The 97857-nt window shown below is 65.9% G+C and carries 87 protein-coding genes; 37 read left to right on the top strand and 50 right to left on the bottom strand.

Annotated features, from left to right (window positions below; genetic code table 11):
• The first annotated feature begins 154 nt into the window (after positions 1 to 154).
• Positions 155 to 931, top strand: coding sequence for an SDR family oxidoreductase (locus tag ASD35_RS02855; protein ID WP_056873380.1), 777 nt, complete (start codon positions 155 to 157; stop codon positions 929 to 931).
• Positions 932 to 1245: 314 nt separating this feature from the next.
• Here ASD35_RS02855 and ASD35_RS28480 read toward each other — a convergent pair whose 3' ends face one another.
• Both ASD35_RS28480 and ASD35_RS26365 read right to left on the bottom strand, forming a co-directional pair.
• A complete protein-coding gene (locus ASD35_RS28480; RefSeq protein ID WP_369819187.1) occupies positions 1246 to 1482 on the bottom strand; it encodes a PEP-CTERM sorting domain-containing protein in 237 nt (78 codons plus the stop codon).
• Positions 1483 to 2103: 621 nt separating this feature from the next.
• Positions 2104 to 2925, bottom strand: a complete 822-nt coding sequence (locus ASD35_RS26365) for a PEP-CTERM sorting domain-containing protein (protein WP_082579840.1) — start codon at positions 2923 to 2925, stop codon at positions 2104 to 2106.
• A 353-nt stretch (positions 2926 to 3278) separates the two neighbouring features.
• Here ASD35_RS26365 and ASD35_RS02850 point away from each other — a divergent pair, with 353 nt between their 5' ends.
• On the top strand, positions 3279 to 4352 hold the full coding sequence (locus ASD35_RS02850) for a hypothetical protein (protein ID WP_056873379.1): 1074 nt from the start codon (positions 3279 to 3281) through the stop codon (positions 4350 to 4352).
• Between the two features lie 90 nt (positions 4353 to 4442).
• On the opposite strand, the gene ASD35_RS02845 is transcribed toward ASD35_RS02850, so the two are convergent.
• Together ASD35_RS02845 and ASD35_RS02840 are read right to left on the bottom strand one after the other, a co-directional pair.
• Positions 4443 to 5213 (bottom strand): hypothetical protein, encoded by a 771-nt coding sequence (locus ASD35_RS02845; RefSeq protein WP_157275319.1) that lies wholly within the window; start codon positions 5211 to 5213, stop codon positions 4443 to 4445.
• 378 nt (positions 5214 to 5591) lie between these two features.
• The gene (locus tag ASD35_RS02840; protein WP_056873377.1) at positions 5592 to 5843 is read right to left on the bottom strand and encodes a hypothetical protein; all 252 of its coding nucleotides are present in this window, start codon (positions 5841 to 5843) and stop codon (positions 5592 to 5594) included.
• Positions 5844 to 6168: 325 nt separating this feature from the next.
• Between ASD35_RS02840 and ASD35_RS02835 the strand changes: the two genes are divergently transcribed.
• The 15 genes from ASD35_RS02835 to ASD35_RS02765 all read left to right on the top strand — a co-directional run bounded on the left by ASD35_RS02835 (position 6169) and on the right by ASD35_RS02765 (position 24724).
• Positions 6169 to 7050, top strand: a complete 882-nt coding sequence (locus ASD35_RS02835) for a LysR substrate-binding domain-containing protein (RefSeq protein ID WP_056873376.1) — start codon at positions 6169 to 6171, stop codon at positions 7048 to 7050.
• A 415-nt stretch (positions 7051 to 7465) separates the two neighbouring features.
• On the top strand, positions 7466 to 8791 hold the full coding sequence (locus ASD35_RS02830) for an FAD-binding oxidoreductase (RefSeq protein WP_056873375.1): 1326 nt from the start codon (positions 7466 to 7468) through the stop codon (positions 8789 to 8791).
• 116 nt (positions 8792 to 8907) lie between these two features.
• Positions 8908 to 10503, top strand: coding sequence for an ABC transporter ATP-binding protein (locus ASD35_RS02825; protein WP_082579854.1), 1596 nt, complete (start codon positions 8908 to 8910; stop codon positions 10501 to 10503).
• 25 nt (positions 10504 to 10528) lie between these two features.
• A complete protein-coding gene (locus tag ASD35_RS02820) occupies positions 10529 to 12196 on the top strand; it encodes a peptide ABC transporter substrate-binding protein (RefSeq protein WP_056873373.1) in 1668 nt (555 codons plus the stop codon).
• Positions 12197 to 12276: 80 nt separating this feature from the next.
• Positions 12277 to 13227 carry an ABC transporter permease gene (locus ASD35_RS02815; RefSeq protein ID WP_056873372.1) on the top strand — a complete coding sequence of 317 codons (951 nt, stop codon included), beginning with the start codon at positions 12277 to 12279 and terminating at the stop codon, positions 13225 to 13227.
• A gap of 32 nt (positions 13228 to 13259) precedes the next feature.
• A complete protein-coding gene (locus tag ASD35_RS02810; RefSeq protein ID WP_056873371.1) occupies positions 13260 to 14144 on the top strand; it encodes an ABC transporter permease in 885 nt (294 codons plus the stop codon).
• A gap of 67 nt (positions 14145 to 14211) precedes the next feature.
• Positions 14212 to 15681 carry an NAD-dependent succinate-semialdehyde dehydrogenase gene (locus ASD35_RS02805; RefSeq protein WP_056873370.1) on the top strand — a complete coding sequence of 490 codons (1470 nt, stop codon included), beginning with the start codon at positions 14212 to 14214 and terminating at the stop codon, positions 15679 to 15681.
• Between the two features lie 5 nt (positions 15682 to 15686).
• Positions 15687 to 17168 (top strand): aldehyde dehydrogenase family protein, encoded by a 1482-nt coding sequence (locus ASD35_RS02800; protein WP_056873369.1) that lies wholly within the window; start codon positions 15687 to 15689, stop codon positions 17166 to 17168.
• Between the two features lie 45 nt (positions 17169 to 17213).
• Entirely contained in the window at positions 17214 to 17933 is a 720-nt protein-coding gene (locus tag ASD35_RS02795; protein WP_056873368.1) for a cupin domain-containing protein, read from the top strand.
• A gap of 103 nt (positions 17934 to 18036) precedes the next feature.
• Positions 18037 to 18963, top strand: a complete 927-nt coding sequence (locus ASD35_RS02790) for a glyoxylate/hydroxypyruvate reductase A (protein WP_056873417.1) — start codon at positions 18037 to 18039, stop codon at positions 18961 to 18963.
• Positions 18964 to 18969: 6 nt separating this feature from the next.
• A complete protein-coding gene (locus tag ASD35_RS02785; RefSeq protein ID WP_056873367.1) occupies positions 18970 to 20145 on the top strand; it encodes a M20 aminoacylase family protein in 1176 nt (391 codons plus the stop codon).
• A gap of 8 nt (positions 20146 to 20153) precedes the next feature.
• Positions 20154 to 21569 carry a threonine synthase gene (gene thrC, locus ASD35_RS02780; protein ID WP_056873366.1) on the top strand — a complete coding sequence of 472 codons (1416 nt, stop codon included), beginning with the start codon at positions 20154 to 20156 and terminating at the stop codon, positions 21567 to 21569.
• Positions 21570 to 21577: 8 nt separating this feature from the next.
• Positions 21578 to 22537: a homoserine kinase gene (locus ASD35_RS02775; protein WP_056873365.1), complete on the top strand. Its 960-nt coding sequence runs from the start codon at positions 21578 to 21580 to the stop codon at positions 22535 to 22537.
• Between the two features lie 125 nt (positions 22538 to 22662).
• Complete coding sequence (locus tag ASD35_RS02770) at positions 22663 to 23754, top strand: porin (RefSeq protein WP_056873364.1); 1092 nt, start codon at positions 22663 to 22665, stop codon at positions 23752 to 23754.
• A gap of 94 nt (positions 23755 to 23848) precedes the next feature.
• Positions 23849 to 24724, top strand: coding sequence for a GNAT family N-acetyltransferase (locus ASD35_RS02765; RefSeq protein WP_056873363.1), 876 nt, complete (start codon positions 23849 to 23851; stop codon positions 24722 to 24724).
• 293 nt (positions 24725 to 25017) lie between these two features.
• Here the strand turns inward: ASD35_RS02765 and ASD35_RS02760 are convergent, their stop codons facing one another.
• Entirely contained in the window at positions 25018 to 25350 is a 333-nt protein-coding gene (locus ASD35_RS02760) for a YnfA family protein (protein ID WP_056873362.1), read from the bottom strand.
• A 744-nt stretch (positions 25351 to 26094) separates the two neighbouring features.
• Between ASD35_RS02760 and ASD35_RS02755 the strand changes: the two genes are divergently transcribed.
• Positions 26095 to 26550 (top strand): helix-turn-helix domain-containing protein, encoded by a 456-nt coding sequence (locus tag ASD35_RS02755; protein ID WP_056873361.1) that lies wholly within the window; start codon positions 26095 to 26097, stop codon positions 26548 to 26550.
• 38 nt (positions 26551 to 26588) lie between these two features.
• On the opposite strand, the gene ASD35_RS02750 is transcribed toward ASD35_RS02755, so the two are convergent.
• From ASD35_RS02750 to ASD35_RS26360, 5 genes are all read right to left on the bottom strand, one after another.
• Entirely contained in the window at positions 26589 to 27392 is an 804-nt protein-coding gene (locus ASD35_RS02750; protein ID WP_056873360.1) for a sulfite exporter TauE/SafE family protein, read from the bottom strand.
• 32 nt (positions 27393 to 27424) lie between these two features.
• The gene (locus ASD35_RS02745) at positions 27425 to 27790 is read right to left on the bottom strand and encodes a transposase (RefSeq protein ID WP_056873359.1); all 366 of its coding nucleotides are present in this window, start codon (positions 27788 to 27790) and stop codon (positions 27425 to 27427) included.
• Between the two features lie 187 nt (positions 27791 to 27977).
• Positions 27978 to 28952, bottom strand: a complete 975-nt coding sequence (locus ASD35_RS02740; RefSeq protein WP_056873358.1) for a cupin domain-containing protein — start codon at positions 28950 to 28952, stop codon at positions 27978 to 27980.
• A 20-nt stretch (positions 28953 to 28972) separates the two neighbouring features.
• Entirely contained in the window at positions 28973 to 29968 is a 996-nt protein-coding gene (pdxA, locus tag ASD35_RS02735) for a 4-hydroxythreonine-4-phosphate dehydrogenase PdxA (protein WP_056873357.1), read from the bottom strand.
• Entirely contained in the window at positions 29965 to 31032 is a 1068-nt protein-coding gene (locus ASD35_RS26360) for a four-carbon acid sugar kinase family protein (protein ID WP_082579838.1), read from the bottom strand. The genes pdxA and ASD35_RS26360 overlap by 4 nt, the downstream gene beginning before the upstream one ends.
• Before the next feature lie 75 nt (positions 31033 to 31107).
• On the opposite strand from ASD35_RS26360, the gene ASD35_RS02725 reads away from it, so the two are divergent.
• Genes ASD35_RS02725 through ASD35_RS02720 form a run of 3 tightly spaced genes read left to right on the top strand, consistent with a single transcriptional unit; the run spans position 31108 to position 32424 of the window.
• Positions 31108 to 31998 (top strand): LysR family transcriptional regulator, encoded by an 891-nt coding sequence (locus tag ASD35_RS02725; RefSeq protein WP_056873355.1) that lies wholly within the window; start codon positions 31108 to 31110, stop codon positions 31996 to 31998.
• Positions 31950 to 32216, top strand: a complete 267-nt coding sequence (locus tag ASD35_RS28475) for a Tn3 family transposase (protein ID WP_157275318.1) — start codon at positions 31950 to 31952, stop codon at positions 32214 to 32216. The genes ASD35_RS02725 and ASD35_RS28475 overlap by 49 nt, the downstream gene beginning before the upstream one ends.
• On the top strand, positions 32191 to 32424 hold the full coding sequence (locus ASD35_RS02720; RefSeq protein WP_056873354.1) for a DUF4238 domain-containing protein: 234 nt from the start codon (positions 32191 to 32193) through the stop codon (positions 32422 to 32424). The genes ASD35_RS28475 and ASD35_RS02720 overlap by 26 nt, the downstream gene beginning before the upstream one ends.
• A 222-nt stretch (positions 32425 to 32646) precedes the next feature.
• Here the strand turns inward: ASD35_RS02720 and ASD35_RS02715 are convergent, their stop codons facing one another.
• The 4 genes from ASD35_RS02715 to ASD35_RS02700 are packed head-to-tail and all read right to left on the bottom strand — an operon-like array spanning position 32647 to position 36335.
• Positions 32647 to 33924, bottom strand: coding sequence for an FAD-binding oxidoreductase (locus tag ASD35_RS02715; protein ID WP_056873353.1), 1278 nt, complete (start codon positions 33922 to 33924; stop codon positions 32647 to 32649).
• Positions 33925 to 33967: 43 nt separating this feature from the next.
• A complete protein-coding gene (locus ASD35_RS02710) occupies positions 33968 to 34849 on the bottom strand; it encodes a GNAT family N-acetyltransferase (RefSeq protein ID WP_056873352.1) in 882 nt (293 codons plus the stop codon).
• Positions 34846 to 35253: a RidA family protein gene (locus ASD35_RS02705; RefSeq protein WP_056873351.1), complete on the bottom strand. Its 408-nt coding sequence runs from the start codon at positions 35251 to 35253 to the stop codon at positions 34846 to 34848. The genes ASD35_RS02710 and ASD35_RS02705 overlap by 4 nt, the downstream gene beginning before the upstream one ends.
• Complete coding sequence (locus tag ASD35_RS02700) at positions 35250 to 36335, bottom strand: DSD1 family PLP-dependent enzyme (protein WP_082579837.1); 1086 nt, start codon at positions 36333 to 36335, stop codon at positions 35250 to 35252. Before ASD35_RS02700 ends, ASD35_RS02705 begins: the two co-directional genes overlap by 4 nt.
• Positions 36336 to 36555: 220 nt before the next feature.
• On the opposite strand from ASD35_RS02700, the gene ASD35_RS02695 reads away from it, so the two are divergent.
• Positions 36556 to 37479: a LysR family transcriptional regulator gene (locus tag ASD35_RS02695; protein ID WP_056873349.1), complete on the top strand. Its 924-nt coding sequence runs from the start codon at positions 36556 to 36558 to the stop codon at positions 37477 to 37479.
• Between the two features lie 551 nt (positions 37480 to 38030).
• Here the strand turns inward: ASD35_RS02695 and ASD35_RS28470 are convergent.
• Both ASD35_RS28470 and ASD35_RS28465 read right to left on the bottom strand, forming a co-directional pair.
• Positions 38031 to 38246, bottom strand: a complete 216-nt coding sequence (locus ASD35_RS28470; protein ID WP_056873348.1) for a DUF4926 domain-containing protein — start codon at positions 38244 to 38246, stop codon at positions 38031 to 38033.
• Position 38247: 1 nt separating this feature from the next.
• Positions 38248 to 39366 carry a 50S ribosome-binding protein YggL gene (locus tag ASD35_RS28465; protein WP_369819186.1) on the bottom strand — a complete coding sequence of 373 codons (1119 nt, stop codon included), beginning with the start codon at positions 39364 to 39366 and terminating at the stop codon, positions 38248 to 38250.
• 239 nt (positions 39367 to 39605) lie between these two features.
• On the opposite strand from ASD35_RS28465, the gene ASD35_RS27755 reads away from it, so the two are divergent.
• Both ASD35_RS27755 and ASD35_RS02670 read left to right on the top strand, forming a co-directional pair.
• A complete protein-coding gene (locus ASD35_RS27755) occupies positions 39606 to 40484 on the top strand; it encodes a hypothetical protein (RefSeq protein WP_200955998.1) in 879 nt (292 codons plus the stop codon).
• Between the two features lie 29 nt (positions 40485 to 40513).
• Positions 40514 to 41272: a thermonuclease family protein gene (locus tag ASD35_RS02670; RefSeq protein ID WP_082579834.1), complete on the top strand. Its 759-nt coding sequence runs from the start codon at positions 40514 to 40516 to the stop codon at positions 41270 to 41272.
• A gap of 633 nt (positions 41273 to 41905) precedes the next feature.
• On the opposite strand, the gene ASD35_RS28460 is transcribed toward ASD35_RS02670, so the two are convergent.
• From ASD35_RS28460 to ASD35_RS26340, 5 genes are all read right to left on the bottom strand, one after another.
• On the bottom strand, positions 41906 to 42397 hold the full coding sequence (locus ASD35_RS28460; RefSeq protein ID WP_082579833.1) for an H-NS histone family protein: 492 nt from the start codon (positions 42395 to 42397) through the stop codon (positions 41906 to 41908).
• A gap of 267 nt (positions 42398 to 42664) precedes the next feature.
• A complete protein-coding gene (locus ASD35_RS26925) occupies positions 42665 to 44017 on the bottom strand; it encodes a hypothetical protein (protein ID WP_157275315.1) in 1353 nt (450 codons plus the stop codon).
• Positions 44014 to 46062: a hypothetical protein gene (locus ASD35_RS26920; protein ID WP_157275314.1), complete on the bottom strand. Its 2049-nt coding sequence runs from the start codon at positions 46060 to 46062 to the stop codon at positions 44014 to 44016. Before ASD35_RS26920 ends, ASD35_RS26925 begins: the two co-directional genes overlap by 4 nt.
• Before the next feature lie 6 nt (positions 46063 to 46068).
• On the bottom strand, positions 46069 to 47037 hold the full coding sequence (locus tag ASD35_RS02650) for a hypothetical protein (protein ID WP_056873341.1): 969 nt from the start codon (positions 47035 to 47037) through the stop codon (positions 46069 to 46071).
• 300 nt (positions 47038 to 47337) lie between these two features.
• Positions 47338 to 47565, bottom strand: a complete 228-nt coding sequence (locus tag ASD35_RS26340; protein WP_082579853.1) for a DNA-binding protein — start codon at positions 47563 to 47565, stop codon at positions 47338 to 47340.
• A 243-nt stretch (positions 47566 to 47808) separates the two neighbouring features.
• On the opposite strand from ASD35_RS26340, the gene ASD35_RS26335 reads away from it, so the two are divergent.
• A complete protein-coding gene (locus ASD35_RS26335) occupies positions 47809 to 49584 on the top strand; it encodes a TnsD family Tn7-like transposition protein (protein WP_082579832.1) in 1776 nt (591 codons plus the stop codon).
• Here ASD35_RS26335 and ASD35_RS26330 read toward each other — a convergent pair.
• Complete coding sequence (locus ASD35_RS26330) at positions 49557 to 50549, bottom strand: TniQ family protein (protein ID WP_082579831.1); 993 nt, start codon at positions 50547 to 50549, stop codon at positions 49557 to 49559. The two genes, ASD35_RS26335 and ASD35_RS26330, sit on opposite strands and share 28 nt — an antisense overlap.
• Positions 50550 to 50711: 162 nt before the next feature.
• On the opposite strand from ASD35_RS26330, the gene ASD35_RS28455 reads away from it, so the two are divergent.
• Positions 50712 to 51095 carry a helix-turn-helix transcriptional regulator gene (locus ASD35_RS28455; protein WP_082579830.1) on the top strand — a complete coding sequence of 128 codons (384 nt, stop codon included), beginning with the start codon at positions 50712 to 50714 and terminating at the stop codon, positions 51093 to 51095.
• A 144-nt stretch (positions 51096 to 51239) separates the two neighbouring features.
• On the opposite strand, the gene ASD35_RS02640 is transcribed toward ASD35_RS28455, so the two are convergent.
• From ASD35_RS02640 to ASD35_RS02620, 5 genes are all read right to left on the bottom strand, one after another.
• Positions 51240 to 51989, bottom strand: coding sequence for a M48 family metallopeptidase (locus ASD35_RS02640; protein WP_056873339.1), 750 nt, complete (start codon positions 51987 to 51989; stop codon positions 51240 to 51242).
• Between the two features lie 2 nt (positions 51990 to 51991).
• Entirely contained in the window at positions 51992 to 55303 is a 3312-nt protein-coding gene (locus ASD35_RS02635) for a type I restriction endonuclease subunit R (protein WP_056873338.1), read from the bottom strand.
• Complete coding sequence (locus tag ASD35_RS26320) at positions 55300 to 56580, bottom strand: restriction endonuclease subunit S (RefSeq protein WP_082579829.1); 1281 nt, start codon at positions 56578 to 56580, stop codon at positions 55300 to 55302. The genes ASD35_RS02635 and ASD35_RS26320 overlap by 4 nt, the downstream gene beginning before the upstream one ends.
• A gap of 116 nt (positions 56581 to 56696) precedes the next feature.
• The gene (locus ASD35_RS02625) at positions 56697 to 58211 is read right to left on the bottom strand and encodes a type I restriction-modification system subunit M (protein WP_056873336.1); all 1515 of its coding nucleotides are present in this window, start codon (positions 58209 to 58211) and stop codon (positions 56697 to 56699) included.
• Positions 58212 to 58219: 8 nt separating this feature from the next.
• A complete protein-coding gene (locus ASD35_RS02620) occupies positions 58220 to 58828 on the bottom strand; it encodes a restriction endonuclease subunit S (protein ID WP_056873416.1) in 609 nt (202 codons plus the stop codon).
• Positions 58829 to 59015: 187 nt separating this feature from the next.
• Here ASD35_RS02620 and ASD35_RS02615 point away from each other — a divergent pair, with 187 nt between their 5' ends.
• The 5 genes from ASD35_RS02615 to ASD35_RS28290 all read left to right on the top strand — a co-directional run bounded on the left by ASD35_RS02615 (position 59016) and on the right by ASD35_RS28290 (position 63607).
• Entirely contained in the window at positions 59016 to 59306 is a 291-nt protein-coding gene (locus tag ASD35_RS02615) for a type II toxin-antitoxin system HigB family toxin (RefSeq protein ID WP_056873335.1), read from the top strand.
• A 32-nt stretch (positions 59307 to 59338) separates the two neighbouring features.
• Positions 59339 to 60565, top strand: a complete 1227-nt coding sequence (locus ASD35_RS02610; RefSeq protein WP_056873334.1) for an ImmA/IrrE family metallo-endopeptidase — start codon at positions 59339 to 59341, stop codon at positions 60563 to 60565.
• 218 nt (positions 60566 to 60783) lie between these two features.
• Positions 60784 to 61890 carry a multiubiquitin domain-containing protein gene (locus tag ASD35_RS02605; RefSeq protein WP_056873333.1) on the top strand — a complete coding sequence of 369 codons (1107 nt, stop codon included), beginning with the start codon at positions 60784 to 60786 and terminating at the stop codon, positions 61888 to 61890.
• On the top strand, positions 61887 to 63278 hold the full coding sequence (locus ASD35_RS02600; protein WP_056873332.1) for a ThiF family adenylyltransferase: 1392 nt from the start codon (positions 61887 to 61889) through the stop codon (positions 63276 to 63278). Before ASD35_RS02605 ends, ASD35_RS02600 begins: the two co-directional genes overlap by 4 nt.
• Positions 63275 to 63607: a DUF6527 family protein gene (locus ASD35_RS28290; protein WP_082579828.1), complete on the top strand. Its 333-nt coding sequence runs from the start codon at positions 63275 to 63277 to the stop codon at positions 63605 to 63607. Before ASD35_RS02600 ends, ASD35_RS28290 begins: the two co-directional genes overlap by 4 nt.
• Before the next feature lie 289 nt (positions 63608 to 63896).
• On the opposite strand, the gene glmS is transcribed toward ASD35_RS28290, so the two are convergent.
• The gene (gene glmS / locus ASD35_RS02595; protein ID WP_056873331.1) at positions 63897 to 65756 is read right to left on the bottom strand and encodes a glutamine--fructose-6-phosphate transaminase (isomerizing); all 1860 of its coding nucleotides are present in this window, start codon (positions 65754 to 65756) and stop codon (positions 63897 to 63899) included.
• A 130-nt stretch (positions 65757 to 65886) separates the two neighbouring features.
• Between glmS and ASD35_RS02590 the strand changes: the two genes are divergently transcribed.
• Entirely contained in the window at positions 65887 to 66363 is a 477-nt protein-coding gene (locus ASD35_RS02590; RefSeq protein WP_056873330.1) for an Lrp/AsnC family transcriptional regulator, read from the top strand.
• A 44-nt stretch (positions 66364 to 66407) separates the two neighbouring features.
• On the opposite strand, the gene ASD35_RS02585 is transcribed toward ASD35_RS02590, so the two are convergent.
• From ASD35_RS02585 to ASD35_RS02555, 7 genes are read right to left on the bottom strand one after another with little or no spacing between them, the layout of a single operon-like run.
• Complete coding sequence (locus tag ASD35_RS02585) at positions 66408 to 67589, bottom strand: class I SAM-dependent rRNA methyltransferase (RefSeq protein WP_056873329.1); 1182 nt, start codon at positions 67587 to 67589, stop codon at positions 66408 to 66410.
• Positions 67586 to 69106, bottom strand: a complete 1521-nt coding sequence (locus ASD35_RS02580; RefSeq protein ID WP_056873328.1) for a hypothetical protein — start codon at positions 69104 to 69106, stop codon at positions 67586 to 67588. The genes ASD35_RS02585 and ASD35_RS02580 overlap by 4 nt, the downstream gene beginning before the upstream one ends.
• Positions 69103 to 70026 carry a tyrosine-type recombinase/integrase gene (locus ASD35_RS02575; RefSeq protein WP_056873327.1) on the bottom strand — a complete coding sequence of 308 codons (924 nt, stop codon included), beginning with the start codon at positions 70024 to 70026 and terminating at the stop codon, positions 69103 to 69105. The genes ASD35_RS02580 and ASD35_RS02575 overlap by 4 nt, the downstream gene beginning before the upstream one ends.
• Positions 70023 to 70736, bottom strand: coding sequence for a DUF484 family protein (locus ASD35_RS02570; protein WP_056873326.1), 714 nt, complete (start codon positions 70734 to 70736; stop codon positions 70023 to 70025). The genes ASD35_RS02575 and ASD35_RS02570 overlap by 4 nt, the downstream gene beginning before the upstream one ends.
• Positions 70733 to 71572 carry a diaminopimelate epimerase gene (dapF, locus tag ASD35_RS02565; protein WP_056873325.1) on the bottom strand — a complete coding sequence of 280 codons (840 nt, stop codon included), beginning with the start codon at positions 71570 to 71572 and terminating at the stop codon, positions 70733 to 70735. The genes ASD35_RS02570 and dapF overlap by 4 nt, the downstream gene beginning before the upstream one ends.
• 11 nt (positions 71573 to 71583) lie before the next feature.
• The gene (locus ASD35_RS02560; protein WP_056873324.1) at positions 71584 to 72729 is read right to left on the bottom strand and encodes a cytochrome c biogenesis protein/redoxin; all 1146 of its coding nucleotides are present in this window, start codon (positions 72727 to 72729) and stop codon (positions 71584 to 71586) included.
• A complete protein-coding gene (locus tag ASD35_RS02555) occupies positions 72726 to 73178 on the bottom strand; it encodes a DUF2147 domain-containing protein (protein WP_056873323.1) in 453 nt (150 codons plus the stop codon). The genes ASD35_RS02560 and ASD35_RS02555 overlap by 4 nt, the downstream gene beginning before the upstream one ends.
• 147 nt (positions 73179 to 73325) lie before the next feature.
• Between ASD35_RS02555 and ASD35_RS02550 the strand changes: the two genes are divergently transcribed.
• Positions 73326 to 74060: a response regulator gene (locus ASD35_RS02550; protein WP_056873322.1), complete on the top strand. Its 735-nt coding sequence runs from the start codon at positions 73326 to 73328 to the stop codon at positions 74058 to 74060.
• A complete protein-coding gene (locus tag ASD35_RS02545) occupies positions 74057 to 75328 on the top strand; it encodes a HAMP domain-containing sensor histidine kinase (protein ID WP_056873321.1) in 1272 nt (423 codons plus the stop codon). Before ASD35_RS02550 ends, ASD35_RS02545 begins: the two co-directional genes overlap by 4 nt.
• Here ASD35_RS02545 and ASD35_RS02540 read toward each other — a convergent pair.
• Positions 75312 to 76190, bottom strand: coding sequence for a lysophospholipid acyltransferase family protein (locus ASD35_RS02540; protein WP_056873320.1), 879 nt, complete (start codon positions 76188 to 76190; stop codon positions 75312 to 75314). The two genes, ASD35_RS02545 and ASD35_RS02540, sit on opposite strands and share 17 nt — an antisense overlap.
• 129 nt (positions 76191 to 76319) lie before the next feature.
• Here ASD35_RS02540 and metK point away from each other — a divergent pair, with 129 nt between their 5' ends.
• Together metK and ASD35_RS28355 are read left to right on the top strand one after the other, a co-directional pair.
• The gene (gene metK, locus ASD35_RS02535; RefSeq protein WP_056873319.1) at positions 76320 to 77501 is read left to right on the top strand and encodes a methionine adenosyltransferase; all 1182 of its coding nucleotides are present in this window, start codon (positions 76320 to 76322) and stop codon (positions 77499 to 77501) included.
• A gap of 145 nt (positions 77502 to 77646) precedes the next feature.
• Positions 77647 to 79188 (top strand): methyl-accepting chemotaxis protein, encoded by a 1542-nt coding sequence (locus ASD35_RS28355; protein ID WP_056873318.1) that lies wholly within the window; start codon positions 77647 to 77649, stop codon positions 79186 to 79188.
• Positions 79189 to 79201: 13 nt separating this feature from the next.
• Here the strand turns inward: ASD35_RS28355 and ASD35_RS02525 are convergent, their stop codons facing one another.
• From ASD35_RS02525 to ASD35_RS02480, 10 genes are all read right to left on the bottom strand, one after another.
• Positions 79202 to 81346, bottom strand: coding sequence for a LamG-like jellyroll fold domain-containing protein (locus ASD35_RS02525; protein WP_235538210.1), 2145 nt, complete (start codon positions 81344 to 81346; stop codon positions 79202 to 79204).
• 294 nt (positions 81347 to 81640) lie between these two features.
• Positions 81641 to 82936 carry a glycolate oxidase subunit GlcF gene (glcF, locus tag ASD35_RS02520; protein WP_056873317.1) on the bottom strand — a complete coding sequence of 432 codons (1296 nt, stop codon included), beginning with the start codon at positions 82934 to 82936 and terminating at the stop codon, positions 81641 to 81643.
• Positions 82936 to 84591 (bottom strand): phosphoglucomutase (alpha-D-glucose-1,6-bisphosphate-dependent), encoded by a 1656-nt coding sequence (pgm, locus tag ASD35_RS02515; protein WP_056873316.1) that lies wholly within the window; start codon positions 84589 to 84591, stop codon positions 82936 to 82938. Before pgm ends, glcF begins: the two co-directional genes overlap by 1 nt.
• Positions 84592 to 84600: 9 nt before the next feature.
• On the bottom strand, positions 84601 to 85680 hold the full coding sequence (gene glcE, locus ASD35_RS02510; protein WP_056873315.1) for a glycolate oxidase subunit GlcE: 1080 nt from the start codon (positions 85678 to 85680) through the stop codon (positions 84601 to 84603).
• Complete coding sequence (locus tag ASD35_RS02505; protein WP_056873314.1) at positions 85677 to 87170, bottom strand: FAD-linked oxidase C-terminal domain-containing protein; 1494 nt, start codon at positions 87168 to 87170, stop codon at positions 85677 to 85679. The genes glcE and ASD35_RS02505 overlap by 4 nt, the downstream gene beginning before the upstream one ends.
• Before the next feature lie 56 nt (positions 87171 to 87226).
• A complete protein-coding gene (locus ASD35_RS02500) occupies positions 87227 to 88885 on the bottom strand; it encodes an L-lactate permease (RefSeq protein WP_056873313.1) in 1659 nt (552 codons plus the stop codon).
• Between the two features lie 199 nt (positions 88886 to 89084).
• Positions 89085 to 89966, bottom strand: a complete 882-nt coding sequence (locus tag ASD35_RS02495; protein ID WP_056873312.1) for a LysR substrate-binding domain-containing protein — start codon at positions 89964 to 89966, stop codon at positions 89085 to 89087.
• Between the two features lie 39 nt (positions 89967 to 90005).
• A complete protein-coding gene (locus tag ASD35_RS02490; protein WP_056873311.1) occupies positions 90006 to 90782 on the bottom strand; it encodes a PhaM family polyhydroxyalkanoate granule multifunctional regulatory protein in 777 nt (258 codons plus the stop codon).
• 30 nt (positions 90783 to 90812) lie between these two features.
• Positions 90813 to 91724, bottom strand: coding sequence for a TraB/GumN family protein (locus tag ASD35_RS02485; protein WP_056873310.1), 912 nt, complete (start codon positions 91722 to 91724; stop codon positions 90813 to 90815).
• The gene (locus tag ASD35_RS02480) at positions 91721 to 92206 is read right to left on the bottom strand and encodes a TIGR02281 family clan AA aspartic protease (RefSeq protein ID WP_056873309.1); all 486 of its coding nucleotides are present in this window, start codon (positions 92204 to 92206) and stop codon (positions 91721 to 91723) included. Before ASD35_RS02480 ends, ASD35_RS02485 begins: the two co-directional genes overlap by 4 nt.
• A 188-nt stretch (positions 92207 to 92394) precedes the next feature.
• Between ASD35_RS02480 and ASD35_RS02475 the strand changes: the two genes are divergently transcribed.
• Positions 92395 to 93222, top strand: coding sequence for a DUF6279 family lipoprotein (locus tag ASD35_RS02475; RefSeq protein WP_056873308.1), 828 nt, complete (start codon positions 92395 to 92397; stop codon positions 93220 to 93222).
• A gap of 112 nt (positions 93223 to 93334) precedes the next feature.
• Here ASD35_RS02475 and ASD35_RS02470 read toward each other — a convergent pair whose 3' ends face one another.
• Genes ASD35_RS02470 through ASD35_RS02455 form a run of 4 tightly spaced genes read right to left on the bottom strand, consistent with a single transcriptional unit; the run spans position 93335 to position 97818 of the window.
• Positions 93335 to 94552 carry an ABC transporter permease gene (locus ASD35_RS02470; RefSeq protein WP_056873307.1) on the bottom strand — a complete coding sequence of 406 codons (1218 nt, stop codon included), beginning with the start codon at positions 94550 to 94552 and terminating at the stop codon, positions 93335 to 93337.
• Positions 94552 to 95859, bottom strand: coding sequence for an ABC transporter permease (locus ASD35_RS02465; RefSeq protein ID WP_056873306.1), 1308 nt, complete (start codon positions 95857 to 95859; stop codon positions 94552 to 94554). The genes ASD35_RS02470 and ASD35_RS02465 overlap by 1 nt, the downstream gene beginning before the upstream one ends.
• Positions 95859 to 97130, bottom strand: coding sequence for a TolC family outer membrane protein (locus tag ASD35_RS02460; protein ID WP_082579825.1), 1272 nt, complete (start codon positions 97128 to 97130; stop codon positions 95859 to 95861). Before ASD35_RS02460 ends, ASD35_RS02465 begins: the two co-directional genes overlap by 1 nt.
• Before the next feature lie 4 nt (positions 97131 to 97134).
• Entirely contained in the window at positions 97135 to 97818 is a 684-nt protein-coding gene (locus tag ASD35_RS02455) for an ABC transporter ATP-binding protein (RefSeq protein ID WP_056873304.1), read from the bottom strand.
• Positions 97819 to 97857: the final 39 nt, after the last annotated feature.

Below are 97857 nucleotides of genomic sequence, written 5' to 3'. Positions count from 1 at the left end.
GGGGACTTTCTCATGGCTCCATTCTCTAGAGTTGGAGCCTCTGCGAAATCCGGGGCGGTTCACTTCGCGCCTTATGTGGCACCGCTTTTCGACACGTTTGTCGCGGATCAACTCACGTTCCTGAAGTCGGCCCTGGACTGAGGAGGCCTCGCTCATGTCCCAACAGAAAGCCATATTCATCACTGGCGCGGGAAACGGCATCGGGCGGGAAACCGCTGTGCTATTCGCCGCGCGCGGCTGGCGGGTCGGCGCAACCGACATCAACGACATCGACCTGCAATACCTCCGCGGCGTCCTCGGCGACTCTCACCTCTACCAAGCCATGGACGTAACCAAGCCTGAGCAAGTGGGCGCAGCGCTGGCAGCCTTCGCCGCGCAGAATGGCGGCGGCATCGACCTCGTGATCAACAACGCCGGCATTGCCGACATCAATCATTTCGAGGCGGTACCGCTGGCCCGTCACAACGCGGTGGTTGCGGTGAACTGCTGTGGTGTTCTCAACGTCGCCCACCAAGCCCTGCCGTATCTCAAGCAGCGCCGCCAGTCGAACCTGATCAACATGTGTTCGCTGGCGTCGGAGAACGGTGTGCCGAGCGAGGCCACCTACTCGGCCTCGAAGTTCTTCGTGCGAGGTTTCACCGAAGCCTTGAATATCGAGTGGGAGCGCTTTGGCGTATATGTCTGCGCCATCCTGCCGAATTTCGTGAAGACACCCATGATGGCTGCGGCGCACGGCGCCATCGTCGACTCGGTCGGCATACATCTCACGCCGGCCGATGTCGCCGCCAAGATCTGGGATGCAGCCCAGTTGCGCAGCGGGAAGGTGCACTGGATCGTCGATACCTTCAGGCCCACCCTACTGCGCACGGTGGCCAAGGTCGTGCCTGCGGGTGTGAAGCGCAAGATCATGAAGCAAGTCGCCGGCTACTGATCCCTTGGAGAGATTGCAATATGAGCCGCTACGACCTGAGAGGCAAGGTCGTGTTGATTACCGGCGCTCGCGGCGGCATCGGCGGCAACCGAAAAGAGGCCGCTCGTGACGGTCTGCTCATGGCCGGGACCGTGCGCTCGGCCGAGCGCCAGGTAGCTGCCCCACTAGGCATCAGGTGCGGACGGACTAGGTCAGCTATCTGGTGTGGCCGCGAAGTGGAAGTCCCAGCCAGGTCCTGTCATCGCATGCCGGATTGCGTCCAGCAGCTTTGTGCCCAAAGCTGAAGCTCAGCGACCCCCCAGCACTTGCTGATTTCAGTCACTCGCCCCGCGACGCCGGCAACGGAGAGAAACAGCAATCCCAACCCCCCCTATACACAGCAACATCGGGCTCGACGGTTCGGGCACTGGCGATGCTGACCGGACCAAGTAGCTGCCAATGTCCCAGGACGAGTACCCGGCATAAGCCACGAGGTTCTTGACATACGCACCTCCCGTACCGTTCCGAACGTAGACGGCGGCGTCGACCTGACGGCCTAGGGGCTCCCCCATTCCACTCGGATCTATCCATCCATGAGATGCCCGCAGGTTGATGTTTGGATCGAAGCTCGTTTGTCCAAATACGGCGAAGAATGTGTCGATAGAGGCGAGAGTCGCGGGATCGTTCGTCCCGGGCCCGCTTAGCGAAGTGATGCCCATCTGTGCCCAAAGGGCAACAACCTCATTTCCGGTCGCGAAGCGCCATCCCGAATTCAGCCAACCGCCCGCACCTGCCGCAACCGCACCTGGGCTTAAGTTCGTCGTCGCGGTTAAGTCAAGCCAACGCAATTGCGTGGTGGTGTCAAGGTTCGTTGCCCCCTCATCAACGACCACAGCCGACGCCGGAGAATGGGCCGCGATAACTACAAGCAGGCTTAACAAGAACCGGAGTGCCATGAAATTACCTCCTATACGCCGGAATGGAGCGCGTCTCGAATAGACGCCCATGGACAGTTGTGATGTGAATCTCAAGTAGCTCCTTCTTCTCGGGTTGGGGGGAGGCCCAGCCGTGCACGCTGTCGGGCAAAAGCGAACTCTGACGCTATGCAGCTCATCTGGGGGTAGGGACGGCCCATCAGCTGCGGCACCATTGAGTGCCCGGCCTGTTGGGGAGGCCCCCTCTTTAGCGTCGCGTTATCGATCTAAATCAGAACCAGTCATGTTGGAAACGCGTGGGCCGCGCAGCGCAAGTTGTCTACGCACTAGCAGGCTGGCAAAGCCAAGGCTAATAAGAATCCAGGTCGAGGGCTCTGGAACAACGGAGGCAACATCTCCCTGACGGACAGCCATAGCAAACTGAGGCACCACGCCACTGGTCACGTCTTGGAAACCATTGCCAGTGTTGAAGCGCCAGTGTGAGTCTGGTCGTTGAACCCACGGAGTACTGGTCCAGTAGTTTCCGACGACAAGGCCCTGGAAGTCCGCCGCGTTGCGTAGCCCGTAGCCTGCGTTGAATATCAGCCCCCCGCTGGGAGACGGAACGTATTCGGGAGTGTTTCCAAGTACATCGGACCAAAGGTGGCCAAGTTCACTGCCGCGACAGCCCCATCCGTATGACTCCGGGCCAAATCCTTGGTTGTAAGTCCAAGAGCAGGTGGCATCTGGCTGCACAGTGCTTGGCAGGCGCCAACCGGAAATCCCGAATCTGTCCTGCTCGGCCCAGGCAGTAGCAGCCGCCCAGTTCCGAAACGACTGCGTGCCCACTTCGCGAAGCCAGGTGATGTCGAATGCCGCGTCGTAGAAAGCATCAACAACGCCATCGTCGTCTAGATCGCGAGGCTGAAGCGCCGCCAACGTGCTGCCGGAACCAACGCTGGAAATCTCGGCAGCATTCGCTTGTACAGCGGGGAACAATACGACCGCCAGAACACTGATAGACAGCGTCGTCCCAATTTGCGCAGTTGCGATGCTCGATACCAACTTGGCGGTGACTGCCGGCAGTCCAACAACCTTCATCTTTGCTCCCTTTGCGTAGGCAGTCTAGTCAGCGGTTAGAAGTGCTCCCCGTGGCTAGATCCCCTGTTCCGGGGGGGGCGTTGCCCTTCACGTCTAGTCTGGTCCTCGTACCACGCTGATAAGGCGTCCTGGCCCGGGTGCCCAAGCTACAAACTGATCGTTGATGACCTCTATGCCAGAATCAAATGGCCTCTCTGGGAACAAAGTGGCCTCCCGGCATGGCGTGACCGAAGAGAACGCCGAACTTCACGGTGTCTCTATAAAGAGACCATGCGTGCCGGTTCGCGCCGGATTCCAGCTGCAAGACATCGTGACCACGCCAACAATGTCGGACAAAACGACAAGGAGGCAAGGTGGCAATCTGGCAGCAAGGCGCGGGCGACCTCGACCGAAACTATGCGGCACTGTGCATCCAATGGGGCGTGATCCTGAATGGGCCCGGCCGTTTCGGACCTTTTCCCCAATGCGCACCGGCGGTCACTGCGGGAGCTTCAAGTCGAAAATCGCTCGACTTGCGCCGGTTTGCCGTCGACATGAAGGACGGCGACACCGTGCTGCTTCGCATGGGCACCAAGGAGGTGCTCGCGGTAGGTGTGATCGTTGGCGACTACGAGTGGCACGACGGATTTAGCGACGTGGACGGATGGGACCTGCAGCATGTTCGACGGGTGAGTTGGTACTGGCACCGACTTGAAGACCCGCAAGCCTTCGACACCTATGAACTGAAGCAAGGCGACACCACTCAGCTGCTGGCTGAAAGCGCGTTGCGCGTCAGAGCTTGGCTCACAACCATCTTCGTTCCGTCGTCGTTGCCGCGGCTCCCTGATCTTCCACCCAGCGGCAACTCGATGTCCATGGACGATGTCTCGGCCCATTTGTTTGACCACGGCGTCGCCAGTGGCGCCATCGCGCAGCTGCTAGAAGACGTTGGTGAATTGGTGCGTATTGGCACTTGGTACGCCCGAACAAAACCACCGTCAGAGCACGAGACGGTCGCATTTCTCGTGCTGCCATTGATGCGTTCGCTGGGCTGGACACCGCAAAAGATGGGCGTCGAATGGAATCACATCGACGTGGCGCTGTTCAACCGGCTGCCTCGCTCGGACGAAAACCTGTGCGTCGTGGTAGAGGCCAAGCGCATGAACAACTCCTGTCTCACGGCGCACGCTCAGGCAGTAGGTTACGCAAAATCTAGATCCAGTTGCGAACGACTGATCCTGACGGATGGACTTCGCTATGCGGTGTATACGGTCGTGGACGGCGAGTTCAAGCTCCACGCTTACTTAAACCTCGCGTCCCTGCGCGACAGCTACCCGCTGCTGGAATGCGGAGGGGCTCAGGCAGCGATGCTTGCAATGGCGCCTGAATGGAAGGCGTATCCGGTAGTGACGAGGACAAGCGCTCCTCCGGTTTCCGTTTTGCCGTAGCCTCTTGGCTTCACCCGCCTTGTTGCCACACGGGTTCCGCAGCTTGCGTGCAGCAGCAGCCTCACCGGCGCCAGCGCCTCGTCTAAGCCATCAAGCGGCCGCCTCGGCGCTCGGCCGGCGCTTCACCCGGGTGATGCCCTGGTATGCCAGATAGGCTCCCAGGACCAGCAGCACGTAGTAGCCGAGTGAGAGGCCCATGCCGTCGGTGAACGCGCCCATCACGCCTTTTACGAAGGCGCTGCTGCTCTCGTTCTGTTCACGCATCATGGCTTGAACCGAGTAAAACCGATAACCAGCGACCAGCGTCGCGAGCAACGGCGTAGCGAGCGCCAGCGATGCGACTCGGTGCCTCCAGAAGAATGGCACCGCAATGGAGGCGGCGACCAAGAGCAACAACGCGATGCCGGCCGGCCTGGACCCGGCCAGTCCCGAGAGGACGTCAACCAGGGTCACCGTCATCATTCTGAACATGCCGCCATCGGCAAGCCTCATCGAGATGGCAGCAACCATGAATGCACCGTAGGCCACGGCGACATTGGTCCCAACATCGGCCACGATGCGACGAGCCGTCTCTTTGCAGTTCTCTGCGGTCAGCTTCCCGTCCACCGTCTCCCTTAACGACTGCTTCAGAGAACCACCCAGCGAACCACTCAGGGCGGCGCCGATGGCGGACGGAGGCTTCTCGAGCTTTGAGAACGAGATGACCACACCTTCATGCATGTCGATCTCGACGGCCATGTGGGTCTTCGGCAGTTCATAACCCCGCCAAGCGCTGATGTTGACGCCTAACCGCTTGCCGTCGACGGTGACGAGCCCTTTGTCGGCGTTCCAGTACAGGACGATTCCCCTGATTTTCTCCATTGTTCCCCCTTGGCCCTTCTTTCTCTCCTGGGTCCTCACCCGAGCCACGCCATGGTCGCCGGTCGACCGCGGTCTGCGCATCGGTTGTTCCCCTCCCGGACGCCAGCCGCGGTTGTCCTTCGTTCGCCAGGTTCTATCTGGAACGGGACTCCACACAGGTTGTGGCCAGATGGCATCGCGCGGCAGAGATTGATCGGACGGAGCAGCGGATGCGCGCCATCGCTCGATGCGAGGGCTGCCGCCAAGGCTGAGCCGCCGATGTCTCGACCTTCCGCTTTGGGCACATTCCTGACCGTCGTCATTGAGTGGGCGACAGCTCCGTGCCCAAAGCGGACGTCGGCACAGGCCTACCAAGCTTCAGAAAGCTGCCGCTCAACGTCAAAGCTCAGCGGACGGCGAAGCCGTCCGCTGGAGCGAAGGGTTGGGCATCACCCGGCGAGCGAGTTGCTCCATCAACGAGGTCGTGCCGCGCAGCGAAAGACCGACATAGGTTTCGGCGACGGCCTCGATCTCTCCATCTGGCAACTTGATCTGAAAGACGGTCATTTCTTGGCTGCCTCCCAAGGTCCATTCCTTGTCGGTGATCGAACCGCCCAGAGCCTCGATCTCGGCAGCAAGTCGAGCAAACAACGCGTCGTCGTATTCGGAGCCAAGCCGACTACCTCGACACTCTGCGCTCGCAGTAACCAGCACAGTCGTCCACTACGCGTCGATCGGCATCCGCGGCCAATTTGGCACATCGTGTTGCCCCGGCTTGACCGATGGAGGTGAGGACCGGAATGACCAGCACATGGTCCGTCGCGCCTAAGACAACGAGTACCCGGGTGCGGGCTTCGTCACCGCTTGCCTGACCGAAAGATCTTGACCTTCGTCGTCAAACCGCCGCGGCTGGGAGCTGCCGCAATGGTCCCATACGGCAATAATTCGTGCTACGTACTCTGGATACATCGATGATATGAACTTCCGCCAGATCGAGTGCTTCCGAGCGGTGATGCACACGGGCTCGATGACGCTTGCCGCTGAGCAGCTGCACACGTCCCAGCCGAACGTGAGCCGCGCCATGGCGCTGCTGCAGCGGGAAACTCAGATGCGTTTGTTCGAACGCGTCGGATTGCGCGTGGTCCCCACGCCGGAAGCACATGCCCTGCTGAAGGAGGTGGACCGGGTCTACGTGGGGCTGCAGTCCATCCGCGCGGCGGCGGATCGGATTCGCACGCTGGGGGTCGAAGGCTTGCGGATCGCCGTCACGCCAGCCCTCGGTATCAGCCCGGTGCCGCGCGTCTTGCAGGTCTTTCGCGGACTGCGCCCGGGGGTACCGGTCGTGGTGCATACGGCCGACTCCGCGACCATCTGCAAGTGGGTGTCATCCAGACACTGCGATCTCGGCCTGTCCGCCTACGTTGCGCTGCCGCAGGAAGTCGACAGCCAGCTGGTTCTTTCTGAGCGCGCCGTCTGCATCGTGCCTCGCGGACACCGTCTGGCGCGCAGGCGCAAGGTCGTTCCTGCGGACCTGGCCGGCGAGTGCTTTATATCGGCCTCGCCTCCGGATGTGGCGCGCGCGGCAATCGACAGCGTCTTTGTCCCCGAAGTGCGCAGGCTGGAGATCGAGACTTCATTGGCCACGACGATGTGCGCCATGGTGGCGCGAGGCCTCGGCGTCAGTATCGTGAGTCCCTCGGTGCTCAGTGAGCTCGGACTGGCCGGTGTACATGCCGTGGCTTTCGAGCCCGCAGTCCACTTCGAATGCCACGTCGTGCGCGCTCGCCAGCAGCCGGAGCAGGCGCTCGTGGCCGACTTTCTCGAGGCCCTGCGCATCGTGGTGCGAGGCACCGAATAGAACGACTGCAAGAAGTTCACCTGGTCGACTAAATAGCGAGGGCCCAGCGGCCGTGCGAAGGCATCGCTGGACTGCGCGGCTGCCGACCATGACGTCTGGCCGTCGCTGCGCAGCAACCAGACCCGTTGGCAATGGAGGCACGCATCCCAACCGCCTTCAAGAGCCCAGTTCCTCAGGATTGGTATGCATGGAGCCGCTGAGGGGTGCGAACCGCACCAAGTCAGGCAGATTACGCACCGCAAGCAGGCGTCGGCACTTCATATCAAAAGGACATTGACTCACCCGAAGCTTGTATTTGACCGCATGAATTTGCATTTCGATACTGGGATCTCCTAGTCGCCGAGTGCCACCGCGCAGCGACACACGTTCAAGCTGGCAGAGCGTGCCGGCCCGAAACGACCAACGAGATCGACCCATGCTCCAACCCTTGCGCACCATCGAGTCGTCCCACAGCCTGCCGAGCCACGCCGATGTCGTCGTGATCGGCGGCGGGATCATCGGCGTCTTCACTGCCTACTTCCTGGCCCGGCGCGGGCTGTCTGTGGCCGTGGTCGAGAAGGGCCTCATCGCCGCCGAGCAATCGAGCCGCAACTGGGGTTGGTGCCGCCAGCTGAACCGCGACGCGCGCGAACTGCCGATGGCCACCAAGGCACTTGAACTCTGGGAGCAGTTCGCCGCCGACACAGGCGAAGACACCGGCTTCAGCCGATGCGGCTTGCTGTGTCTGAGCGACGACGAAGCGCAGATCGCGCAGTGGGCCCAATGGCACGACTTAGGCAAGTCGGTTGGCGTGACGACGCAGGTGCTCAGCGGCAGCGAGGCCACCAAGCGCGGCCACGCCACCGGCCGCAAGTGGAAGGGTGGCGTCTACTCGCCCAGCGACGGCACGGCCGATCCCGCCAAGGCGGCGCCTGCCGTGGCCGCCGCGATCATGAAGCTCGGCGGCACGGTGCTGCAGAACTGCGCCGCGCGCGGCCTCGAGCTCGAGGGCGGTCGCGTCAGCGGCGTCGTCACGGAGGCCGGCACCATCAAGACGCGCACCGCCGTGCTCGCAGGCGGTGCCTGGGCATCGTCGTTCTGCAACCAGCTCGGCATCCGCTTCCCGCTGTCCACGTTGCGGCAGTCCATCCTGCGCATAGCGCCGGTGGGGCAACAGCTGCCGCCTGCACTGACCACGCCACGCGTTTCCGTCACGCGCCGCAGCGACGGCAGCCACACGCTGGCCATCAGCGGACGCGGACGCGTGGACCCGACGCCGCAGTTCCTGCGCTATGCAAGCAAGTTCGTGCCGATGTTTGCCAAGCGCTGGCGCAATGTGTCTCCCGGCGGCCTGCAGGGCCTGCGCAGCGGGCACGAAACGCTGAAGAAGTGGCGCCTGGACGAACCCACGCCGATGGAGCGCATGCGCGTGCTCGACCCCAAGCCCGACGCGGCGACGATCCGCAAGACCCTCGACCGGGCGACCCAGCTGCTGCCCTCTCTGCGTGATGCAAAAATCATCAATGCCTGGGCCGGTTACGTGGACTGCACCTATGACGGCGTGCCCGCGATCGGCGAAGTGCCGGAGGTGCCCGGCCTCGTCCTGGCCGCAGGGTTCTCCGGCCACGGCTTCGGCATCGGTCCCGGCGCGGGGTACCTTGTCGCCGACCTGATCACCGGCGCACAGCCCTTCATCGACCCCACCCCCCTCAGCCCCACGCGCTTCAGCCAGTCGGCCTGGGGCAAGGTGGCTGAGTTCTAGGCCAGGTTTGAACCTTGAAGCAGGAGAAGAACTTGGTCATTGAACACATCAAGACTGCAGCTTCACATCAGGCGGCGCTTTCCGTGCGCGGTTTGACCGTCAGCCTGCCCAAAGGCATGGAACGGGCCCATGCCGTCGAGGACATCTCCTTCGAGCTCGCGCGCGGCCAGATCCTCTGTGTAGTCGGTGAATCCGGGTCGGGCAAGTCGGTCACGGCCAACACGATCATGGGCTTGCTGCCCAAGACGATCCGCATCGCGTCTGGTGCGATCGACCTGGACGGGACGAGCATCCTCGGGTTACCGCCCGAAAAGCTGCGCGACCTGCGTGGCCGGGTCGTGTCCATGATCTTCCAGGACCCGCTCTCGGCCCTGAACCCGCTGATGACCGTGGGCGCACAGATCGACGAGGCCATGGCGGCACATGGCGTCGGCACGCCCGCCTCGCGCCGCGAGCGGGCGATGGAGCTGCTGGCCGAAGTCGGTCTGCCCGACCCCAAACTGATGTACCACCAGTACCCGTTCCGGCTGTCGGGCGGCCAGCGGCAGCGCGTGATGATCGCCATGGCGCTCGCGCTGGAGCCCGCGATCCTCATTGCCGACGAGCCGACCACCGCGCTCGACGTGACGACCCAGGCGCAGATCCTGAAGCTCATCCGCGACATTCAGCGCCGCAAGGGAATGAGCGTCATGTTCATCACCCACGACTTCGGCGTCGTAGCCGAGATCGCCGACAGCGTGGTGGTCATGGAGAAGGGCCGCGTGGTCGAGCAGGGCAGCCCGGCGAAGGTGCTGAAGACGCCCAGCCACCCCTATACCCGTCGCCTGATCGCCGCCGTGCCGCGTCTGCGCAGCGAGGACCGCGCGACGCTGCCGGGCACTGCTTCCGCGCCGCTGCTGAAGGTCGAGAACCTCGTCAAGACCTATCGCAGCGGCAGCGCGCTGCTGCGCTCCCTGCGAGTGGTCCCAGCCGTGCAAGGCGTGTCGTTCCAGTTGGCGCCGGGCCGCACCTTGGGCGTGGTCGGCGAAAGCGGCTCGGGCAAATCGTCGCTGGGCCGGCTCTTGATCAAGCTGATGGACGCCGATAGCGGGCGGATCGTTTTCGAGGGGTCCGACATCGCGGCGCTGGACGAACCGCGCTTTCGAAGCCTGCGGCCAAAGGTCCAGATGATCTTTCAGGATCCCTTCGCCTCGCTCAACCCGCGCATGACCATCGGCACGATCCTGACGGTCGGGCCGATGGCCCATGGCATGACCCGGACCCAGGCCCGCGACGAGGCGCGCGAGCTTCTCACGCTGGTCGGCCTCGACGCGGGCGCCTTTGATCGCTACCCGCACGAGTTCTCCGGCGGGCAGCGCCAGCGCGTCGGCATTGCCCGCGCGTTGATGTTCAAGCCGAAGCTGCTGATCGCCGACGAGCCGGTCTCCGCGCTGGACGTCTCGATTCAGGCGCAGATCCTGGAGTTGCTCGATCGCGTCCAGCGCGAGACCGGCGTGGCGATGGTCTTCATCACCCACGACCTGCGCGTCGCCAGCCAGATCTGCGACGAGATCGCGGTGATGCACAAGGGCCGGATCGTCGAACAGGGCCCACCCTCGCAGATTTTCTTCAGCCCCCGCGCGGACTACACCCGCGAACTGGTGGCCGCCATTCCAGGCGAACAACGCGCCGCCCGCCCGGCCGTTGCGGCCGAAGCCGCTGACCCAGTCTAGAGCCGATCACCCAAGGAGAAAAGAGATGACGAAGGACCTGAAGACCCTCACCGACCCATCGCGCCGTGACGCGCTGCGCGTCATGGCCGCCGGCACCGTCGGAGGCCTCTTTGCGGCCAATCTGCTGGGCCAGCCCGCCTACGGCCAGACCAAACCCGCCGCACCCAAGGGGCGCGTCGTGGTCGGCGTGACGCAGGAACCAACCGTCTTCAATCCGCTGATGCCGCATCTCGAGGTGGACGACAGCGTCGCCTTCTCGGTCTTCGACGCGCTGTTCCGGATCGACCCGAAGGGCGTGATCGTGCCGAACCTGGCCGCCGAGGTGCCGACCCAGACCAACGGCGGCATCTCCGCGGACGGGCTCAAGTGGCGCGTCCGCCTGCGCAACAACGCGCGCTGGCACGACGGCACCGCCTTCACCGCCGAGGACGTGAAGTTCACGCTGGAACTCATCGTCAACCCGAAGTTCCGCGCCTGGCGCACGTCCGGCCATGCGCTGGTGCGTGACATCACCGTGGTCTCGCCGACCGAGATCACGTGGCGAATGGAGCAGCCCTTCGCGCCCTATCTGTCGTATTTAACCGAGACCTTCATCGTGCCCAAGCACGTCCTGGGCACGGCGGCGAACCCCAACGAGGCTCCCTTCAACCAAGCACCGGTCGGAACGGGCGCGTTCAAGTGGAGCAAGCGCGTAGCCGGCGATCATGTCGAGCTGGTCGCCAACACCAGCTACCACGGTGAGGGCCCGTTCATCGAGAGGCTGATCTTCAAGTACATCCCTGACCAGACGGTGATGTACACGCAGTTCCGCAGCGGCGACATTGACGTGGTCGGTCAGGCCTTCATCACCCCCGACAACTACAAGGACGCGAGCCGCCTGCCCGACCGGGCGGTGACGCTGGTGCCCGCGAGCTCGGTCGAGTCGATCTATTTCAACCTCGAGAAGCCCCAGTTCCGTGATCGCGCCGTGCGCGAGGCGCTGTACATGGCGATCGACCGGCAGGCGATCATCGACATCCTGTATCACGGCGTGGCGCGCACGACCGAGACCTTCATGCCGCAGCAGTCCTGGTACTACAAGTCCGACCTGCCGAAGCACGAGTTCAACCTTGCCCGCGCCGCCCAGCTGCTGGACAAGGCCGGATGGAAACCCGGCCCCGACGGCATCCGCGTCAAGGACGGCGTGCGGCTGTCGTTCAACAACTCCACCACCACGGGCTCCCATCTGCGCGAACAGGCGCAGCAGTTCATCCAGCAGACCTACGCCAAGATCGGCGTCGAGATGAAGATCCTCAATCATCCCGGGGCGGTGATGTGGGGCGACTTCTGGGCCAAGTCGCAGTACGACACGGCGATGGTGGGGATCACCTACCTGATCGCTGCCGACCCGGACGTGGCCCTGCGCTTCCACAGCCGGTCAATCGTCGCCAAGGGTGGGCGGGGCTCGAACAACGCGCAGTACGCGAACCCCGAAGTCGACGAGCTGCTCGACAAGGGCACGCGCACCTTCGACCTCAACGCGCGGCGCGCGATCTACCACCGCGTGCAGGAGATCGTCCGCAACGACCTGCCGTTCCTGCCGCTGTTCACCGCCAACATCGTCTATGGCCGCAAGGCCAAGATCCAGGGCTTCGTGCCGAACACCAACACGCGCAGTGAAGCCTGGAACGCCGCAGGCTGGTCCTGGAGCTGACGTCAACCGTCGCCGCCCGCCCGCTATCAGTGCGGGCGGCAACCACCCGCCCCGTGCGTCAGTCCCCGTAGGAAGAGAACATGGCTGCCTTTCTTTTAAAACGCTTCATGCAGAGCATGGTGCTGCTGGTGATCGTGTCGATCATCGGCTTCGTCGTGCTGAACCTGATCCCGGGCGGCCCAATGGCGCAATACGCGCTCGATCCCGGCATGACGCAGGACGACAAGAACCGTATCGCCGCCCAGCTCGGGCTCGACCGACCGCTGTGGGTGCAGTACTTCGACTGGGCCTGGCGACTGCTGCAGGGCGACTGGGGGACTTCGTTCCGCGACAGCAATCCGGTCGTGTCGGTCATCGCCCGCCATGTGCCGGCAACCTTGCTGCTCATGGGATGCGCCACCGTCATCGCTGTGGCCCTGGGCACGGTGATCGGCATCCGGGGCGCGACGCACCGGAACTCGGCTTTCGACTACATGGCCACCGTCGGCTCGATGGTCGCTCTGTCGATTCCGACCTTCTGGTTCGGGCTCGTCGGCATCTACTTCTTCTCGCTGCGCTTGGGCTGGCTGCCAGCGGGCAACATGTACACGATCGGCGACGGGTCGGTCCTGAACTACCTGCACCATCTGGTCATGCCGTCCGTGGTGCTGGCGCTGGTCCACATCGCCATCTGGAGCCGGTTCATGCGGACCGCAACGATTGAAGCGATGGGCCAGGAATTCGTCAAGACCGCCCGCGCCAAGGGTCTGACCGAGCGTAGGGTCGTCATGAAACATGTCGTCGGCAATGCGCTGCTGCCGATGATCACCCTGGCCGGGGTGCAGCTGCCCTCGCTGCTGACGGGCGCGCTCGTCACCGAAACCGTCTTCACTTGGCCCGGCATGGGACGACTGTTTCTCGACAGTCTCAGCAACAGCGACTACCCGGTGGTCATGGGTCTGCTGATGTTCTCGGCCGTGCTCACCATCGTCGGCAACCTGGTCGCCGACATCGTCGTCGCGATGGTCGACCCACGGATTCGTCTGGCCTGAGCCCGACGCCATTGCGACAAAAGGACACCGCCATGTCAACAACGCTCACCCTGACTTCGGCTCCCGAACTTGCATGGTGGAGGAGCCGCGTGGTGCGCCGGTTCCTCAGCCACCGCCTGGCGGTTCTGGGGCTGGTGATGATCACCCTGCTCTCGCTCGCCTGCGCCTTCGGGCCCTATCTGCTGCCCTTCGATTCGCTCCAGATCGACCTGTTTGCGCGGTTTGCTCCACCCCTGGCGGGGGATCACTATCTCGGCGCCGACTCTTTGGGCCGTGACCTTGCGGCACGGCTGCTGATGGCGGGGCGGATCTCGCTGCTCGTGGGCTTCTTCTCGATGCTGCTGGCGACCTTCGTGGGCACGCTGGTGGGCGTGATCGCCGGCTACATGGGCGGCTGGGTCAACACGGTGCTGATGAGAACCGTCGACGGCTTCCTGTCGTTTCCGACGCTCTTCCTCCTGCTGGCTCTGGCAGTCGCACTGAAGCCGAGCCCGATCATGATCACCATCATCATCTCGCTGACGAGCTGGATGACGGTCGCACGCATCGTCGCGACCGAGGTGGCAACACTCAAAGAGCGAGAGTTCGTGCTCGCCGGGCGGATGCTGGGTCTGAGCCGCGCGCACATCATGTTTCGCGAGATCCTGCCCAACGCCATGGGGCCGATCATCGTGGCCGCAACGCTGACGGTCGCCCGCGCGATCCTGCTCGAGGCCTACATCAGCTATCTGGGCTTCGGCATCCAGCCGCCTCTTCCCAGCTGGGGAAACATGCTGAACGGTGCCCAGCAATACCTGGACCGCGCGCCCTGGCTGGCGATCATCCCCGGCCTGGCCATCACGATGGCGGTGACCAGCTTCAACCTCATCGGCGACGGGCTGCGCGACGCGCTCGATATCCGCAGCGAGCACAAGTAACTCGCGGCTGCGTAAGCCTTGGCCGGCGCGTCTCGCGCCATCGCCGACCATTTGAAAGGACTCTGACGTGTCTCTCTCGATTCACCGTGGCGACCTCCTGCCCGGCCGCAACTACATCGGCCGCTGGTGCGATGCCGAAGAAGGCCGCCGTTTTGACGTGACCGACCCAGCCACCGACGCCGTGGTCGCGAGCGTGCCCGACAGCGGCGCGGCCGACGCCCGTGCAGCGCTCGACGCGGCGCATGCCGCGTTCGCCACATGGCGCGCCGTGCCTGCCAAGCAGCGCGCGCAAATCCTCAAGCGCTGGAACGACCTGATCGTTGCGCACCAGGAGGACCTCGGCCGCCTGATCTCGCGCGAGCAGGGCAAGCCGCTCGCCGAAGGGCGCGGCGAGGTGACCTATGCCGCGAGCTATGTGGAGTGGTTCGCCGAGGAGGCCACGCGCGCCAACGGCGACGTGATCCCCGCGCCGGTCGTGGGCCGGCGCATGTTCGCGCTGAAGGAGCCGGTGGGCGTGGTGGCCGTGATCACGCCGTGGAACTTCCCGGCCGCGATGATCGCTCGCAAGATTGCACCCGCGCTGGCCGCAGGCTGCACGGTGGTCGCCAAGCCGGCCGAGGACACGCCGCTGACCTCGTTGGCCCTCGTCAAGCTCGCCGAGGAGGCGGGCGTGCCAGCCGGTGTACTGAACATCGTCACCGCCTCGCGCCAGCGTGCGGCGGAGGTGGTCGATGTCTGGCTCGACGACCCGCGTGTGCGAAAGGTCAGCTTCACCGGCTCGACTCCGGTGGGCAAGCACCTCGCGCGGCGCAGCGCCGACACGCTGAAGAAGCTGTCGCTCGAACTCGGCGGCAACGCACCCTTCATCGTCTTCGACGATACCGACCTCGACGCGGCAGTCGATGGGCTGATGGCGGGCAAGTTCCGCAACGGCGGCCAGACCTGCGTGAGCCCGAACCGGGTCTTCGTGCAGGCCGGCGTTCACGACCGCTTCGTTGAAAAGCTCGGCGCTCGCATCGTCGCCCTGAAGGTAGGCCCCGCGAGTGACGAGGGCTCGCAGATCGGGCCGATGATCAACGCGAAGGCCGTCGACAAGATCGAACGCCACGTGAATGACGCCGTTGACAGCGGGGCACGCGTGGTCGTCGGAGGCCAGCGTCTGGCCGCGCTGGGCGCCAACTTTTTTGCCCCAACGCTGCTGGTCGGCGCCGACGCGACGATGGCGTGTTCCTGCGAAGAGACTTTCGGCCCGATCGTCGCGGTGACGCGCTTCGAGACCGAGGAGCAGGTCATCGCCGCCGCGAACGGCACGCCGTTCGGCCTCGCGGCCTACTTCTATTCGCAGGACGTGTCGCGCATCTGGCGCATCGCCGACGCGCTGGAGACCGGGCTCGTCGGCGTCAACGAAGGCGCGCTCGCGGCCGAGGCGGCGCCATTCGGCGGCGTGAAGGAGTCGGGCTATGGCCGCGAAGGTTCGGTGCACGGCCTGGACGACTACATGAGCCTGAAGTACGTCTGCCAGGGCAATCTGCGCTGAACACGATGAACACCTCCATCATCGATCGCCTCGCAGGCGCCGGCCGCCTGGATCGCCTCTTCATCGACGGCGAGTGGGTGCTGCCCGCAGGGCAGGATCGAAGCGCCGTCATCGACCCGTCGACCGACGAACCCGTCGCGGAGGTCGCGCTGGGCAACGCGCAGGACGTCGCCACGGCCGTGGCCGCGGCCCGGCGCGCGTTCGCGACCTGGTCCGTGAGTACCCCTCAGAGCCGGGCCGCACTGCTAGCCCGCATTCACGGCCTGATCCTGGAGCGAGCGGAAGCATTCGCCCAGGCGATCTCGCAAGAGATGGGCTGCGCCATCAGCGTGGCGCGCGGTGCCCAGGTGCCGATCGCGGCGGAGCACATCCGCGTGGCGCGTGACCTAGCGACGAGCTATCCCTTCCTCACGCATCGCGGCAGCACGGCGATCCAGCGCGAGGCCATCGGTGTGTGCGGCCTGATCACCCCCTGGAACTGGCCGCTCTACCAGATCACCGCCAAGGTCGGCCCGGCCCTGGCGGCGGGATGCACCATCGTCCTGAAGCCCAGCGAGCTGTCGCCCCTGAGCGCGCTGTTGTTCGCAGAAGTGATCCAGGACGCGGGCGTCCCGGCGGGTGTGTTCAACCTGGTCAGCGGCACAGGGCCCGAGGTTGGCGCCGCGCTGGCAACGCACCCGGACGTGGACATGATCTCGATCACCGGCTCCACCCGCGCAGGTGTGCTGGTGGCGCAGGCGGCCGCGCCCACCGTCAAGCGCGTGGCCCAGGAACTGGGCGGCAAGTCGCCCAACGTCATCCTGCCCGATGCCGATTTCTCCCGTGCCATACCAGCTGCGGTGGCGGCGGGCATGCGCAACGTGGGCCAGTCCTGCAGCGCTCCCACCCGCATCATCGTGCCGCGCGAACGCCTCGCTGAGGTCGAGCGGCTCGCATGCGATACGGCATCTGCGTTCGTCGTGGGCGATCCGCGTTCGCCGCAGACAACACATGGCCCAGTGGCCAACCGCGCGCAGTTCAACCGCGTGCAGGAAATGATCGGTGTCGGTTTGGCCGAAGGCGCGCGCCTCATCTGCGGCGGCCCCGGCCGGCCGCAGGGACTGGAGCGCGGCTGCTACGTGCGCCCGACACTTTTCTCCGATGTGCAGCCGCAGATGCGGATCGCGCAGGAAGAGATCTTCGGCCCCGTGCTGGTGATCATCACTTACGACAGCGTGGACGAGGCCGTGGAGATCGCCAACGGCACGGTGTACGGCCTGGGCGCGCACGTGCAGGGCCGGGACCTCGCTGCCGCGCGTGCGGTGGCCGCACGCATCCGTTCGGGGCAGGTGCACATCAACAACCCGCCCTGGAGCCCCGATGCGCCTTTTGGCGGCTACGGGCGCTCCGGCAACGGACGCGAGTACGGCGTCGAAGGCCTGGAGGAATACCTCGAGACCAAGGCCATCCTCGGCTACGGGGAAGTCCCAGCGCCCAGTGCCGCTTGAGGACACCAACGCAATGAATGCCCGCAACTCAAAGGAACAACGACCATGACCGTAGCCCTCATGCTGCACCGCGCCGATGGCGCACCGACATCGACCTCCTTCCGCAAGTCGGCCTTCGGCACGGCCGATCCCTTCGCGCGCAGTCGCGAGATCGCCTGGGAAGGGCCGGGCGCGATGAGCGCCGGTCGTGTCGACTTCATCGGTGAAGTGGATGTCGCGCACTTTCCCCACACCGAGACGATCGTCGTCGTGGAAGGCAAGCTCACCCTGATCGCTGCCGGCGCCGCACCGCTGGTGCTGCGGCGTGGCGAAGGTGCCGTCATCGCGCGCGGCATAGCCCTGCGTATCCAGACGGCGTCGCGCGCGCAGTTCGTGTTCTGCGCAGCCGCGGCCGAGCTGGCGAACCAGCCCGGCGTCACCCCGCTGCGCGCCGACGCGGACTTCAAACCGTCCAGGTCGTTGCCTCCCGAAGTGCTGCTGGGCCCGGCCCCGCAGTGCCGCAGCGACAACGTCTTCAAGGACGAGTTGACGGGGGTCGTCGCCGGCACCTGGGACTCGACGCCCTACCACCGCATCGTGCGCCCGCACCGCCAGAACGAGTTCATGGTCCTGCTGGCCGGCGGCGTGCGCTTCGCCAGCCCCGATGGCAGCGTGCTGTCGACCCATGCCGGCGATGCGATCTTCGTGCCGCAGGGGGCGTCCATCGGTTGGGAGAGCAGCGAGCACGTCGCCAAGTTCTTCGTCGTGCAGGAAGTGAAGGCATGAAGCAGCAGCACGTCCCGGCCATATCCCCGTCCCTTCTCGCACTCTGCGATGCCCTCGCGAAGAGGCTGGACTGCAAGAGTTGGGTCGACAACCCGGACGAATGATGGCCTTCCTGTACAAAGCCGACGCCGTGCGCGGGGCGGAGTGGGCTCGCTTGTTCGCCGTCAAGGCGCCTGACATGCCGTTCCATATCTGGCCGGACACCGGCGACGCGGAGGACGTGCGCTACCTGGCCGCCTGGCTGCCGCCCGCGGACATCGAGAACCGGTTCCCCCGGCTCGAGATTCTGTTCTCGACCGGCGCCGGCATCGACCAGTTCGACCTCGCGGCGCTGCCGCCTGGACTGCCCGTGGTGCGTCTGGCCGAACCGGGTGTCGTCGCCGGCATGGTGGAGTACGCCACGATGGCTGTGCTGGCGCTGCACCGCGACTTGCCGGTCTACATCCGCCAGCAGCGCGAGGCTCGCTGGGCTGCGCACCGCGTCATTCCTGCGACGCAACGCCGTGTCGGCGTGCTCGGCCTGGGCGTACTCGGTCGTGCAGTGCTGGAGCGGTTGCGCGCCTTCGGCTTCCCGCTCGCCGGCTGGAGCCGCACGCGGCACGAGGTCGATGGCGTGACGTGCTATGCGGGAGACGACGAACTGCCGGCGATGCTGGCCCGCACCGAGATCCTCGTGTGCCTGCTGCCACTGACGGCACAAACGCGCGGCATCCTTGACGCGGCGCTGTTCCGGCAACTGCCCCGGGGCGCCTCGCTGGTGCATGCCGGCCGGGGCGCACAACTCGATCACCAGGCGCTGCTCGATGCGCTCGACGAAGGCTGGTTGTCGGGCGCGGTTATCGACGTCACTGACCCGGAGCCTTTGCCGGGCAACCATCCCTACTGGACGCATCCGAAGATCCTGCTCACGCCGCACGTCGCAAGCATGACGCAGCCGGAGACAGCGGTGGAGCAGGTGCTCGACAACATCCGCCGCCACCAGGCAGGCCTGCCGTTGGTCGGGCTGGTTGATCGTTCGCGAGGTTATTGAGCCGCCATGAACGAGAACATCAACGACCTGCTGCCGGCGCTGATTGCGTTGCGGCGTGACCTGCACGCCCACCCGGAGCTTGCCTACGAAGAACGGCGCACGTCCGGCGTGGTGGCCGAGGCGCTGCGTCAGGCCGGCCTGGAGGTGCACGAGGGCATCGCCGGTACGGGCGTGGTCGGCGTGCTGCGCCGGGGCCACTCGCCGCGCATGGTTGGTCTGCGGGCCGACATGGACGCGCTGCCCATGCGCGAGCAAGCCGAACACCGCCACGTCAGCAGGCACCCTGGCGTACACCACGGCTGCGGTCACGACGGCCATACCGCGATGCTGCTGGGGGCGGCGCAACAACTGGCGCGAGCCGGCGGCTTCGATGGCAGCATCGCGTTCATTTTTCAGCCGGCCGAAGAAGGGAGAGGCGGTGCTCGCGAGATGGTGCAGCAGGGCTTGTTCGATCGATTCCCCTGCGAATCCGTGTACGCGCTGCACAACTGGCCGGACCTGCCGGCCGGCACGGCGGCGACCCGGGCCGGGCCCATCATGGCTGCGGCGGACCGTTTCGATATCGTGCTGCGCGGGCGCGGCGGCCACGCGGCACAGCCTGATCGCACACCCGACGTGGTGCTCGCGGCCAGCGAGCTGGTCACACAGCTGCACACCATCGTGTCGCGCCGCATTCCGCCGACGCAGAACGCGGTGCTCTCGGTCACGCGCATCAGCGGCGGTCAGTCGCACAACGTGCTGCCGGCGGCGGTGGAGCTGACCGGCACGGTACGCAGTTTCGACACGTCGGTGCAGGACACGATCGAACAAGCCATTCGCGACATCTCCGCCGGCGTCGCACGCGCCAGCGGCGCCGCCGTCGAGGTCGAGTACACGCGCTACTACCCGGCCACGATCAATCACCCCGAGCCCGTGCAGCTCGCACTGGAAGCGGCGCGCCGTGCCGGCCTGGACGCCCAAACGGCGCCGGCGCCGGCTTTCACGTCGGAAGACTTCGCATTCATGCTGCAGCAGCGGCCGGGGGCCTACCTGTGGCTCGGCCAGCGTGGCGCAGTTCATTCGGCTGCGCTGCACCATCCGTCGTACGACTTCAACGACGACGTGCTGGCCTGCGGCATGCGCTGGTTCGTGGCCGTGGCCCGGCTGGCGTTGCACGCCACCCATTTCCCGCCCAAGCAATGAGGCCTTCGATGCGCTACCTGTCTACCCGGGGCGATCCGGCCCGCAAGAGATTCTGCGAGATCCTCCTTGAGGGACTCGCGCCTGACGGCGGGCTGTATCTGCCCGAGCGATACCCGCAGGTCGATACCGCGACGCTCGACAAGTGGCGCCGGCTCGCGTATCCCGAACTCGCTTTCGAAGTCCTGTCGCTGTACGTCGACGACATACCGCTCGCCGATCTGAAAGCGCTCTGCGCAAAGACGTACACGCAGGAGGTCTTCGGCACGCAGGAGATCGCGCCGCTGAAAAGGCTCGAAGACGGCCTCTGCCTCGAAGCGCTGTCCAACGGCCCCACGCTCGCCTTCAAGGACATGGCGATGCAACTGCTGGGCAACCTGTTCGAGTACGAACTCGCGCGTCGCGGCGAAGAACTGAACATCCTGGGCGCGACCTCGGGGGACACCGGCAGCGCTGCCGAATACGCGATGAAGGGCAAGAAGGGTGTGCGCGTCTTCATGACCTCGCCGCATGGCCGCATGAGCCCGTTCCAGCAGGCGCAGATGTTCAGCCTGCAGGACGCCAACATCCACAACCTCGCGATCGAGGGCGTTTTCGACGATTGCCAGGACATCGTCAAGGCGGTGTCCAACGACCTCGAGTTCAAGCGCAAGCACAAGATCGGCACTGTCAACTCGATCAACTGGGCGCGCCTCCTGGCCCAGGTGGTGTACTACTTCGCCGGCTACTTCCAGGCGACGAAGAGCAACGCCGAGAAGGTGAGCTTCGCCGTCCCGTCGGGCAACTTCGGCAACATCTGCGCCGGCCATGTGGCGCGCATGATGGGCCTGCCCATCGACAAGCTCGTGCTCGCCACGAACGAGAACGACGTGCTCGACGAGTTCTTCCGCACCGGCGTTTATCGGGTCCGCGGCAGCGCCGACACCTACGAGACCTCCAGTCCGTCGATGGACATCTCCAAGGCCAGCAACTTCGAGCGTTTCGTGTTCGACCTGCTCGGCCGCGATGCGGGAACGGTCAAGCGCTTGTTCGGCGAGGAGCTCGCGAAGAGCGGCTGCTTCGACCTGAGTGCCGACCCTGCGTTCGCGCTGGCGCACACGCGCTACGGGTTCGTCAGCGCCAAGAGCACGCACGTCGATCGGGTGGCCACCATCCGCGACGCGCACCAGCGTTTCGGCGTGACGATCGACACCCACACGGCCGACGGCCTGAAGGTGGCGCGCCACTTCGTGCGACCCGGTGTGCCAATGATCGTGCTGGAGACGGCGCTGCCGATCAAGTTCGCCGCGACCATCGTGGAAGCGCTGGGTCACGAGCCCGACCGGCCCGTCCAGTTCGACGGCATCGAAGACCTGCCCAAGCGCGTGACGGTGCTCCCGGCCGACGCGGCGCAGGTCAAGGCCTTCGTCGTTGCACACCTGACCTGATTTGCAGCATGGCTGTCTTCACTGAAATTCCGTTCGAAGAAGCTGCCGCCTTCCTGCGTCGGTTGGGGCTCGGCGAGTTGCGGGCCATGGCGCCCTGCCATGGCGGCATCGAGAACACCAACTACTTCGTCGACACGGGTCGCGGCAAATACGTGCTGACGCTGTTCGAGCGTCTGACTTCGGAACAATTGCCGTTCTACCTGCACTTGATGCAGCACCTGGCCACCCGCGGCGTTCCGGTGCCCGGGCCGGCGCCAGATGCCGATGGCCGCATCCTGCACCTTCTGAGGGGCAAGCCGGCCGCAGTGGTGGACAGGTTGCGCGGGAAGAATGAGCTGGCGCCCGATGCCCGGCACTGCGGCGCAGTGGGCGAAATGCTGGCTCGAATGCACCTGGCCGGCAGGGACTACGCCGGTCACCAACTCAACCTGCGCGGCCTGCCTTGGTGGACGGGAACCGTGCCGACTTTGCTGCCGTACGTCGGCGACGATCAGCGCAGTCTGCTGCTGGACGAACTGGCCTTCCAGACACGGATGGCCGCATCGCCCGACTATGCAGCCCTCCCGCGCGGGCCGATACACGCCGACCTGTTTCGCGACAACGTGCTGTTCGAGGACGGCCGCCTGAGCGGCTTCCTCGACTTCTACTTCGCGGGGTGTGACACCTACCTGTTCGACATCGGGGTCTGTCTCAACGACTGGTCTGTGGACCTGGGCAGCGGAAGCGCCGATGTCGTGCGACGGGCAGCGTTCCTGGCAGCTTACGAGTCGGTGCGCCCGCTCGTACCTGAAGAACGTCGGCTGTTGCCTGCCCTGGAGCGGGCGGCGGCCTTGCGCTTCTGGTTATCGCGACTCCGGGACCACCACATCCCGCGCGACGCCGCCGTCCTGAAGGCTCACGATCCCAGCCACTTCGAACGTGTTCTGCGCCAGCGCGTGAGCACTGCCGCCAGTGCGGAAACTTTCTAGGAAGACTTGGGGCCAACCTGTGCCCTGACGACCCACCACGAGAACCACCCAAGATTTCCACGTCTCGCTGAGAGGCTAATTTGAGGAAATACGGGCCGCCGGCCCGTTCAAGTTCGAACGCACGCTTGCCTCAGGCCCGCCGCTGGGGGTTCATTCAAGCGCTTGTCCACATCAACCAGGAGTACTTTTTGAAGAACTGCAATCACTCGCGCGCCGCGCTACTCGCCATCCTGTCGTGCGCCTGCTTCGGGGCTTCGGCCCAATCTTCGGTCACGGTTTACGGCGTCGCCGACGCGTACCTGCAAATCGGCAGTGGAGGTCGAGGCAGCACGAAGACGCTTCAGTCTGGAGGCCTGCAAGGCTCGCGTGTCGGCTTCAGGGGAACCGAGGATCTGGGCGGTGGCCTCAAGGCGCTGTTTCAACTGGAGTCAGGGCTGGCCCTGGACACCGGCACGGTGACGCAAGGCGGGACTTTCTGGGGCCGCCAGGCCTATGTCGGGCTGAGCGGTGACTTCGGCACGACAACTGCTGGCCGTCAATACTCGCCGCTCTTCGTCGCCATTGATACCGTGGATCCGTTCGGTACCGGCTTGGGCAGCGTCTACTCCAGCGGGATAGTGACTACGTTGGGCGGAACACGCGTCAACAATTCCATCATCTATTCGAGCCCCAAGGTCCAGGGCTTCTCCGGCAAGCTGCTTGCTGCCGCCGGCGAAAATGTCACCGGTCGTTCGTTGGGCGCAGATGTGCGGTACTCAACTGAAAAGTTCGTAGTGGCCATGACCTTTACGCAGCAAGACCGCTTCGCCCCAGGAACTGTCAAGGGCTCGTCCACGCTGGTTTCCGGCATGTACGACTTCGGGGCCTTCAAGCTCATGGGCGTCGCTCAGAGCGTGAAGCATGCGAATCTCCTGGCCGTCAATGACGACCGGGAAGAGTTCTTCGCTGGTGTGCAAGTACCGGTCGCCACAGGCACCATCAAGGCGGTCTATGGCGGCGGCAAGGTCAAGAATGTCGCAGGCACCAAGGCATCCGAATTCAGTCTCGGCTATGACCACGCCCTGTCCAAGCGAACGACCCTCTACGTTCTGGGATCCAAGATAGACAACGGTGCGCTCACCGCCTTCACAACGGCCGGTGCCACGGGTAGCGGTCCTAGCACCGCTACCGGGCACGACGTCAAGGCGCTGCAGATTGGCATGCGCCACCGCTTCTGATTCCTGCATACGTGGGTGCCTCCGTGAGGTTGCGGTGGTGCCCAACCATTTCCGCAGGTGCGAAGCACCGTAAAGAGAATTCTTCACTGAACCCATGACCGCCACCGCGCCCCGACCCAGCAACGACGACACCGACGACGTGGTGTTGGTTCCTTTTGCCAACGAACACCTGGAAGGCGCGCTGCGGCTCTCGCGGGAGATGTCCTGGCCCTATCGGCTGGAGGACTGGGCCTTCGCGCTCGAGCTTGGCCGGGGCTTCGTGCTCCGCAACAGTGCCGGCGCCGTGATCGCGACTGCGGCCTGGTGGGCCTACGGCGAGGACCAAGCATCAACCGGGATGATCATCGTTGCCAAGGCTGCCCAAGGCCGGGGCTACGGTGCCCGGCTAATGGATGCCCTGCTGACCGCGGCGCACCCGAGGACCATCACGCTGAACTCGACGCCAGAAGGCCAGGCGCTCTATGAAAGGCGAGGCTTTGTTCGCGTGGGTGTCATCCAACAGCATCAAGGTATCCCCGCTGAGCGCCACCAAGCGCCACCGGTCAGTCTGGTCCGGGCGATGGCGCCATCGGATATCGAGGCGGTCATGCGGCTGGACCGGCAGGCCACGGGGTGGACCAGGCGGCAGATGCTGGGTCGGCTCATCCAGGTTGGTGAAGGCAACGTGCTCGTGCGTGATGGCGCCCCGTGCGGCTATGCCATTTCACGAATGTTCGGCCGAGGGCACGTCATCGGTCCTGTGGTTGCCGAAAGTGCGGCCGATGCGCGCGCCTTGATCGAAGCCGCGCTCGCACGTCTGGGGCAGGTTTTCGTCCGCGTCGACACCGATGCCACCTCACAGCTCGGGGACTGGCTCGAAAGCATCGGACTGAGCCAGGTCAGCGACGCCACCACCATGGTCAAGGGAACGCGGCCCGCGGCGGAGGGGCCAGCACGCGTGTTCGCGCTGGCCAACCAGTCGTTCAACTGAGGCCCTGTTCTGCCAATAGCTGAACAGCATCGGTAGGCGTTCTCAAGGATGGAATCGGCGTGGGGATGAAATGCACATCCCTGCGCGGCCGACCTGGCGCGACGTCTTCAAGGGATGCCCGGGAACGCCGCTGCCCGCCTACGCCTCGCAGTAGGAACAGATTGCCAGCAAGGCGCCGCTGGCGCGGGACCGAACGAACCGACGTGTCGGTGCTGCGGGCATCGCCGCGCGGCGTAAGCGTCCGGCGAAGACATCTTGACCCGGCACCCTGGTGCTCCGAGCCGCCGTAGGCGTCACGCGCTGCGTGGCCCGAACATGATGATGGCCATCCCCGCCAAGCTGACCGCAACCCCCACCCAGTCGGACATCGAGGGCCGCACGTTGTCGACCAGCATCAGCCACACCACGGCCACGCCGATGTACACGCCACCATAGGCCGCGTAGACGCGCCCTGAAGCGGTTGGATGAAGCGAGAGCAGCCAGGCAAACAGCGCCAGACTCGCAGCCGCCGGGATGAGCAGCCAGAGGGTCTTGCCTTGCTTCAGCCACAGGTAGGGAAGGTAGCAGCCGACGATTTCCGCGACGGCGGTGACGACGAACAGCGCCAGGGTCTTCAGAAGTTCCATCCATGAATTTTGGTCGTACCCCTTGCCCCTCAAGCCACTTGAGGTTCTACCTTTGCGATGTGGGCGTTGTGCCCAAGCATCGGAGACGGACATGAGACCTTGGAAGGCTGTTTTGGGCGCCGGCGTCGGCTTGGGCGCGGCGTGCGCCGCATGTTGTGCGGTCCCGCTTCTGGGAGGTGCCGCAGCGCTGATGGCGGGCACCACAGCGCTTGCAGCCGCCGGCTCCGCGTTGCTGGCCTGCGCTGATGAACTGGCGCCCCTTGGAGCCGGGCTGCTTGGGTTGGCTGCGGCGGTGGGCGCCGTGGTCTGGTGGAGGCGCCGCGCTCGGCGTCAGGCTCAATCAACTGTCGGCTGCGGAGGGAATTGCCATGCAAGTCGCGGCTGACGTACCCATCGCCTGCACCTTGTCCTCTGCCGAGTTGCCTGAGCGGCTGGCCTGGATACGGCAATTCACAGCGCAGAGGCTGATGGCGCACCGCCTGGAAGGGACGACCTTGCACCTGACCTATGCGCGCGATGCTCGGGCGGAGCTGGAGCGCATCGTCGACGGTGAACGGCAATGCTGCGGCTTCCTTCGCTTTGACCTCCAAGACACCCCAGGCGCCATCGAGCTGACCATTGAGGCCCCTGCTGAAGCCGGTGCCGATGCACAGTGGCTGTTTGACCAGTTCCTCCGAAGCCGGTTGCCGCGAAGGCGTGTGGCTGCTCGCCGGGCGCGTGCGGGTGAATGGCTAGGATGGCGGCATGAGCGCAAGACTCTCCATCGGGCTTGTTGCCCGGCGCACCGGTGCAACGGTGCCCACGGTCCGGTACTACGAGGACATCGGGCTTCTGCCGCCCGCCACGAGAACCGAGGCCGGCCAGCGTAGCTATGACGAGGCCACCATCCGGCGCCTGGTCTTCATCCGCCGCTGCCGAGACTTCGGCTTCTCCATCGAGCAGGTGCGGGAGCTGGTCGGGCTCGTCGATGAGCCCGACCGCCCGTGCGCCGAAGTTCGCGACATCGCTGCCGCCCACCTCGCGCAGGTACGGCAGAAGCTTGAAGAACTGAAGGCGCTCGAAGCCAGCTTGAGCACGTTCGTCTGCAGCTGCGACACCGCCTGTTCAGGCGGCCCGGCCGTCGACTGCACCATCCTGGAGGACTTGGCCTTGCCGGCAGACAAGGCCCAGGTTGTGCGCACAGCAAGTTGCTGCGGATAGCGGGCAAGCGCCAAGGCCAGGTCGTCGGAACTGGGCGGCTACTTGTGCCGCCAGACCTTCACAGCCGACACGACCAGGATGGCGGCAAGCGCCGGCAGCAGTACGTCGTTCGGAACCACGCCAAGCAGTTGCCCACCAAGCGCCGCGCCGACGACTGAGCCGACAGCCATGGCGAGCACGAAGCGTCGGTTGTGGCGCAGCACCTCGAAGGCGCTGTCCCGACTGAAGCGGATGAAGCCGACCACCATCGTCGGCAGGCTGATGGCCACCGACAGACTTCCAGCGAGCTTGATGTCTGCGCCGAAGAGAAGGATGAGGGTGGGGATGAGGAGCTCGCCACCCGCCACGCCCATCACTGCAGCGACGACGCCGATGACGAACCCGGCTACGAGGCCGACCACGACCTGGGCCGGGCCATGCAGCAACGGGCCATCCGAGTGGACGCCATGCGCGAACACCAGCACCACCGCGATGGCGAGCAGCATGATGCTGATGACCTGGTAGAGCCGGCGGTTGCTCAGCTTGGTTGCCCATCCCGCACCAAGCCAAGCTCCGACCAGGCTGCCGCCCAGCAGGTTGACGATGCTGGGCCAGTTGGCAGCAATCTCGTGCGCAGGCACGGTGCCCATGCGGAAGAACAAGGCGCTGGTGACCACGATGAGGCTCATGGCCTTGTTCAGGATGACCGCGTGAAGCGCGACGAAGCCGAACAGGCCAATGAGGATGGGCAGACGGAACTCGGCGCCGCCCAACCCGATGAGCCCGCCCAGGATGCCGACGGCAGCACCGGCAAGGGAGGCGCTCAGGATGCGTTGCGGGCTCTCAGCAATGATGGTCGCCATGGACCAAGATTGTGAAGTGCCCTGAGGTTCCTCTACCTCGCCCAACGATGCGGCAGCACCTCGCCGATGCGACTGGCCGAGTGCGTGGGCATCGCTGACAGCGGCCACTCAACATTGACGCAGACTTGGCCGCGCCGCAGCTCGATGCGCACGTCGGCGCGTGGCGCAGGTATCGGCGCCGTTAGCGCCACGGGAACGAACGCCGTCTGCGCGGCGGCGTCATCAGTCAACTTCAGGTCGCGCGCTTCGCGGCGCCATTTGTGGACCAGGTTGGCGTTCAGGCCGTGTGCAAGCACGATGCTTGCGACAGACGCGCCAGGACCGCTGCATTCCGCGAGCACCGCGCGCTTGAGGTCAGCGTCGTGACGGCGTCGCCTTGCCGGCTTGGTGTCTTGCATAGCGTCCACTTAGTTCTTGGTGGACACCATCCTCGGGGGGCGGTCGCCAAATCTCAAGACGGGTTCGCCGGACGCTTACCGAGCACGCCAGTCCGGGTCTTGATGACCTCGGCTTCCGTCACTGTCATGATTGCTCCTGCGTGTTGCGCAATGACTTCACTGACACCCTGGCGGGGGCGCTGTCGTCTTATGCAGTTGCCAGCAACACTTCACAGGCCTCCCCGCCCAAAGCGACCGCGCAGTGCTCGACACCATGCGGTACGACGATGAACTCTCCTGGTTCGACGATCTCTTCACGATCACGAAATTTCATGAGCAGGCATCCCCGGTGAACAAAGAAGAGTTCATCGCCCTGCTGGCGAAAAGACCAGCCAGAAGATCCGTTGAACAAGGCGACCTTGATCTGGGTGTTGTTGACCTGCCCTTCGACCTGGCCGGCAAAGGCGGTTGACAGGCTCTTCTTGTGAATCGGCGAAAGGTGCTTGTTCAGCGCAGCGACGTCGCGAATGATCGCGGCGAGTTGGCTTCGCACGTCCTTCTCCCTGGCCGGGTACTTGCCGTCCAACGCCGCAGTGCCGATTGTGAAACCCGCTGCGCCGGCGTTTTGCACGACTGCAATTCGTTCGGACGTATCGATCGAGCCCGCGATGTAGACCGGCTTGGCCACCGCAGCGCAGACGGCCTTCATCAACTCGGGCACGTTCTGCGCCGAACGGTAGGCCAACAGGTCCAGGCCATGCACGCCATCGTGCCGTGTGATCGTCTTGGCACTTTCGACGATTTCCTCGATGGTGCCCTCGAGCACGCTCGGGTGGCCGGTGATCCGACCCGGAAACGGGAAGTACTGGATGCCGGTGCCCTTGATGATCGGCAGCACATCATCGACCCGCGTGCCACCGAGAAGAACGTCAACGCCGATTTCGGTGGCGGCCTTTGCCGAAACAATCTCGCTTTCACGGTCCAGCGACACGACTTCGAGATAGGACGTTGCACCGCCAGCCTTGATGGCCGCATTGAGTACCTTCAGTTGCTCGAGCGGCAGGCCGATGTCCTTGAACCCGATGTGCCGCACGCCGAGGCTGAGTGCAGTTTCGAGTTGCTGCGAGGCGTCCGGGACCGTGCGGTCGTTGCGCGTCAGCATGAAGATGAAACGTAATCCCATGATGGTGGTTCCTTTCGAGTTCAGTTCGTCTTGAATTGCGCCGCAACGAGGCGCTTCGCGTAGGCAAGCGCCGTTTCCAGGCTTGCGTGGTCTGCAATTCCCTGGCCCGCGATGTCGAACGCAGTACCGTGATCCGGGCTGGTGCGGATGAACGGCAGGCCCAGCGTGATGTTCACGCCTTTCTCCAGGCCGAGATACTTCACCGGGATCAGGCCTTGGTCGTGGTACTGGGCGACGACAACGTCGAACCGACCTTGGCGTGCTTGCATGAAGACCGTGTCGCCCGGATGCGGGCCAGTGGCATCGATGCCCTCGGCTCGGGCGGCGTCGATTGCAGGTCGAATGATCCTGATCTCCTCGTCGCCGAAGAGGCCACCTTCGCCTGCGTGCGGGTTGAGACCCGCCACGGCAACCCTTGGGGTCGGAAAGCCCAGGGCCTTGCCGCCCTCGTGGGCAAGCCGGATCGCGCTCAGCTGGGCGTCGAAATCACCTTGTTGAATGGCTTTTGACAGCGACGTATGGATCGTGACCAGCACCGTGCGTATGTCGTCATTCGCAAGCATCATCGCCACGCGCTTGGCGCCGCCGTAGTCAGCGAGAATTTCCGTATGGCCGGGGTAGCGGACACCCGCGCTGGCCATTGCCTCTTTATTGATCGGCGCCGTGACGATGCCGCTCACGTCAGCGCGCTTCGCTGCGGCGATCGCTGCAACGACGGCGTCGAAGGCGGCCTGCCCCGAGATCGAGCTGATCTGCCCGAGGGGTGGAGGCTCAATGATCCGCGTGGTTTCGATGACTTCAATTGCCCGCGGCTGGAACTGAGCCGCAGCGACTGCATTGATGCATCGCACCTCGACGTTCAATCCAAGCCGGCGCACGATGTCTTGCATGACGACATAGCTGCCGAACACGACGACGCGTTCGCCGCCCTTCGCAAGTGCCTTCGCCACGATCTCCGGCCCGATGCCGGATGCGTCGCCCATCGTGAGGGCAAGCGGGGGAGGGATGTTCTTCATTGTGAATCCTGAGGCAAGGGTTGGACTGCACCACGTATCCGCGCGACAGCGCGCTGCAGCGCGTCGTCACTGCCAAAGCCACCGGCCTTCATGGCGAGGAGGAGCGAACGCCCATCGCCAAGCGTGGCGTGACCCAGTGGGAATCCGGGATCGAGTTCTTGCAGAATCTCGAACTCGCGGACGTTGAGAAGGTCGAGGACTGCTTCCAATGTGTCGCCGCCGGTGGCGATCAATGCGCCGAAGCGTGGGTGCTGAAGCTCTCGTGCTGCGTCTTGTGCGATATGGCGCAGCACCGTAGCGGAGTCCCGCTCACGCGCTTTTGGTGCGCATAACAGCGTAACGCCGTTGATCTGCCGGAGACGATCAGCCTGTATGTGACTTCGCGGATTCGCGCTCCCAATGACGACCAGGACATCGCTGCTGATGCCATCAATCAATGGCGGCAGAGTCGTCGCCGGCACGAAGCGCCGCGACAGGGCTGCAGCCATGCCAGGAGAACCGACCCACAGCACCGACTCCGGATCGTCGATGGACGCAATCTGCGAGTCGAGTTCTTCCTGGGTCACTGCGTCGAGCAACGTGACATTCTTGATGCAGTTCGGGACCAGGTCGGCTAACGCAGAATGCCGCGCGGGATGCACGGGGTCATGGCGATAAGCACTCTGCGAGACCGGGACGCCGTCAACGAACTGAATGCCCCCCACCGTCGTACGGCCAGCTTGAGGAAACGCCGGTGCGAACACCAGTGATTTGCGGCCGCTCGCTGCAAAGCAGGCCTGGAGCTCCTCCGTGATGTGGCCGCGCAGCGTGGAGTCCACTGTTTTATAGAGGACGGCACGGCTGGCCAACTGGACAGTCAATCGAGCGACCCTCTCGGCTGCTTGCGACGAAGTAGCGGACCGCGAACCACTGTCGACTGCGACCACCGCTGCCGCCTGGCGCGGAAGCTCGTGCCTGCCGATTACTGCAGTCCAGCCACGGGCGACGAAAGGTGCTGCGCCATCCGCCGCGCTGGTCAGATCATCGGCGAGGATCGCTATGTCGGGTTGTTGATTGGTGCGCATGCATCAATTATTGAAACCTCGCCCAACCTTGAAAAGCGATAGTTTCTGAAGGAAACCGGTGACATACTGTCACCAGTGGATCGCTCAGACATACCTTCGCTCGACGACCTCCGAGCCTTTGAAGCCACAGCGCGGCTGGGCTCGGTCCGGCTCGCAGCAGACTCGCTTGCGCTCACGCACGGTGCCGTCAGTCGCCGCATCACCAAGCTCGCCAATGACATCGGGGTGGGGTTGTTCGAAAGGAATGGGCGAGGCCTGCGGCTCACCCCGGCGGGCGAGACGCTCAACCTCACCCTCGGCAGGTTCTTCGGCGAGCTGGCTGCCACAGTGCAAAGCCTGCGTGCTACGAACACGGGGAAGACTGCCTTGGTGCTTTCCTGCGAGCCTTCGGTTGCCGTGCGTTGGCTCATTCCTCGGCTGAGTGGTTTCCAGGTGGCGCATCCGAGCATCGCCCTCCACCTCTCCGTGGGTGGAGGGCTTGTGGACTTTCGCAAGCACCATGTCGATCTCGCAATTCGACGACTGGACTTCGCGATGCCCGAGACCTGGAACGTCCGTACCCTTTTTCCCGAGAAGGTTGGCCCTGTCATGAGGCCAGAATGGGTGTCGAGATTCGAACGCGGCGACTATCTCGCCCTCGGGTCGAAGACGCGACCCGACGCGTGGGCGCAATGGCTGAAGAGCCATCGGTCGGCGCCCAAGCCCACGGAGATCCGGTATTACGACAGTCACTCCCTGATCGTCGAAGCTGCGTCTGCAGGCCTGGGTGTTGCCCTGAGTCCGCTCGTACTTGCCGTTGACGATGTGGAAAGGGGGAGCCTGGCGGCACCTGCTGGCTTCGACCCTGACGGCAGTCAGTACGGCTTGATATGGTTGGGGTCGAGCGAGCTGCAAGGCGTGGAGCATGAACTCGCAGAGTGGCTTCAAGTGCAGTTCAGCCGCCAATCCGTGACCTCGCCTCTGTAGTCACGCCGACCAAGTCGGCCACGTACGACAACATCGACAGCCTCTTCAAGGGCACGATCAACTGGAAGCTGATCGAGACCCACTTGCCGATGATGTTCAAGATCGTCCATCAAGCTGGGCCGGCTGACGCTTTCGGCCATCCTGCGCCGCCTCGGCACGCACAGCGAGACCCAAACTCACCGCGGCGGAGGCTTGATCCTGAACGCTTTGCCGATTAGGGATGACCGGGCCGCCACCATGGCTGACAACGGCATCGCGAAGGTGCAACACCACGTGCCTCAGTTCCTGCTCAGGCAGTTCGGCACCGGCCAGAAGGACCAGCTGCACGCTTTCGACAAGGCCACCGGCCGGACCTTTGTCACCAATGCGAAGAACGCCGCGAGCGAGAGCCACTCTACGGCTTCCAGGTTGACGAGACCAAGCTGACCATCAAGCCGGCTCTCTCCACGCTGGAATCGGCCTCCAAGCCGCTGCTGGAGCGGATCGTCAAGGACGAGGGCTCGAAAGTATCGGACTGCGCCAGGTCAGCGACGCCACGGCCACGGTCAAGGGAACACGGCCTGCGGCGGCGAGGCCAGCACGCGTGTTCGTGCTGGCTTCTTGCATTCATTCATGCGTTTCTCCTCGTCGACGTGATGGCCAAAAGGCTCAGGCGAACCTGTCCTTGATCCGGTAACAGGCGCCCACCAGAGGCAGGAACCACGGAGGACCGAAATGCCCCGGGATGGCGGGCCAGGTGAAGTCCTTCCAGGGGTTGAGCTCGGTGCGCCCGTCCATGATCTCGGCCATGACCGTGCCCATCAGCGTCGACATCTGGGTGCCGTGACCGCTGTAGCCCATCGAGTAGTAAATGCCGTTGCGCTCGCCGGCGCGTGGCAGGCGGTCCCGCGTCATGTCCACCATGCCGCCCCAGCAGTAGTCGATGCGCGCGTCGCGCACCTGCGGAAAGACCTGGTGCAAGGCCGCTCGCAGGATGGCGCCGCTCTTCGCGTCGGAGTTCGGGTTGGAGATGGCGAAGCGCGCCCGGCCGCCAAAGAGCAGGCGGTTGTCCGGCGTGGTCCTGAAGTAGTTGACGAGGTTCTTCGTGTCAACAGCCATCCGGCGGCGCGGAAGCAACTGGTCCAGCAAGCCTTGGGGCAGCGGCTCGGTGACGATCAGGAAAGCCCCGACTGGCACGATCCGGCGCCGGATCCAGCCCAGCGGGCCGACGTGCGAAGTGCCGCTGGCCAGCATCACCTGTCTAGCATGGAGCCGGCCCTTGGGTGTGTCGATGAGGTGGCCGCCGCCGGGGTCTGGCCGCAGGCCCGTCATCGGCGTGCGCTCGTGGATCTCGACGCCACGCCGCGCCGCCGCTTCGGCCAGCCCGCGCACGAAGCGCCCGACATGCATGCCGGCGCTCTTGCGGTAAACCAGCCCGCCGTGGAAGCAGTCGGAGCCGACTTCATCGGCCAGGCCCGCGCGGCTGACCATGTGCGTGTCGGGGTCCACGTTGGCAGCAAGCAGTGCCTGGTTGCGCGCCAGCTTGTCGTAGTGCTCGGGCTTGACCGCGAGCTTGATCTTGCCGACCCGGGCGAAGTTGCAATCGATCCGCTCTTCCGCCACCAGGCGCTCGACGGTGTCGACGCCAGCGTCGAAAGCGCGGTAGAGCCGGTCCGCGACATCCTTGCCGAGCCGGGCCGACATGGCGCCGTAGTCCTGCGCAAAGCCGTTGTTGCACATGCCGCCGTTGCGGCCCGATGCCGCGTGGCCGATGCTCTCGGCTTCCAGCAGCACGACGCGCGCGCCCTTCTTGGCCAGCGCCAGCGCGGTCGAGCACCCCGTCAGGCCGCCGCCGATCACGGCGACGTCACAGCGGCCCTCTACCGGCCCCTGGGCGCCGCTCTTGAAGGGCTCCGATGTCTCCAGCCAATAGGACGCCAGCTTCATGCCGACTTCTCGTTCGTCATTGATCGCGGCATCGCGGTGTCTCCTAGTTGAATGACTGGTTGGCCAGGGCGAACACGCGGGCCGGGCCTTGGCGCGGCATGCGAGAGCCGAGCACCATCGTGGTGGCATCACCGACCGACCGCAGGCCGATGGCCTCGAGCCACTCGCCCAGCTGCGAGTCGGCGGGGGTGTCGACGCGGGCGAACACCGGCCCGAGGTCCGCCAACGCGGTCTCGATCAAGGCTCGGGCATCGGCCGGGCCGTCAGCGACAACCGGGCCGATGACATGGCCGCGGCCGAATGGGCGCGAGACGGCGTATCCACATGGCTGGCCCCCACGCAGAAGCACGTAACCCCTGCCCGCCTGGAGGAGCCGATTCAGCATGCGTCGGCGCGACCACCCGGTGGCGTGCTCGTCGAGCTGTGCGATGGCGTCGACGTGCTGCGGCGCCGTGGCCTGGACGACGCCCGCCGATGACCTGTGGCCGCCCTCGGGAATGCCTTGATGCTGGCGGATATCGCCCACGCGGGCGAAGCCGCGCCGCTCATAGAGCACCATGCCTTCGACCGTCGAGTTCAGCACGACGGTGCGCGGTTGCGCCGCCGCCAGCAGCGCATCCATCAATCGCGCCCCATAACCTCGACCCTGGGCGGACTTGGAAACGATGACCATGCCCGCCGACGCGTGCGCCGTACCGTAGGCCCACCAGGCCGCCGTTCCGATGACCTCGGTGCCGCGTTGCAGCACGAAGCCCTGCCCGAGTTCAAGCGCAATGGCCCAGTCCTCCAGCCGGTAGGGCCAGTCCATTTCCTGCGACAACCTCAGGGCGCCTTGCAGGTGCGGCTTGGCGAAGGGAAGCAGGACCACGGCGCCGTCCGAGTGATCCGTGTGATCCGTGGTCGAGGGCGTTGCTGCGGTGTTCATGCGGCGCTGGCTGACGTATCGGCATTGGCCTGGCGTGCCGCGATGGCGTCCACCTCGACCAGGTAGCCGTAGTGCAGTTCGGGCACGGGCACGACGGTGCGCGCCGGGCAGGCGTCCGGCAGCATCGAGGCGTACACCGCGTTGAATCGGGGCCAGTTGGTGACCCCGACGATGTAGGCCGTCACCTTGACCAGATCCTGCGGCTTGCCGCCCGCAGCGCGCAGCACCTCCAGCATGTTCTGGATCGCCTGCCGCGCCTGCGCCTCGAAGCCATCGTCGGCCACCGGCTGCCCGTCGGGCCGGATCGGCAACTGGCCCGACACGAACACCAGCCCTTGCGACACGATGGCCTGCGTGTAGTGGCCAGCCGGCCTGGGCGCCAGGTGAGTCAGCACGTGGTTCATTGCCATCCCCCGAAGCGCGGCCATTCCGCCTCCACGCGGCCTGAGGTGCCGCGAACGACGTGATAGCCCCGGTGCTGGGCGCCCGTGGCGCAGGCATGGTTCGGCAGGATCCGCACGCGGTCGCCGATGGCGAGGTCCGGCAGCAGGCCATCCGAGCCTGGCCGCACCATGAGGATGCCGTGCTCCTGGTTAGCGTCGCCGACGATCAGGTCCGCATAAGGCACACCCGCCATGTCGCAGACCAGTCCGTAGCCTTGATCGACAGCCTGCCGGCGCGTGCCCCGGTCCTGCGACAAGGCCATCCAGCCGGCATCGATCAGGATCCAGCCCTTGTCGCGCTGGTGGCCAATGACCGTGGCCAGCACCGACAGCGCGATGTCGCTGACCTGGCAGACGCCAATGCCCGCCATCACCAGATCAAAGAACACGAACACGCCCGCCCGGACCTCGGTCACGCCGGCGAGATCGGTGGCGTGATGGGCCGTCGGCGTGGAGCCGACACTGACCACGGGGCAAGGCAGGCCGGCGGCGCGAAGGATCGCAGCGGCGTCGACCACGCTGCGCCGCTCGGTCTCGGCACACTGCCGCAAGGCCTCGCTGCCGCTGGCGGCGTAGCTACCCCCGGCATGGGTCAGCACGCCGCGCAGCTCCGCCCCGGCCTCAAGGGCGCGGCCGATGTCGAGCAACCGCTGGGCGTCGTCGGGGCGCACGCCGGAGCGATGGCCGTCGCAGTCGATCTCGATGAGCGCCGGAATGCGCGTGCCTGCGCTGCGTGAAGCCTGGGCGACGGCCTGCGCCTGCTCCACGGTGTCCAGCACCACGGCAACGTCAGCGCCCCGGGCGCGCAAGGCGAGCACCTGCGGCAGCTTCGCCGGCGCAACGCCGACCGCATACAGGATGTCGCGCACGCCGGCTGCGGCGAACTGCTCGGCCTCACGGAGTGTCGACACGGTGGCTGGCCCGGCTGGCGACGTCATCACCCGGCGCGCCACGTCGACGGACTTGCATGTCTTGAGGTGGGGCCGCAGCGTGACCCCGAGGCCGTCGAGCCTGGCCTTCAGGCGGGCGACGTTGCGCTCCATCCGAGTGGCATCAAGGACGAGACAGGGTGTTGCCAGGTCTTCGAGCGTGGTGGCTGTTTCTTCGGCTTGCGCCGCCGTTGCGAATGCTGTGTGAACCAATTTCGTGCCTCCAGTGGTGCCCTGCGTACCGGCATGGGCCGATGAACTGGATCGAATGATGCGGGGGATAGCCGCTAACTACAATTTACGCACCCTGCATGCAACATTAAGGCCAGACTGAATGATCAGCTCAGAGGACTTGCGCTTCTTCAACGTGCTGTCCCGCTCGGCATCGCTCGCCGAAGCGGCCCGGAAGCTGGACGTGACGCCGCCCGCCGTGACCCAGCGCCTGCGAGCGTTGGAAGCGCGGCTCGGCATCCGGCTGATTGATCGCTCGAGCCGCAAGATGACGCTGACCGACGAAGGCGCGCTCGTCGCATCGCACGGCGCGATCGTGGCCGACGCGATGGAGGCCCTCACCGAGGCCTTGTGTGATCGCAAGAACGCCGTCGGCGGGCATCTGCGGGTGGCGGCGCCGCACGGCTTCGGCAGGCTTCACGTAGCGCCGGTGCTCGACGCCTTTGCGCAGGCGCACCCTCGTGTGACGGTGGCGCTGGACTTGTCCGACCATCCGGGCACCCGCCTGGTCGAGAGCAACGACGTCGTTATCCACATCGGCCCGCAGGGCCCGCTTGGCCAGATCGTCACGACGCTGGCGCCCAACCGGCGAATGCTCTGCGCCAGCCCCGCCTATCTCGCCAAGGCCCCGGCCATTCGGTCCCCGGAAGACCTGGCCAGCCACCGCTGCCTTGTCGTCCGGGAGAACGACGAGGACGTGACGCTGTGGCGCTTCACGCACACGTCGCGCGAGCCGGCCACCGTGCGCATCCATCCGACCCTGTGCAGCAACGACGGCGCCGTGGTGCGTGAATGGGCGCTGGCAGGCCAGGGTGTGGCGATCCGGTCGGAGTGGCATGTCGCCGCCGACCTCGCCGCCGGCCACCTCAAGCGCGTGCTGCCTGCCTGGGAAGTGCCGCCTGCGGATGTCGTGGCCCTGCTGGGAACGCGCTTTGGACGCAGCGCGCGCACGACCGCCTTTCTGGCCATGCTGCGCCAGTCGCTGGCACCGCCCCCGTGGAGGCGTCGGCAGGCTCGCTGCCAATGATGGCTGTGATGCTGGGCATGAGGTTCCACGTCCTTGATCCCAGGGACTCATTTCAGGACGCAGTAGCGTGACTCCGCTCTCATCACCTCAGTCACGGCGAGTTCGCACCAGGCTAACTGCAGGGCCGGGCTAAGACGGGTGGCTAACCGTGCGCTCCAGCGGACGGTTAGCCACCCGCTGAGCCTGAACGTTGAGCGGCAGCTTTCTGGAAGCGTGGTTGGCCTGTGCCGACGTCCGCTTCGGGCACGTAGCTGCCGGCCCAGACGGAGGGGCGGCGAAGGCAAAAGGTCACGCTAGGCAGGAGCCGGTCGGCGAGAGCAGTCGTTCGGTGCCTCACCCCCAGCTCGTCGACCCATATCGGGCGGCAGGCATCGGAGATGAAGCAGTCGGTCGAGACTACCGGCGCTGGATGCCCGGTATTCGTTGTCGCCGCTGTTCACGCCTTCGGCGGCGAACGTCTCAGACCAGCCTGGTCCCGACCTTCAAGTAGTGGCTGGCCGGTCGCCAGCGGTTGGCCGTGCCGTGGCGCCGCTTGGGGTTGTAGAACATCTCTATGACTGGCACGCAGCAGCCGCCTCGGCATTTTGAGGTGATGGTTCCAGCTGCTCCTCCGCGACCGTGACGACTGCGATCGTGTCGCCAGCGGGAGTCATGAACTCAGCGTCATAAGCCTCCCCTTGGCCGTGTACATGGACCACGACCCCGTGAGCGCCGACCGTCAGTCCGTCCGACGGCAGCGGCACGTTCAACGGGACGTCGCTATACATTTCACGCACACCGGCCTCCGCGCATTCGTTCGAGCAGGGTTTCAACCTGGCGCAGGCCGTCCTCGCTGTACATCGCCTGCGCCGGCGTGGCGCCATTGAGCTCGGGCAAGGGCTCATTGAGCCAAGCATTCAGCCAAGCCGAAAGGGCAGTCATGTCAACTTCGCCACCGCTTTGGTCGATCATCTGACAGAGCTTGTTCAGCAGCGTCGCTTTGGCCCGAGCGTTTTCAAAGTCGGCGCACTTCAAGACCGGCTTCTTCAGCGCCTCGCTGAATTTGTCCAGCCGATTGAGCCCCGCCTCCGGACCATCATCGTCCGTCCAGCCCGCCTCGGCGGGCGATTTGCTGTAAGCGACGGGCACGCCGTATTCGTAATAAACCTCGTGGATCGCAAACCAAGTCTCTTCATCCGACGGGAATTCGATGACGCGACAGTTCCAGTGACTGGCCGGCGTCGGCCTCGGCCCGGGAGCCGGTAGCTCGGGGCTGGCGCTTGCACGCGCGGCAATCGCCTCCTGCCAGTCTTGCAGACGGCCGAGCTTGACCACCTCGTCGAGCCCAAAGTTCTCAAGCAAGCCGGCCAACAGCGTGAGTCGTTCTGCCTTGTCGAGGCAAAGCTTGCCGTGATCCATTTCCAGGCGACCGGGTAGGCGATTGAGTTTCTCCAGGCCTTCCGGCCCGGTCCACGTCCGGCTTGCACGACCGATGTTCCATCCGTTGATCTCGTCTTCCATATGTGTGTGATGTCTACGGGGAATGGGGCGGCGCACCGGGTGCCTCGTCATACCAGGCGTCCCGCAGGTGTCCGATCTCGGACTTGGCGATGTCGGGCCAGTTGCGAATCCAGCTGTCGAAGGCTTCGCGATCGGCCTCCGTGACACTGCCCCGTCGCGCGGCCACGAAGCCACAGTTGACCCCCCTCCCAGACTCAGCGCGCGCGGCTCGATGACCTGCTCGAGCAGTTGGTCGATGAACCGATCCTGCAGCTCGATCGACGGCGGCGCCTGCCATGTCAGTTCGTAATCGAAGCCCAGGGTCTGGAACTCGCCGATGCGCAGCTTCTTGCGGAGCCGCCGAGAGCGCGTGCGCTTCGGTGGCGGCAGCACGATCAAGTCAGTCATGTCCACTCCAGTTGGTGTCCTGCATCACCGAGCGTGCTCGCGCAGGGGCTCCGCACAGTGGGTGCATTAAGTATCGAATCCATACTGGAGAAGTACGTTAAGTTGTTGATTTACCTGATGTTTATGATGCATCTTGCCGTAGAAGGTGGCGCCCGTCGAGTGTGCGCAGGTCTCACGTGCCTGCGGAGGAGGCGCCTCCGCATAGCCGTGCCGCCAGACATCAAGTCCTCGGAGTCCCCATGCAGATCAAAGATGTGCGACCAGCGTCCTTCGTCAAGCAGATCCGGTGTGATCGCTGCGACCGCCTGGCTGAGGTGGGCGATACGGAACTGGAGTTTCAAGAGTTCGTCAGCATCAACCAGCAGGCAGGCTACGCCTCCATCTTTGGCGATGGCAACCACGTCCAGGTCGACCTGTGCCAGCATTGCCTCAAGGACGTTCTCGGACCGTGGCTGCGGATCGACGACCCGAACGCCAAGAGCCTTGGTCTGTTCGACCTGGATCGGCATGGCGGCGAGTTTCCGAATGCTGCGGACGCTTCGCGGCAAGAGCCGGACGACGTGCAAGTTCAAGAGCGCAGGCCACTCAATGAGCCGCCAGCGCCTCGGCGGCGGTTGTCCTCGCTCCAAGCCTTCTTCGGCCACAGCGTTCGGTTCTACTTCGCGCCGCTGACCGGCGCCGTAAGGGGCATCCGTCGGGAGTACCGACGACTCGAGTGGGCCGAAAGGCAACGCCTGCGGCGCCAGGCCGAGTTCGAGCGGCGCGGCCGAGAGGCCATCAAGCGCTCTATCGCCGCGGGCGACTGGATCCCGGCCGAAGAAGTCATCGGAAAGTTGAGAGCCAAAGTCGATGCAGCTCGAAAGCGCCGCGCCATAGGAATGCTGAGCGGGAAGTTGGATGTACCCGCCAACTTTGATGACCCGCTGCCCGAAGAGGTGCTTCAGGACTTCGAAGGGCGCTTGACGACCGATGCCAAACTGGCCGTGACGACGCGTGCCAAGGACGATCCGGGTTTTGTGGAGGCGCTGCTGAATGAAATGATCGCGTTGGCCGCCAATGGGGAGCCGGAGCTCGCTAAACGGGTGCTGCGCGACTTGATCGTCGGAACCAAGCGTTGAGCGGTCCTTCACCGTTCAGAGGAGAAGTGATGATTGAGCTTGTCCGACTTCTTGCCGTGGTTTGCGCGATGGGCCTTGGCTTTGCGGTGCCGGCATGGGCGGACGAGCCGCTGCACGGTCAGGTCATTGGCGTCGTGGGTGGCGGCGTCATCACGCTGGTCGACGCCCGCCAGCGTGAACACCAGTTGCGCCTGGCCTTCATCGACGCGCCCGAGCGGGGTCAGCCCTTCGCCGATGAAGCGCAATCAGCCCTGTCTGCCATGGTGCTTGGCCGACAAGTGACGGCACAGATTCGCGGGAGGCACCAAGACGGCATCGCCATAGTCGAGGTGGTCGAGCCACATGGCCACGTCGTGAACCTCGAGTTGGTTCGCCGCGGGCTGGCCTGGCGCGACTACTTCGATGCGCAGAACCAGCCCGACCGCGAGCGGTACCAGTCCGCCCTGTCCGAAGCTCAGCGGGCGCGGCAGGGCTTGTGGTCGCAGGATCGCGTGGAGGCGCCTCGGGACTTTCGGGCGCGAGTCAGTCAGCACATGCGCTGGTGGCTGTATGCAGTTGCTGGCCTGGCTGGCTTCACGGTGCTTGGGCTCGTCTTCTCCGTCTATGACAAGCAGATCTCGGCTTGGATCGAACGGCAGGATCAGATCACCAAGGAATCGGCTGAGGCCTACCGCCAGGCGCGCATAAACGCCGAGGCAGAGCAAGCAGAGCGGGACCGGACGCGGGAGATAGGCGATCAGGAGATGGATCGACTCGCGGCCGAGCGCCGGCGTCGAGAGCCCACGTAGCGTTCGCCTACTTCCCTCGTTCGGTCCCTTCCTCCATCGATGACGCGGGAAGGATCATTAACAACGTCCGTCGTGCGGGCCTCCTTCTAATGAAGGGGTCAGTTCTGGATGTCGTCAGGGGGGCCAGTACTGGATGTCACCTGACAGACTACGAGCAGACGCCACTAGCGGGCCCCGGCGTAAGTGGCAGTCACATCCACTGCATCGCGGCCGCCCAGCAGCACGTTACGGCGAGCCTTTTGGTCTTCCAATTCCTCCGGGCTCGCGCAGGTCCCCACCAGCCTATAGACGCTGCCGGACCTGGTCACCACCTCTCCTCCCTCAAACCGATCTATTGGGCTTGTGATCCGGAGCCTAGTCGGCTTTATCCAACCCACGACCAATCGAACGACGCTGTTGTCGTCGTCCACCACCTCCCACACTGACCACGCGTGCAGCGTCGCGACGGAAGGGGACTGCGTGAACCCAATCGGAGCCAGCAATTTCATGCACTGCCCCCCTTTAAGTTGCGACTTTCATGTCAAGTTGCGACTTCAACGCAGGCGTCGGACCTGTGCTCGGACCGACTGGGCATCGCACTTTCGGCATAGGCGGAGGCGCAAAAGCACCAAGGGAAAACACTTATAGAAAGGGTCAAGCTTGGGCCGACGCTTCAGCAGCCTTGGTTCGCGACTTGCGCGGAGGGATTGGCTTCGCCGCAGCACGGCTCTTGGCGGCTGGCTTGGCTGCCACCGCGGGCTTAGCCTTGCCCTTCCTGGGGGCGACAGCCTTGGGCGCCTTCGCATTGCTGGGCGTCGATGGAGTCGACTTGACGATCAGAAAGTCCTCCAGCGCCTTGCCCGCAGCAAGTGCCTGGCGGATCCATTGAGGGCGCTTGCCCATGCCGCCCCAGGTGTTGCCTGCGCTGTCGCCGTACTTCGGCGGTTTAGCAACTTTGGTATTCCTGGTGCCAGGCTTTGCACGTGCCTGTTTCACGCCGCCTGCAGCACTGAACAACTGGTCAGCTGTCAGCCCGTACTTGGCGATGTCCTTGCGTATGCGTGTGACAATTTCAGACTGAATGGCCGCGGCTTCCTTTTGCAGGCGCTCGATCTGGGACAGGATGCTGGTAAGGGACTTGGCCATTTGATGAACTCCAATCGGTTTTGTGATGATGGTGAATGCAGTCACAGGGCGGGACAATACCGCAAACACCGGAGTCGAGAGTGTTGGGGCTGAAACTGCAGATGCCGAAGGGCGTCCTTCGACCAGAAGTTCAGCCTGGAGATGAGGTGCAATCGCTTGGGAACGAGTCTGGACGTTTAGATTTCGAGAGGCGTGTAGACGAAAAGGTCCCGGCCGACGTGTGACTGTTCAACCTGGACTTCGTTGTCATGCGAGGTTCGGCAATGATCACAGGTCGTTCCACGCGTTGGCGCCGGCAATCAGGTCTTCCTTCGTTGCCTTCCCCGCGCGAATCGGCGTAACAACTGCCGTGCTTCTCTTGCGAACTCGCGTTTCCTGGGGGCTCTCGCCTTTCGCCTTGGGTCCAAGGGCAGCATCCAGAAGAGCCTCTTCAACACGACGTTCGAAATGCTGGATTGCGGCGTCAGCATCTACGACATTCGATGGGGACTGGGTGATCGGCTCAACTCCAGCCAAGGGGCACCACAGGTCTTCCCGAAGCATCTGCTTTTGGATCGCCTGTCGATGCAGCAGTTCGACGGCCTCCCGGTTCGCTGAGTAATCAAAATGGCGATATGCAGCAAGAAGCTCTTGACCTCCGACGGTCGCCTTCCTGTTCTTTGACCGCGCCAACCGAAAGGCAAGCACAACAAGTTCAACGACTAGCCTCTTGATTCCGAACGTATAGAGGTGAAGTTGTTCCTGGTGTTGCCTGGGGTCAAAGACAAGAAACTCCGGGGCAACGCCGATGACGACTCGCACGTAGGCAGAAAAGTCCTCATCATCGACGGACATCGGCTCCATCAGTAGCGGGCGAGTCAACAGGCGCTGGTGGTCCTCCTGTTTTCGTCTGAGCAACTTGTGAAGCAAGCTGAAGTTAGCGCCGAAAGCAACGCGTGGGCCGATTTGCAGGAGCTTGATGAGAAGCGCCGTCACCTGAGCATTGGAATCCGCGCCGAACGAGACATGCTGAAGTTCATCTGCGACCATCAGGCACGCGCCATCTCGCCACGACGTTCGACTTGCAAGGTGAACAAGACGGGGCGACCGCATATCCTTGGCGCTGATCACCGCCGCATCGTTCACACCACCCTCGTGGATTACGTGGGGCCGCAACAACGCATTGATCCCAAGGCCTTCCGAGGCGTTCAACTGCCACAGCGGTGACGACTTCAGATTGGAATGGCCAGCGACGGCAAACGCGATCGCCGGACCGAGTAATCGAGCTAAAGCATGGAAGAGGTCCGATTTCCCAACGCCTCCTAGTCCCGTTAGGCAGATCGCAGGGGTCATGACGTGTCCCCAAGGATGCCTCCCATACAAGCCGGCCAAATAGGCCTTCTCGGTCGCCAGATGTATCTCCGCATGCGCCCGCGCCGCTGACAGTAAGTAGCGGATGATGGATCTGACTTGGCGATCTGCCTTGAAGATGCGCCGCAAGGTACCGTCCAGCAGGTCCGCCAACCTATTCGCGTCGTTTCCATGCAGCTCTATTCGAACCGGCGCAATATTGACGGCGCGATCTATATCGTCATCGGTCAGATCAGTCGCATATCGGCCTACAAGGGGCATGGCGTTCATGCTGCTCTCCTCCTAGATTTGCCTTTGATGACCTGCGACTCGTGAGCGGCCGTTCCACTCACCCTCTTCGGCACACCATTGCGAAGTCCTCCCGCGTGCCAACTTTTGCCCGTAGTTTCGGAGAACTCACTCTCGGCTTTCGCTGCTGCCGCCGAGGCACTGATGCGAGTGCTGGACTCGAGGGCCGCACGCTCTCCCTTAACGTGCGCAAGGTCTGCGTCGGAGACATTCAAGTCGTCTTTGTCTATCCGCGATCTTGAATCCGCCTCAACCTGGAAGAGACGTCCGTCATGCTCAACCCAGATGCAGCGCACAACCAGGCTGAGCATGTAGCCTTGAACCTCCACCGTATCCACCCGACCGGCCAGTTTCCTATGCAAGTCCGACGCGACGAACGATTCAGACGAATAGTGCCGATGCCGGTGCCGAACGCCATAGCGGTCTACAGTTAACTTGATGGGGGTCCAGAAAGCGCGTACAGCTTCTTCTAGAGGAAGGCTCCGAGCGTGGGTTCGACAGCGTTGATCGAGGTACTGCCAGTAGTGGTGCGGAGTCGCAACTCGCCCTTCCTTGCGAAAGTCGACGATCTCCTGATCTGTCAACCGCGGGGCAATGTTGCTTGAATGGTTGTCGCTGGCTGCGCGATACAGCTCGCGCTTCGCCATCTGAATTGCATTCAGTTCACTTTGCTTGTACTTGGGCGCGCCTTCGAGCTTGACATCACGCGGATGACTGGACTCGGCACAAGCCTTTGACTGCCCGGCATAGGAGCCCACGATTGATTTGATCGGAAACGCTTGCTGCAGTCGTTCCGCTACCTTTCGATGGCCACCAGGCCCGCGGTCAGAAACGAAGTTGGGCGGAAGCCCCTGCATGATCCAGTTGAGATGCCCCTCAGGGATTCCGTAGAGCCAGGCAATGTACGACTTGGGCGCCGCCATACAGAACAGCATGGATCTGTATGCCTCACCATCTTCGGCACCTAGTGAGAAGCCGACGCCAACGACACTGCCCGTTTTGACGCATATTCCTCGAGCAACTGAAAGCGGCTCCCCAGGATCGCTCGAGAACATGGATGTCGGGCGTTCTGTGTAGTACGCGTCGACCTCGAGCCCCTCCAGGATGTTGGCGTATTGCTGTGTGTAGTTGCCGTTCTCAATTGGCGCCTTTAAACGAATTCGAGGCGCACCGTAGAGCTTCAGCTGAACCTGGTCGAGGCCAAGCTCTCCGACCACTACCGATCGAAACTGCCCGTAGGAGGGAAACGGCTTGTTCTGTGGGTGGACGTATGTGTGGACCCCGTCAACCTCAAGCGCCTTGCAGCCCCATTTATCCAACAAAGCTGTTCTGTGAATGGACGTCATCGTCACACCTTCTGACGCGTAGGTGAGGTACGCTTTTACGATCCGGTCTCGCATTGGAGCTGACGACGATCCGAAGCAGGTGCCAGCTAGTGGAGGACGGCCATACTTTTTCTCCTTATGCGCATCATCACGGCGGTCCCACGTCCCTGTGTAGCCAAGCGTCGGCTGCTTCAGAGCCCACAGGTCTTGGCCGTGGAGCATGTAAGCGAAGAACCACACTTGCAGGCGATGCGGATGAGCCGACGAGGGGTTTGCCAGTTCCTTTGCACTTGCTGCGATTTCACGTAGTGGGTCTTCTGCACCCAATATTTGCATTGCTTTAGCTAGCGCTGGAGCGATCTTGAACAGTCGATCCTCGGCCTGCCCCTGATACGACCTTCTCTTCTTTTTGTACCTTCGCTCCTCGAGGGCAGCGAAATCCAAGCCTTCGTTTTCTTGCAGCCACGGCGGCAGTCGGTACTGAACGGCAAGACGTTTGAGCACAGGGGCATCGCCCGTGATCCAAGACTCGAAGTCCGCCCTGGATGGCATGAGCACATGCGCGCGCCACTGCTTCTTGTGACGGGCGAACCAGACGATGAGAACGCTGCCATCGGATCTGTCCCCTGCGAAGTAGTAGCGAACCCCCTGCCGAAAAGACCCATAGCCATTCGGAGCTTCGAATTGGAGTCCCACGAACACGTCGGCCTACCTTGAAAACCACGCAGCGAAGCGCACAAAAACGTCGTCCACCTCGGGTCGCAATGGGTCGGTCATCAAGATGGGACGGAACAAGTCGACACGCAGGTCGCGGCGCCATATGGACTGCCGGAGAATCGCCGTGGCTTCGCGCTCTGGCACGCCACACTTACTTGCAATCTTTCGGGCGAACACGTACGCCGGTAGATCGCGACCAATTGCGTCCCGCCAGATCTCAATGACTTCCCGACGCTGAGCATCAGTCGCCTCGAGCGGATAGGTGTCGTCCAGGAAGAGGTCTCGCAGATTCCAACACAAGTCGTCTGGCATCTGGTCACGCCCGATGGGCTGCGTTCGAATTCCAGCAGAAGCGTAGTAGTTCTCTTCAAGTTGTTGCCTAGCTACCGTCCCAGGGTCGTCTTCATTAGCTCTGCTTCTGGACGTCTTCGGCCCCTTACGCCTGAAGTCAGATAACTTGCTCTTGACCGAGATGTTGACCACGTACGGGCCTTGTGCGTCCTCCATGTAAGCGAGCAAGTCGCTGAAATAGGGAAACGGCGCGATCGGCCAGTCTTGCGGTTTTGGGCCAAGCCGAATTCGCACCTTTGGATGCTTGAGGCCGAGGCGATCCGCGATCTCGATCGACCCGGCGAACTGCTTGAGTGGAAGCCCGCTCGCCCTGGGGTGTCCGAACAACAGGTGCGGCCGCGGCAGCGGATACATGATTCGCTGCTCTTGCACTTCCCAGCAGTTCGGGTGCATCAGGACAAGAAGCGATGCGAAGGTTTCAGCAGAGCTAAGGGTATGAAACTCGCGCAGTCCCACCTTGGCAGGCCGCAGGATCGATCCCGTGCTGATGCCCGGGGCCTCCTTTGGGTCGGCCCAGATCCCCGCCACGTAGTCAGAACCCCACCGGTCTTTCCATTGACGCTGCTTGATCGTGCGTAGCCTGGCCTCGGTAATCTTGAACTGAGCCATCAAGCACCACCGTTCGTGACGGCACCAATGGCGGTGGCGTCCCCGGTCCCGCCAAGCACGAGAAGCACCTGCCTTCGCGTCATTTGCATCCCCTCTGGGCGCGGTTGTTCCTCGCCCGCCGCAGCGTTCACAAAAGTGTGCAAAGGGGGAGATTGACCCGTCGCGATCGCGACGATAGAGTTCAGTTGTGAGTTTGACTCTGGGGTCTCCCCGGACGGGAAGCGCTTACGGCTGGCAGGCCGTAAGCGCTTTTTTCGTTCACGGGTCCTTCAGCATGGCAGTGCCCTCCGGGAGGTCGCGTTAGCTGGCCGAGGGCTTCAGCCCCAATGCGACCGCCACTTGATGAGATTGCCCGCGCACGCATTTGCGCTCGCCGCGGAGCACCGAATAGACAAGGCCAGGATGAAAGCCTCGCTCGATGGCCCAGGCTCGAACGTTTACGCCTTCAGCGCGGAATCTTCGCCACGCGAGTTGTTCGGCGGATAGGCCAGGAGCGGCAGGCTCCGGCCCATTCGGCCCTCTTGCCATGTTCATCTGCAGTTCTGCTTCGACAAGCTGCATAAGGATCTGGCCCTCAGCTGACCCGGCGCCACCGGCATCCGCCCACTCGTGCGACAGGATGTCGCATGCACCTTCTTGCTCAAGATTGTGCACAGATTGCTCAGGCCTGGCAACAACTATTTGAGAAAATATCCTTATGAATCAATCACTTATTGATACGCCACCCGTATTCGCAATCGTGTCTTCAGTATTCATCGATGCCTGATCGATGTGACCAAGCACACGTCGCGCGCGCTCTTTGACGCACCATTCATCGACGAATGGCGCGATGACGAAACGTTGTTCAGCCTCGCCAGTCGACAACACGTGATCAGCTGCCGAGCACTGGCATCCGACACGTGCCGCGCCCTCTTTGGTCACGCGCAGCTGGGAAGTGCCCACGATCTGCCGTCGTGCCTGGACAAGTTTGTGGAACGGACCGGTGGCGCGCTTGGCAGTGCCGAATCAGTCATTCGGCATCGAACCCTGCTTCCGTTCTACCTTCCATATAGATCGGAGGGTGTCGCGCGCAATGCCTGCGCGGCCATGCGTGGCGCGGGCATTGGCCCATTGAAGGGACAGCTAGGGATGCTGGCGACGCGCTTCCGTGCCCACCACCCCCTCAAGGCGTGCTCCGACTGCATGGCCCAGGATCAAGCCGTCGGTGGCACACCGCATTGGAGGCTGGTCCACCAACTTCCTAGCACCTGGATCTGCCCACGGCACCACCAGATGCTGCTTCGATCAACGGTTAAGGCTACTGGGGTCGGGCGATTCCTCTGGCATTTGCCGGATCTCAAGTCAATGGTGCCCGTATCAGAACGGCCGCCGGAGGCAGCACACCCGATTTGGCGACAGCTTGTCACCTGCGGTGAGCAGGTTCTGGCGCTTCCCAACGGATTTCACTTCGACGACGTTCGGTTGGCGTCGACGTATCGCAGTGCTGCCGCCGAGCAAGGACTGATATCCAGTATCGGCCGCCTATGCACAGCCACCTTTGGCGAAGCGCTTGCGACTGCGGTGGCCCCGCTTCGAGCAATCCCAGAGCTGTCAGCACTGCCGAGCTGCCCGGAAGAAGCGATTGCGCAGTTCGCCCGTCTGCTGCGTCCTCCTAGAACGGGTACGCATCCACTGCGACATTTCGCAATGGTGATAGCGCTGTTCGGCACATGGGAATCCTTCTGGGCCGCCTACTGTGCCGACTCGAAGATTGCCGTCCCACACCACATAAGGGGCTCAAGCGCGCCCGACCTCGCCAACATGGCTTCGGCGAAGGTAGATGCCCGCAGAGCAGAGCTTCTAAACCGGATCGATGCCGGGATGTCGGTCACCGCAGCAGCGGCGTTTGTCGGCATTGCCACTGGCACGGCCATGGCCTGGGCGGCCCAAGCAGCGGTCAGAGTAGACCGACGCCCAAAACTCTTGAAGCCGGACGTGCGTAAGCAGGTCATTCGAGCTCTTCGTCGTGGCGTTGACAAAGCGGTCATCGCCGAGTCGTGTGGCATCTCGATTCAAACGGTGACCAACACTCTCAGGACAGAGATTGGACTTGCTGACGCCTGGCGCGGGGCTCGGTTCACGCAGGCGATGCGTCGGGCCCGCGCCGATTGGGCTGCAATAGCGGCCCGGAATCCGCATGCGACCTATACAGACATCCGACGAATGGCGCCTGCAACTTTCGCCTGGCTTTACCGCAATGATCGCGCCTGGCTCGAAGTTCAAGCCAAGAAGCAACCGCCTGCACCGAGGTCAAACCACTCCCGAGTCGACTGGGACGCGCGAGATAGGGATTACGCAGGCCAGGTTGCCAGGGCCTGCCTCTTGATCGCAGCCAAGACCGCGCCCAAGCGAGTCACGATTGGCGCGTTGTGTCAGGCAGTGCCTGATTTGAAACCCCTGCTCAGCAAGCTAGATCGCATGCCGCTCACCGGAGCCGCACTGAAGCAAGCCACACGCCGGCGTCGTACGGACGAAGGGCATCAGCTGGTCATGACCAATTCACCTTGAGCGGGTTGGCGCGACGCATCTGGCCGCGCAGCACTCATCGACACGCCGACGCGCTTCCGAATCCCGAACAGCAGGTCCATTGCCTCATCTACGTCGTCGTAAAGCAAGGAAATGACCAAGCCGTAGTCGGCGCCCTGCGCGACGGCTCTTGGATCACGCAGCAAGCGCCCCAGCCTCGTCTCTGCAAGACGCTCGCCCTTCTGGATATCCGGAAAGTGCGCAGACAGCCAATGCTGGTCGGCAAACGCTGATATCGCCGTCTTGAGCTTGCATTCGTGCTTTTCAGAGTCGACGCCCATGCCCAGCGCGCTGGCACGCGCCATCAGCTTGCGGTTCAGAGCCCTGGAGTCGGCGGGCGCTGCCCTGTCCAGGAGTGCGCTGCAAACTGAGAGATAGCGTCGCAGGGCGCCTTTCTGGCATTGCAGGGCAAAAGTCCTGACGGAGATTTCGCGAACTCCCCCCCGCTCAAACCAAGTGTGCGGCAACTCGCCGCTCGGATCTCCATCGTCAATCCACGAAAGTGTCATCCGATGCCTCTCGCACCATTCCAGACCGGGAACTTGGTGTGAGCGTCGATACCAACTGAACCCCCAGCGGCCAACATCCTCGGACGCGCATGCCCGGCATGCAAAGAGCCGCCCCGTTGGCAACGCAAGCCCGTAGACCTGCTCTGTGCCTGCGCTGCATGGCGATCCATAGGGAACGTGCGCACCGAAGTCAGAGGCAACGAACCTGAATGGCAACAGTGTGTGGAAGCGCACGAACTGAGCTGTTGGGATTCCCGCCGCGAGCGCCAGCAAGTCGGCATTGCTAAGACCTTCGGTGGCGAGGCCCTCAGCGTCAAGTGAATCGCGCAACTGGCTAGTTGCCATGCCCCTTTGGTGGCCTTGCCACCCATTCAAGGATCTCAGTCGCCCCAGAAGTCCCAGGGCTAGCTCATCTGGCATCAATTCCGCGTGGATCACGGCTCACCTCCTGGGCTGACCTGCTCACTCTGCGCAAGCCTGGTGGCGGAGCCGCGCAGTTGTTCCAGGCCACTGGTGCACGACTCCTAGCGCCGCCATCGGCATTCTGCGAGTAGTTTATATTTATATACCTATATTTGTAAATTACTCTTTACCTGTTGAATGAGAAATGCTGAGATCCGACGGGACATTGGCGCGCGTCTGGTCGACGAGCGGGCGCGCCTCGGCCTCACGCAGCAGGGGCTCGCGGCCGCAGTCAACTGCTCGAGGCTGAGCGTCATTCAGTACGAAAGTGGTCGAAGCTCGCCAGCAGCCGAGACCCTCGTTGCAATGGAGTCAATCGGCGTCGATGTGCGATTCCTGTTGACAGGTTTGCGTGCCGCGCCGCTCCGCATAGATAGAGACCGCTTCACGGTGGCATTCGCCGAAGCTCTGCGGCAAGCCAAAGTTCGACGGGAGCGTCTATCGCCAGAGGAAAAACTGGATCAAGCCTGGCGCATCTACGATGCACTCACCCACCTAAGCAACACTGTGGGCAGAGCCTAACGACACAAAAGTCTGGATCCGAATCAGTCCGACCAAATGCCGATCAAGAAATCCGACCTCAATTCCAAGCTCTGGGCCAGCTGCGACGAACTGCGCGGCGGCATGGACTACAACCCATCCTGAGCAACGGACCAGCTCTGAAGTTCACCGACGCAGGAATATCTCTGCCTGCTCATCCAGCCGCAATTTGATCCGCTCCCAATTGGGAAGATGTCTCGCCAAGGCTTGGTAGAAGGCACGGCTGTGGTTGTGATGCTTCAGATGGCAAAGCTCGTGCAGCAACACGTAGTCGATGGCCTCGCGCGGTGCAGCCACCAGCCAAGGGTTGAGAGTCAGTCGGCCTGATGGGGAGCAGCTGCCCCATTGGCGGGTCATGAACTGCAAGCGAAACGACGGCAGTTGGAGAATCCACCTCAACGGCTCGGAAACGACCTCGAGGCGTGTCGCGAAGACCTCGCGGGCCCGATCACGGTACCAAGTGTCGATACATGCCCTGATCTGATCGACGTCGTGGCGGGGCACATTCACCACCACAAACGCCCCACGCAACTTTGCCTCGGCAGCGCTCGCCGGTTCAACCACAACCTTGAGCCGATACCGCTTGCCAAGGTAGTGGATGGACTCTCCACTCACATACTGGCGCGGCAGCACATGCGCCATCCGTGCCTTGGCAGCAGCGACATGCTGACTGATCCAGCGCGAGCGCTTGCGCACAGCCGCCAGAACATCGGCAAGCGGTGTTGCCGGTGGCGCGTCGACCTGCACGCGTCCATCTGGCTCAACGTGGATCGCTACCCGCGAAACGACGCGTGTGGATTGCCGGCGCAACGTGAACGCAATCTGCTCATCACCATACGCCACACGGTGCTGACCATCAAGATCTAACACTTCCATGATCACGCCTTGCTGAGGCCGATGCGAGTGATCTGGATGACTTGTTCCACCACCTCCTTCGCGTTGTCCAGGCCCAGGCTGCCAAACAGCAGTGGCAGCAGCCCCTTGCGGATCGCTGCCTCGATGTTCTGTGGGTTGAGCGAGTTCTCAGCGACTGCATCCCTGACCACGGTGTCGATGGCCAGGGACTGCTGGACCAAGCGCTCCAGGGCCTGGGAATCCAAAGCGGCAAAGCCGTCTTCACCCAGCACCAAGCGCATGGCACCAAAGTAGGCTTTGGCATGTGGGTTGGCTGCCAGTTCATCCGGCGTACCAGGCGTTGCCCGCGACGCCACTTGTTCCTCGAACGACTTGAACAAGGCGTATTGCTTCAGCGGGTGGTCGAACATCGCCTCGGCCTCGGCGATCGCATGGCGAAGCAACTCACCGAACACCTTTTGTGCGTACGGATCCTCAGCCAGTTCTTGCTCGATGGTCTTCCGCAGCCGGGTCCGGATCATGTCGGTCTCATTGCGGGTCTTCTCTTCCGACCAATCCTCCGGCTTCTCCTGGCCCAGCTGGTGGACCAGATACACACCGTCAGGCTCTCGCACCTCCGTGCCGATGACCTGCTTGTCGACCAGCTTGCGGATCTGCTCTTCGTAGACGCTGTAGTCCACTGTCTCCATGGCATCTCGGCGAGCCGTTTGGCGCAGTTCGGTGAAGAAGCGAAGATCACTCTTGTAGCGAGTGATCAGATCCTCCGAAAAGCTCTTGTCCTCGAAAAAGCTCCGCGAGGACAGTGCCGTCTGGAGGCACAGGCCAAAAGCCGTGAGCGCGTCATAGAAGTCGTCGCGCAGCTTCTGACGCTCGTCGTACTCGGTGCCATCGGCGTCCTTCACGAAGCGAGGGGTGAGCACCTGGCGGAACTGTTCGCGATCCAGCTTGTTGGTGACCGACTTGAAGAACGACCACAGCTGCTCATGGAGCGCAGGCAGACGCTTGTACTCGGTGCTGAACTGGTGGTACAGCCCTTCCAGATCTTTGATGTCGAACCCGCCCTGCGTGCGTGACTCGAGGTCTTGATAGGCACGAATGGCGGTGTCCAGCTCTTTCAGGATGCCGCGGTAGTCCACCAGCACGCCGTAGCGCTTGGCATCATGCAGGCGGTTCACCCGCGCCACCGCCTGCATCAGGTTGTGGCCCTTCAGCGGCTTATCGATGTACAGCACCGTGTTGCGAGGCTCATCGAAGCCCGTGAGCAACTTGTCCACGACGATCAGCAGATCCGGCGCTCCGTCAGTGCCAAAGTCACCGATGACTTGCTTCTCATAGGCTTCGGGGTCGTTGCCACAGGTGGCCATGGCTTGCTTCCACCACTTCTGGACTTCAGGCAGCGTGTCCTCGTCGACTTCCGAGTTGCCTTCACGGGTGTCGGGTGCCGAGATCACGATCGCGCTCGTCACCAGACCTGTCTCGTCCAACGCCTTCTTGTAGCGGATCGCATCCAGCTTGCTGTCAGTCGCGACTTGGCCCTTCAGACCTAGACCCAGCTTCTTGATGTTCTCGTTGAAGTGGGTCGCGATGTCCCACGCGATCAACTCAATGCGGTTGGCGGCGCCATAGATGGCACCCTTCTTTGCGAACTTGCGCTTCAGGTCACTGCGCTGCGCGTCGCTGAGGTTGCTGGTGATCTTGTCGAACCAGCGGTTGACAGCCTCCTCGTTGATGTCCAGTTCCGGCACACGCTCTTCGTAGAGCAGCGGCGCCACGGTTTCGTCCTCCACCGCGCGTTGCATGGTGTAGGCATGGACGATGGGGCCGAACTTGTTGGAGGTCTTCTCGTCCTTGAGCAGCGGCGTGCCCGTGAAGGCGATGTAAGCCGCCTTCGGCAAGGCCTTCTTCATCCGCTCATGAGTCTCGCCGCCATGGCTTCGGTGTCCTTCGTCGACCAGCACGATCATGTCCGGCGAGTCATTGCGACACTCGGGCAACTTGGACGCCGTGTTGAACTTGTGGACGAGCGTGAAGGTGATCCGCTCGGTCCCCTTGCCGATGCGCTGAGCCAGGTCGCGACCGGAAAGGGTGCGGCTGCGCTCGCCATCCTTCTGCGTGGCAATGCTGGAGCCGAAGGCCCCGCCCGTCATGAAGTTGCGCGAGAGCTGGGTTTCAAGATCCACGCGGTCGGTGACCACCACGATCCGGCATTCCTTGAGTCTCTCGACCAGCAGCAGTGCCTTGGTCAAGAACACCATCGTGAAGCTCTTGCCGGAGCCCGTGGTGTGCCAGACAACACCACCCTCACGGCCGCCGCCCTGAGAATCAGGCTTCTTCTGGCTGATGCGCGACAGCAGGGCACGGATGCCGAAGAATTGCTGATAGCGAGCGACGATCTTGCCGACCTTGCGGTCGAAGAGCACATAGCCCCTCAAAAACTCCAACAGGCGTGAAGGCGTCAGCAGACTGACCAGCAACCGATCCTGCTCAGCGGCCTGCATCGGCGCGCTCCAGAGCGCGTCGAAGTAGGTGGCGAGTGATGCAGGCTTGCCTTCAAACAACGCGGCACGGACGTCCGGACACAACGGAGCGTTCTTGACGGCCTGCAGGTGAGCGTCGTCGAACTCTTCCTCACGCCATTTGGCCCAGAACTTGGCGGCGGTGTGGGTGGTGCCGTAGCGCCCCTCGGTCTGGCTGATGGACAGCAGCAGTTGGGCGTACGCGAAGAGGTTGGGGATCTCGTCTGGCCGCTGGTTGCGCAGGTGCTGGCTGATGCCCTCCTGGACCATGGCCTTGGAGGGGTGGCTGCCGCCGCCCGACTCCGGACGCTTGGCCTCGATCACCACCAACGGGATACCGTTCACGTAGGCCACCACGTCTGGCGTCCGGTGGTGTGTGCCTTGCGCAGACAAGACCTCCAGTTCCTCGGTAACGTCCCAGCGGTTCGCCGAAGCACTCGTCCAGTCGATCACTGCGATGGTCGGTTGGTGCTTCTTGCCATCCGGCATGAACTCCGTGACCGTGATGCCTAAGGCCAGCTTGCTGTAGAGCCGCTCGTTGGCCGGCAGCAGCCCTTCAGCCAAGCTGAGGGCAGACAACTCCCGCACGACCTGCTCGATGCCGCTGCTAGACAGCGGGTACCACTGGCCCTTGTACTCGTAGAGGCGGGTCTGTAGCACCTCGACCAGGCGCGACCTCAGGATGACCTCGCGTGTGCCGCCGCGCAGTGCCAGCGCCTGGGCCGTGGTCAGGAAGTTCCAACCTAGGTTGCACAGCAGATGCAGCGCCGGAAGGTGTGTGGCGTACTGCTCCTTCGAGTTGGGGACGGCGACGGTCATGGCGTGGTCTCGGCGGCAGGAACACGGACGCGGCGCTTGCCGGTAAGCAGGTCGGCCATAAGCGCGGTCTTCTCTTGCTTGAGCCGCTCGATCTGCGCAGCGATGAGTTCCACTTCTCGCCTCGCGATGTCCAGCACCTCCACGATGCGCAGTTGGACGGGCAGCGGTGGAATGTTGAACGGCCACTTCAGCCAGCGCTCAGTCTTGAAGATCATCTTCTCGACGTGCACACCGATGCTCGAGTGAAAGCAGGTCTGCTGGAAGTAGCGCGACTCGGATAGGTAGCGCAGGAAGCGCAGATCGATCTGCCCGTCGCTGTTGAGCACCGCGTACTCGTTGGAGACGACCGCTCCGTCCAATTCGGCAGGCACGATGCCACAAGCGCCATGCACGATCTGCCGCTTAGAAATCAGGAAGTCGCCGGTGCGGACATAGAACTGCGTTGGTGTCTTGATCTCGCGGCCGGCCAGGGTCTCACGCAACTCGACGCCACCGCGCGAACGCTTGACTGTCACAAGACGATAGGTCTCATCCTGGGTCAGTGGTGCGGGCCGGCGCACCTCGGTCAGATGGCGACCAAGCGGTGTGCGACACCACCCTGCCGGCGCGGGAGGCAGGTTCGGGATTCCGGGCTGTACCGAGGGCGGGAAGCCCCCGTTGTCGGCCAACCCTCGTGCGTCGGGATTGGCGGCTGGAAGGTGCAAACAACGTGCAAGCAAACCTTGCCATTGCACTCGTCGGTTCGCGAGAAGCTGCTCCGCCTTGGAGATTGCCTTATCCCATGTGGACAGCGCGTCGGCAATGCGTGTCTGCTCATCGGCTGGCGGCACGGTCAATGCAACGTCTTTCAGCAACTCGGTATCAAGGCGACCGGTGCCATGGCCCGCGGTGTCTACGAGGTCAAGAATCTCGTTCTTCCGGGCGAGTAGTTGATACGCGAGGAATCGGGCGTTCAACGTACCCTTCGGGAGCAGGGCCTTAATGTCCTGATTGAATGCCATCTCCTCTTGGATGAAGCAAACGGGAAGGTCTTTCAACAATGTCATGCCCCGGGTCAGCACGAGCACGGCGTTCGCTGGCGCAACGGCCGAGGCAGCCCGTCCGGCATCCGTAAGTCCAAGCAGGGTCGACCGCAAGTACATAGTCTTCATGTCTCGCGCCGAAACCCAGGGGAACTTGCCACCCCAGAAGCTGATGTTCTCCTTGCTGGGCGTGCCGCCTGACAGGATCCTCGTTTCAGCGCCGATCGTGCTGGATCGCCATCCCTCAGGCAGCATCACTGCGCCCTTCCATTCCCCACCGTGGTTGAGCCCTTTTGAGTTCGGCAATGTCGTCCTCGCCAGCTGCTCTCGCTTTCGCCGCACGCGCGTCCCCGTGCTCGACAGGCTTGCCGTTACTCATAGCCAAGCTCCTTCAGGTAGGCATCCATCTGATGCTCTAACTGCGCCAGCTCTGCTTTGAGAAGCTCGCGCTCGCGCTTCACAACCATCAGGTCGATCTCGTCCTCTTCCTCGAAGGTGTCGACGTACCGCGGGAGGTTGAGGTTGAAGTCGTTCTCGGCGATCTCGGCCGGCGTGGCCAAATGCGCGTAGCGCGCCACCGGCTGGCGCGTGGCGACGGTGTCCAGGATGCGCTCAAGGTCGGTCTTGCGCAGCAGGTTCTGGTTCTTGCCGGCCTCGAAGTCGCGGCTGGCATCGATGAACAACACCTTGTCGTCTGTCTTGTACTTGCGGAACACCAGCACCGCGGCAGGGATGCCCGTTCCGTAGAAGAGCTTCTCGGGCAAGCCAATCACGACGTCGAGCAAGTTTTCCTCAACTAGCCTCTGGCGGATGCGCCCTTCGGCCGCACCACGGAACAGCACTCCGTGTGGTACGACCACTGCCATGCGGCCGGAACCTGGCTTCATCGTCTCGACCATGTGGAGGATGAAGGCGTAGTCGCCCTTAGTGCGCGGAGGCACGCCGCGGCGGAAGCGGCTGAACTTGTCGGCGTCGGCGCCTTCGAAGCCCCACTTTTCTAGGCTGAAAGGCGGGTTCGCAACGACGATGTCGAAGTGCTTCAGGTTGATCGTGCCGTCCAGCAGCTTGGGGTTGCGAATGGTGTCGCCCCACTCGATGCGGTGGTTGTCCTCTCCATGCAGAAACATGTTCATCTTGGCGAGAGCCCAGGTGCTGCCGATCGCTTCCTGGCCGTAGAGCGCGTACTTGCGCGAGCCAGTGCCTTCGCGGACCAGTCGGCCGCACTTCATCAACAGTGAGCCGGAGCCACAGGTCGGGTCGCAGATCTCGTCGCCTTCTTGTGGCGCCATCAGCCGTGCCATCAGAGTTGAGACCTCGGGCGGCGTGTAGAACTCGCCGGCCTTCTTGCCGCTGGTCGAGGCGAAGTTCTTGATGAGGAACTCGTAGGCGTTGCCGATCACATCGAGCTGGCCAACGCGGCTGGGGCGCAGGTCCAGTTCGGGCTTGGCAAAGTCCTCCAGCAGGTGGCGCAGGATGTCGTTTTTCTGCTGCTCGTCGCCCAGCTTGTTGGAGTTGAAGCTGATGTCCTGGAACACATCGCGCAGCTTGGTGATGTTGGCTTCTTCGATGGCGTGCAGAGCCTTGTCGATGCGCTCGCCGTTGCCAGGGCTGTGCCGCTGGTTGTACAGGGCATAGAAGCTCGCGTCAGAGGGCAGGACGAAGCGCTCGCTCTTGAGCATCTCGGCGATCAGCTCCGGGTGATCACCGTACTGCTGCTTGTAGCCGTCGTAGTGGTCTTGCCAGACGTCCGAGACGTACTTCAAGAACAGCATCGTCAACACAAAGTCTTTGTAGATGCTTGGGTCGACAGTGCCGCGGAAGGTGTCGCAGGCGTTCCAGACAGCGGCGTTGATGTCGTCTTGGCTGACGTTCGTGATTTCAGTCATCGGTACCCTCAGGTGAGATTCATGGGTTGTCCGCTGGCCAGGGCGGAGGCGAGCGCCTCAAGCTGCAGCTCGCGGTTTTGGATCAGGGCAGTCAGAACGGCCCGCTCACGAGCAGCCGCCGCAGCCAAATCTGTGACGAACCTTTGGGTCGCAAGCGGTGGCAGCGGGATCTCGAGTGCCTCGAGCGCTTGCCGGGTCACGCTGAGTTGCAGCGATCCGGAGGCCGCCTGCTGGAGCTGACGTTGCACCGGGCCCTGCCCAACCATCCAGGCAAGGAATGCCGGCATCAGCCGCTCGCGAGCCTTGACCGTCAGGTGGAACAGGTGCGGCCCGCAGACAGCAGGCGCCGGTGGCGAATCAATGCACACCGCGAAGTACCGACTGCCCCTAGACACGAATAGGAGGTCGCCACCGCTCAGCCAGTCCGGCTCCTTACGCCCCACCAGTTCCGTACGGACCGCTGACGACCAGTCGACACCCTCGCCAGGCAGGATGTCCTTCATCTGGACAACGGCGACCGCCCCCTCAGGAAACGCCTCAACCGCGCCCCGAAAGGGGTGTCCGGCGCGGATATGCGCCAGGTCGCCCAATTTCATTTTCAATGCGGCATCGTTCATGTTGCACATCTTAGCGCGATCATGCTAGGATGCAAACGTCGATTTCGCACGCAGCATTAGCGATGACGCACTAAAAGAGACTCTTACAACAACATAAGGAGGCAACCAACGTGAAAAAGGGAACTCTTGACACTTCCCCATTTGGGAAGTCACAATTGAACCATGCCGGGGGGCCAAATCGAGGCCTATGCAACTAGTCAACATACCCATCTTGGAGGAGCTGAAGGCGGCCCATGCAGATGCTCGGGGAGCGCTGGATGCCTGGCGCAAGGAAGTGGAGGGCGCGACTTGGTCATCCCCGCAGGACATCAAGGACCGCTACGCCTCAGCAAGCTTTTTGGGTGGCAACCGGGTCATCTTCAACATCAAGGGCAACAGCTACCGGCTGGTTGTCAAAGTCCGTTTTCAGAACGGCATCGTCATGATCGAGTGGGGCGGCACACACGCCGAGTACGACAAGAAGAACTTCGGCCAGTGAGCCCCAAAGACCCTCGACACCAGGAGAACAACATGAGCACGCAGATTCGAGTACTGAAGACGGACGGCGATCACGCCGTTGCCGTTGCTCGGCTGTCTGAGCTGATGGACATGGACCTCGCAGTGGGATCCGCCGAAGAGGCTGAGTTGGAGCTGTTGGCCCTGCTCATCCAGTCGTACGAACAGACCAAGTTCCCCCCGACGCCGCCGGACCCAATCGACGCCATCTTGTTCCGGATGGATCAACAGCGGCTGGCACACAAGGATCTCGTGCCCTACATCGGCTCGATGTCCAAGGTCTCCGAGGTACTGAGCCGCAAGCGTCCGTTGAGCCTGGCGATGATCCGCCGGCTGCACGCAGGCCTGGGCATACCGGCTGACGTGCTGATCGGCGAAGGGCAAGAGCTGTCGGTTGATTCGACGGTGGACTACACGAAGTTCCCGTTGGCCGAGATGCAGGAACGTGGTCTCTTCGGGCCGAACAAGCGGCCGCTGCAGTCCTTGAAGGAATACGCAGAAGAACTGGTGACGGGCTTCTTTCGGTGCGCGTCAGGCCTGGGCGGACAGCCGGTCATGATGCGTGCGACGCTTCATCAAACAGGGGCCCGCACCATGGACGAGTACGCGTTCAAGGTCTGGCAAGCCTGCGTGCTGCGAAAGGCACGCGCCATGGCTCTCAAAGGCGCGTATCAGCACGGCGTCATCACGTCAGAGTGGATCCGCAACCTGACCCGGCTGTCGACCTTCGAGTCCGGCCCTCTGCTGGCTCAGGAGTACCTCTCCAACCATGGCATCGCGTTGGTCTTTGAGCGGCACTTCGACAAGACCTACCTTGACGGGGCGGCCATGCTGGACGGCGAAGCGCCGATCGTTGCGCTGACGCTTCGGCACGACCGCATCGACAACTTCTGGTTCGCCCTGCTGCACGAACTCATCCACGTCCAGCGGCATTTGACTGCGTCGGATCCGTGCATTGCGGACAACCTGGACGACAAGACTCGAACCAGCGATCAAGAGCTGGAGGCCGATCGAGAGGCCGGAGAAGCCTTGATTCCGGAGGCCGCCTGGGTCAATGCCCCAGTCAGGATCAGCCACTCCACCGAGGACGCGGTCGACCTGGCGCGGCAACTACAGATTCATCCAGCCATCATCGCCGGGCGAGTTCGCAAGGAGACGGAGAACTGGCGCTTGCTGTCAAACCTGATCAGCTCGGCTGGCAAGGTCTCCGACTTGTTCAACAACCAACTGGCCTGCCAGTAAGAAAGGAGGCGCAACAAATGCTGCCGTACAAATAGGAAAGGGCAAGCTTGAGAGCTTGCCCTTAGGGGTGAATCTGACGCGAACGCCCGACTCGGTTTGGCGATTGAGAGTGTGTTTGCGTCGGAGCCCCCAGTCAAGGCTCCCAAGCGATGTCTGTGGTCTTTCGTGGCTGACCAGTCACGGAAAAACGTTCATTTCGCTTTACGAAAGGGGCACCCATGCCCAACGCAAACACCTTCCCTCCTGCCCAAGATGGGCACTTCATCGAGGTCGCTGGCCTCGACCTCGTGTTCAAGCCTGTTCCTCTGGCGGACCACACCCCCACCGGGGCGCAAATTGCCAGCGCAGCAGGCTACAGCGATGCCCAGGTGGTCACCGTTCTCCACCTGCTGGCCAACGGCGAACTGGAAGACATTCGCCCGACCGAAGTGGTGGGCGTTCCGCAACCCGGCGGCCGGTTCGTTGTGGTCGTCACCGACCGCTCGTATAGGCTGACGATTGATGGCAAGCGCATCGATTGGCCAGTGCAGCGGATCTCCGGGAGCATCCTGCGCCACCTCGGCGGCGTTCAGGCGGACAAACTCCTGTACTTGGAGCGTCAGGACAAGGCTGACGTTGTCGTCGAAGACCACGACTTGGTCGATCTCGGCCATGCAGGGGTCGAAGCCTTCTACAGCCGAGCCCCCATTTGGATCCTCAACATTCAGGGCGTCCGCCTCGAGGTGGCTACTCCCACGATCGTTGTCAGTGATGCGATGCGCCAAGCGGGCTTTGACACCAATCAAGGCTGGCACATCTTCCTCAAGGTAGCCGGGCAACCGAAGCAGGAGCTGGAACTCACCTCGGTCGTTGACTTGCGGGCGCCCGGCATCGAAAAGATTCGCTTGACCCCGAAAGACGTGAGCAACGGTGAAGCAGCACAAGCTCTTCGCCGTGACTTCCTGTTGCTGGACGTTGACGAACGCTTCCTCGACGAGCACTTTACCCAGTGGGAGACGGTGCTCGACAACCAGCGGCGCTGGCTGCGGATCTTTGGATATTCGGTTCCCGCGGGCTACAACCAACAGCAGGTCACCTTGGCCCTCGAAGTGCCGCCGACCTACCCCGGGGCGCAAATCGACATGTTCTATGTCTTCCCGAGTCTCGCGCTCAACAGTGGTCAAGCGCTTGAGTGCACGCAGGTACAGGAGGCCATCTGTGGCCAGTCCTACCAGCGGTGGTCACGCCATCGGTCCGATGCCTGGCAGTGGCGACCGGACTCCGACAACGTCGTGACCCACCTTGCCTTGGTCGAGTCGGCGCTGGCCAAAGAGGTGCAGCAATGAACCCGCCCACCAACCTGACGATCACCAATGCAGACCAACGGAAACTGCGAGATCACCTCTTTCCAGGCGATGGTCTTGAGGCAGCCGCCATCTTGCTCTGCGCTCGGACTCCTGGCCCACGAGTGCGCCTGCTCGTGAAGCAGGTCTTGTTGGTGCCGCATTCTGCTTGCAAGGAGCGGCGCTCGGATTACCTGGTTTGGCCGGGGTCCGCGATCGAAGAGGCCATCGACTTGGCGGAAGCTGATGGCCTCTCTTTGGTGCTGACCCACTCGCATCCCGGTGGTCTGTTCGGCTTTTCTCGGCACGACGACCGAAGCGATCTGTTGACGGTGACCAGTCTCTTTCAAGCGCTTGGCGGTCTACACGGCACAGCGATCATGACCCCTGATGGCGCCGTGTTGGCGCGTCTTTACCGGCAGGACTTGTCACCGATCTCGGTCGAGTCTGTGATGGTTGCCGGTGATGAGCTCACCTGGCACTGGGCCGACAGGAAGTTCAGCCCCCGACCAACAGCATTCACCAGCGAGGCGACCCAAGAGCTCGGTCGCCTCAGTGCCTGCGTCATCGGTGTGTCTGGGACGGGCTCGCTTGTCGCGGAGCAACTCGCGCGGTTTGGATTCGGCCAGGTGATCCTCATCGACTTCGACAAGATCGAACCGCGCAACCTGAATCGAATCGTCAACTCGACATTGGCGGACGCCAAGGCTCAGAGATCGAAGGTCGTCGCGTTTGCTGAAGCTGTGACCAGCTACAGGGGTGAGGGGGTCGCCGTACCAGTGAACGCGTCAATCTCGACACGCGAAGCAGTGCTGTGCGCCAGCCAAGCCGACGTGATGTTCTCGTGCGTAGACACCCTTGATGCCCGACAGATCGCAGATCTTTTGGCCGCCAGCTTCTTGATCCCGCTGTTCGACGTAGGGGTCTCGATTCCCACCAGAAGGACGATGGGAGGATTAGCTATCGCTGACGCCTGCGGGCGAATCGACTACGTCCACCCGGGCGGCCCGACGCTTCAAGATCGTGGGGTCTACGATCCCGCCTCGCTGCGCGCGGAGTACCTGCGGCGCACAGCACCGGATGCACACAGGGAAGAGATGCAGGCCGGCTATCTACGCGGCGTCACCGAAGAAGCGCCAGCAGTCATTGCGCTGAACATGAGGGCGGCATCCGCATGCGTGATGGAGTTCATCGCGCGGGCCTACCCGTTTCGCCATGAGTCCAACGCTGCGTACGCCAGAACGCGGTTCAGCCTCGCTGCAAACGAAGAGGAATTCTTCCCGGTTGAGTCGTTCCCGACGACGACCAACCCGCAGTTCGCACGCGGCGACTCGGAGCCGCTCCTGGGGCTACCCGCCCTTCGCGCGCCGAAGTCGAAGGCAATCGCATGAAAGCCAAGAGGCTGTTGCTGAGGCTGTTCGACTTCGTGGCGCCGGCTCGCCGTCTTCAGGTGCTCAGTGGAGACAGCCTGCCTCCGAGGCTGCCGTTCAGGGCCCTCGTGCTGGCGCGGGACGACGATGAAGATTGGTGTGTAGGGATGCGGTGCCCTTGCGGTTGCGGCAGGAAGATCGAACTGTTACTGATCAAAGAGGCGGCACCGCGCTGGGATCTGGTCCTGGACCAGAAAGGTCGCCCATCCTTGACCCCTTCAGTGTGGTTGCGTGACGGCTGTCAATCGCACTTCTGGATCCGCCATGGTCAAGTGCACTGGTGCCCTTAGTTCGAGATTCGACTGGGCGGTCGTCAAGCAGTGGGTTGACCGGGTAATCGCTGAACCTCAGCGCTCTGCGCGCCGACAACAGCACAAAGCGTGAGGGCCCCACTCGGGGCCCTCCGCGTCATGGTCGAACTTGTAACGGAAGCCGTCTCGTTGGACATGTTCGACAGACCCTATTCAAACTCCGACAGACCTATTTCCGTCAGATCATCCTCTATCGAACGCTGACAGCCTTTGTTTTCCGCTGACAATCTTTATTTATACGACCAAAAAAGTCAACGCCTCCTAGCCGTCACTCCACGGTGACCGACTTCGCGAGATTGCGCGGCTTGTCCACATCCGTCCCCCGCGCGCACGCCGTGTGATACGCCAGCAGCTGCAGCGGCACCACATGCAGGATGGGCGACAACGCCCCGTAGTGTTCGGGCATGCGGATGACATGAAGGCCGGCTTCGCTCTCGATGGCCGTGTCGCCGTCGGCGAAGACGTAGAGCTGGCCGCCGCGGGCGCGGACTTCCTGCATGTTGCTCTTGAGCTTTTCCAGCAGCGCATCGTTGGGCGCCACGGTCACCACCGGCATCTCGGCCGTCACCAGCGCCAGCGGGCCGTGCTTGAGTTCGCCGGCCGGGTAGGCCTCGGCGTGGATGTAGCTGATCTCCTTGAGCTTGAGCGCGCCTTCCAGCGCGATCGGGTAATGCAGGCCGCGGCCGAGGAAGAGCGCGTTTTCCTTGCGGGCGAACTCCTCGCTCCACGCAATGACCTGGGGCTCCAGCGCCAGCACCGCCTGCACCGCCACGGGCAGGTGCCGCAGGTCCTTCAGGTGGCGCGCTTCGTCGTCTTCGCTGAGGTGGCCGCGGGTCTGCGCCAGCGCCAGCGTCAGCAGGAAGAGGCCCACGAGCTGGGTGGTGAAGGCCTTGGTGGACGCGACGCCGATCTCGGCACCGGCGCGGGTGATGTAGGCCAACTCGCACTCGCGCACCATGGCGCTGGTGGAGACGTTGCAGATGGTCAGCGTGTGCTTCATGCCCTGGGCGCGGGCGTGCTTCAGCGCGGCGAGGGTGTCGGCGGTCTCGCCGCTTTGGCTGATGGTGACGACCAGCGTGCGCGGGTTGGGCACGCTGTCGCGGTAGCGGTACTCGCTGGCGATCTCGACGCTGGTCGGGATCTTGGCGATGCTCTCCAGCCAGTACTTGGCGGTGGAGCCGGAGTAGTAGCTGGTGCCGCAGGCCAGGATGAGGACGTTGTCGATGTCCTTGAAGATGCGGTAGGCGCCGTCGCCGAAGAGTTCGGGGCTGATGCCGGTGATGGCTTCGAGCGTGTTGGCGATGGCCGTGGGCTGCTCGAAGATTTCCTTCTGCATGTAGTGCCGGTAGGGGCCCAGTTCGGCCGCGCCGCTGTGGGCGTGCACGGTCTTGACCTCGCGCTGCACGGCCTGGTAGCGGCCGGTCGCGGTGTCCAGGCGGCTGAGCCAGTAGCGGCCCAGCTGCAGGTCGACGACGTCGCCCTCTTCCAGGTAGACGATCTGGTTGGTCACGCCGGCCAGCGCCATCGCGTCGGAGGCGACGAAGTTCTCCTGCTCGCCCACGCCCAACACCAGCGGCGAGCCCTCGCGCGCGGCGACGACGCGGTGCGGCTCGTCACGGCAGAACACGGCCACGGCGTAGGCGCCCTTCAGGCGCGGCAGGGCCTGCTGCACGGCGTCGAGCAGGTCGCCGCTGTAGAGGTGGTCGACGAGGTGGGCGATGACCTCGGTATCGGTCTGGCTGTTGAACTGGTAGCCCCGGGCCTTCAGCTCGGCGCGCAGCTCGTCGTGGTTTTCGATGATGCCGTTGTGGACCAGCGCGATGCGGCCGATGCTGTCGGCGCTGGCGTTGGGGCCGGCAGAGAAATGCGGGTGGGCGTTGTGCACCGCCGGGGCGCCATGCGTGGCCCAGCGGGTGTGGGCGATGCCGGTGCCGGCGGAAATACCGTCCTCGGCGGCCTGGGCCTGCAGCTCGGCCACGCGCGAGGTGCTGCGCGCGCGGCGCAGGCCGCCGTCCTGGTGCACGGCCACGCCGCAGGAGTCATAGCCGCGGTACTCGAGCCGCTTCAGGCCTTCGACGAGGATGGGGACGATATTGCGCTGACTGACTGCGCCGACGATGCCGCACATGAGGTTCTCCTTTGAGGAGCAGGCATGCTAGGCAGGTCGAGTTGGCATATGCGTGCAAATTTCATATTATTATGAATGAAAATTTCCCTCCTGGTTCCAAGTGAAATTTTCATTCAAAATCTAAATATCAATGAATGAATTCGACGCCATCGATTTGCGCCTGCTGGACGCGCTGCAGTCAGACGCCTCACTGAGCAACCAGGACCTGGCCGCCGGCATCGCCGTGTCGCCCGCCACCTGCCTGCGCCGCGTCAAGCGCCTGGCGGACGCCGGCGTCATCGAGCGCCGGGTCGCCCTGCTGTCGGCCGACAAGCTGGGCGCCGGCCTGTCGGCCATCCTGGAGATCACGCTGGACCGCCAAGGCGCCGAGCACCTGGACGCCTTCGAGGCGCGCGCCGTGCAGGAAGCCGCCGTGCAGCAATGCTGGCGCGTGTCGCCGGGGCCGGACTTCGTGCTCGTCGTGCAGGTGGCCGACATGCCGGCCTACCACGCGCTGACGCAGCGTCTGCTGACCCAGGACGCCAACGTGCGCAACATCAAGGCCTTCTTCAGCGTGAAGCGGGCCAAGTTCGACACCCGCATCACGCTTCCCACGCCTCGCGGCTAACAGCGGGCCGAGCGCCGGGCCGCCCCCGTTCCCACGGGGGCAGTTCACCGCTTCAGGATCCCCAGGCCCTTGAGGTAGTCGCCCTCGGGGAAGCAGACCGTCTGCGGATGGTCGGCCGCGGCCGACAGGCGCTCGACGATGTAGCCGTCCACGCCGGCGTCCAGGCCCGCGCCCGCCACGATCTTGTGGAACAGGTCTGGCGAGATGCCGCCCGAGCACGAGAAGGTGTACAGCAGGCCGCCGTCGTTCAGCAGCATGAAGGCCAGCCGGTTGATGTCCTTGTAGGCACGGGCCGCGCGCTCGGCGTGGGCTGCCGTTGGCGCGAACTTGGGCGGGTCGAGCACGATGGCGTCGAAGCGCCGGCCCTCCTGCAAGCAGCGGCGCAGCGTGGCGTTGACGTCGGCGTCCCAGGCTTCGTGGCGGTTCGCGGCGAAGCCGTTCAGCGCGACATGCGCTTTGGCGCGTTCCAGCGCGGGGCCGGAGGAATCGACGCTGACGACCTGCGTCGCGCCGCCCGCCAGCGCCGCGACCGAGAAGCCGCCGGTGTAGCTGAAGCAGTTCAGCACCGTCTTCACGCCGTACTGCTTCACCGCATCGGCGAAGCGGCTGCGGCTGTCGCGCTGGTCGAGGTAGTAACCGGTCTTGTGGCCTTCGGCGACGTCCAGCGTGAGCTGCCACTCGTGTTCGCGGATGGTCAGTGCAGTTGCACCGTCACCCCGCAGCCAGCCGGTGTGCACGGGCAGGCCTTCCCACTCGCGGGCCTGCGCGTCGGATCGCTCGTACAGGCGCGTGAGGCCGGTCGCGGCCAGCAGCGCGTCCGCGATGACGGTCTTCCAGCGCTCGGCACCGGCGCTGCCGAACTGCGCCACCAACGTGTCGCCATAACGGTCGACCACCAGACCGGGCAGGCCATCGGCCTCGCCGTGGATCAGCCGCCAGGCGTCGGACGCTATGGCGAGCCGCGCGCGCATCGCGATGGCCTGCTCGATGCGGCGCTGGAAGAACCCCGCGTCGATGCGCTCGGCCTCGTCGAAGCTCCAGGCGCGCAGGCGGATCAGCGACTTGGGGCTGAACGCGGCCCAGGCCAGGAACTGCCCGTCGGCCGACTCGACACGCACCGTCTCGCCCGAATCGCCGCCGCCGCGCGCGATGGAACTCTCGAACACCCAGGGGTGGCGCTTGAGGAGCGAGCGCTCCTTGCCCGGGCGAAGGGAGACCTTTTTCATCGCTGCAGCGTGCCGAAGGCGTAGCTCAGCTGCAGGTGCGACAGCGGCGTGGACTGGTCGCTGCCGCGGATGGTGCGGAACTGGCCCACGCCCGCGCGCAGGCGCAGCCGCTCGGCGACCTGCCACTGCGCCCACACCTCGGCCTGCGTCACCGCGCCGCCGCCCACCTTCACGCCGCCGCCACCGGCCGCGCCGACCAGCCATTCGGCGCCGACGCGCATGCGGCCCCACAGCGGGTCGCTCTGCACGCCGACGCCGAACAGGCCGAAGGAATAGGCGCCCGCGCTGCCCGCCGCCGCGCTGCCGGCCTGCGCCGTGCCGTAGAAGCGCGGCGAGAACTCGCGCGACATGTTCACGGCCAGGTGGCTGACGGCCTCCTGGCGGCCGTCCTTGAAGCGCATGCGCGGCACGTGCATGACGCTGGCACCGAGCTGCTGCACGCGCACCGTGCCGCCCGGGTCGTCGGCGATCAGCGTCGGCGTGCGGTCCAGCGGCATGCTCAACGCGGCGCGCACGTACGGCGCGGTGTAGGCGCCGCTGGGCGCATGCGTCACGCCGGCGTCCAGTCGCAGGCTCGGCCCCCAGGGTGTGATCCAGCGCAGCGTCGGCCCGGCGCGCAGCAGCCAGCCGTTGCCGCTGTCGACATTGCCGCCGCCGCCCAGGCCCGCACCAAGCTGGCCGCCGATGCGCAGCCGCGGCGTGCCGAACGGCGCCCAGTCCTGGCCGATCTGGCCCAGCACTTCCATGTAGCCGTCGACACCGCCCTTGGCCGCGCCGGACGCCTCGACGCCCCACCAGCTGCCGTCGGCGATGTACTGGCGCAGCTCGGCGCCGGCCTTGCCGACCTTGCCCGCGTACGGCGTGCCGCCGCGCGTGCGGCTGGAGGCGCGGGGCTTTTCCATGCCGCCGGTCAGCGTGATCTCGTCGAAGCCCAGGCCCGAGCGCCGGCCCGCGCGGCCGGATTTGCCGGCGTCGTCGGGCGAGAAGCTGATGAAGTCCATCGAGCGGCCCACCGTGAACGCCACGCCCACACCGCTCTTCACGTTGCCGCTCGGGAAGCGGATCTGCGAGACGCCGACACCCGTGTACCAGCCCTTGTTCTCGGTGCGCAGCGACAGCTCGGGGCGCAGCATCAGGCCGCCGCCGAAGCGCATCTGCTGGCTGGACAGGCCGCCACCCGCGCCCACGTACAGGCTGGCCGCCAGGTGCGTGTTGCCCGACAGCCGCCAGCGCCGCTGGCCGGTAAAGCCGACCGTGAAGATGCCGCCGTAGTTGCCCTTGGCCGTGCCGTAGAAGCCGGGGCCGAAGCCCCAGTCGTCGTCATAGGCCATCAGGTAGCTCAGTGACGCGAAGGCCGTGCGGCCGCCGTCGGGCATCTTCATGCGCGTCCAGTTGGCCTCGACGGCCGCGGGGCGCACGGTGTTCAGCCGCGCCGGGTTGGCGAAGGGGGCGTCATCGGGCGTGGCCAGCGCGCAGGCCGGCACCAGTGCCACCAGCGTGGCGAGTCGAAAACTCATTTCTTGGCTCGCGGATGTGCGGCGTCGTAGATGCGCGCGAGGTGTTGGTGATCCAGTTGCGTGTAGACCTGGGTCGTCGTGATGTGGGCGTGGCCCAGCAGCTCCTGCACGGCGCGCAGGTCGCCGCTGGACTGCAGCAGGTGGGACGCGAAGCTGTGCCGCAGCATGTGCGGGTGCACGTGGGCCGGTGTGCCGGCGGCCACGGCGCGCGCCGACAGCATGCTGCGCAGCGTCGACCCGGCCACGCGGTGGCCGCGCGCGCCGACGAACAAGGCTGCCTCGCCCGCCGCCGCGCGCTGCGGGCGCACGGCGAGCCAGCTTCGCAGCGCCTCGGCCGCGGCCTTGCCCAGCGGCGTGCTGCGGCGCTTGCCGCCCTTGCCCAGCACGTGCACCTCGGCGGATTCGAGGTCCACCCAGCCGGCCGCGCTGCCACTGGCCTGCACGTCCAGGCCGATCAGCTCGGCCGCGCGCAGGCCGGCGCCGTACAGCAGCTCGACCATCGCGCGGTCGCGCGCCTCCAGCACCGGATCGGCCGGCGCCTCGGGCGTGAAGGTGGCCAGCTGCACCGCGTCGTCCACGCCCAGCGCCTTGGGCAGCGGCTTGGGCGCCTTGGGCGCACGCAGGCCGTCGAACGGGTTCAGCGCGACGCGGCCCTGCAGCCCCATCCAGCGGTAGCAGCTGCGCCAGACCGACAGCAGCAGCGCGATGGACTTGGGCGCCAGGCCCTCGCGATGCAGCAGCGCGGCCAGGCGCCTGGCCTGGGCGATGCCCAGCGTGCGGGCGTCGATGGCCGTCTCGGCCAGCATGGCCTGCAGGCGCTCCAGGCCGTCCGTGTAGATGCGCAGCGTGCGCGGACTCAGGCGCTGCTGCACGCGGGCGTGCTGCAGGAACTCCTCGTAGTCCGCGAGCAGCCCGCTCATGCGGCCAACAAGCCCGCCAGACCGGCGCTGGCGATCTCGCCCACGCGGTTCAGGAAGTCCGTGCCCATCTCGGCCGTGTAGCGCGTCGGGTCCGGCGAGCCCAGCACCAGCAGGCCGAAGGGCTTGCCTTCGTTGGCGTTGGGCTGGCTCAGCGGGATCAGCGCCAGCGACGTCGCCGTGCCGCCGCTCTCAGACAGGCCCAGCCAGCGCGCCGCCTCGAAGCCCGAGTTCACGCCGCAGTACGGCTGGCTCAGGCTGGACGCGAAGCTGCGCACGTCGGGGCTGACCGACGCCGCGAACTCGGCCGTCTCGTGCTCGGGCGCCACGCCCCACAGGCGCAGGCTGGCCTGCGGGATCATGAACTGGTGGCGCAGCTCGGACAGCAGCACCTCGGGCAGCTCGGCCGGCGTGCCGGCGGCGCGCATGACGGCCAGCGTCCAGCGGTGCAGGCGGTCGGCGATGGCCACGTTGTCCTGGCCGTTGCGGATCATGTCGATGATGCGCATCTCCAGGCCCTTGATCTTGTCGCGCAGCATCTCGGCCTGGCGCTCCTGCAGCGACACGGCGCGGGCACCGTGCGGATGCTGCAGCTGCACGCTGGCCAGCAGCGCCGCGTGGCGCTCGAAGAAGCCGGGTGTGGCCGCCAGGTAGTTGGCGATGTCGGTTTCGGTGATGCCTTGCACCGCGTCGGCGGCCGGGTTGGAACTCACAGCGTGATCTCTCCGTCAAAAACTTTCACAGCGGGGCCGGTCATCAGCACCGGGCTCTGGCCACCGGCCCATTCGATGCGCAGCAGGCCGCCGCGGGTCTGCACTTCCACCGCCGCGTCCAGCCAGCCGGCGCGGATGCCGGCCACCACCGCGGCGCAGGCGCCCGTGCCGCAGGCCAGCGTCTCGCCGGCGTCGCGCTCGTACACGCGCAGCGCAATGCGGTCGCGCGCCAGCACCTGCATGAAGCCGGCGTTGACGCGCTTGGCAAAGCGCGCATCGCGCTCGATCAGCGGGCCCAGCGTCAGCACCGGCGCGGCCTCGACATCGTCGACGCGCTGCACCGCATGCGGGTTGCCCATGGACACGACGCCGACCTCCACGCCCTGCACGGGCCACAGCGCGAAGCCGTTTTCCAGTCGCGGCTGCAGCCCGCGGGTGTCGAACGGCAGCGCCGCGGGGTCGAACACCGGCGGGCCCATGTCCACCGTCACGCGGCCGTCGTCCTGCAGCTTGAGCAGCAGGCGGCGGTTCATCGTGTCGACATGGATCTCGCGCTTGTCCGTCAGCCCGGCATCGACGACGAAGCGCACGAAGCAGCGCGAGCCGTTGCCGCAGTGCTCCACCTCGTCGCCGGTGTTGTTGAAGATGCGGTAGCGGAAGTCCGCGCCGGCGTCGGTGCTGGGCTCGATGACGAGGATCTGGTCGCAGCCGACGCCGAAGCGGCGGTCGCCCAGCAGGCGCATCTGCTCGCGGCTCAGCGCGAACGGCTCGCGGGTCGCGTCGATGACGACGAAGTCGTTGCCCGCGCCGTGCATCTTGGTGAAGCGCAATCTCATGCGGCCGATTATCAGGGAGGGCCTGCCAGGGCCTTCTCGATCGCGGCGGCAAGTTCCGCCTCGCCGCCCTCGCCTTCGTGGCGGTAGACGACCCGGCCTTGCCTGTCGATGAGCCACGCCGCGGGCCAGTAGCGGTTGCCGAACGACTGCCAGATGCGGTAGTCGTTGTCCTGCACCACCGGGTAGTGCAGGCCCAGGCGCTTGACGGCGGCACTGACGCTGTCCAGCGGCCGCTCGTGCGCGAACTCGGGCGTGTGCACGCCGACGACGACCAGGCCCTGTGCCGCATAGCGCTGGTGCAGGCGCTCGACGACGGGCACGCTGCGCAGGCAGTTGACGCAGTCCCAGGTCCAGAAGTCGATCAACACCGCCTTGCCGCGCAGGTCCTGCAGCTTCAGCGGCGGGCTGTTGAGCCAGGCGCCAGTGCCGCTCAGCTCGGGGGCGGGCTTGCCGACGACCTGCGTCTGGGCCGACGCCGCCGGGCCGGTGAGCGCCGCCACCCAGGCCGAGCTGACATCGGCCAGGCTGGCGCCAGCCAGCGCCATGATGAGCACGCCCAGCGCCTGGCGGAACCGCGCGGCGGCGCCGGCCCAGCTGCGCAGCCGCTGCGCCAGGCGCTGGCCACCATAGGCCACGGCCAGCATCGGCCCGCCCGCGCCGGCCGCGTAGGCGACCAGCAGCCCGGCCGCCTGCGCGGGGTCCGCCGCGCTGGCCACGAGCGCCAGGATGGTGGCGAGCGCCGGGCCGGCGCAAGGCGTCCACAGCGCGCCCAGGCTGGCGCCGAGCGCGAGCGCACCCAGCCGCCCGCCGCCTTGGCCAACGCGCTGCGCCACGTCCGCCACGCGGCCGAGCGGCAGCGACAGCTTCCCCCACAGCGCCGGCCACAGCAGCAGCAGGCCCATCGCCAGCAGCAGCACCGCGGCGGCGTCGCGCACGGCACCGGCCGACAGCCCCAGCGCCGTGGCCGACGCGCTGAAGGCCAGTGCCAGCGCGCTGAAGGCACCAATGAAGCCCAGCACGATGAGCGGCGGCCGCCAGGGGTCGGGCCGGCCCCAGCTGCTGCCGAGCAGCGCGGGCAGCAGGGGCAGCACGCACGGGCTGGCCACGGTGGCGAGGCCGGCGCCGAACGCGGCCGTCAAGGGCAGCAGCGCGGTCATTGCGTGGCCTCCGCGACGCGCTGCCAGGCCTGCGTCTTGCCGAACAGCGGCAGGCCGACATAGGCGCGCAGCTTCAACTCACCGGCTGCGCCAATGGACATCAGGCAGTCGTAGGTCTTGCCGTTCTCGCGGTTGAAGATGCGGCCGCGCCATTCGGTCGCCAGGCGTTGGCCGTCCGGCGCCGTGACGGTGTCCGACGGCAGGAAGCCGCTGAGGATGCCCATGCCCTGCTGCGCCGGCTGGGCGCCATCGGCCATCGCCTCGCCGGGCCGGCTCATGGACTGGTTGGCGATGACGCGCGCCACCTTGCCGCACAGCGCCGCGCCGCAAGGCTCGATGCGCACCTCCAGGTTGCCGCTGGCCGTGAGCCACAGGCCGCGCGGGTCCGCGTCGGCACGGGTGATGCCGCTGGCCAGCAGGGCGGCGGCGAGAAGAAGAGCGGTTCGCATGGGACACCTCGTTCGAATGGAAGGAGGCGCCATTGCAGGCGGCCGCGGTATCGCCGGAATGTCGATGTGTCTCCGGCCGACACGCGGCGCCGGCGCAGACAAAGAGCGATACAAATCGGCCGGGGGTGTCGGCTATGGTGCGGCCCCATGGACCCGCGCCCCGACCACCTGCTGCTCGTCGACGACGACCGCCAGCTGCTGGCGCTGCTGGCCGACTACCTGCGCGCCGCCGGCTACCGCGTCAGCACCGCCACCCAGGGCCGCGAGATGCGTGCCGTGCTCGCCGCCGAGCAGATCGACCTCGTCGTGCTGGACCTGATGCTGCCGGGCGAGGACGGCTTGAGCCTGTGCCGCGACCTGCGCGCCCGCGAGGCCGAGCCGCTGCCCATCCTGATGCTGACCGCGCGCGGCGACGAGGCCGACCGCGTGCTGGGGCTGGAGATGGGGGCCGACGACTATCTCGCCAAACCATTCGCCACGCGGGAGCTGCTGGCGCGCATCCGCGCCGTGCTGCGCCGCACGCGCCAGCTGCCGCCGCGCCTGACACCGCAGCGCCAGGCCAAGCGGCTGGCCTTCAACGACTGGGTGCTGGACACGACGGCGCGCCACCTGCTCGATGCGGCCGGCACGCTGGTGCCGCTGACTGGCGGCGAATACCGGCTGCTGCGCACGCTGCTCGACCATCCGCAGCGCGTGCTCAGCCGCGACCAGTTGCTCAACCTCACGCAGGGCCGCGACGCCGACCCCTTCGACCGCTCCATCGACCTGCTGGTGAGCCGCCTGCGGCGCCGGCTGCGCGATGACGCGAAGGAGGCGCGGCTCGTGAAGACGGTGCGCAACGAGGGTTATGTGTTCTGCGCGACCGTCGAGGCCGTGGAATGAGCCTGGCCGCGCGCATCGTCGGCCTGTTCGTCGCCGGCCTGCTGCTGGCCTACGGCCTGGCCAGCCTGGCCTGGCTGCACGAGCGCCGCGAGGCGATGGGCCGCATGATGACCACCTACCTCGGCCGTGACGTGGCAACTGCCGTGGCCGTGCTGGAGCGGCTGCCCGAGGCCGAGCGCGCGGGCTGGCTGCCGAAGCTGGCGCGGGCCAACTACCGCTACGAACTGGGCGCGGCACCGGCCGATTTCGCCCCCTCGGAGACGGCCAGCGCGTTGGCCCAGGCCATCGGCCAGGAGCTTGGTGCCGCGCGCGTCAGGGCATACGGCGCGCGGCCCGATGGCGAACTGGTCTTTGCGCTGAAGCTGGCCGACGGCGCGCCGCTGACGCTGCGTGCGCCGCCGCCGCGGCTGATGCTGTCGGGCGCGACGCTGGCGTTGCTGGCCATTCAGATCGTCGTGCTGGCCCTGTGCGGCGCGGCGGCGGTGCGCCTGGCCACCCGGCCACTGCGCCGGCTGGCCGACGCGGCCGGGCGGCTCGGCGACAACCCGGCCACCGCGCCGCTGGACGAGGCCGGCCCGCGCGAAGTGGCCGCCGCCGCGCGCGCCTTCAACGCCATGCAGGCGCGCATTGCCGGGCACCTGCGCGAGCGCGCCCAGATCCTCGCCGCCATCACGCACGACCTGCAGACGCCGCTGACCCGCATGCGGTTGCGCAGCGAACTGCTGGCCGACGACGAAGCCCGCGACAAGCTGATGGCCGACATCGACGAGATGCGCGGCCTGGTGGCCGAGGGCCTGCACTACGCCGCCAGCGCGCACGCGGCCGAGGAGGCGCCGCAGGCCGTCGACCTGATCGCGCTGCTGGACGGCCTGGCCTGCGACGCGCAGGACGCCGGCCAGGCGGTCAGCTTCGAGGCGCCTGCGTCGCTGCCGCCCGTCATGACGCGGCCGCGCGCGCTGCGCCGCATCGTCGGCAACCTGCTCGACAACGCGGTCAAGTTCGCGGGTGCGGCCGAACTGGTCGTCACGCCGGGCGACGCTGTGCTGCGCATCGCCGTGCTCGACCGCGGCCCCGGCATACCGACGGCACAACTGCAGGCGGCGCTGCAACCTTTCGTGCGCCTGGAGGCCTCGCGCAACCGCGACAGCGGCGGCACCGGCCTGGGCCTGGCCATCGCCCAGCGTCTGGCGCAGGCGCTCGGCGCGACGCTGGAACTGCTGCCCCGCGAGGGCGGCGGGCTGGAGGCCCGGCTCAGCCTTGCGCGGTAGGCGGCGCCGCGCCGATGTCCAGCCCGCGCGGGGACTTGTAGCGGTGGTAGCCCCACAGGTACTGCCCCGGCGCGCGGCGGATCAGGCTCTCCATCGCGGCGTTGACGGCCGCCGCGGCTTCCTCGGCCGACGCTTCCTTGGCAATCTGCGGCGCCGGCAGCACGTGCACGACAAAGCCCTGCCCGCCCGGCAACCGCTCACCCCAGATCAGCAGCAGCGCCGCGCCGGTCTGCTGAACCAGGCGCGCCGCCAGCGTCATCGTGTACGCCGGGCGCCCGAAGAACGGCGCCCACACGCCCAGGCCGTCGGGCGGCACCTGGTCGGGCAGCAGGCCGATGACCTCGCCCTTGCGCAGCGCGCGGATCATCTGGCGCACGCCCGCCAACGACGCCGGCGCCGTGGCGAGGCCCGGCCGCTCGCGTGAACCGGCCATCACGTCACGCAGCGAAGCCTGGCGCGCCGGGCGGTAGAGCACGGTGATGGGGGCCTCGGGCGTCGTGAAGCGTTCGGCGATCGCCTGGGCGCAGATCTCGAAGCAGCCCATGTGCGGCGTCAGCATCACGAGGCCGCGCTTTTGTTCGAGGGCCGCCGCGATCAGCTCGCCGCCGTCCCAGCGCAGCTTGTCGCCAAGCGGCTGGCCGCGGGTGGCCACCCACAGCCACGGCAGCTCCGCCGCCATGCGCCCCGCCGCCGCGATCGCCGGCCGTGCCTCGGCCCACGCCACGCCGGCCTGCGCCACGTTGGCCTTGAAGCGGCGCCGGTAGGTGGGAGACGCGAAATAGACCAGCCACCCCAGCGCGGCGCCCAAAGCGTGCAATAACGCCAGCGGAAATCGGGATAAAAAGCGGAAGACCCAGCCCATGTTTTCTATACTTGGCGCATCGCCGAGTTACTGAACTACTTGCGGGGCGATTCACAAATCCTGCTAAAGCGTTCGCCGCACCCTCCTGGAGCGACGGCAACGCCGATCACAAGCAACCGGAGTTTAAAAGTGGCGAACGACTTTCTCTTCACGTCCGAATCTGTCTCTGAAGGGCACCCTGACAAGGTGGCCGACCAGATCTCGGACGCCATCCTGGACGCGATCTTCGAGCAGGACCCACGCAGCCGCGTGGCTGCCGAGACGCTGTGCAACACCGGCCTGGTGGTGCTCGCTGGCGAAATCACGACGAATGCGCACGTCGATTACATCCAGGTCGCGCGCGACACCATCAAGCGCATCGGCTACGACAACACCGAATACGGCATCGACTACAAGGGCTGTGCGGTGCTCGTCGCCTACGACAAGCAAAGCAACGACATCGCCCAGGGCGTGGACCACGCCTCCGACGACCACCTGAACACCGGTGCGGGCGACCAGGGCCTGATGTTCGGCTATGCCTGCGACGAGACGCCCGAGCTGATGCCCGCGCCGATCTACTACGCGCACCGGCTGGTGGAGCGCCAGGCCCAGTTGCGCAAGGACGGCCGCCTGCCCTTCCTGCGCCCTGACGCCAAGAGCCAGGTGACGATGCGCTACGTGGACGGCAAGCCGCACAGCATCGACACCGTCGTACTGTCCACCCAGCACGCGCCCGAGTACTCGCTCGGCGACCGCATGACGGACGAGTTCTACGAGGCCATCCGTGAAGAGCTGATCAAGCCGGTGCTGCCCAAGGCCTGGCTGACCGCCGACACCAAGTACCTGATCAACCCGACCGGCCGCTTCGTCATCGGCGGCCCGCAGGGCGACTGCGGCCTGACGGGCCGGAAGATCATCGTCGACACCTACGGCGGCGCCTGCCCGCACGGCGGTGGCGCCTTCTCGGGCAAGGACCCGTCCAAGGTCGACCGCTCCGCCGCCTATGCCGCGCGCTATGTCGCCAAGAACATCGTCGCCGCCGGCCTGGCGCGCCAGTGCCAGATCCAGGTCGCCTACGCCATCGGCGTGGCGCGCCCGATGAACGTGACGGTCTACACCGAAGGCACCGGCGTCATCCCCGACGACCAGATCGCGGCGCTCGTGCACGAGCATTTCGACCTGCGCCCCAAGGGCATCATCCAGATGCTGGACCTGCTGCGACCGATCTATTCCAAGACGGCGGCGTATGGGCACTTCGGCCGCGAAGAGCCCGAGTTCACGTGGGAACGCACCGACAAGGCCGCGGCCCTCAGGGCCGCAGCCGGCCTGTAAAGGCAGCCGCGCGTCGGCGACCCACCCAACACCGCCCCTCAGGGCGGTGTTTTTCCTTGGGCGGCTCCAAACACCCGCGGGCTAGAGTCAATGCACCGAGCGGGTGCGCCGTTTGCCGTGCCTGCCGTACCCCTTGGAGGCGGTGATGAACATGCAGTCGTTGCGGATTGGAACCCGTCTGGCGCTGGGCTTCGGCCTGGTGCTGGTGTTGCTGGCGATCGCCGTCGGGCTGAGCTACCGGCAGATGGCCACCGTCGGCCCGCACATCGACCTGTTGGTCGAGCTGCAGGAACGCCAGGACACTGCCCAGGACTGGCGCACGCAGACGCAGCTCAACGTCACGCGCACCGACGCGGTCGCCCGCGCCGGTGGCTCGGGGCCTGTGGCGGCGTTCTTCGCGCCCGTCATCACGGCGACCAGCGGCAACATCAACAAGCTGCAAGAAGCTCTGACCGAGGCCGAGGACACCGACAAGGGCAAGGAACTGCTGAAGGAGATTGCCGCGACCCGCAAGGTGTATGTGGACATTCGCAACGGCGTGAACGCACAGCTGAAGGCCGGCGAGACCGAGGCCGCGCTGGCGGCTCTCGAAGGCCAGATGCGACCCGCCTCCGAGGTCTATGTGAAGTCCATCAGCCGCATGGCCGACTACCAGGGCGAACGCGTGCGCGACGAAACCCGCGCGGTGCTGGAGGCGGCGCGCCGCACCCAGCTCGTCATGCTCGTGCTCGCCGCCGTCTGCCTGAGCCTCGGCGTGACCGCCGCCTGGCTGATCACGCGCTCCGTCGTGCGCCCGCTGCGCGCCGCCATCCACGAAGCCGGCGAAGTCGGCCAGGGCGACCTGTCGCGCGAGATCCGCGCCGTCGGCAGCGACGAGACGGCGCAGCTGATGCAGACGCTGGGCAGCATGCAGCAGTCGCTGCGCCACCTGGTGGGCTCGGTGCGCCACAACGCCGATGGCGTGGCCACCGCCAGCTCCGAAATCGCGCTGGGCAGCAACGACTTGTCGTCCCGCACCGAGCAGCAGGCCAGCGCCATCCAGGAGACGGCCGCGTCGATGGAGCAGCTGTCGGCCACCGTCAAGCTCAATGCCGACAACGCGGGCCAGGCCGACCAGCTCGCGCACGATGCCAGCGAGGTGGCGCGCAAGGGCGGCGAGGTCGTCGGCGAGGCGGTGCAGCGCATGCGTGGCATCGAGGAAAGCTCGCGCAAGATCGGCGACATCATCGGCACCATCGATGCCATCGCCTTCCAGACCAACATCCTGGCGTTGAATGCGGCCGTCGAGGCTGCACGGGCGGGCGAGCAAGGGCGCGGCTTCGCGGTCGTCGCTGGCGAGGTGCGCACGCTGGCGCAGCGCTCGGCCGCGGCGGCCAAGGAGATCAAGGGGCTGATCGGCGACAGTGTCGAGCGCGTCGAGCAAGGCGCCTCCCTCGTCAACCGCGCAGGCGAGACGATGGAACAGGTCGTCACCGCGATCGACCGCGTCGCGCAGATCGTGCGCGAGATCAGCGCCGCCAGCCGCGAGCAGAGCACCGGCGTCAGCCAGGTCGGCCAGGCCATCTCGCAGATGGACGAGGCCACGCAGCAGAACGCCGCCCTGGTCGAGGAAAGCGCCGCGGCGGCCGAGAGCCTGAAGCACCAGGCCGCGGAGCTGGTGCGGCTGGTGTCGACCTTCCGGGTCTAGCCGGCAGCCCCGCTCACTTGGCGAGCGCGCCGATCTCGGCAGCGCTCAGGGCCCCCACGTAGATGCGGAAGTCCTGCAGGCGGCCGTTGAACGCCGGATGCCCCCAGTTGCGCCCCAGGAAGGTCACCTGGTCACCCACCTGGCGCGGCGACAGCGTCATGGTGTCCGCATTCACCACCTCGATGCCATCGAGATAGAGCCGCCCCGTCGTGCCCTTCTGCGTGTACGCCACATGAACCCAGCGCCCCCTGGGGAGGGCAGCGGGCCCTTCCACAGCGCGCGTGTCGTTGTGGGTTGCCCCGGCGACCCCGAAACGCAGCCCACCACGGCCGGCCTGGGGCGCGATGTGGAGACTGGAGAAGGCATCCGTCCCGGCGAACAGGATGCAGGTGTCCCAGCGATACCCGTTGGCGTAGGCCCAGATGGACACCGTGAAGTCGTCCAGGTTGCTGAACAGCCCTGCCGGCAGTTGGATGCCCGCCGCCTTGCCATCGAACATGGGCGCCTGGTCCTTGTTGCGCCCTTCGCCCCAGGTCACACCGTCCAGCAGCTTGCCCTCCACGGCCGTCACGGTGCCATCCGGGTTCACCAGCGCGCCGACAGCGGCCGTGCCGGTCACGCCACCCAGCGGCATGCGGAAGCGCAGTTCGCCAGCGGCCGCGACTCGAACCGTGTTGGAGCCGGCACGCGGCGCGCCGGGGCCTTGTGCAAGCACCTGGTAGAACCAGGTGCCGTTGGACGGCGCATCGGTGTAGGTGAGCAGCTGGTCCGCCGCCACCGTGGCCACTGGCGTGAAGGGGCCCCTGGCCGAGCTGCTGCGTTGCACCACGTAGGAAGTCGCGCCCACGCTGCCCCACCACGACAGCAGCACGCGGCCGTCATTCAGATAACCCGTGAGGCCGGAGGGCGGCTTCATCGGCCCGGCATACGGCAGGCGGCGATGGATCAGCGTCGGCCACCAGATGTCGTCGCTGCTGCCGCCGTACTTCGCCTCGCAGTACGGCACCATGCGCGCGACGTTCGGTGCCGCGATACCCAGGCGATTGACGTAGTGGTTGAAGATCGGCTCCCAGCAGTTGCGCCCGTGCCCGGGGACGCCCTGGCTCACCTGCGTCCAGAAGCTGGGGTGCGGCTGGGTCGGGTTGTGCTCAGGCACGTACGGCATGGCGTAGGGCGTGCCGCTCTCGTCCTGCAGGTTGGTCCGCGCCACGTACTCGGCGGCGGAGAGGAAGCGGTTGTTGTACAGCCCGTAGAGGTCGTCGCCCTGGTTCCAGGCCATTTCCATCACGTCGCCGCCGAGCGACATGCCCAGCGTCGAGTGCCCCTGGTCCCGTCCGCTCTCCTCCCATTGCCCGAAGTGGCCCGGGTGCATGTAGTACACGCCGTGCAGCGCCGAGCCATTGCCGAAGTTCCGCAGCTTGCCGCGGTTGTTGGCGGCGTACGAATCGCAGGCTTGCCGGTACAGCTCGGCGTTGTCGCAGAAGATGCCGATGGCCATGGCGCCCACCATCGAAGCCATGTCCCAGTTGGCGTGGGAGCCGATCCGGCCCTCGCTGAGGAACCACGACGAGATGGGTGCGAACACCGTCATCAGCATGTCCTGGAAGCGCTTGAGCCTCTCCGGCGCCCAGCCGGGGTAGGTGCGCAGGATCTCGCCGATCTGCGCCAGCTGGTGGCCCTGCATGCCGGCCATCAGGATGAAGGTGTGGTCGTCTGGGGCTGTCGAACCCGGCGGGACGGTACCGACCACCTTCAGCGTGTCCGCCCAGGCGTCAAGGAACTCCGCCGCCTTGTCGGCATAGCGATCGTCGCCCGAGAGTTTCCAGCGCAATGCCAGGCTCCAGGCGCGCCAGATGTCGACGTACAGGTTGTTCTTGCTGCCATCCTGGCGGTAGACGCCCGCCAACGGGTAGGGCCTGGTTTCCAAGCCGCCGAATTTGTCGACGCACAGCTTGTTGTACCAATTCGTCCACGGTTGCTGGCCGGTCTTGATCAGTTCGCGGATGCGGGCGAAGTCCGGCTCCGTGACGAGCAGGCCGGGATGCTGGAAGACACCCGTGACGGACGCCGGCTGGCGCTGCGGGACCGCGGGTGCCGCAGCCGCGGTAGCCGTGGTAGCGGCGGCAGGCGGTATGACCGATGTTTCCGCCGCCGACACCACGGGCGAAGCAGCGAGGTCCGCCTGCGCAGTGGGGCCAGCGGCACCTGCCCCCCCGCCGCAGGCGGGCAACATGGGCAGCAGCGGGAACAAGCCCAGCCCCATGGACAGTGAGCGCCGAGCCGGGTTGATCGGCTCTTCGGATCCGGGAACTTGATGGGGTGGGGTCGACATGTTGGCGGCCTGCGGTGTTGCGGTGCGGTGCCGCACGGTAAACGCGCCGCGCCGATTGAACATGACCGCGGTCTGACCAGTTGCTTGGGCTGTGCATAACTGCACAACTCGAACTGAGCGTTACTTTCGATGCAAACTTTCACCGGCAGCCGTTGAACCCAGCCTGCCCGGCGCGGTACGCGCACTCAGCGCGTCGTCCAACACCTCCACCCAATGCCGCACCGGTTGCGCCGTGCCGCTTTGCAGGTGCTGGATGCAACCGACGTTGGCCGACACGATCTGCTCGGCCTGCAGCGGCGCCAGCGCGGCGAGCTTGCGGTCGCGCAACTGCTTGGACAGGGCCGGCTGCAGCACCGAGTAGGTGCCGGCCGAGCCGCAGCAGAGGTGACTCTCGGTGGTGGCGCAGCCGATGGTGAAACCGAGTTCACGGAACGCCCCTTCGACGCCGCCGCGCAGTTGCTGCCCATGCTGCAGCGTGCACGGCGGGTGGTAGGCCAGCGCGCCGGGCTTGGCCTTGAGCCGCGTCTTCAGCACCGGCACGAGCTCCGGCAGCAGTTCGCTGAGGTCGCGCGTCAGCTCGCTGATGCGGCGGGCCTTGTCGGCGTATTGCGGGTCGGCGCGCAGCGCGTGCGCATAGTCCTTGACCGTCACGCCGCAGCCCGAGGCGTTCATGACCAGGGCCTCGACGCGCTCGCCCGGCCCGGCCACCAGCGGCCACCAGGCGTCGACGTTGCGGCGCATGTCCGCCAGCGCGCCGTCGTGGTCGCCCAGGTGCTCGCGGATCGCACCGCAGCAGCCGGCCGCATCGGCGACGACGGTCTGGATGCCGGCGGCATCCAGCACCCGGGCCGTCGCCGAGTTGATGTTGGGCGCCAGCGCCGGCTGCACGCAGCCCAGCAGCAAGGCCACCTTGCGGTTGAGCTGGCGCGTCGGCCAGTCGTGCGCCGTGGCCGGCGGCTTTGGGGGCACCTTGTCCTGCAGCGCGGAGGGAACCAGGGGCCGCAGCGCCTGGCCCAGCTTCAGCGCCGGCTTGAACAGCGGCGATGTCAGGCCCTCCTTCAACAACCAGCGCGTGCGCTTCTCGCCGGCCGGCCGCGTGACCTGAGCGTCGACGGCGCGCCGGCCGATGTCCACCAGGCGGCCGTACTCGACGCCCGACGGGCAGGTCGTCTCGCAGTTGCGGCAGGTCAGGCAGCGGTCCAGGTGCAGCTGCGTCTCGCGCGTGGGCGCTGCGCCTTCCAGCACCTGCTTGATCAGGTAGATGCGGCCACGCGGGCCGTCCAGTTCGTCGCCCAGCAATTGGTAGGTCGGGCAGGTGGCCGTGCAGAAGCCGCAGTGCACGCAGCGCCGCAGGATGGCCTCGGCCTCGGTGCCGTCCGCGGTGCCGGCGAATTCGGGGGCGAGCGTGGTCTGCATCAGGTCGCGGCCAGGGCCTTGTTCACGATGTCCTGCGCCTCCTGCAGCAGTAGCTGCAGGTGGGCTTCGTCGCGGAAGCTTTCGGCGTAAACCTTGTAGATGTCCTCCGTGCCCGAGGGCCGCGCGGCGAACCAGCCGTTGGCGGTGGACACCTTGATGCCGCCGATGGCCGCGCCGTTGGCCGGCGCGGCACTGATGACGGCCTCCACCGCCTCGCCGGCCAGCGACGTGGCCTGCACATCGGCGGCGGTCAGCTTGGACAGCCGCGCCTTTTGCTCGCGGGTCGCGACACCGTCCACGCGGTCGGCGTAGGGCCTGCCGTGCGTGTCGGCCAGCGACTCGAAATACTGGCTAGGGTCCTTGCTTGTGCGCGCGGTGATCTCGGCGGACAACAGCGCAGCGGCGATGCCGTCCTTGTCGGTCGTCCACACACGGCCGTCGCGCTTCAGGAAGGACGCGCCCGCGCTCTCCTCGCAACCCAGACCCAGGCTGCCGTCCAGCAGCCCCGGCGAGAACCACTTGAAGCCCACCGGCGCGTCGAACAGCGGCCGCCCCAGGCCGCGCGCGATGCGGTCGATCAGCGCTGTCGTCACGACGGTCTTGCCGATGCCGGCGTTCGCGCTCCAGCCCGGCCGGTTGCGGAACAGATAGTCCACCGCGACGCTGAGGTAGTTGTTGGGCTGCATCAGCCCGCCGCTGGGCGTGACGATGCCGTGGCGGTCATGGTCGGTGTCGCAGGCGAAGGCCACGTCGAACTTGTCGCGCAGGGTCGTCAAGCGCCGCATCGCATAGGGCGAGGACGGGTCCATGCGGATCTTGCCGTCCCAGTCCAGCGACATGAAGGGGAAGCGCCCGTCCACCACGTCGCTGACGACCGTCAGCGGCAACTTGTAGCGTTCGGCGATGGCCGGCCAGTAGGCCACGCCCGCGCCGCCCAACGGGTCCACGCCCAGGCGGATGCCCGAGGCGCGGACGGCATCGAAGTCGATGACATGCTGCAGCAGCTCGACGTACTGCGCCAGGTAATCATGCTCGTGCGTCGTGCCCGCCGCCAGCGCGCTGTCGGCATCCAGGCGCCGCACGCCTTGCAGCAACTGCGCCAGATAGGCGTTCGCGTGCTTCTGGATGCCGGACGTGATGTCGCTGTCCGCCGGGCCACCATGCGGCGGGTTGTACTTGAAGCCGCCATCGCGCGGCGGGTTGTGCGAGGGCGTCACGACGATGCCGTCCGCCCGCGCGCTGCCCGTCCTGCCCTGGTTGTATTCGAGGATGGCCAGCGACACCGCCGGCGTGGGCGTGAACTGCCCTGCGGGCGCCAGCATCACGTCGACACCGTTGGCGGCCAGCACCTCCAGCGCACTCGTCACCGCCGGGGCGGACAACGCATGCGTGTCCGCGCCCAGGAACAGCGGGCCGGCGATGCCCTGCTGCTTGCGGTGGTCGACGATGGCCTGCGTGATGGCCAGCACATGCCACTCGTTGAACGAGCCATCCAGCGCCGAGCCGCGATGGCCGGAGGTGCCGAACGAGACCTGCTGCTCGGGGCTGCTCGGGTCGGGCTGGCGGGAGAAGTAGGCCTCCTGCAGCGCGTCGAGGTCGAGCAGCGAATCGGGAGGCGCCGGCTGGCCGGCCAGGGGGTGGAGTCGAGACGACATGTGAAGTCCTCAGAGATTCGGGTAGAGGCGGCCAGCGTTGAAGACGCCGTTCGGATCGAAGCTCGCCTTCAGCCGCCGGTGGATGGCCGCCAGCGGCGCGCTCAGCGGCGCGAACACGCCGCACGTCTTGTCCAGCGACCGGAACAGCGTTGCATGCCCGCCCACCGCCGCTGCGGCTTCGCGCAACGCCCGCGGCTCCATCGGCGTGACGACCCAGCGCTGCGCGCCACCCCATTCGATGAGTTGCTCGCCGTGCAACTTCAGCTCGGGCGTGGTGCTGGGCAGCGACAGGCGCCACAGCCGCGCGCCGCCCGCCACGGCACGCTGGGCGCCGATGAAGAACTCGTCGCCCTGGTCGCGCAGGCCGGTCCAGAACGGCGCTGCCAGGTCGGCGGGAATGAGGTCGCCGCCGAGCTTGCGCGTGGCCGCCTCGACGGCCGCCTGGGCGCCGGCCAGCCGCAGCAGCAGCGCGCCGTCCCACCAGGCGCTGGCCTCGATGGGCAGCGGCTCGCCGCCCCAGCGGTTCACGGCCATCAGCGCGGCGCTCTGGTCGAACTCGAAGCGCAGCGTCGCGGTGGCCGCGGGCAGTGGCAACACCTTGAGCGTGACCTCCGTGATGAGGCCCAGCATGCCCATCGAGCCGGCCAGCACGCGGCTGACGTCGAAGCCGGCGACGTTCTTCATCACCGTGCCGCCGAAGCTCAGCAACTCGCCCTGGCCGTTGATCATCACGGCGCCCAGCAGGTGGTCGCGCACGGAACCCAGCGCCGCGCGGCTGGGGCCGGACAGGCCGGCGGCCACCATGCCGCCCACGGTGCCGCGGCCACCGAAGCGCGGCGGCTCGAAGGCCAGGCGCTGGCGGTTGGCGGCCAGCGCGGTCTCGACGTCGGCCAGCGGCGTGCCGGCCAGCGCGCCGATGAACAGCTCGCTGGGCTCGTAGGCGGTGATGCCGGCCAGCGCCAGCGTGGACAGCGGCTCGCCGGTCGACACCTCGCCATAGAAGTCCTTGCTGCCGTGGCCGGTGATGCGCAGCGGCGTGCGCGACGCACCGCTCTGGCGAATGACGGATTGCAGTTCGGCCAGCTTCAAAACCGCTCCAACTCAGGAAAGGCCAACAGCCCGCGCTTCACATGCATGCGGCCGTACTCCGCGCAGCGGTGCAGCGTGGGGATCTGCTTGCCGGGGTTCAGCGTGCCGGCCGGGTCGAACGCGGCCTTGAGCTTGAGCATCTGCTCGCGCTCCTCGGCGCTGAACTGCACGCACATCGAGTTCAGCTTCTCGACGCCCACGCCGTGCTCGCCGGTCACCGTGCCGCCGAGCGCCACGCTGCGCTCCAGGATCTCGGCGCCGAACTGCTCGCAGCGGTGCAGCTGGTCGGGGTCGTTGGCGTCGAACAGGATCAGCGGGTGCAGGTTGCCGTCGCCGGCGTGGAAGACGTTGGCGCAGCGCAGGCCGTACTTCTTCTCCATCTGCTGGATGTCGAGCAGGATGGTGGCCAGGTGCTTGCGCGGGATGGTGGAGTCCATGCACATGTAGTCGGGGCTGATGCGGCCGGACGCGGGAAAGGCGTTCTTGCGGCCACTCCAGAACTTCAGGCGCTGGGCCTCGTCGGCGCTGACCTGCACATCCGTCGCGCCGCTGCCGCGCAGCACGGCCTCCATGCGTGCGATCTCCTCGGCGACCTCTTCCGGCGTGCCGTCGCTCTCGCACAGCAGGATGGCCTCGGCCGTGAGGTCGTAGCCGGCGTGCACGAAGTCCTCGACGGCCGCCGTCATCGGCTTGTCCATCATTTCCAGGCCCGCCGGGATGATGCCGGCGGCGATGATGGCCGCGACCGCGTCGCCGGCCTTGCGCACGTCGTCGAAGCTGGCCATCAGGCAGCGCGCCAGCCGCGGCTTGGGCACCAGCTTGACGGTGACCTCGGTGACGACGGCCAGCATGCCCTCGCTGCCGATCACCAGCGCCAGCAGGTCCAGGCCCGGCGCGTCCAGCGCCTCGCTGCCGAACTCCACCGCCTCGCCCTCGACGGTGAAGCCGCGCACGCGCAGCACGTTGTGCAGCGTGAGGCCGTACTTCAGGCAGTGCACGCCGCCGCTGTTCTCGGCGACGTTGCCGCCGATGGTGCAGGCGATCTGGCTGCTGGGGTCGGGCGCGTAGTACAGGCCCAGGGGTGCCGCGGCCTCGCTGATGGCGAGGTTGCGCACGCCGCACTGCACGCGCGCCGTGCGGGCCAGCGGGTCGACGGACAGGATGCGGTTGAACTTCGCCAAGGCAAGCGTGACGCCGAGCTCATGCGGCATCGCACCGCCCGACAGCCCCGTGCCGGCGCCGCGCGCGACCACCGGCACACCCAGGGCGTGGCAGGCCTTGAGCACGGCAGCGACCTCGCCTTCGGTCTCGGGCAGCACCACGGCCAGCGGGCGCTGGCGGTAGGCGGTCAGGCCGTCGCATTCATAAGGCGTCGTCTGCTCGGACTGGTGCAGCAGCGCATGCGGCGGCAGCAGGGGTGAGAGGGCTGCCACCAGTTGCCGCAGGCGGGCGCCGCCGGGGACGCCAGGGTCTTCGATGGAGGCGTTCATCGCGGCCTGTCCAGGGTCTCGTTCAAAGCCGGCCAACTGTAGCCGGCAGCGCCTCGTCAATGGACCAGCCAGGTAAAGGGCGGCACGTAGGCCTGCAGCGTGACGAAGAGGCCCACCAGGCAGGCCAGCGCCACCGAATGGAAGAACACGTAGCGCAGGATGGGGCCCTCCCCGTTGTGCCAGCGCGTGGCAGTGGACGCGACGACGATGGACTGCGCGTCGATCATCTTGCCCATCACGCCGCCCGAGCTGTTGGCCGCCCCCATCAGGTTGGGGTTGAGGCCCAGCTGTTCGGCCGCCACCTTCTGCATGCCGCCGAAGAGCACGTTGCTCGCCGTGTCCGAGCCGGTCATCGCCACGCCCAGCCAGCCCATCAGCGTGCCGAAGAAGGGGTAGAACATGCCGGTGTTGGCGAATGCCAGGCCCAGCGTCGTGTCCAGGCCGCTGTAGCGGGTCAACGTGCCCAGGGCCAGCATCAGCACGATGGTCAGCAGCGACATGCGCACCAGCCACACCGTCTGGCCGAAGCAGCGCAGCAGCCCGCCGAAGCGGTAGCCCATCACCAGCCCGCCCACGACGGCCGCCAGCAGGATGCCCGTGCCGGTCGCCGACAGCAGGCCGAAGACGTACTCGGCCGCCTCGGTGGTGGGCGTGGGCACCACGGGCGCGATCTTCTGCACCAGCTTGTGCAGGCCTTCGATGGGGAACTTGGGCGCGAACACGCCGTTGAGCGCCGCCTTGGTGGCGGGCAGCCCCCAGACGAAGACGAACACGGTCAGGATGAGCCAGGGCGTCCAGGCCTTGATGACGGCCGCGCGCGGGTGCACCTGCGGCGCCTGGGCGGGCTTGGCCGCGCCGCCGTCCTGCTCATGGTTCTTCAGCGACACCGAGGTCCAGATGCGGCGCGGCTGCCAGACGCGCAGGAAGCCGACCAGCGCCACCATGGAGCACATGGCCGCGATGACGTCCACCAGTTCCGGCCCGATGAAGTTGCTGACCAGGTACTGCGGGATGGCGAAGGACAGGCCCGTCACGAGGATGGCCGGCCAGATCTCCCACATCGCCTTGCGGCCGGCGAAGGCCCAGATCAGCCAGAACGGCACCAGCAGCGAGAAGAACGGCAACTGGCGGCCGATCATGCCGGACACCGCCATGAGGTCGTAGCCATGCACCTTGGCCAGCGTGATGACCGGCGTGCCCAGCGCGCCGTAAGCGACCGGCGCCGTGTTGGCGATGAGCGAAAGCCCCGACGCCGCCAGCGGCGAGAAGCCCAGGCCGATCAGGATGGCGGCGGTCACCGCCACGGGCGTGCCGAAGCCGGCAGCGCCCTCGAAGAAGGCGCCGAAGGCGAAGGCGATCAGCAGCAGTTGCAGCCGGCGGTCCTCGGTGATGCCGGCGATGGAGTCCTGCAGCACCTTGAAGCTGCCGTTCTTCTCGGTCAGCTGGTGCAGGAAGATGATGTTCAGGACGATCCATCCGATGGGCAGCAGGCCGGTCAGCCCGCCCAGCAGCGCTGCACGGCCCGCCATGCCGGCCGGCATGCCGAACGCGAACACCGCGATGCCGAAAGCGGCCAGCAGGCCGGCCGCGGCCGCCAGGTGGGCCTTGAGGTGAAAGACACCCAGACCGAGCAGCATGACCACCACGGGCACGGCGGCCACGGCAGTGCTGAGCAGCATGTTGTCGAACGGGTTGTAGACCTGTTGCCAGACCATCGTCGTCTCCAGTTTTTGAATGTTTTGGCCTGCCCGTGAAGGCGGGAACTGGGCGCGATGGTCGTGGCGCCGGTCTGCATGCGGCGTGAATCCTGGTGGACTGTCGCGTGAAGAAATTTCAACCGGCGCAGCCGACACAGGGTTGCCCCCGGCGCGCATCCACAGGGGCCGTCAGCGCCGGGTCAGAAGGGCCGGCGAGTCACGCGAGCGCGCGCGTCAACCACTCGACGAACGCCGCGCACTCCCAGCGCTCGAGCGCCCCCGGCTTCCAGCACAGGTAATGATGGAAGCTCGACGCCACCGTGCGCGGCGATAGGCGCACCAGGCGCCCTGAGTCCAGCCACGACGCACCCAGCTTCATGCGCATCAGCGCCACGCCGAAGCCCGCCGCCGCGGCGTCCAGCACCAGGCCCAGGTCATTGAACTGCGAGCCGACGCGCGGCTCGTCCAGGTGCAGGCCGTGGGCCTCGAACCAGGTGCTCCAGGGCGCCAGCGGGCTGCGGATCAGGTGCACGCGGCGGATGTCGGCCACGCTGTCGAAGCCATCGAACGGCCCGTGCTCGTGCAGATAGTCGGGGCTGCAGACCGGCGTCAGCTCGTCGGTCAGCACGCGCCGGCTCTCCAGCCCCGGATACTCGCCGGTGCCGAAGCGGATCTCCAGGTCGGCCTCCTCCGACTTGAGGTCGCTCAGCGGGATGCCCACCTGCATGACCAGCTCGATCTCGGGGTTGGCGTGACGGAACAGCGCCAGGCGCGGCAGCAGGATCTGGCGCGAAAAGGTGGGCGTGACGGCCAGGCGCAGCCGCGCGACATGGCTGCGCGGGCCGTCTGCGCCGGGGATCTTCTGCAGCGCTGCCAGCCCCTGGCGCACCAGGGGCAGGTAGGCCTGGCTCTCGTCGCTCGGCGCGAAATCGCGGCAGAAAAGCTTGAAGCCGAGCTGCGACTCCAGCTGGCGGATGCGGTGGCTGACGGCGCTGGGCGTGACGGCCAGCTCCTCGGCGGCGGCGCTGACACTGCGCAGCCGTGCCACTGCCTCGAAGGCCTGCAGGCACTGGATGGGCGGGATGCGCGGCGGCGCCATGCGTGATCCTGCGGCGCCCTCAGCGGCCGGCGCGGGCGGTCACCCTCCGGCCTTGCGGCCGGCCCTGGGCGCCGTCTTGGTCGCCGCCTTGGGCCTGGCCGCCTTCTTGGGCGTGGTGGCCGGCTTGGGAGTGGCGCCAGCGGCCAGGCCCTTGGCCACGCCGCCCACCACCGCGCCGGGCATGCTGGCCGCGCGCTTGAGCGTGTCGCTGGCGGCGTCGAAGCTCTGCTTGACCAGCGTGCCGGCGAGGTTCTTGGCCGCGTCGGTGGCGGTGTCCTTCATGGCCGAGGTGGCCAGCTGCGTGAACTGCTGGCTCAGCGCCGTCCACCACTGCGTCGGGTCGACGACGGCGGCCGGGTTGGCGGCCGCGGCCTTGGCGGCATCGCCGGTGGCCTTCACGGCCTTGGTGGCCGCGGAGGCCGTCTTGGTGGCCGTCTTCACCGCGGTGCTGGCGGCGGCCTGCGCCACCGGTGCGGCGGCGGCCATGATCTCGGGCGGCATCGCGGGCCAGGCCGGCGCCTCCGGCAGCTTGAGGCTGTCGCGCAGCTGGGCCAGCGGGACGTTCATGGTCTGCAGCGTCGACAGCGTCATGCGCTGCACCTCCAGCGCCTGGATGGTGGCGCCCAGCATGCGCGCGTTCTGCTCCAGCCAGAACTGCACGGTGCGCAACTCCTCGATGCGCTTGCTCAGTTCCTCCGGATTCAGCGTCGGTGCCACCCACTGGCCGATGCCCGGCAGCGCCGAGCCGGCGTTCTTGACGAGGCCTTGCAGGAATTCGAAACCGGGCACGAACTTGGTGAAGCTGTTGTCGGTCATGACGTCTCCTCGTCGTTGAGTGCCGCGATGCTACTTCGCGGGGTGCACGGCCTCGACGGTGAAACCCCGCTGGGCCAGCAGCCGGGGCAGCGCCTCGGGCCCGCTCATGTGCAACGCGCCGACGGCCACCAGCAGGCGCTGGCCGGCGCCGTGCAGCGCGTCGATGCGGGCGGCGAGCTGCACGTTGCGGTCGTCGTTGACGCGCTTGAGCCAGGCGCGCTCGGCCGGGCTGTCGGCGCAGCCGCACCAGCGCGGGTAGGCGCCCAGCGTCTTCAGGTCGCCGCGCGACCAGGCCCCGGCCAGCTTGCGCAGCGGCACGCGCATGCGCCCGCGCTGCAACTGGCGCAGCGAGCCGTCGACGACGGCGGGCAGCTCGGCGTCGGTGGGCTCCAGCGCCGCCAGCTGCTCCTGCACGCTCTCCAGCGACTGCACCGGCCGGCCCTCGGCTTTGGCGCGGGCCATCAGCATCAGGTCCTGGCCGAACAGCACGTCGAAGCCGTCGCGGCGCGCCTCCATCAGCATCAGCGTGCTGACCTGCAGCATCGCCGGCAGCGTGCTCAGCGCGCCGGCGGGCAGGCAGGCCGCGCGCGCCTGGGCGTCGATGCGCCTGGCCATCGCCGCGGGCAGCGGCTCGGCCTGCTGCATCGCCGCCAGTGTGGGGCCGACGTCGGCCGGGTCGAGCTCCACGGCCAGCACCTCGGTTTCGCTCCAGGCCTTGCGCAGCGCCGGGCCGGGGTAGGCCCAGTCGGGCTTGCCGACATGCAGGCTGCCGAACAGGTAGCTGCTGTGGCCGCCGCGGCTGATGCGCCACAGCGGGCCGCGGTCCGGCGCCTGGGCGGCCCAGGCGGCGGCCTGGTCGGTGGTGGGCTGCGCCGGCGCTGGCGGGCAGGCGGCGTAGGCGCTGCCGGCAAGCAGCGCGGACAGGACGAGGGCGCGGATCATTCTTTGGGCTCGATGCGGAGTTCGCCAGGTTTCTGGCTGAAGTGAAGGCGCCCCAGCACGTCCATGCCGAGCAGCGGCGCGCCGAGGTTGGGCAGCACGGTGACGGCCAGGCGGTCGGCGCTGACGCCGCCTTGCAGCGAGATGTCGGCCCGCGCGGCAAAGCCGTGCACGGCGCCGGCGGCCGTGTGGGTGCGCACGGCGCCCAGCGGCTTGAGGCCGGCGCGTTCGGCCAGCGCCTGCGGCAGCGCGGTGGACGTGGCGCCGGTGTCGACGAGGAAGTCCACCTCGATGTCGCCCACCCGGCCCGGCCAGTGGAAATGCCCGTCGTCCGCGCGCATCAGCACGATGGACTGGCCGGCGAGCTTGAAGCGGCTGGCCTCGCGCTCGCGCTCCCACGCCTTGAAGCCGAGGAAGACGACCAGGCCGACCAGCAGCCAGATGGTCAACAGCTTGATGGTGTGAGGCAGCTCGGGGTGGGACACGAACGCAGAGGGCGAGGGTTTGCTTGAGGGCCGACGATAACCGCGCGGCACAGAATCACCACCATGAAGCTGCTGACCGCGCCACGCCTCGCCGGTTTCGCGATGCGGCGCACAGTCCGCAACTGAGCGCGCGGCGCTGGCGGGCATCCGGATTGCCGGGCCTGCGCAAGCCCAGGCTCCCCCAACCCATGCCACTGTTGCTCAAGCGCACCGCCGCCGTTTTCTCCCTGGCAGTTCTGCTGGCCCTCATCGGCTGCTCCAGCCTGACGCTCGCCTACAACCAGCTGCCGCTGCTGGCCGGTCTCTGGGCCGACCGCTACCTCGACCTGGACAGCGGCCAGGAAAGGCGCCTCAAGGAGAAGCTGCAGGCCTGGCAGGCCTGGCACCGCCGCGAGGAGCTGCCACAGTGGCTGGCCCTGGTGCGCCAGGCGCAGGCGGCGCTGGACGACGGTGTGACGCAGGACGAGTTGCTGGCGCTGGAGCGTGGCGCCCGTGCCAGCGTGGAGCGCAGCCTGCAGCACGCCGCACCGCTGGCCGCGCCGCTGCTGGCCGAGCTCAAGCCCGAGCAGTGGCAGCACCTGCAGAAAAAGATGGACGAGAAGACCGAGGAATGGCGCGAGAAAAATGCCGGCCGCGGCGGCCCGGACGAACGCGCCAAGCGCTACACGAACAACCTGCAGCGCTGGCTCGGCGACCTGGACCGCCCGGCGCGCAGGCAGGCCCGCGCCGACGCCGAGGGCTGGCACTTCGACCTGCCGACCATGGCCCAGGCCCGCGCCGCGCGCCAGGCGCGCACGTTGGAGGCCCTGCGTGCCTGGTCGCGCCAGGACCTGGCCGGCGGCACCGGCCTGCTGATGCGCAACCTGCAGCCGCTGCCGGCCGAGCAGCCCTACCGCGACCAGGTCATGGCCAGCCTGGTCAAGCTGCTGAACAGCCTCACGCCCGAGCAGCGCCGGCAGGTGCACCAGCATTGGAGCCAATGGGAGGCCGAGCTGCGCAGCCTGCAACAGGGCTGACGGCGCGCCGCTGCTGACAGCGGCCGACAGGGCCCGCCGCAACACCGCGCGGCATGGAAAGCGCCCCACGGGCCGCCGGCGCGTGCGCGGCTGGCGCTGAGCCGGCCCGCCGTCAGGCGCGCAGCGCAGCCACCGGCGCCAGCCGCGCCGCACGCCGCGCCGGCATCCAGACGGCCAGTTGGCCCAGCAGCCACAGCGCCAACGCGCCGGCGGGCAGGTAGGCCCAGGGCAGGCGCGGCAGCTCGTAGCTCTGCATCAGGAGCTGGCTCAGCGCAATCGCGCCGCCCAGGCCGATGACCACGCCGGTGGTCGTCAGCAGCAGGTTCTCGATCTGGAAGTAGCGCAGGATCTGACGCTCGGTGGCGCCCAAAGCGCGCCGCGTGCCGATCATGCGGGTGCGCTGCTGCACCCAGAAGCTCGCCAGCCCGACGATGCCCATGGCCGTGACCAGCAGCAGCGCCACGCAGACACCGCCCATCAGCCACGCCATCGCACGGTCCTGGGCGTAGAACTCGGCGCGCATTTCGGTCAGCGGCCGACCCTGGGTGACGACGCGGCCCTTGTCGCCGGCTTCCAGCACGGCGGTCGCGGCCTTGATCTGCGCGTCGCGCTGGGCGGGGTCGACGCGCAGCACGTAGTTGCCGCCGCCGCGCAGCGGGAAGATCATGGCCGCGCCGCCCTCGCTGCGCGCGCGGTGCAGCTGCGGGTGCGTCAGTGTCTCCACCACGCCGACGATGGTCGACGGCGCGCTGCCGAAGACATAGATGACCTGTCCCAGCGCCGAGCGGCCGGCGAAGAGCTTGTCGGCGAGCACCTTGTTGACGATGACCTGCGGAATGCTCGGCTGCGGCACGCTGAAGACCTGGAAGCTGTCCAGCACCTCGTCGGGCGTGAAGTTGCGCCCTTCCAGCAGCTTGAGCCCGTAGGTGGGCAGCAGCTGGTCGTCGGCCGCGTACTGCGACGCGACGATGCGCAGGCCCTTGCTGTCGGGCTCCAGCGTCACGCCGCTGTTGTTGCTGTTGTTGCCGTAGACGATCTGGTTGGACGACGTCGCGGCCTTCACGCCCGGCAGTGCACGCAGCCGCGCCATGTCCTCGGCCACGATGCCGGCGGTGCGTTCGCGCGGCGGCGGCTTGCTGTCCCGCAGGTTGAGCACGACGAGCTCCGACTCGGCCAGGCCGCTGTCGGCGTTGAGCGCCTGGACGCGCGTCTGGATGAGGTGCAGCGCGTTGGTGACGATGGCGCAGGTCAGCGCCACCTCCAGCACGATGAGGCCCGCCGCAATCCGGTGGCGGCGCAAGGTGGAGAGGATGGGGGCGAGGTCTTTCATCATTGCACCTTGAGCTGAACCGCCGGCGTGACGAGGGCCGCGCGCCAGGCCGGCAGCAGGCCGGCGATGAGGCTGGCCAGCAGGGCCAGCCCCAGCGTGAGGGCCAGCATCGGGGCGTCCAGCTCGGCCAGGCGGGCGTAGTCGTTGGGGCTCTGGCGCACCAGCCACAGCCCGCCCTGCGCGAACAACAGGCCCAGCAGGGCGCCGGCCAGGCCCAGCACGCCGGCCTCGACGACGAACTGCCGGAAGATGTCGCCGCGCGTGGCGCCCAAGGCGCGGCGCACGCCGATCTCGCCGCTGCGGCGCAGCGTCTTGGCCAGCAGCAGGCCCACCATGTTGACGATGCAGACGGCCAGGAAGCCGAAGGCCAGCCAGGTCTGCAACCGCACGTCGGCCGGCAGCACCTTCTGCGCGTCCAGCCACTGCATGACGTTGCGCAAGCGCACGTTGGTGGGGCGCTCGAAGCGGCCGGCCTTGCGCTGGGCCTCGGAGTAGGCGACCAGGTAGTCGCGGTAGGCCGCGGCGTCCTCCGGCCGGGCGAATTCCACCCAGTACTGCACCCAGGCGCAGGCCGCGTTCAGGTCGTACGAGCTGCCGCCCGCGGCGCCGCGCGCCCAGCAGTCGGTGTTGCCCCAATGGCCCATCTTCATGGCCATGGCGGTGGAGAACGGCAGGAAGAAGTCCTCCGTCTCGATGTAGCTGCCGAGCGTCAGGTCCCAGAAATGCGGCTTGACGTGCCAGGGCTTGAGCACGCCGATCACGCGCAGCGGCTGGCCGCGCACGATGATCTCCTTGCCCACGCTGTTGGCGCCGCCGAAGAGCTTCTCGTTCAACGCTGCGGAGATGACCGCCACGCGCGCCTCGGCTTCGTCGTCGGCCGCACTCCAGCCGCCGCCGTGCTGCCAGGGCGCGTCGAACATCGCGAAGAAATCGGCCGTCGTGTAGCGCGTGCTGGAAAAGACCGGCTTGGTCTGCGCATCCGGCAGCGACACGGCCGTGTTGAAGCCGCTGGACATGGCCTGGCGCAGTGCCTTCCTGTCACGCAGCAGCGCCGTGGCGTCGAAGCGGGTCAGGTCGAAGGTGGGCTCGTCGCCGGCCCGCCAGCCGACCATGTCGGACGCATCCAGCTGCACATTGAACAGGCGCGTGCTCTTGTGCGGGATCGGGTCGCCCGACAGCACGTGGTAGACGGTCAGCGTCGTCATGCAGGCACCGATGCCCAGTGCCAGCGCCAGCACCATCAGCGCGCTGAGTCCCTTGGCGGCGAGGATGTTGCGCCAGGCGAGTTCGAGGTAGTGAAGGAACATCAGCGGTTCTCCAAGAGGGCGTTGACGGCGGCGAGTTCAGCGTCGCCGAGCGAGCCGGCGGCCTGGTTCAGCGCCAGCAGCGCCAGCACGTGGCGGTGGCGGGCCTGGGTCTGTGCGTTCTGCGCGCCGGCCAGGGTCTGGATGGCGAGCAGCAGGTCGGTGGTGCTGCGCGTGCCCAGCGTCAGGCCGGTGCGCGTGGCCTCCAGCGCACGCTCGGCGGCCTCCACGGCCGCCTGCGCGGCGCGCAGTTGCACGGCGCCCTGGCCCACGGCCAGGTGCTGCGCGCGCACTTCGCGCAGCACGGCGCGCCGGCCGGCTTCGAGCTGCTCGCGCGCGGCATCACGCTGGAAGCCCGCGCGGTCGGCCGCGGCAGCCGTGGCGCCGCCGGCAAACAGCGGCACGGTCAGGCGCAGCGCGACCTGCGTGGGCGTGCGGCCGGCGTCCAGCGCGGGCACGCCGTCGCCGCGTTGGCGCGTCGTGTCCACGCCCACGCTCAAGCGAGGCAGGTGTCCGGCGCGCGCCGCCGAGATGCGCTGCTCGCCGGCCTGCACGTCCAGTTGCAGCGCGCGCAATTCGGGGTTGGCCTGCAGCGCCCGCTGGGCCCAGGCCTCGGCGTCATCGGGCAGCGGCTGGGCCGCCAGCGCGCGGCGCAGTGGCTGCAGCGCGGGGGCCGGCGCGCCGGTCAGCTGGGCCAGCGCCTCGCGGGCGTCGGCCAGGTTCAGCTCGGCCGCCAGCGTGTTGCTGCGCGCCAGCTCGCGGTAGGCGCGCGACTGGTCGGCCTCGACCTGCGCCGACAGCCCGGCCTTGAAGCGCGTCTCGGCCTCGCTGACCTGGCGGGCGAACGCCTCCTCGTTGGCGCGCGCCGTGGCCAGCTGGGCCTCGGCGGACAGCAGCCCGAAATAGGCTTCGGCCACGCGCGCGCGGGCGGCCTGCTCGGCGGCTGCCAGGCGCGCGGCCTGTGCCGAGGCCTGGCTGCGGCTGGCGTCCCATTCGCGCAGCGCGGCGAGGTCGACGAGGGGCTGGCTGATGCTGCTCGTGGTGGTGTGCCAGCGCGCGCCGCCGCTCTCGCGCAGCTCGCTGCTCTGCACGCTCCATTGCGGCAGCAGCGCCGCGCGCGCCTCGCGGGCCGATGCGTCCTGCGCGCCGCTGAATGCGGCGGCCTGGCGCAGCAGCGGGTCGGCCGCGCGCGCCTGGGCCCAGACCTGCAGCAGGTCATCGGCACGGGCCGTGGCGGCCACGAGCAACGCGAGAACGAGGATCAGTCGCCGCATGGGATCAAGCGGCCAGCTCGGCCGCGAGGTCGACGACCTGGCCGTCGATGACGTGCACGTTGCGCTGCGCGCGCGCGGCGAGCTGCGGGTCGTGCGTGACCATGACGATGGTGGCGCCGTCGCGGTGCAGTTCTTCGAGCAGCTCCATGACGCTGCGCGCCATCGCGCTGTCGAGGTTGCCGGTGGGCTCGTCGGCCAGCAGCAGGCGCGGCTCGCCGGCCAGCGCGCGGGCGATGGCCACGCGCTGCTGCTGGCCGCCCGACAGCTCGGCGGGATAGTGCCGGCCGCGGGCCGACAGGCCCACGCGGGCCAGCGCATCGGCGGCGCGCTTCTTGCGCTCGGCACCGCCGAAACCGCGGTAGCGCAGCGGCACCTCGATGTTGTCGAGCACGTTCAGGTCGGGGATCAGGTTGAACGCCTGAAAGATGAAACCGATCTTCTGGTTGCGGATGCGCGAGCGTTCGTTGTCGCCCATGCGGCTCACGTCGATGCCGTCGAGCTTGTAGCTGCCGGCACTGAAGGCCTCCAGCAGGCCGGCGATGGTGAGGAAGGTCGTCTTGCCGGAGCCGGACGGCCCGGTCACGGCGACGAATTCGCCCTCGTTTACCGTGAGGTTGAAGTCGCGCAGGGCGTAGGTCTCGACCATTTCGGTGCGATAGACCTTCTGCAGTTTTTCCATCTGGAGCATGGTGGGTGTCCTGTTCACTCGGATTGGCGGTTAGCTTTG

The sequence above is a fragment of the Pelomonas sp. Root1444 genome, from assembly GCF_001426885.1.
In the GTDB taxonomy this organism is placed as follows: domain Bacteria; phylum Pseudomonadota; class Gammaproteobacteria; order Burkholderiales; family Burkholderiaceae_C; genus Pelomonas.
Note: the sequence above shows the minus strand (reverse complement) of the source record. Positions and strands in the feature narration are given on the sequence as shown.

Coding starts and splice junctions, on each gene's coding strand:
- ASD35_RS02830 (WP_056873375.1), top strand. CDS start 7,466: ATGCTCCAACCCTTGCGCACCATCGAGTCGTCCCACAGCCTGCCGAGC.
- ASD35_RS02605 (WP_056873333.1), top strand. CDS start 60,784: ATGCCCAACGCAAACACCTTCCCTCCTGCCCAAGATGGGCACTTCATC.
- ASD35_RS02635 (WP_056873338.1), bottom strand. CDS start 55,303: ATGACCGTCGCCGTCCCCAACTCGAAGGAGCAGTACGCCACACACCTT.
- ASD35_RS02745 (WP_056873359.1), bottom strand. CDS start 27,790: ATGCAAGACACCAAGCCGGCAAGGCGACGCCGTCACGACGCTGACCTC.
- ASD35_RS26925 (WP_157275315.1), bottom strand. CDS start 44,017: ATGAACGCCATGCCCCTTGTAGGCCGATATGCGACTGATCTGACCGAT.
- dapF (WP_056873325.1), bottom strand. CDS start 71,572: ATGAGATTGCGCTTCACCAAGATGCACGGCGCGGGCAACGACTTCGTC.
- ASD35_RS02475 (WP_056873308.1), top strand. CDS start 92,395: ATGCCACTGTTGCTCAAGCGCACCGCCGCCGTTTTCTCCCTGGCAGTT.
- ASD35_RS02845 (WP_157275319.1), bottom strand. CDS start 5,213: ATGGAGAAAATCAGGGGAATCGTCCTGTACTGGAACGCCGACAAAGGG.
- ASD35_RS26340 (WP_082579853.1), bottom strand. CDS start 47,565: ATGGCAAGAGGGCCGAATGGGCCGGAGCCTGCCGCTCCTGGCCTATCC.
- ASD35_RS02500 (WP_056873313.1), bottom strand. CDS start 88,885: ATGGTCTGGCAACAGGTCTACAACCCGTTCGACAACATGCTGCTCAGC.
- ASD35_RS02855 (WP_056873380.1), top strand. CDS start 155: ATGTCCCAACAGAAAGCCATATTCATCACTGGCGCGGGAAACGGCATC.
- ASD35_RS02465 (WP_056873306.1), bottom strand. CDS start 95,859: ATGTTCCTTCACTACCTCGAACTCGCCTGGCGCAACATCCTCGCCGCC.
- ASD35_RS28355 (WP_056873318.1), top strand. CDS start 77,647: ATGAACATGCAGTCGTTGCGGATTGGAACCCGTCTGGCGCTGGGCTTC.
- ASD35_RS02560 (WP_056873324.1), bottom strand. CDS start 72,729: ATGACCGCGCTGCTGCCCTTGACGGCCGCGTTCGGCGCCGGCCTCGCC.
- ASD35_RS02495 (WP_056873312.1), bottom strand. CDS start 89,966: ATGGCGCCGCCGCGCATCCCGCCCATCCAGTGCCTGCAGGCCTTCGAG.
- ASD35_RS02795 (WP_056873368.1), top strand. CDS start 17,214: ATGACCGTAGCCCTCATGCTGCACCGCGCCGATGGCGCACCGACATCG.
- ASD35_RS02575 (WP_056873327.1), bottom strand. CDS start 70,026: ATGAGCGGGCTGCTCGCGGACTACGAGGAGTTCCTGCAGCACGCCCGC.
- ASD35_RS28480 (WP_369819187.1), bottom strand. CDS start 1,482: ATGGGGGAGCCCCTAGGCCGTCAGGTCGACGCCGCCGTCTACGTTCGG.
- glcF (WP_056873317.1), bottom strand. CDS start 82,936: ATGCAGACCACGCTCGCCCCCGAATTCGCCGGCACCGCGGACGGCACC.
- thrC (WP_056873366.1), top strand. CDS start 20,154: ATGCGCTACCTGTCTACCCGGGGCGATCCGGCCCGCAAGAGATTCTGC.
- ASD35_RS02540 (WP_056873320.1), bottom strand. CDS start 76,190: ATGGGCTGGGTCTTCCGCTTTTTATCCCGATTTCCGCTGGCGTTATTG.
- ASD35_RS02785 (WP_056873367.1), top strand. CDS start 18,970: ATGAACGAGAACATCAACGACCTGCTGCCGGCGCTGATTGCGTTGCGG.
- ASD35_RS02810 (WP_056873371.1), top strand. CDS start 13,260: ATGTCAACAACGCTCACCCTGACTTCGGCTCCCGAACTTGCATGGTGG.
- glmS (WP_056873331.1), bottom strand. CDS start 65,756: ATGTGCGGCATCGTCGGCGCAGTCAGTCAGCGCAATATCGTCCCCATC.
- ASD35_RS02460 (WP_082579825.1), bottom strand. CDS start 97,130: ATGCGGCGACTGATCCTCGTTCTCGCGTTGCTCGTGGCCGCCACGGCC.
- ASD35_RS26365 (WP_082579840.1), bottom strand. CDS start 2,925: ATGAAGGTTGTTGGACTGCCGGCAGTCACCGCCAAGTTGGTATCGAGC.
- ASD35_RS02750 (WP_056873360.1), bottom strand. CDS start 27,392: ATGGCGACCATCATTGCTGAGAGCCCGCAACGCATCCTGAGCGCCTCC.
- ASD35_RS02815 (WP_056873372.1), top strand. CDS start 12,277: ATGGCTGCCTTTCTTTTAAAACGCTTCATGCAGAGCATGGTGCTGCTG.
- ASD35_RS28290 (WP_082579828.1), top strand. CDS start 63,275: ATGAAAGCCAAGAGGCTGTTGCTGAGGCTGTTCGACTTCGTGGCGCCG.
- ASD35_RS02650 (WP_056873341.1), bottom strand. CDS start 47,037: ATGGCTCAGTTCAAGATTACCGAGGCCAGGCTACGCACGATCAAGCAG.
- ASD35_RS26360 (WP_082579838.1), bottom strand. CDS start 31,032: ATGCGCACCAATCAACAACCCGACATAGCGATCCTCGCCGATGATCTG.
- ASD35_RS28470 (WP_056873348.1), bottom strand. CDS start 38,246: ATGTATAGCGACGTCCCGTTGAACGTGCCGCTGCCGTCGGACGGACTG.
- ASD35_RS02835 (WP_056873376.1), top strand. CDS start 6,169: ATGAACTTCCGCCAGATCGAGTGCTTCCGAGCGGTGATGCACACGGGC.
- ASD35_RS02825 (WP_082579854.1), top strand. CDS start 8,908: ATGGAACGGGCCCATGCCGTCGAGGACATCTCCTTCGAGCTCGCGCGC.
- ASD35_RS02640 (WP_056873339.1), bottom strand. CDS start 51,989: ATGGAAGTGTTAGATCTTGATGGTCAGCACCGTGTGGCGTATGGTGAT.
- ASD35_RS02820 (WP_056873373.1), top strand. CDS start 10,529: ATGACGAAGGACCTGAAGACCCTCACCGACCCATCGCGCCGTGACGCG.
- ASD35_RS02620 (WP_056873416.1), bottom strand. CDS start 58,828: ATGAACGATGCCGCATTGAAAATGAAATTGGGCGACCTGGCGCATATC.
- ASD35_RS02760 (WP_056873362.1), bottom strand. CDS start 25,350: ATGGAACTTCTGAAGACCCTGGCGCTGTTCGTCGTCACCGCCGTCGCG.
- ASD35_RS02715 (WP_056873353.1), bottom strand. CDS start 33,924: ATGAAGCTGGCGTCCTATTGGCTGGAGACATCGGAGCCCTTCAAGAGC.
- ASD35_RS02800 (WP_056873369.1), top strand. CDS start 15,687: ATGAACACCTCCATCATCGATCGCCTCGCAGGCGCCGGCCGCCTGGAT.
- ASD35_RS02710 (WP_056873352.1), bottom strand. CDS start 34,849: ATGAACACCGCAGCAACGCCCTCGACCACGGATCACACGGATCACTCG.
- ASD35_RS02610 (WP_056873334.1), top strand. CDS start 59,339: ATGAGCACGCAGATTCGAGTACTGAAGACGGACGGCGATCACGCCGTT.
- ASD35_RS02600 (WP_056873332.1), top strand. CDS start 61,887: ATGAACCCGCCCACCAACCTGACGATCACCAATGCAGACCAACGGAAA.
- ASD35_RS02505 (WP_056873314.1), bottom strand. CDS start 87,170: ATGAACGCCTCCATCGAAGACCCTGGCGTCCCCGGCGGCGCCCGCCTG.
- ASD35_RS02545 (WP_056873321.1), top strand. CDS start 74,057: ATGAGCCTGGCCGCGCGCATCGTCGGCCTGTTCGTCGCCGGCCTGCTG.
- ASD35_RS02705 (WP_056873351.1), bottom strand. CDS start 35,253: ATGAACCACGTGCTGACTCACCTGGCGCCCAGGCCGGCTGGCCACTAC.
- ASD35_RS02625 (WP_056873336.1), bottom strand. CDS start 58,211: ATGACTGAAATCACGAACGTCAGCCAAGACGACATCAACGCCGCTGTC.
- ASD35_RS02615 (WP_056873335.1), top strand. CDS start 59,016: ATGCAACTAGTCAACATACCCATCTTGGAGGAGCTGAAGGCGGCCCAT.
- ASD35_RS02670 (WP_082579834.1), top strand. CDS start 40,514: ATGATTGAGCTTGTCCGACTTCTTGCCGTGGTTTGCGCGATGGGCCTT.
- ASD35_RS02485 (WP_056873310.1), bottom strand. CDS start 91,724: ATGATCCGCGCCCTCGTCCTGTCCGCGCTGCTTGCCGGCAGCGCCTAC.
- ASD35_RS02755 (WP_056873361.1), top strand. CDS start 26,095: ATGAGCGCAAGACTCTCCATCGGGCTTGTTGCCCGGCGCACCGGTGCA.
- ASD35_RS28460 (WP_082579833.1), bottom strand. CDS start 42,397: ATGGCCAAGTCCCTTACCAGCATCCTGTCCCAGATCGAGCGCCTGCAA.
- ASD35_RS02555 (WP_056873323.1), bottom strand. CDS start 73,178: ATGCGAACCGCTCTTCTTCTCGCCGCCGCCCTGCTGGCCAGCGGCATC.
- ASD35_RS02765 (WP_056873363.1), top strand. CDS start 23,849: ATGACCGCCACCGCGCCCCGACCCAGCAACGACGACACCGACGACGTG.
- ASD35_RS02775 (WP_056873365.1), top strand. CDS start 21,578: ATGGCTGTCTTCACTGAAATTCCGTTCGAAGAAGCTGCCGCCTTCCTG.
- ASD35_RS26320 (WP_082579829.1), bottom strand. CDS start 56,580: ATGCTGCCTGAGGGATGGCGATCCAGCACGATCGGCGCTGAAACGAGG.
- ASD35_RS28455 (WP_082579830.1), top strand. CDS start 50,712: ATGAGAAATGCTGAGATCCGACGGGACATTGGCGCGCGTCTGGTCGAC.
- ASD35_RS28465 (WP_369819186.1), bottom strand. CDS start 39,366: ATGACTGACTTGATCGTGCTGCCGCCACCGAAGCGCACGCGCTCTCGG.
- ASD35_RS02585 (WP_056873329.1), bottom strand. CDS start 67,589: ATGAAAAAGGTCTCCCTTCGCCCGGGCAAGGAGCGCTCGCTCCTCAAG.
- pdxA (WP_056873357.1), bottom strand. CDS start 29,968: ATGAAGAACATCCCTCCCCCGCTTGCCCTCACGATGGGCGACGCATCC.
- ASD35_RS02470 (WP_056873307.1), bottom strand. CDS start 94,552: ATGAAAGACCTCGCCCCCATCCTCTCCACCTTGCGCCGCCACCGGATT.
- ASD35_RS02740 (WP_056873358.1), bottom strand. CDS start 28,952: ATGGGATTACGTTTCATCTTCATGCTGACGCGCAACGACCGCACGGTC.
- ASD35_RS02695 (WP_056873349.1), top strand. CDS start 36,556: ATGATCAGCTCAGAGGACTTGCGCTTCTTCAACGTGCTGTCCCGCTCG.
- ASD35_RS02490 (WP_056873311.1), bottom strand. CDS start 90,782: ATGACCGACAACAGCTTCACCAAGTTCGTGCCCGGTTTCGAATTCCTG.
- pgm (WP_056873316.1), bottom strand. CDS start 84,591: ATGTCGTCTCGACTCCACCCCCTGGCCGGCCAGCCGGCGCCTCCCGAT.
- ASD35_RS27755 (WP_200955998.1), top strand. CDS start 39,606: ATGCAGATCAAAGATGTGCGACCAGCGTCCTTCGTCAAGCAGATCCGG.
- ASD35_RS02550 (WP_056873322.1), top strand. CDS start 73,326: ATGGACCCGCGCCCCGACCACCTGCTGCTCGTCGACGACGACCGCCAG.
- ASD35_RS02580 (WP_056873328.1), bottom strand. CDS start 69,106: ATGAGTTTTCGACTCGCCACGCTGGTGGCACTGGTGCCGGCCTGCGCG.
- ASD35_RS02700 (WP_082579837.1), bottom strand. CDS start 36,335: ATGGAGCGCAACGTCGCCCGCCTGAAGGCCAGGCTCGACGGCCTCGGG.
- ASD35_RS02790 (WP_056873417.1), top strand. CDS start 18,037: ATGGCCTTCCTGTACAAAGCCGACGCCGTGCGCGGGGCGGAGTGGGCT.
- ASD35_RS02590 (WP_056873330.1), top strand. CDS start 65,887: ATGAATGAATTCGACGCCATCGATTTGCGCCTGCTGGACGCGCTGCAG.
- ASD35_RS02455 (WP_056873304.1), bottom strand. CDS start 97,818: ATGCTCCAGATGGAAAAACTGCAGAAGGTCTATCGCACCGAAATGGTC.